Source organism: Lysinibacillus sp. FSL K6-0057 (assembly GCF_038630885.1).
Taxonomy (GTDB): Bacteria; Bacillota; Bacilli; order Bacillales_A; family Planococcaceae; genus Lysinibacillus; species Lysinibacillus fusiformis_F.
This window is the reverse complement of sequence record NZ_CP152047.1, coordinates 922,742-1,038,084: the sequence shown is the minus strand read 5'-3', so window position 1 is coordinate 1,038,084 and position 115,343 is coordinate 922,742. Positions and strand designations below refer to the sequence as shown.

Genomic DNA, 115,343 nt, shown 5'->3' with positions numbered 1-115,343 from the left:
AAGCAAGAACTCTTCTTTTACTAAGACAGATACCATAGCTAATGCTCCACCTAATGCTAATGACCCCGTATCCCCCATGAATACCTTTGCAGGATTGGCATTAAATAATAAAAAGCCTAATAAAGCACCTGTTACAGCAAACGAAAATAGTGCAATATCTGCCTGACTTTGGAATAGCGCAATAACACCAAATGCTGCAAAGGCAATGGAAGCAGTACCCGCCACTAGCCCGTCTAGTCCATCCGTCAAATTTACTGCATTGGAGAAGCCTACTAACCAGAAAATTAAAAAGGCTATATAGAATACGCCAAGATCAATTGTCCACTCCGTAAATGGAATGGCTAGTGTTTTATCAAATGACCCTACTTCTAGAAGGAAATACGCAAGAATTGCAATAACAATTTGACCAATCAATTTTTGAAGAGAGGTTAAACCTAAATTTCTTTTAAAGACAACCTTTAAACCATCATCCAATAAACCTATTAAGCCGAATCCTGCTAATACTAATAAAAGTACTACGGTCTGTGTCGTTAATAAATCTAAAAAGCTACCTACACCAACAGTTGTTAGGAGGATGGATATTAAGAAAATAATGCCTCCCATTGTTGGTGTACCAGCTTTTTTCATATGTGATTTTGGTCCCTCTTCTCGAATACTTTGCCCAAATTTTAGACGACGAAGAAGTGGAATACTAATTGGTGCCAGGATAACTGTTACTATAAAAGCAAGAGCTAAGATGGTAAGTGTTGTTGCGAGTTTCATTGAAAAATCTCCTTTAAATCTTGTTTCACTTTCTTCTTTAAGAAAAAAGCATTAACTTTCATTTATTTATTACTACCCTTCATAATAATAGTGGTTCTTTCCCATTTTTTAAAGGTAAAGTTATTTTAGTTCTCCAAATATAAATGAATGGTACCATCTTGTTTGATAACACTATCCACTTCAGGTAACTGATTACCAATTTTAGTCCCTTCTCCATGCCACTCAATGCGGAATGGGTAAAATTGCTTGGCAATATCATCCTTCGTTTGACCAATAAAATTCGGTACCTTCACAGTAATTGGGTCACCATAACGATAATCCTTTTCAAGTTGTTCCTTCGATTTTTCAATACCTACAAAAGGTGCAACATCTTCAATAATTTGCCCCACTATAGGCGCTGCTACAACGCCACCAAACTGTGTTGTCTTTTTCGGATTGTCAACAGCTACATAGACGACAATTTGTGGATTGTCTGCTGGTGCAAACCCTATAAAAGATACGATGTATTCTCCACTTTTATAACGGCTATTTTCAACTTTCTGCGCTGTTCCAGTCTTACCACCAATTCGCAGTCCATCGCGAAAGGCTTGTCGCCCTGAACCATTCGCCACTACCGATTCTAAAGCACCGCGAACCTTAGCAGAGGTCTCCTCACGAATCACCTGATTTTTCACCACTGGTTCCGTTTCTTGTATGACTTCTCCTGTATTTGGATTAAATACCTTTTTCACAACATATGGCGTATAAAGCTTGCCTCCATTAATGGCAGCAGCAACCGCTTGAACTTGCTGAATAGGTGTCACGGCTACCCCTTGCCCAAATGAAGTGGTGGCTTGCTCAACAGGACCAAAGGCTTCCCTAGAAAATAAAATCCCAGATGCTTCACCAGCTATATTAGAACCTGTCTTTTTTCCAAAACCAAAATCTTTAATATATTGTAGTAGTCGCTCATTGCCTAGACGCTGACCTAATTCTATAAATCCTGGGTTACAAGAGTTTTCAACTACCTCTAAAAATGTTTCATGACCATGTCCTTCACGTTTCCAACAGCGAAGCTTTGCTCCCGCCACCATCGTATAACCTGGGTCATAAAAGGTTTCATGCTCCAAGTCCACTAAGTTTTCTTCCAACGCGGCACTCAGGGTAATAATTTTAAAGGTAGAACCTGGCTCATACGTCATCCATACGGGTAAATTTCGATTGTAGATGGCTGGCTCTACTAATTGATATTCAGCTGGATGGAAAGTCGGATAAGAGGCTAATGCCAAGATTTCGCCAGTGTTTGGATCCATAGCGATAGCCAATGCTTGGTCAGCTTCATAGCGCTTCATAGCTTGCGATATTTCACGCTCCACGACTTGTTGTACATCGACGTCAATTGTTAGCTCGATCGTTGCACCATCCTCCCCTGCTTTCCAAGCACTTGAAACATTAGGCAAGTTATTACCTTTTGCATCTGTAAAGAGACGGATAGCAGAAGAATTAGCCTGCAGGAATTTATCATATTCATATTCAATTCCAGCTAATCCTTGGGCATCATAGCCCGTAAAACCTAAAAATCGAGATAATAGCGTGCCGTAAGGATAATCTCTAGAATAATCAACACCACTATATAGCCCTTCAATTTGCATACCCTGTAATTCTACCGCTTTTTCATAAGAAATATTTTTGCCTTCAGGCGCTAGCTTCACTAAGTAAGCTTTTTTTTGCATTTTTTCTAATAGCTTCTCTTTATCCACTTCTAGAACTTGCGCAATTTTTTCAGCAGCCCCTTCAATATCATTACTTTGTGAGGGCATAAAATATAAAGTGGGTGCTAGCTTATTGGTTACAATACTCTCTCCATCTCGATCTGTTATATGCCCTCGTTCATTCGCAAATGGAATTTCTCTGTCCCAATTCTCCTCTGCCTTGGTAGTCAAATCTTTTTGATCTAATACTTGCAAAAAGAACAACCTAACAACGATCGCCACTGCTACACACATAAACAACACATATAAAATACGTAAACGCTTTTTAGAATGGATAGAAATCCACTTCATTCGACATCACACCTTGTTTTTTACAACGTATGAAATAAAGTGGACTTCTATTCAGTGTTATTCATCCTCTACTTCTTCAACTTCACCCTCAGAGGCAGTTTCAACATCTTGTACAAAGCTTTCAGCAGGTGTTTTGAGCTTGACAACAATCGGTGAACTATCAGTAATGACGGTTCCAGCTGAAACACTTTGACTGGCTACAAAGCCTTCACCGAATATTTCCATCTCTAGTCCAGTCATGGATTTGAAGACTAGTAAATTACGTAACGACCAATTCGTAAAGTCTGGCAATGTTATTTCGCCATCAGTCTTTAAAAATACAAAACTACCTTTTACGAGCTTTTGACTGTTCGTCGGATATTGTTCAATAATTTTACCACCACTGCCAACAACGATTGGTTGTAATCCATCATTTCCCAATTCTACTTCAACCGCTTCAGCACTTTGACCTGTATAATCCTGAATGCTGACTTTATTAACATGCTGCACGTCATCTGGATTGATATTAAGGTGCTTTAAACTATTTAACATAACTGGATTAAAGACTTTTGATACTGGTACAGATCCAAGCTCATTACTCAGCTTAGGTTTTTTCACTGAGACATACATGATTAACTGTGGATCATCAACAGGCGCCATTCCTAAAAATGAATATAGGAATTGGTTAGCACCCCAAGAATAAGTACCATCTGCTCTTGGTATTTGGGCTGTCCCCGTCTTTCCTGCAACCTCGTAATCCTCTAGTACAAAATCCTTCGCAGTACCATATTCAGAGGTTAATGTAGAAGCAAGGATTTCTCGCACTTGTTTCGCTGTATCAGCTTTTATTGGCTGTCCTTTTTCTACCGGCTCATGATTTTGAATAACTTTTCCTGTTGAGGAATCAACGATACGGTCGATAACATATGGCTGCATCATCTTACCATCATTCGCAATGGCAGTCATGGCTTGGATCATTTGGATAGGTGTTACGGTTGACCCTTGTCCATATGTTGTTGTCACGCGTTGAATAGGATACTTCGATAAAATAGTACCTGCTGCTTCGTTCGGTAAATCAATTCCTGTTTTGTGACCAAAGCCAAAGCGGTCTAAATATTCAACAAAGACATCATCGCCAATCAATTTTAATAAGTTGGCCATGGCTGTATTCGATGAACGCTGGAACCCCTCTAAATAAGGGATTGGTCCCCATCCAACCTGATTATGGTCTCGAATTGTTCGGTCATGTACTGTATAAGAACCCGATTGGTATTTTGCATTTGGAGCCCATGTATTTGTATCAATAGCAGAGGCAAGCGTGAATGTTTTCATCGTTGAACCAGGCTCAATCGTTTCCTCAATTACCTCATTCAGCCACTTCATATTTTGACTATCACGTGTTTCTGGGTTAAATGTAGGACGCTGTGACATCGCTAAAATTTTCCCGGTTTTTGGATCTGCTACAACTGCGGTCATAGACTCAGGATTATATTCCTGTTCTACCTTTGTCATTGCTTCCTCTAAAAAGCTTTGGATTGTTTTATCGAGCGTTAAATAAATGTCGTCCCCATTTTTAGCAGGTGTAATCATTTTCTCACTGTTTGGAAGTAAATAGCGGAAAGCATCTGTCTCATATTCCACTTTGCCATTAACGCCTGTAAGTTCTTTATCATACGTATATTCTAGGCCCATTTCTCCCTTTGTAGTGACTGTGCCATCTTTATTATCTTTTTTCAGAGCATAGCCAATTAAATGAGAGGCAAATACACCATTTGGATAATAACGTTTTAAGTCACTCACAAATAGAATTCCTGGTAATTTTTCTTCCTTTATTTTACTCATGACCTCGTGACTAATACCACGACCTGCGCTACCAAACTCAACTTGATATAAAGGTTCACCATCACTTCTATATCGATTGTTCAGTTTTTTAACAATCTCGTCTTCCTTTTCCTTTATCGCTGGAATATATTTTGCTAGAACTTTTGCCGTTTTCTCGGAATCCACTACATGTCGTGGATTCTTAGGATCTGTTGTAGCTTTTTCACTTACAATGGCAATCATGCGATAACTTAATGTATCCTCCGCAATCACTTGTCCATTTTGATCATAAATCTTCCCACGATTGGCTGTAATCACACTTTCTTTCCCATACTTAGCTGCTGCTCTTGCTGCAAGCTCTTGTCCTTCTACTTCTCCTGTAGCCTGTAATGTCACCATTCTTGTAAATAATAGAAAAAAGAGCCCTCCATAAAAAATTAATAATAGAAAGGCTCCCCATTGGAATCGAAATCTCTTTTTTTTCATTCTCCCGGCACTACCTTTACATTTTTCTCATTTTGAGTTAAACCGAGTTCTTTGGCTTTTTTCCATATGTTTTCGTATGTAGAAAGTTCACTTACACGAACCGTTAAGTCAACATTCTGTTTCGCAATCTCTTCTGCTTCTGATTCGATTTTTTGAATGTCTATACTTGTTGTTTGAATCGCTGCTTGTTTATTTAACACGAGTATTCCTAATACAGCAATAATACCAACTAAAACAATTAGCATTGTCTTTTCAAACTTTTGGTTCGTTTTTTTACGACGTATGATAGTGGGTTGTGGACTTGGTGGTGTTATCGGTTGTTGCACTTGTTGATGTTGGTGCTGTTGCCTTACACGAACTGCTGCCATTTACTCACGCCCTTTGTCGTTAATTTTTTCCACCACTCTAAGCTTCGCTGAACGCGCACGATTATTAACTGCCAATTCTTCCTCAGAAGGAATAATGGGCTTTCGTGTAATAAGCTTTAAAGTTGGCTTCATGTCATCAGGAATTACAGGTAAATTTGGTGGTAATTCCGGTAATGATGACGCTTCCTTAAAGATTGTCTTGCATAGGCGGTCCTCCAATGAATGGAACGTAATGACACTAATGCGCCCCCCTACGTTAATCATATCAATCGCATCGACTAATGAATCCTCTGCTGCGCCTAGCTCATCGTTGACAGCAATTCTTATTGCTTGGAAAATGCGCTTTGCCGGATGTCCACCTTTTCGGCGTGCCGCTGCTGGAATACCCTCTTTAATTAATTCTACAAGTTGACCTGTTGTTTCAATCGGTGCTGTTTTACGAGCCTCTTCAATTTTACGCGCTACTTGTTTGGAAAACTTTTCTTCGCCATAACGGAAAAATATACGAACTAGATCTTCGTATGCCCATTGATTAACTACCTCTGATGCTGTCAGTGTTGCAGTTTGATCCATACGCATATCAAGTGGTGCATCATGGTGATAGCTAAAGCCTCTTTCAGGTGTATCTAATTGTGGAGAAGATACGCCTAAGTCATATAAAATGCCATCAACCTGCTCAATACCATGAGCTAATAGCTCTTCCTTTAAGTAACGGAAATTCGAATGGATAAATGTAACACGCTCAATATAAGGTGCTAATCGAATTTTCGCATTTTCAATAGCCGTCATATCTTGATCAAAACAAATTAAACGGCCTTTATCTGATAATTGTTGTACTAGATATTCACTATGTCCTGCACCGCCTAATGTACAGTCCACATATACACCATCAGGATCTATGTTCAACCCATCAACAGTTTCTTTTAATAACACGGTTGTATGATCGAACATACCACTCGCTCCTCTCAGGCCTTAACCTCATTCAACTATCACGTTGTAATGCCTATAAAAGTTAAAAATCAAAGCCAATCATATTTTCTGCAATTTCATTAAAAGATTGTTCAGACTCACTAAAGTAAGCTTCCCAAGCATCCTTAGCCCAAATCTCAATTCGATTTGAAACTCCTAACACCACACATTCTTTCACTAGATGTGCATGTTGCATAAGAGTAGCTGGGATATTGATACGCCCCTGCTTGTCTATTTCTACCTCTGTTGCTCCAGAAAAGAAAAACCTTGCAAATGCTCGTGTATCCTTTTTGGTCATCGGTAAACCTTTTAATTTCTCTTCGAGTTTTCGCCATTCATTCATAGGATAGCCAAATAGACAGTTATCGAGACCTCTTGTGACAACAAACGTTTCGCCTAAAGCTTCACGAAATTTTGCCGGTACGATTAATCGCCCTTTCGCATCAACGGAGTGTTGATATTCTCCCATGAACATACTACTCACCCCACTTTATTAAATAATGTACCACATCCCCCCACTTTCCTCCACTTTTTTTAAAAAAAACTTGACATTTTATCTCTTAATGTGCAATTAGACCTTTAGGGATTTTTTTGATATAAGCTAAATGATACAAAAAAAGAGCCACCCTTAGTAGGATAGCTCTTTAAATACTATTTATCTCGACATAATTCATCAAATTCACATGATATCAAATTACCACTTAGGTATAAAGTATCTATTTATTGATTTTATAAATAAAGTAAATAGTGGTGTTTACCGATGCTATAATTTTGCTTCAGCATTTCAGCAATTAACATAGGTCCAAACTCATTGAAATATTGGTATGGATTAAAGGTTCTCTCTTGGAAACCATCATTCGGATACAATTCATTTTGCAGTGTCATAAATTTACGAATAGTCGTTTCATGCTTACTCAATACAGTTTGTTCAATTTTTTGCTGCAGGTAATCCAATTGCTTTGCATGATTTTCTTGATTTTTCTCAAGAATTTTATCTAAATGCAAATGCTGTTTCTCTAAATAGGAGGCTAGCTCCTCATATTTTTCTGTTAACAACTGCTGCATAGCTTGAATTTGACGTTTGGCTTCAATGTCCTGTACATCTGCAATAAAGCGTTCTTTCATTTGCAACGCTTTTCCTTCCCATACGTCAGTAACAGTTAGTTGATGCTCACGTAATAATTGCTCTACATGACGAGTGACAATGGTGATATGAAGGCGTGGAGCAAAAATGGGCATTTGTAAGTCTAAAGCTGAAAATGCATTTTTCAGTGTTGCCCAATAAGCTAACTCTCCTGGTCCGCCAACAAACGCTAATACTGGCAATGTCATCTCCTGCATCAATGGACGAGTTACTACATTATTACTTAAACGTTCAGGATGATTAAGCGCTATTTCTAACAGCTCTTCTTGTGTAAATTTGAGGTTAGCCGCTAAATTAACAAATAGATCATTTTTTCTTTCTAAAAGATGTCTCTCCCCATCCTCTACATAAAATAAATTAGCGGCTTCATATGTTGCCAAAATAGGCTTACCATAGCCAGCACGCTCAAGCTCCTCTTCCTTTTCCGTTACGACTCTAGCAATTTCTTCATTGGATTGAATGATTTGTGCAAAATATTTGCTTTCAAATTGACGGAATTGAAAGTCGGCGGCATCGATCAATAATAAGCCTTCCTCTTTGAATAATTGATGCATTAGACAGGCAAAGAAATCCGTAAATGTTTCACTACCGTTCAACGCGTCAACTAATTGCTTAATCAGCGCTTCTGTATACTCTGTTTCCCCAATATCTCGAATAATCGTATTAATTAATTGCGTCATCGACTCTTTGTTTAAGGCTGTTGCAGAAGCCATCGTTTTACGTCTAGAGCGTTCACCATAAGTTCGCTTTTTTAGCAATTCCCCATGTACTGTATAGGTATGATTAATTTCTTCTAAGTCATGATCTTCTCCAGCTATCCAAAAAACAGGGATAACAGGCTGTTGAAGCTTTGCGCTTTGCTCTTTCGCTAATGCAATAACTGAAATAGCTTTATGAACGGAGTAAAGAGGGCCAGTTAAGATACCTGCTTGTTGTCCACCGACTATTACCATAGCTCCTTGCTCTAATTGTTCTAAATGCTCATTCGTTTTTTGGGATAACCCGAGTGGCTCCATAAATTGACGGATGATTGCTGTTAACTCTTTTTGGTCACGGGTATATTGTGCTAAATGCTCCGCTCTTTTCTCAAAAGCTTGATCATTGTAATCATACTCAAAAAATTGATGAATGGCAGTATTTGGCGACCAGTAATCTGCTAGCACATGATTTTTTATAGGTACTTGGATTGACTCCAGTTTCATTTAACATAAACTCCTCTACTCACTAAATCATTTCCTAACTCATAACGAGACATTGAATTTCATTCATACTATGCACACGTTGCTTTCAATGTCGCCTCGACTTTCAGATAGCTCGAAAAATCCGCGACATCCATTAGCGGCTTTGGGGCATCAAATACTTTTTGACGATGTTTCAGCAAGCATTTGAATACTTGTTGAAATAAGCCATCCCTCTCCCTCAAGAAGGATTTTTCTGTACCCGCTTTCGCTTTCGGTACAAAAACCTGTGTTGGGTCAAGATGAATAATTCGAGACCACCTTTGCACTTCGTCCATGTCACTGAACTATGCTTCTAGTACTAAGGTTTATGAATTCAATCAATATTCTCATTCCTATAGAATGATTTTTATAACTATTTTAATGCTATTATTTTAACGCTTAAAGCTTCAACATGAAAAGAAAATGCTTAGACAACCTGTAAATATTCCACAATGGATTGAATGACACCCACAATACAAATTACTAGATACGCTGTACTAAGTATTAAAAATAAAAAGCGCCAAATTTTCTTTAATAATGGCTTCACTTCTAATTCCTTTTTAGTCCGCCAATCAATATATGTAAAAATCATGGCCATCATTATTGCAAGTATCACCAAAAGCGCCCCTACATTTACACGCCAAAGCACACCAATAGCTAACGGAACAGAAAAAAACAAGCACAATGTCGTGACATCAGAAGCTGCTCCAAAAGCATGTGTGCCACGAATTTTAACTTTTCTGCTAACCAGATAAACAATGACAAAAAGAACAATTGGACAAAAAATAATGATACTAATAACTATATGTAAAAGGTCTTTCAACGTTATTCACCGCTCTCCTCTATTGCAAGTACTTGGTGATATAAAGTACGCAAAGTAGGTAAATTATGACCGTTTGCTAAAGCTTTATTCAGAATGACACCAACAATTGTTTCGATTTCACTTTTTCGACCCTGTAGACGATCCGCTAGCATAGATGAAGTGTTGTTGGCCGTTTTCCTACATAAGTCTATCACATCACTAAAAGATATGGTGTGTTCAATATCTCCAAAAGCTTCTGTAAGCTCTCGATAAATATTTTCCATAAGTAAAAACGCTTGTTGATTAGTCACTAACTCCCCGTTCTTCACTTGCAATACAGCCGTTAATGGATTTATTAAGCTATTAAGCACCGCTTTTTCAAAAAGCATCTGCTCTGCATTACTAGCCAATTCAATAGGAAATAGGGAATTCTGTAATTGTAGTAGCTTTTGAAAGACCTGCTGCTCTCCTCGTTCTATCGCTATTTTACATTGACCTATTCCTCTATGCTGAACCGTTAATTGGTCCAACAATTGAGCACCAAAGGTCACCGAACCAAAGGCAATATTTTTTTGCGGTAAGGTTAGTGCCTCCTCAAAATGCGCTAAGCCATTTTGCATAAAAAGTAATGGCGTATCATTCGGAAATGAAGCTAATGGTTTGTATAGTTTTTGCAAATGTCCGTATTTAACAGCAATCACTAGTAAATCGTGCGTTGGTAAATTAGCCAAATCTGTAGTAGCAATAACCCTTTGCACAGTTTTAGTTCCATCAACGTTGATACGTGTTAACTTCTTGGCATTTAGTTCATTTACTTGTTCCTGCCTTCTCGCAACCAACGTCACCGACACACCAAACTCTGCTAAAAAACTTGCTGTTAATTGACCAACTGCTCCTGCACCAATTATCGCTACTTTCATTGTCTACACCCTTTCCATCTTTACTGCTCATTATTACTTCGACGTCATTACATCAAGCTTGCTTCAAGCACGCTCGAAACAAGCTGTGACATTCGCCGAATACTTTGGCGCAACACGATATTGTTCACACCATCACAGAACGTGGCGCATTTGTTGGGGTGTTTCCTATTCAACAGACTTTAAAACCCCATCTAACGCTTCAACTCTGAATAATATACATTCGCTGAATCAAGATAAAACTACAATCAGAACCACCAGTATAACTGGTGGTTTGCTCTGCGCGTGAAACGCTGGGGTACTGGCCCATGTCTAAAGACATTCTGAATGGTCCGTCAACCGCACTCCGTTTTCACACAAACCGCTAAAGCGGCTTACTTATTTTTTCTTTCTCTTGATTTCTTCTCCTGTGAATGGGTCAATGAATTCTTTCATCGTCATTTGATCTTGCAGGATATCTTCTTGTAATTGATTTTTTATATACTCCTGTATCTTTTTCTTATTTCGGCCGACTGTATCCACATAGTATCCTCGACACCAGAATTGACGATTACCGTATTTATACTTTAAATTTGCATGTCGGTCGAAAATCATTAGACTACTCTTCCCTTTTAAATAACCCATGAACGCAGATACACTCAATTTCGGAGGAATACTTACCAACATATGAATATGGTCAGGACAGGCTGTTGCCTCTATGATTTCTACATCTTTTCTTTCACATAATTGGCGCAATATTCTTCCAACATCTGCTTTAATTTGACCATAAATAATCTGCCTTCTATACTTTGGCGCAAAGACGATATGATACTTACAATTCCACGTTGTATGTGCTAAACTTTTATTATCCATTTATGGTGGCTCCTTTCGTACGAAGTCGGTTGACTAGACCTGACTTTATTGTACGTTTGGAGTTTTTTTATTGTCCATAGCTAAAAGCTTTCCGGAACCCCCTGCATAGCAGGGGGTTTTCAAAGCACACAAGAATAAGGTGCCTCAGAATACATCTAAGGCACCTTCTACGCAGGTTCTTTTATTATACAGGATAGACCGATTATTGACGATATACAGAAAGGGTTTTATCTCCAGGAAAGAAAAGCAATGTCATTCATGTTCCAAAAGCCACATACTTATAACGTTAATCTTTCATTAATGAATAACCTTGTTGAAGCCATTTCACTAACTTATCATGTTCATTTTGCAATTCACGGTGCTTCATTTCAAGTGTTTGATAAGCCTCGGTTAATTCGTCAAAACTTGTCAACGCTAATTTCAAGTGACTTCGCATAGATTGTTGAGGCTGATTTCGCACAGCTAATAGTGACTGACTATATTGCCCACGCAAAGTTTTATTCCAGCGGAAACCACAAGCTTGTTTTGTACGACCTAGTTCTATGGCCGCCATTTCAAATGCCTCTAGCTGTGTTTTGCCATTCTGCACATTATGCAATACGATTTCTGCTAGTCTTTCATCATCTTCCTTCGTCCATTGATCTTTTCTTTTTTTCAATTCCATAATCTATCACCCTCGCATTTTTTACTACTATATGCAAAAGCGAGCAAAATAGAATCATCGCTTGAAAAAAGACAGTGATGACGTTTTCCTCTCATCACTGTCTTTATACATTACTTATTGTTCTTCTTTGTCAAGAAATTATTAACCGCTTGATGGTGTGCTTCACTTTCCCACAACTTTGCACAGGTACGAACTTCCTCCATCACACGCTCATACATATTGCGCTCATGCCACTTTCGAAGCTCAATATCCTTATATGCTTTATGAACAGAAGGATGGATTTCTCGCATATGTTCAATAAAATCATTCAAGGCTTCTTCTTTTGAGCCTTCAAAAACACGCATAGCCCATCCTATCTCGTATAATAAGTGTGCAGGGTACGGCTTTGCATCCACTAGCATCTTCATTGCACGATCATGACGTAAACCTCGTTCAAATAAGTATGTACCGCCACCCCAACCACTTGTAATGGCTAGTGTTCCTTGAATAAAACCACATTTTGCATGGCTAGCGACTAAACGAAAATCACAAGCCGTTGCAATCTCACAACCTCCTCCAACAGCAGTACCATTTATAAGTGCTATAGTTGGTACAGGAAGCGTGGCAAGATCATATAATATTTTCCCCATCTTACTTAACATACCAAATGCCTCATCCTCTGTTTCCAATGAATGAAACTCAGATAAATCCCCTCCTGAGCAAAACGATTTATCGCCAGCACCTGTCACTACTAAAAAACGCACATCTTCATGCTCACGAATATATGTAATGACTTCTTGAAGACCATTCATCACTTCGTCATTGACAGCATTCCGCTTCTCTTCACGGTTAATGGTAAATGTCATAATGCCATCATGATTATCAATCGTATAAGACATACTTCAACCCCCTTTGTCGCAATGAATAAATTGTATCACACAATTATTTCACTATTGTAAAGAACTTCATAATCAACGAAATATTCCGTCTTTTTTAGCTAACAAAAAGGCTAGTAAAGAGCCATGGTCTCTCTACTAGCCTTTTAAGTGAGCAAACACTGTATTATTTGCTTACTACTTCTTTACCTTTGTATTGTCCGCAAGCTTTGCAAACACGGTGTGATAGTTTAGCCTCACCACAGTTAGGGCAAGTTACCATACCAGGTACAGATAATTTGAAATGCGTACGACGCTTTCTTTTTGCAGTTTTAGAAGTTCTTCTAAATGGTACAGCCATTGATGGCACCTCCTTACAGATCGTCTATTCGTCTGTTTGATCAAAATACTTAGCTAAAGAAGCTAGTCTTGGATCCACTTTTTGTTCGTCAGCTTTTTTGTGTAGCTCTACGTCTTCATCTGTTGCATAAGACCAGTTTTTACCACCATGCACTTGTCCTTCAGAATCCTCTTTGAACACTTGCATTGGTACCTCAAGTAAAACTAATTCCTCAAGAACTGGTTTCATGTCGATGACTTCACCGTCAATATAGTGAATGTCTCCGTCATCGTCTCCTCTTTTATCTTCGTCAATCCAGCTAAAAATTTCAACTGTCTCAACTTCAATTGGAAACTCAACATCCTCCCATGTGCGTGCACATGGTAGTATTAACGTTGCTGTCACAGTTAACTGACATGTCATTTGCGATGCACCAAAAGTACATAGCCCTTTTACATGAACGGGCGAAATTGCTCGAATATCCTGGTTTCGCTCCATCACTTCGTCCAGCTGGACAAAGGCATCGATTGGCATCCCGTTTTGGCGGTATTTAGATAATTGATGAATTGACCATTTCATTCGTTTAATCACCTCGAGACAACACTGTTGATTATATAATGTGTAAAAATAGATGTCAAGATAATTTCTTGTCACCACTTTAAAACCCACCTATAATTATATACTATGAGAAGTGTATTTACTCCTAACAGATTCAAATAAAACATTAATTATAAGGGGGAAAAGCATGCAAGCAGTTGGAATTGTTGTTGAATATAATCCTTTTCACAACGGACATGCTTATCATTTAGAGCAGGCTAAAAAAGTAGCGCAGGCAGATCTTGTTATCGCTGTTATGAGCGGCACATTTTTACAACGTGGAGAACCTGCCATGGTAGATAAATGGACACGCACTAAAATGGCGCTTGCTGGTGGTGTAGATATTGTTATTGAGCTACCTTATGTCTATAGTACAGCACCTGCCACAGATTTCGCAAAAGGAGCCATTTCTTTATTAAGTGCAGTAGGCTGCGACGCTTTTGCCTTTGGAAGTGAAGACGGCTCTATTCAGCCCTTTCTGAACACGTTTGAGCTGATTGACAGCCACCGTGCAGAATATGACTTGTTCATTAAAGACAGCCTTAAAACAGGTGCAAGCTATCCAAAAAGCCTACATTATGCCTATGAACAGCTTTCTCAGAAGTTCCCTGCTCCATACATCGATCTTGCACAACCAAATAATATATTGGGCTTTCATTATCTTGAAGCTGCGAGGGCCCTTAACAGTAGCATCAAACCGCTAACAATTCCTCGCGTTGCAGCAGGATACCATGATGCATTAAAGGAAGATGCATCGATTGCAAGTGCCACTGGCATACGTAAAGCCCTTGCTTCTACAAGTTCTTTACAGAGTATAGAAAATGTTGTTCCTAAAGCTACTTTTGATTTTTTAACAGACTGGCATACAAAGTATAACCAATTTGCTAACTGGGAAACTTTTTGGCCTTTATTACAGTTCACTATTATAAGACACACCCCCTCAGAACTTACTCGTTATGCAGAAGTAACAGAGGGGATCGAAAATGCAATTGTGAAAGCAGCAAAAACGAGCTCAACCTTTAATAGCTTTATGGAAAAAATAAAATCTAAACGTTATACATGGACCCGCCTTCAGCGTATGATAACACATATCTATACAGGGTTTACAAAAGAGCAGCTCCAAAGTTTTAAAGCGCCCTCCTTTATTCGATTGTTGGGTATGAGCCCGATGGGACAAGCTTACTTAGGTCAGCAAAAAAAGAATATAGAATTACCCTTAATCAGTCGAGTTGCGTCTACCAGTGATGCGATGTTAGCCATCGATATCCATGCAGCAGAGCTTTATAATTTAAGTATCGAGCAAGGAACAAAGAATCTGACGCTGCCGAAGGATTATCAAACACCACCTATTCGTTGCTAAAGACAACAAAAGGGATGCTAAAAACACTCTAGCATCCCTTTATTTTATTTTGGTTGTAGTTGCTCTAAATAATTGATAGCATCGTCAACCGTTTTTACTGGAACGATTTTCATTTTTGTTTTAATCTCTTTTGCCGTTTTAACAGCCGTCGCATAATTCGATTCTAGCTCTGGATACTTCGCTTTCATTTCTTGAGAGATTTCATCGTCTGGTGCAAAAAAGATCTCCATACCGTCACGATCGGCGGCTATAACCTTATAATCTATCCCACCAATTCTGCCAACTGATCCGTCTATTAGCATTTCACCTGTACCAGCAATTGCATAGCCTTTTGTTAAATCTTCATCAAGAAGTTGGTCTAATATCTCAAGTGTAAACATCAGACCAGCAGAAGGTCCTCCAATATCCTCTGTTTTCATCGTCACTTTCGGATTAGTTTCAATCGATTTGCTTTCAGTATAGGAAATACCTAAACCCGCTCTATGTTCTTGCGCATTAGGAATTTCCTGTAATGTAATAGTCTCCTGATGTTGTTCTTCATTGCGTATAAATTGAATGGTTACCTTATCTCCAAGCTGCTTAGGTTTTAATAGATCCACAAGCATTTGTTGGCTAGTTATTTTTTGACCATCAACCTCGACAATTTCATCACCAGCTTTCAAGATACCATCTGAAGCTCCTCCGTCTAATACATTTAATATGAATACACCATTAAAAAGAACCTTTGTCTCTAGCCCCGCTCTTTGGAAGGCTACATATTTCGCATTAAATTGTGAATCAGACATTAACTTTAACTGTCGAATATTATATTCCTCATCATCCTCTAAAGGATTTCGTACTTGTTCAATATCCATTAGCTTTTGATATTTTTGAACTTTCGCCCACAAATACGAGAACGGCGTGGCTTGCTGCATAGCGACTGTCATTAAACTTAAAGACCCCACGCTATCTGCCTCTTTGCTATCAACAGTAACGAATTTGCTGACATCATATGCACTTCCAGGTTTCATAATATACGCGTCTAGTCGGTATAACATCATAAAACAAATCACGACTATTAACACTGCATAAATACTAATTTTTTTCTTCACTTGAAAACACCTCCTAGGACGCTTGCAAAACCATACGTTCATGTTTTTGCCTTTCTCACATATATTGATTTTAGCATTTGCCTATGTGAATGACAAAAAGTTGAAACGAGTTGATAACATGTTTGCTACAATTCAAATAGTGCTCTGCGTAATTCTAATTCTCTTACTCTTGTTATTCCCACAAACCGCTCATAGTGGTACTGATTTAGGCTTAAATCTTTTCATGGAAGCACTGTTTCCGTATTTATTGCCTTATCTTGTGTTAACACAATGGCTTCTGCGTTTAACAGCCCCTATGCGTACCAAAACAAAAAGAGCTTCTTTATACGTACAAGCCTACATTATTAGTGCCCTTGGAGGCTATCCAACTGGCGCAACCACCATTGTTTATTTAAAAAACAGTGGTCAATTACACCCGAAAGAAGCAAATTTTTTGCTAGCTGTTTGTCATGCACCAAGCCCACTTTTTGTATTAGGTTTTGTAAGCCTTGATTTACTACACAGTAATACGTTTGGATGGTTGTTTTTATGTTTACTACATACGTTTAATATTTGTTGCCTAGTAACTGGCTACTTTTTATTTCGTAAAACTGAGCCACCTAATATCTCCGTACACAACACACCACTCTATAGTGCTCCATTTTCAGAAAGCATTAAAGAAACGGCTCCAACAATTCTGCTAGTTGGTACAACCATCATCTTTTTCACAACGATTCAGACCATTGTACAACAAGGCTTAGATCAGCTGATACCCAAGCTTCCCTATACGATTGAGCTTTCGATAGCAGCTGTTCTAGAGGTAACGAACGGTCTTAAAATGACGGTTACAGCATTTCCAGATCTTCCGTATATCCATTTACTCGTTGTGATTTTGTTAACGATGCAAAGTATAAGTATTCACTTACAAATTTTTGTTATCGCCAAATCTGCAAAACTTTCTGTAAGACCTTATATAAAATTCCGCCTTCTTAGCATAATCATTGTACCGACTATTTATGCTCTATTTTTTCTGAAATAACAATAGCACTAAAGATCAAAAAGAGGATGTCATCGTTCATTTGACATCCTCTGCATAACTATTGTGTAAAACCATATTTTTCTTTTAAAGCCTTCACGACACAAGTAGGGACTAGCTCGTTAACATCACTACCGTATTTCGCAACCTCTTTTACTATACTAGAACTTAGGAATGAATATTGATTTTTCGTCATGATGAAAAAAGTTTCAATCGTTTCATCTAGGAAACGGTTCATAGAGGTAATTTGCATCTCATATTCAAAATCTGAAACTGCTCGTAAGCCACGAACAATTGCCTTCGCCTTTTTTTCCTTGGCATAATCAATCAATAGACCTGAAGAACTCTCTATACGGACATTAGGTAAGGTTTTCGTCACTTCAGCCATCAAAGCCATACGTTCCTCTACAGAAAACAACGGATTCTTTGCTGAATTGTTTAATACTGCTACATATACGATATCAAACACATCCGCCGCACGTTTAATTATATCTAAGTGGCCGAATGTGACAGGGTCAAAACTTCCAGGAACTACAGCAATTTTTTCAGACAACTTATTCTCCCTCTTCCTCTGTACAGCGATAAACAGAAATAATTGTTCCGCCATATGTTTCTTGTCTTGTTAAAACAAACTCCCCAAAATTTCGAGGCAATTGTACCTCTTTTGCATGTTCACATAAAATAATACCATCTTGTTGTATTTTACTGTTATCAACCAAAATTTGTACGAGGTCATAATATTCCTGCTGATGGTAAGGTGGATCTAAAAAAATGAGTTTAAACGTAATGTCACGCTTTAATAGCGCTTTCACAGCGCGCTTTGCATCTATACGAAAAAGCTCTGTATATTCTTCATAACGGCATTTTTTTATATTTTCTTGTAGCACCTGGAATGCTTTAGGATCTTTCTCAATAAAAATAGCACGCTCTGCCCCTCTGCTTAATGATTCAATACCCAAGCCACCGCTTCCAGCAAACAGATCTAGCGCCACACCTCCATCAAAAAACGGCCCAATTATATTAAAAATGGATTCCTTCACCTTGTCAGTTGTAGGCCTTGTCGTGTTTCCTGCTATTGCTTTAAGCGGCATTCCTTTGCGCTCTCCTGCTACAACTCTCATATCAGCATCTCACCGTACTTTCGTCTATATAAAGTATTTTGCAGCGAAAGGGTGGCCCTCCGCTGCAAAAGTTATTGTTGTTCTTGTGTTAATACTTGAATACGCTCATCCTTTTTTTGTAGTTCAACGAGGAATAATCGCTGTAACCAAGCTTCTTCTACATAATAACGATCAGCAATCTTAATGATTGGTTCCGAGATAGATGAATATCTACGCTGGTTGAATACATAGAAGCCAGGCTCTTTAGGAAAACGGAATGTACGATGCTCGCTATTTACATAATAGCCATTCTTCCCTTCCTCAGCTGAGTAGCCAAGATAAGGCAATAATGTATCTGCCGTATACAACGCCTGTCCCTCATATAGGATAACATGAACATCTTCCTTCAGCATATCATCCACATATACATCACGTGGATCCTCAAATAAAAGCGGATAGGTTCCATTTGGCTGAGCTGCATTTAATGCAAAATAAGAGGTCTTGGCATCTAATACCTGTGATAAATACTTGTCCAGTGTATCCGGAGAAATTGATTCATCTCCAAGCTTTTTCAATGTTTCCTGCCAAGCTTGTTGTTGACTATCTGTCATAAAATCATTTAATGCTTTGATGATTTTCTTTGTTTTTTCTCCACCAATTGGATCGTTTACTAAATAGGATGCCACAACCTCAGGCAACCATTCTGGAGAATCTACAAAATTATATTGTGATTTAATTTGTGATAAAATTACTTCCTGCTCTACAGCTTGTGTAGTAAGTGTTGGTAAAAATAACAATCTTTCGTCATGAACTGCTACTGGACTTTTTTCTTGAATAATTGCAACATGCTCATCACTTAGAAGCTGTAAATTTTCTAATGACTTTAGAAAATCATTAGGGACTTCCTGCTGCGCATAAATAGATAACACAGGTGTCTGCTCTTGCGCTTTAAGTTCTCCAGCTTGCCAATATAAATCTTGAACAGTACCGTTTCCTCTAAACATTGTGTAATTGACAAGTACAAGTTGTTGTTGACCTACTAAAGGCAAACCTGTAACCCATTGTCCTTTCACTTTGCTGTCTGTAGAAATCGAAACAATTGAATAAGACGCTTCACCATTTATTAGTGTAGCAAAAACATTTTGAAGGAGCATCTTATTTTTCAAGCCGCCCTCAATTGGAATTATGTATGACACAGATTGTGATTTTGTCTCCCCTTTTGCAAAATAAGAGACTTCATCTGATAAACGATCACAGCTTTTTTCATTTTCAATAAAGCAACTAGCGTTTGTTGCTTTTTCAGGCCATTTAATTTTCACCTTTTGATTTGGTAGGTTTTTAAAATGTTGACGAATATCTAAGCTATTTTCTCGATAGACAATCTCTATTTCCTGAGAATAATGAAAATCCCCTATGCCCGTTTCTAAATCAGATGAATAAGCATGATATTGGAAAAATATCGTTCCTGTAATGATTAGTGCTAAAATAGTAAAAAAGCTTAATGCAAATTTCATGTGCTTGACCTCCCGCAGCATGATACTATGAGTATTGGAAAGGATGTGCAATTATTATGCCACAACAATTTATAGAATTAGGAGAAGGCTATGGTGATGTTTACGAGCTACTCGAAATTATTAAAACCAACCAGGAACGTTTTCATCAAGCCTTTTTACTAACATCTACAAAAGAAGACAAGAAGGTGATTTCTTTAGCTGTCGCCCTTAAACCAGTCGGCGAAAGTAAGTTCATGCCTATTTATATTTGTCGAGAAGGCATCCCATACAATGAAGAACAGCCAACACAGCGACAAAAAATGTTTGAAGCACAAATAGAACAACTCGGTCGAAAAGCAGTAGTTGTAGAAATAAAGCACTCATCTATATTTTCGGAATCAAAACTATTTTATCAATACTTAATCGGTATATTAAGACTAAATAACTATATACCCGCATTAACATGAGTTTATAGACCTACCTTATAGTCATATTCCTTTGCTTTATCTGGTTTTGCATTTTCATATTCAGTTTTTACAAATGGACGATAAGACGCCACAACGTCTTTTACAAATGGAAGGCGTTGTAGTTTTGTTGTCATCATGTCAATGTCCTCACGATCGCAGTAAAGCACTACGTATTTTTGCCTTCTAGAAATATAAAGAACATGACCATATTTCCGAAGTGACTTCGCATGTTTTAATTGATGGACGTAAACGATTAGCCCTTGTCGTTCGTTCATATTGGATTCCCTCATTTCTTACATAAAAGAATACCATAGACCAGAAAATGATAGCAACAGAGTTTAGCTGACAGAACGCTCAATTTTCCGTTATAATGGAAAAGCATACAACGTTGAACATCGTGAAGATGAATCAGTTGTTTTAGATAAATTCAATTGTAGCATCATTACAGGAACAGAAGAATGCTGAAAGATGATCATGCCTCAAAAGAACCCTTACAACACATTTGAACCTCCATAATGATTATTTTTCAATAGGATGGCAAGAATCGGCATAAAAAAAATCATCATTCACTTATACTAGCAACTAATTTTAATAGTAGGCCCTGTACTTACTACTATTGATTAAACAATGAATTCACTATTACTTTTTTATATGAGGATAATTGTTAAGGAGGACGAATATGGGTAAGAAAACAAAAATTGCGCTTGCAATTGCAGCAGCAAGTGCAGCAGCTTGGGCAGGTAGTAAAGCTATTTCAAAACCACAGCAACGCGAAGGTAAGCAAGCATTACAATTCGAACGCCCCGTAATTCTTGCACATCGTGGCGGAGCTCTTTTAGCACCTGAACATACAATGGTTGCATTTGAAAAAGCAGCACAGCTTGGTGTTGACGGCTTTGAAATCGACATTCGCCTAACGAAAGATGAGGAAATTATTGTTTTCCATGACGACACAGTTGAACGTACAACGGATGGCTATGGGCTCATTGCAGATATGACGTTGGCAGAAATCAATGCCTTAAATCATGGCTACCAATTTGAAGATTTGGATGGAAACTTCCCATATCGTGAGGACAAATTAAATGTCGTGACATTACGAGAATTGCTTGAAACCTATCCAAATATGTTAATCAACATTGATATCAAAGATGCTCCAGACACTTATGAAGGAAGTCTAATGCCTTCTAAACTTTGGCGCTTAATTGAAGAACTTCAAGTTGAACATCGTGTCGTTGTGACAAGCTTTTATGGTGAGCAAATAGATCGCTTTAATTTATATGCTCAAAATCAAGTAGCACTTGGTGCAGGTGAATCAGATGTAAGAAAAGCATTTGCTTCCTTCTCAAGTCAGTTTGGACATTTATATCATCCTAAAGTGGATGTTTTCCAAATCCCTCCGAAGTCAGGGGTTATTGCATTAGATTCTCCAAAATTTATTCATTTTTTAAATAACCTCAATATTCCTGTCCACTATTGGACAATCAATGATATAGATACGATGAAAAAGTTACTCAATAATGGGGCAAAGGGCATTATTACAGACCGTCCTGATATTGCTGTTGAGTTATTACAAGTTCAAGAGTCTAAATAAGATGCGGACAAAAAAGGGAAGGACACTCGTTAAGTGTGCCTTCCCTTTCTTAGTATTGAAAAACAAAACAGGCAATTGAAGGGTAGAAATGGATTTCCGTTGCAGGCTACTTGCTTTCCTGTGGGCGAGTGCCGAATCGCTTCCTCCGCTACCGCTCCGTTTAGAGTTTTGCCTGTCTCGCTATCCCACGGGAGTCAAGTAGCCCTCCACTTCAACCCACTGACTTTTTAGCAAAGGTTTTCAAATAAAGGGGAGGTGTTCACTACTCTTTATGAAGAGGTGTTGTCACGCATCACTTCTCCACATTGAAAATAAGAGCTTATCCCCTCTAAGAATACAGTTAATGGGCGATTTGATCGCTATGCTACTATGAAAAAAAATAAAGATACTTTGCAGAATGGTTGATTGGAGTGGAGCCAGCGTCACTCCTAGGGGATTAGCGTCACAGAGGAGACCCTGGAGCGAACGGAAGTGAGTGAAGCGGCTCATCGGACGCCCCCTGGAAAGGTCGCTGGCGGAACAGAAATCAACCCCTCACCTTGCAAAGTTGCTTTTTCTGCCATTGACACCATCTTTTTTCAACAACATGAAAGGGAAGCACATTAGTTCATTGTGCTTCCCTTTCATGTAAATGTTAGATCCATTATTACTTCCCATTTCAATAAACATTATGTTAAATAATCTATGATTGCATCAGTTACTTCTTGTAGTGTGGCAGTTCCACCCAAATCAGGCGTTTTTATACCCTGCGCTAATGTTTGCTCAATAGCATCTAATATACTTGTTCCCACATCTTGATAACCAAGGAAATCAAGCATCATCTTCCCTGTCCAAATTTGCCCTATTGGATTGGCAATTCCTTGACCAGCTATATCTGGTGCAGAACCATGGACTGGCTCAAACATCGATGGATAATGCCCTTCAATGTTTAAATTTGCTGCAGGTGCAATACCGATGCTTCCCATAATGGCACCGCCTAGATCTGTTAAAATATCCCCAAATAAATTGGATGCTACGATAACATCAAAGTTTTCTGGCTTCATCACTAAAAATGCCGCTAGTGCATCAATATGATTAGATGCTTGACCTACCTCTTCATATTCTTTTCCTACTTGAGCAAACACTTCATCCCAAAAAGGCATGCTATATGTAATCCCATTTGATTTTGTAGCACTTGTTACATGTCCACGACGTGTTTTGGCTAGTTCAAATGCATAGCGCATCGCCCGTTCTGTACCCTTTCTTGTAAAAACGGCATTTTGGATTGCCACCTCATCTTGACCACTATGTATTCTTCCTCCGCTTTCAGCATACTCCCCTTCAGAATTTTCCCTTACAACAATAAAATCAAAGCCATTTGGTTGTCGTAAAGGTGATGGTAACTCTTGTAATAGCTTCGCAGGTCGTACATTAATAGCTTGCTGTAGCTCGCGTCGAATTTTAATGAGAAGGCCCCATAATGATACATGGTCTGGAACCAAGTCAGGCATTCCCACTGCCCCTAAAAAAATTTGATCAAACTGTTTTAACAGCTCAATACCATTATCAGGCATCATTTTACCTGTCTCTAAATAGTAGTCACAGCCCCAGGGAAAAGTTGTCCATTCAAATTGAAAGCGACCATCTAATAACGCTGCTTGATCAAGAACTTTTATTGCAGCTGGTACAACCTCTTTTCCTATTCCATCCCCTGGTATCACAGCAATTCGATATGTTTTCATTTATGCTTCCTCCTTCAATTCAATTATAAAAAAGACTGTAAACTAACTCAGTTGTTGCCTTCGAGTTGTCTACAGTCTAGAAGAGATATGTTATATACACATCCTATTTATGCTGAGCAAGAGCATGAACCGCCCGAGCCGCATCCACCTCCGCAAGATGAACCAGATGCAAAGAATGGATTACTAACAGGAACTTTTACCGCTTCAGAGACTGTTTTTCCTATTAATAGGCTAATCTCATCAAGTAAATCCTGAAAATCGTTTTCAGCAATTTTCAAAGCTGAAACTTTTTCATTTAAGTCGAGGGCCCTTTTCTGTTGGCGAATCGACTTCATAATTGTATGGTAGTCCGGATGATATTTTCCGAAACGTTGTACATCTTCGTACTGCTCTTTCATGCGATTAAATGCATATATAGCTTCAACAATTTGTGCATCACTATATACTGCTTCATACGCTTGTTGTAGCGCCATCGCAGGTTCTGAGGAAAGAATCATCTCACAAAGCGCTTCCGCCTCATCCAAAATGATTACCCAGTCAGAGGTCATCATCATTTTTAATTCCCCCAATCTCTTTCCCATCATAACAGATTTTATGGTAATTTTACATTATTGATAATTTTAATGAAAGAGGTTTTCCAAATGATGACAACATCTAAAGGTCAGATTGAACAGTTAGTTGCCGAGATTTTACAAGACAGTACCAAGGAAGATGAAGATGTTTTATTACATCTTTTAAATGGACTACGGGAGAAACAGCAAGGCATTCACCGTCGTTATATTAATGCTACTTTACATATGGTAGGAAAGTTTGAGCCTGAGGTCAGCGAGGTACGTATCCCTATTACACCTGTTATTCACAATACGATAAAGGTGCCACATGGGGGTATTATTGCAACGATTGCTGATGCCGCTATGGGAGGGCTTGCTTCACGCTCTGTGCCTGAGGGATATAATGTAGTTACTACGAATATGAATATATCGTATATCGCTACCACAACGAATAAAGAATTGATTGCACGTGGTCGTTTTGTTCATAAGGGCCGCCAAACACTTGTCATGGAATGTGATATCGAAGATGAGACTGGTCGCAAGCTTGCCATTGCTACAGGATCTTTCTTTGTTATTCAGCGTCGTCCATAATTAGACTTGCAAAATAGTCTTTAATACATTGTTGATCGGAAAAAGGGAACTTTTGGTTTTTTATTTGCTGAGTTTGTTCATGCCCTTTTCCGGCAACAAGAACAATGTCGCCCTTTTCTGCCTTTGCTAACGCTTGATGGATAGCAAGCTTCCGATCTAAGTAAATTTCATAATATTGTTGCTCTGTAAAACCAGCAATAATACTTTCATTAATTACAATTGGATCTTCATCACGTGGATTGTCTGTTGTTAAATAAATAACATCAGCGTATTTACTTGCTACTGCTCCCATAGCAAAGCGTTTCGCCTTGTCACGATTTCCACCACAACTGAAGACAAGGTAAATTGTTTTGGAACGATCAAAGGTTTGTAATACCGCTTGTAAAGCTTCTGCTGTATGGGCATAATCTACATATACATCAATCCCTAATGGATTTTCAATCTTCTCTAGCCTGCCCTCTGGTAGCCTTAATGTCCACAGATGTCCAACTATATCTTCCATAGGGACACCTGAGCGCCATACGGCCATTAAGGCAGCCACAGCATTTTGTACATGATATTTTCCGACAAAGGGAATTTCCACAATATGCTCACTCGCTGTAGTCTGTAGACAAAGGACGGTTTTTCCAACTGATTCACTGACGATTTGGATATGTAAATCATTGTGATTATCAAAACCAAATGAGCAAGATTTTTTCTTATCATAGATGCCTACAGAACGGCAAAAGTTATCATCTCCATTTAATACTAACTTTTTTGATAAATCCGCTAATCGTTTCTTAGCACGTTTATAAGCTTCTAACCCACCATGATCTTCTAAATGATCTTCTGATAAATTTAAAAATACACCACAGTCAATGTCACAATGATCGAGTCTATGTTGCTGCAACCCCATTGAAGAAGCTTCTAGCACAACATGCGTAACACCTTTTCGCACACATTGCTTTAGAATGGGGTGTAATTCTTTAGCTTGCAATGTTGTTAATTGCTCATAAGCCGTTTGTTGTTTCTCGCCATTGATGAAAAAGCCAACCGTTCCGATAACTGCTGCTTGTTTATGTAGAGCATTTAGAAGCTGACTGACAAAATGGCTCACTGTAGTCTTTCCATTTGTACCTGTAATGGCAATAACAGTTAAAGCTTCTGCTGGAAAAGCAGCAAGCTTTGCACTTGCATACGATAAAAATAATGCTGTATTAGGAACCCAGACAAAAGGAATTTCTTTATCGATAATTGGCAAAGAGATGCTTTCTTCTGAAACGATAGCAGCAGCTCCTCTTGCCAATGCTTCTTTGACAAACCGACTTCCCGATGTTTTTTTACCTTTTCGTACAATAAAGATATCACCAGGTTGTACTGCCTGTGCATAGTCCTCTACACCAGTAATTTCTGTCCGTATAGATCCCCCCGTCACGCTACATGGCCAGTCTTTTAATAGCTCTGCTAATTGCAAACCTCATTCCCCCTCTCAGTTCTCTATCATATGACGGCGTTTGTAACGGTGTGACGAAAAATGCAGAAGCCTAAGAGCTGGAGAAACTGCACAAAAAAAATGAAGACAAGCCCGATTGTCGAAAGCTTGTCTTCATATGAATATTCTTCTGTTATGGTGAGGTTTGATCTGATTTCTCTGTAGAATCTTCACTATCTTGTTTTTCATTTTTCCGTTCTTCGTTATCTTGTTCTTCATTTTTCCGTTCATCGTTATCTTGCTCTTCACTATCCAATTCTTGTGAAGTGGGCTCAAGATAAATTTGCGTATAATAATCTACAAATGCACCAGAACCAACGCGGGTGTATTTATCATTCAAAAGTACTTTTCTGTGTTCAGGAGAATTTGTCCAGCCATGCATAGCTTCAATCGCATCAAAATAGGCAGTGGCCAGGTTTTCATTCGCTTCACTATAATCGATATTTTGCGCTTGTAATCGTTTTTTTAGATCGCCATAGGTCGGCGATTCATGTGCTAAAAAATTTTGTACCTTCATATCTTCACTATGCATTCTTGCCGCTTCCTCCAATGATTCATCCATTTCTAAAGGAAGTAAATCATGATGGACTCTTGTAACATTTAACAAATCATCTAGCTGTTTAGCGCTGGCCACATCAATTTCTTGCTGTAGAAATGAGGAAGGTGGGGTACGTCTAACAAGCTCTCCTTGATAACTCATTTCATATGGCTGATGAAGGACAAGTGTTTCACTGTCTGTATAGCGTATCCCCTGTAACTCACTTGTCTCCCTATCTATATAAAGTTGTGCGTAAAGACCATCAAATTGGACAAGCAGCCTTGTTTGCATATCTTCTTCACTCATCGAGAAAATGAAAATATTTTCGCCTACTGTGGCAGCCACCTCATAGTCAATGATTGTCATTCTATATATTTCATCACGTTTTTGCCCCACTTTAAAAGGAAATGCATCAATTTCTTGTCCTGCTATGTAAATTTGTGTCACAATATTATTATTAATACCAATCATAAAAAAAGTTGAAACATCTTCATTGTAGACCCACCATTGATAACCAAATGAGGATGGCTCTTTTCTTGCCGGCTCCCCATATTTTTCTAAAACAGTTTGTGTGCCTTTTCCTATCAATGTAGATATACCCGTTTGTGGACGTGTCATTGCTCCTATTGCAGGTTGCTGCTTTAGCTGGGTTTGAGGAATAATATTAGAATTGGTATTTGGCCCTTCTAATGGCTCGTTTTCCTTCGGGGTATTAAAAAACATAAAGCCAATTAACGCGATTGCACCACCAACCATTAAAATGCGGAATAAAGCTTTCATACAGCACTCCTTTTCATCACCATTATTGTAAGTTATTATATCAATTGTAATTGGGTTGACACAATGTTGTCATTGCAACAATGTCGAATATGCTCTATTATAAAAATGAGCGTATACTTTGTACGAGAACCTAAAGGAGGACTATACATGTATTTTGAAAATACTAACCTTGAAAATTTAACAGCTGATCAAGAGCTAATTGTCAGCATTATGAAAAAACATGGTTTAGAATGTGATGGCGGCTGGGATTACGAGCGTATGACATTCGATAAACGATTTGATACTCGTGAAGGTCGTTATTACCTACGCGTATTCGCATATGCTATTTCTGGTGATGTTGGTGCACACGATGCCATCCTTACATTAATGAAACCAGTCCTTGGTAAATACTATTATCCACACGGTGTTGAATATGGCGATGACGAAGTTTATCCAGCACACCTTGTAAAAAAATGTGAAGAAATCTTAAAAAAGGTTAAATTAGAATTAGATCAATTCTCTATCGAACCTACAAATAAAAATAACTTTGAACCTGTTAACGCACGCTAATCTTTCGTACATTAAAGTGACTGCAAGTATAGCGTAAATAGCTTCATTGTTGTGAAAAGACTGGTGGTCCAGTCTTTTTTATTTTGAGTAAAAAATTTTTTTCTTCTCATACTACCTATATCTATTACATGATGTAGGTGAGAAAAATGTTGTCATTTTTTAATCGTCCTTTTTTTCGTCATCCCATTATTGTTATCGCAATGGGTATACTTATTCTTTGGTCCATCTCCATATCGTTACCAATTTTACTTGCCTACTTAACCGCCTTACTTTTAGAACCGATTATTGTTCGAATGAGCAAACGGTTTCGAAAAAAACGGAAAATCGTTGTTTTTTTCTTTTTTCTATTTTTTCTAAGTATATCTTTATTATTATGTTCACTTCTCCTTTATATAAGCTGGAAACAATTTTCTTCCTTTATCATTGATATACCTGATTATCTTAATCAATTATCTGCTCTATGGATTCAAATGCAATCGAAGCTCAGCAATTACACCTATCATTTACCCGTAGAGCTCGTTTCACAAGTTCAATCCATGATTGCAAAAGCTTTAGCTTCCATCGAAAAATTTTCCCTATCCTTAACAAACGTCAATGTTTGGTCAACATTACTAACATATATTCCCACACGTCTATTTGATATTTTTGTTTATTGGATTGTGTTGTACATGTTACTTTTAGAATTACCAACAATTAATCGTAAATTATTAACGCCCGTTCCTTTTCATTACCATCAAAAAATTATCTTTATTGGTCAACGTGTTAAGCTAGCCTTATTTGGATTTCTAAAAGCTCAATTCCTTGTAGGGATAGGTATCTTTGCTATATCATTCGCTGCATTTTATTTTTTAAAAACACCTTTTCCTATACTACTAGCAATACTACTGGTTGTTTTAGACTTTATCCCTTTTCTTGATTCATTTATATTATTAGTCCCATGGGCGATCTATCAAGTCTTTGCAGGCGATTATTTATATGCAGTTGTCTTAATCTTATTAACCATTGGGCAATTTCTAGTTCGACGAATGATTGAACCAAAAATTATTGGCGATAAAATTGGTCTTTCTTCCTTGAATACCTTTATTGCCATGTTTATTGGTTTTAAAATCTTTGGATTTCTTGGAATATTAATTGGTCCATTACTTGTTGTCGTAGTGCTCTCACTATTCCAACCAACTATAAAAAATCTCCCTCCTGTACAAAAATAAGGAGGGAGATTTTTTTAAAACCCTAAAATGGCTTTAATAACAGATGTTGTTTCACCTGGTTCAAATAAAATATACAATAATAAATAAACGAGTACGCCTGTTATGGCAACGAAGAACCAAATAATACTTGTAATTGGCCCAATTCGTCTGTGTAATTTTAGGTTTGTTTTTAAACCTGAAATAATACTAACGATACCAAACACGGCTCCAGATGTCGCCAAAATAATATGGAAAATCAAGAAGAACGTATAATATGGTTTTAAATCTTCTCCACCGCCAAAAGCCGTATTTCCAATAAAGATGGTACGGGATGCATAGATAATAAAGAAAATAAGTGCCGCAACCCCTGCAGCAAGCATTACTTTCTTATGCCCCTCTACATTTCTTTTTATAATTAAGCCCCATCCTATCGCCACTAGTACAGCACTAATAACGATAAACGATGTACTAATAGTAGGCAAAATTTGCAATTCCATTATCAAAACCCCTTATACAAAGTAAATTTCTATTCTTCAATTAATGTTGCTGTTGACTTTCCCACTTTTTTTGATGGGCAGCTAAAGCATCAGCAGTGATTTTATCTGGATCTTTTTGCTCAGAACGATACCATCTTGTGAAAATTATACCAATTAGTACACCAAAAATAAGTTCTTGTAAGATTTTCATTAACACGCCTCCTAATTGCTGATCTGCAACAGGTTTCATGTCTGTAAATAGCTCTGGTCCAGATAAAGATAGGCCTGACAATGTAGAGGCTGGTACACAAAGCTCCATTGCCTTTAACCATGCATCACCGTTTGTGTATGTCTCATACATTGCATTTGGGGCAAAGATGATTAATCCACAAGCAGGTGTAATTAAAACGGCATTGGCAATAATATAGGCTAATTTATGCAAAGGCTTCATTTGAGCACTATCTGGCATATTTTGAATTAAAGGCCAGTACATAAACACTGCAGAAAGAAATAATACAAATGTATAGGTACCATGTAATGTTTCATTTAATTTAATGTAATCCAATATGGAAGGTAAATGATAAAAAGAAAATAGACCGATAAATACAAAGACTGCAACGACTGGTAATGTTAACACTTTAAACAATGTTCTAACAACCGGTGCCTCAATAGCCACCTTCCAAACCCACCAAGGGATTCCTTTAATTAAGAAAATAGGTACTAGCAATAACAAAATAGCCATTTGCACCATGTGCATGGTAAACATAATATGAGCCATTAAATCAATAGGAGATCCTTTGATAATATAAATGGTAATCATAGCTAACACAAAATAAATAGCTTCACTTTTTTTCAAAGGTTCACTTACTTTAAAATCTTTACGCCACTTTGTTGTGACTAGAAAATAGATGCTTGTTATAAAAACAAGAACCCCTATTAAATATGGGCTCCACAATGCTTGAAAACCAAATATACTAAGTGGCATATAGAACGCACTCCTTTAAACTTCAGTACTCCTATTATAAAACGCTTACAGCTATACTGCAATGAACGAAAGGTGAACAAATGTTAAGTTTAACATTGTTTGCTTCATTTGATACCTAAATACCTTTAAAACATAAGAAAAGCACGTTCGTACAAAATAACGAACGTGCTTTTTCGGTGATTACCACCAAATGATTGTTAAAAATGCTAAGAAGAATGTAAATGCGATTAAAATTCCCATCCACATGAAGAAACCAATAACGCCACCAAAGTGAGTTTTTTTGTCTTCTAAGTGCATGAAAGAATAAAGTTGAAGTACAACTTGAACGCCAGCCAACAATAATACGAATGGCATAATTAAGTATTTAGAAAAATCAGCTGCAACTACTGCGAATGCGATAAAAGTAAAGAAAATCATAATCGCAAAGTTGATTACTTGTTTACGCATATGAACGGCATTATGATGACGATCATACTCATACTGTGCTTGTGTCTTAGCAACTATAGGTGTATCGTGTGAAGACATTATCCGATCACTCCCATCAAGTAAACTACTGTAAAGATAAATACCCAAACTACGTCAATAAAGTGCCAATATAAAGCAGCTACGAAGAATTTAGGTGCATTGTACAGGTTTAATCCACGTTTAGCATTACGGATCATTAAAGTTCCAATCCATACAAGTCCTAAAGTTACGTGGAAACCGTGTGTACCAACTAAAGAATAAAACGCTGTTGCGAATGCAGATTGGTTAAATGTAAAACCAAGGTGCACATAGTGGTTGAACTCATAGATTTCAAGTGCTAAGAATCCAAGACCTAAAGCTAATGTAATCGCTAACCAAGTTTGCATGCCTTTAAAGTTAAAGTTACGCATATGGTAAATTGCATAAACAGATGTTAGTGATGATGTTAATAATAACATCGTCATAGCAAATGCTAATGGTAATTCAAATAAACCTTGAGTTGTGAACTCCATGCCAGCTGGCCCTTTGTTCTTAAGCGCTAAATAAGTAGCGAATAAACTTGCGAAAAGTACAACTTCACAGGCAAGGAAAATCCAGAAACCAACGACTTTATTTTTACCTTCCATCGTAGCTTGTTCAGGATGATCTGGCCAAGTATGAGGAGTAAATTTAGTATTGAAATCCATTATTTATTTCCTCCTTTGCCGTAAAGATGTTCTTCAATTTCAATAATTTCTTCTTTGTGTAAATGGAAGCCATGATCGTCTTTAACAGAACGAGCAATCATCGCACCAAATGTAATCGCTAAACCAATGATTAATACATAGATTGACCATGGTTTATCTGCATCTGGATTGTAAAGTGCACCGAATGCTGCAATAAACATACCTAATGAAATAACGAATGGAATCGCTGAGTTATTTGGCATATGGATATCACCTAGTGGCTCAGCAAATGTAACTTCTTTATTACCTTCTTGTTTTTCAATCCACCATGGATCTAAACCACGAACAAGTGGTGTTTGACGGAAATTGTAGAATGGAATTGGTTGTGGAATTGACCATTCTAAAGTACGTCCATCACCCCATGGGTCGCGACCTGCTGGTTTGCCCTTAATAGACATTAAGCAGTTGATTACCATTAAGATAACCCCTACACCCATCATTAATGCACCGATTGTAGAGATATAGTTGAATTGATCCCAACCTTGACCATCCATGTAAGTGAATACACGACGTGGCATACCCATCAAACCTAAGAAATGTTGAAGGAAGAATGTTAAATGGAATCCGATAAAGAATACCCAGAAAGTAATCTTACCAAGCGTTTCGTTTAACATACGGTTGAAGAAAATTGGCCAGTAGAAGTGCGCTGAACCAAATAATGCTGTAACGATACCACCAACGATTACGTAGTGGAAGTGAGCAACGATAAAGTAAGAATCATGTAATTGGTAGTCAAGAGGTGCAGATGCTTGCATTACCCCTGTAACACCACCCGCAACGAATGACGGGATGAAACCAAGTGCATAAAGCATTGGTGTCGTAACTTTAATTGATCCGCCCCAAATAGTTAGGATCCAGTTGAATACTTTCATACCTGTTGGAACCGCAATTGCCATTGTTGCAACAGCGAAGATTGCGTTTGCTGTTGGCCCAAGACCAACTGTAAACATATGGTGAGCCCAAACCATGAACCCTAAGAAACCAATTAAAATTGTAGCGAATACCATTGAAGAGTATCCAAATAGACGCTTACGAGAGAACGCTGGAATAATCTCAGAGAATAAACCGAATGCCGGTAATACTAAGATATAAACCTCTGGGTGTCCGAAGATCCAGAATAAGTGCTCCCAAATTACTGTGTTACCACCCATTGTATGGTCAAAGAAGTTACCGCCGAACATACGGTCAAATAACATCATTAATAAACCAATTGTTAATGGAGGGAATGCGAATAAAATTAATGCACTTGATACAAGAGCAGTCCAAGTGAATAATGGCATACGCATAAATGTCATACCTGGAGCACGCATTGTAATAATCGTAACGATAAAGTTAAGACCTGAAATTAAAGTACCTGCCCCTGAAATTTGTAAACCAAGAACATAGAAATCAATACCATGTCCTGGAGAGTATAAAGATAATGATGCATAAGAAGTCCAGCCCGCATCAGGAGCGCCACCCATAAAGAATGACAGGTGAAGGAATACTGCACCTAGGAAGAATAACCAGAACCCTAATGAGTTAAGGAACGGGAATGCAACGTCACGCGCACCAATTTGTAATGGTACAAGCATGTTCATAAATGCGAATAATAGTGGCGTAGCAGCTAGGAATAACATTGTTGTTCCGTGCATCGTTAATAATTCATTGAAAAAACCAGCTGATATGAAATCATTATTTGGTTTCATTAATTGAATACGCATTAATAATGCTTCAAAACCAGCGATAGCGAAGAACAATGTACCGGCTAATAAATACATCACTGCTAACTTTTTATGGTCAACAGTAGTGATGTAATCCCAGACAGCTGCTCCAAAGCCCTTTTTCTGTGTGTATGAGCTCACAACTTTTACCTCCCTCAAAATTTGTTACATAGAACGAAAATTATTTTTCTACTGATAAGCCCATGATGTAAGTTGCAAGAGCTTCAATTTCTTCATCAGATAAATCACCGTAGATAGGCGCAGTGCCTTCAGCATTCATCATTAAGTTACCTGGTTTAAATTCCTCAGGGTTTTTAATCCAAGCTTTTAAGCTTTCTTCATTATGCTCTAAGAAACCAGCAACACGGTTACGGTCACCAAACGTAGTTAAGTTTGGACCTGGTGTACCACCTGCTCCAGAACCAGAGATAGCATGACAGCCTAAGCAGCTGTTAGCAAAAGTTGCTTCACCAAGATCAGTTGAAGCTTTGTCAGCTGTTTGTCCTTCTGTCGCTTTCATTGCATCAACCCATGCGTCAAATGCATCTGGGCTTAATGTTTTTACTTTAAAGTCCATTAATGCATGTGAAGGACCACATAATTCAGCACATTTTCCATAAAATACGCCATCTTTAAGATCTTTTGATTCTTTATCGAATACTAAGTAGAATTTGTTTAAGTTTTCTACGTTTGTATCCATTTTACCGCCTACAGCAGGAATCCAGAATGAGTGCTTAACATCGGCAGCTTTTAAATTAAAGTAAACTTTTTCACCTGTTGGTACCACTAGCTCTTGAGCCGTTACGATACCTTGGTTAGGATATTCGAATTCCCACCAGTATAATTTTGCCGTTACATTGATCGTTAGGGCTGTTTTGTTCCCTTCTTCATCTACTTCATCCATTGCAGCTACATCTGCAAATTTATAAGTAGTTGTAACAACTGGTACAGCGATAATTAATAATAAAATAATCGGAATAACTGTCCAAATCACTTCTAAAGTATGACTACCCTCTACTTGCTTAGGGATAACATTTTCACCAACGCGTGAGCGACGGTATTTTAAGAATGCAAGTAAATAAATAACGGATACTATTACTACTACTAGCGTCATAATTACAGTAGTTAACAGTAATAAATTCAATTGTTGTTTACCTACTTCTCCAGATGGTTTTAGTGTAGAAAGATAATCTTCACCACAACCTGAAAGGAAAACCATCATCACTGCTAGAAGTGAAAAAAGACGCCATTTTTTAAGCCCTTTCATCATAGCTTAATTAAACCCCTCTTTCTTTGTTGTATTTTCATGTGTACCTAGGACATCAGTTCTGTCTATATGAATTCTTATAAAAAGAAAGAATCCCTAACTTTAGCTAAACACCGCAAATATTATGATGGATACAAATAGTATGGTCATATGATTCAACGAATAAATAAACATTTTATTTGCCCATTTCATATCATCTTTTGTTGTAAAGCCTTTCAGAGCTAGTATTAACCAACCCAAGTTCAATGCAGTAGCAAGAGTTAAAAAGCCAATTCCAAGCTCTGTTAAAAGGAAAGGTAACGGTAATAATAAAAGAATCCAGAATAACATTGAGTACTTTGTACGTTTAAATCCCTTTATAACAGGTAGCATTGGTATTTTAGCCGCACGATATTCCTCAGTCCGTTTCATAGCAAGCGCATAAAAATGTGGTGGTTGCCATGCAAACATAATAAGGAATAAAGCTAGTGCTCCTGGACCTAACGCAGGCTCAACCGCTGCGAATCCAATAACAGGAGGAATAGCCCCCGAAATACTACCTACAACCGTGTTACTAACATGCTTCCTCTTCGACCACATTGAATACAGAACGACATAAGCAAATATTCCTACTAGTCCCCACATGCCGGCTGCAAACGATGCCGCAAATAACAAAATTTCACCTACAATTAAAAATGAGAGGGCAATGGTCAACACAAAGTTTGGCTTAAATCTGCCTGTCACTGTCGGTCTTGCTTTTGTTCTTTTCATGATAGGATCTATATCCTGATCAATGAAGTTATTCATTGCACCTGAGCCACCAATGATTAATGCCGCACCCAGCATGGTGTAAAATATGACATCAAGCTCTTGCAAGAAATGTCTACCAGTAAACTGAAAAGCCAGCCACATCCCTGTAAACGTTGTGACAAGATTCGAGTTAACGATTCCAATTTTTATTAGTGCTAAGAAATCTTTTACAACAGATGTTGTTTCTGGACCAGTATTTCTAGTAGCCGCCAGTGTACGACCGTTTGACATAATACCTCTCCTTTCATTTTTGTAAGCATATTCCGCTAACAATAACTATAGCGAAATTTGCGATTGATTTCTAGACATTAAGTGAAATTTAGATGAAGTTGTAAAAATTAGTTTTGTCTAGAAATATAATTAAAAACAACATATCTATAGTAAAACATTTTCTAAAATGAATTGTGAAGGTTAAAGCACGAAATTATGAACAATTTGTGAAATGGAATCGACATCTAGTAGTCCCTTCTCTTTACAAGTTGTTTTTTATACGTATTTTCGATATTATCTAGTAGCAGAAACATTACGTTCTTGTAATGTTGATAGATAAAGTAGGTGACTCATTTTATGCAACACAACAGGTATTTGAAGTGGTTTGCTGTTGCCGCTACAGTAGGGATGCTCCTTATATTATTAGGTGGGGCTCTCGTTACAAAAACAGATAGTGGCCTAGGCTGTGGTCGAAACTGGCCTGATTGTAATGGATCTCTTATTCCAAAGGAGATTACACCAGAAGTCCTTATTGAATTCTCACATCGTCTTGTAACTGGAGTCGTATCTATTTCAATTCTTGTGTTAACCATTTGGACATGGCGTAAACTCGGACATATTCGTGAAGTAAAGCTATTAGGTTTCTTAGCAATGTTTTTCTTAATCGCGCAAGCTCTTATTGGAGCAGCTCAAGTATTATGGGGGCAAGGTGATTTCATCTTAGCACTTCATTTTGGGATATCTCTTATTTCCTTTGCTGCGGTTCTTCTTCTTTCTATGATTGTATTTGAAGTCGATCGGAAATTTGATGCTGATAACGTATTTATTGGTAAAAAGTTACGATGGCATACAATTGCTGTCACAATTTATTCTTATTTAGTCGTTTATACAGGGGCGTTAGTTCGTCATACAGATTCGAGCTTAATTTGCCCTGATTGGCCATTTTGCTATAATGAAACACCTTTCGCACCGCCGAATAACATGTATGAATGGGTGCAAATGGGACATCGATTAGCTGTTCTTATTATTTTCATTTGGATTGCATACATAACTTGGCACGCTGTGAAAGAGTATAAAAACCAACGTGTTATTTACTATGGATGGGTAATTGCCTTTACTATAGTAGTTTTACAAGTGATTGCTGGTATGTTAGTAGTCCTAACTAAACTGAATTTAACGGTCGCTTTACTGCATTCATTATTTATTTCCCTTTTATTCGGTTTATTATGTTACATGATTATGCTAGTTGCTCGAAGTAATTATAATGAAAAAAAGAAATAGCCCATTAAAAAAGATTCGCCACCAATGATGTGTCGAATCTTTTTTCTACGATTATTTTTGTTTCTTCATAGCCTCTGTCCCAATAATTCCTACAATTAAAATAATCATGGATACTAGTGCATAATCTTTAAAAAATGTTGTAAAGGGAATGTCGAAATATCGACAAATTAACGTTACAAGACGGCCCCCTAATAGAATTAAACCAATGACTAACATCCAGTTAAATAGTGCTTTAAGCATTTTTTGGCCCCTCTACTTTCATTGCTGTCCATATAATATTTGTTACTTCGTAACTATAATCCTCTGCTGCAATAGCAAGCGGTCCCCCTATTAGCATGTATTCACCAATAGCTCCTTGAATAACTTTTGCCATTACATTGATAGAGCTGACACTAAATGTCCCCTGTTTTTTACCCTCTTCTAAAATATTACATAATGCCATCAATAACGGATCTTCTTCTTCATCTGGCAGTTTATAGTAAGGGATATCTTCTGTCGTCCGAGCATTGAAAACAATTTCTAATAATGCTGTATTTTCCTTCGGGTGTGTCGCTTGATAAGCAATACTTGCCTCTATGAAGTTTGCTAATCGTGTAACAGGATTATTGGCAGTATATGTTTTTGTCAAAATAAAAGTTGTTGATTGATCAATTAGCGCTTGCAGACTTTGATTGATTAAATCTTGTCGATCTACAAAATGATAAGAAATTAATGCTGTGCTAATAGAAGCACGTTTAGCGATTTGTGCTAAACTCGCCTTCACATAACCAATTTCATCAAGGGTCGTTATCGTAGCTTCAATAATTTGCTGCTTTCTTGCTTCCTGAATAAAGGTATTTTTATTACGATCCATAGAACCTCCAATTGATTGATTGAACATTTTTTTGATTAACTAATCAAATCTTATATAATTTATCACTTAAACACAATAAAAAAAGGTTATGTAGATACTAATAAAAGTATCTAATAACCTCTTTTCACGACTATTTATTCAATTTCAATCAGTAAATCCCCTGTTGAAATCGCATCTCCTGCACTTGCATATACCTCTTTTACAATGCCGTCTTTTGGTGCTTGAACAGTTGTTTCCATTTTCATCGCTTCTGTAATTAATAGGTGATCGCCACGTTTAACTGGACTACCTTTAGAAACAACGACTTTCAACACAGTACCTGGCATTGTAGCACCGATTTGATTTGGATTGCTTGGATCGGCTTTTAATGCTAGATTGCCATCTACCTCAACAGTCATGTCTTGAATCACCAATTCACGCGATTGTCCATTGAGCTCAAAGTACAGGACACGTGTTCCATTGTGTTGCGGTTCCCCGATTGATACGAGTTTAATAATCAATGTTTTCCCTTTTTCGATTTCGACTTCAATAATTTCTCCAAGCTTTAAGCCATATAAGAATGTTGGTGTGTCGAGAACCGAAATATTGCCAAAGGATTCTGCCGTTTTTGCATACTCCTCAAAGACTTTTGGATAGAGAGCATAAGCCAGTACATCCTTTTTCGTTACAGGACGATTTAATTTCGTCTCTAGCACCGCCTCTAATTGATCAAACTGAATAGGCTCTAATAATTCTCCCGGACGAACGCTAATTGCTTCGCGATCTTTTAGCACTACTTGTTGTAATGCCTCTGGGAACCCGCCATATGGCTGCCCAAGATAGCCTTGGAAAAATTCAATGACTGAATCTGGGAAGTCAATCGTTTGCCCTCTTGTTAAGACCGTATTTTCGTCTAGATCATTTTGTACCATGAATAAAGCCATATCACCTACCACCTTGGAAGATGGTGTCACTTTGACAATATCACCAAACAGTAGATTTACACGGGAATACATACGCTTCACTTCTTCCCAACGATCACCAAGACCTACTGCTTTTGCTTGCTGCTGTAAGTTACTATATTGTCCACCAGGCATCTCATGCACATAAATTTCTGAATGTGGGCTGATCATGCCACTTTCGAAATCTTTATAGTATTTACGAACATCTTCCCAGTAGTACGATAATTTTTCCATAGAATCGATATCCGCACGTACCTCACGTTTACTGCCCTTCATCGCATAGTACAACGAGTTTGCACTTGGCTGAGATGTTAAGCCCGCCATAGACCCAAGTGCTGTATCGATAATATCTACACCAGCTTCAATGGCTTTGGCATATAAGTAAATTCCATTACCACTTGTGTCATGCGTATGCAAGTGAATTGGCAGACTTGTCGTCTCTTTTAACTCGGAAATTAAACGATAGGCCGCTTCTGGCTTCAGTAAACCAGCCATATCTTTAATAGCTAGAATATGAGCACCTGCTACCTCTAGCTCCTTCGCCATATCCTTATAATATTGCACAGAATATTTCGCACGACTATCATCCAAAATGTCACCTGTATAACAGATTGCTGCTTCGGCAATTTTTCCTGATTGACGCACCGCATCAATCGCTACTTCCATACCTTTAATCCAGTTTAAGCTATCGAAAATACGGAATACATCAATACCTGATGAAGCTGATTCCGCGATAAATTCACGAATTAGATTGTCAGGATAGTTTGTATAACCAACAGCATTAGCTCCACGTAGTAACATCTGGAATAACACATTTGGCACTTGTTCACGCAGTTTCGCTAGGCGCTCCCACGGGTCCTCTTTCAGGAAACGATAGGCTACGTCAAATGTTGCCCCGCCCCACATTTCCAGCGAGAATAATTGATGCATCATACGTGCTGTCGCATCGGCAATTTGGTACATATCTTGCGAACGAACACGTGTAGCGAGTAATGATTGATGCGCATCACGGAATGTTGTATCTGTTAGTAGTACATCGTCTTGTGCTAAAATCCACTGCACCAAGCCATCTGCCCCTTGTGTATCTAAAATCTGCTTCGTACCTGCTGGTGGTACAATTAAAGGATCGATTTTAGGTTGGTTCGGCTGCACAAAAATGGGCTTTGACTTCTTTTCTACTCCCGGGAAGCCATTTAATGTCACGTTTCCGATATAGCTTAATAGCTTTGTCCCACGGTCTTGACGAACAGGGAACTCGAAAAGCTCTGGCGTTGTATCAATAAAGCTTGTATCAAAGGCACCTGATATAAATTTCTCATGTGTAACGACATTGTTTAAAAATGGGATATTCGTTTTGACACCACGAATACGGAATTCTTTCAAATTACGATCCATTTTCGCAGCAGCTTCTTTAAAGTTCATGCCCGATGTCGAAATTTTCACTAATAGAGAATCATAATAAGGTGTTACGACAGCACCTTGGAATCCATTCCCGGCATCTAAACGTACTCCAAAACCGCCACTAGAACGGTAAACCATTAATTTTCCTGTATCTGGCATAAAGTCATTTGCAGGGTCTTCTGTTGTCACACGAGCTTGAATGGCATAGCCAATCATTGGCATATCTTCTTGCTTTGGCATATGAATTTCTTCACTGTGTAGTCCATAGCCTGCCGCTACCTTAATTTGGGCATGGACGATATCTACACCTGTAATCATTTCTGTAATCGTATGTTCTACTTGAATGCGAGGATTTACCTCGATGAAATAAAAATCGTCTCCTGCGACTAAAAATTCCACTGTCCCTGCATTTATGTACGAGACATTCTTCATTAATTTCACAGCAGCATCACAAATACGATTTCTTAACTCCTCCGAAATCGAATGAGATGGCGCAATTTCCACCACTTTTTGGTGACGACGCTGGATCGAGCAATCACGCTCATATAAATGCACAATATTGCCGTGTTGATCACCAATAATTTGTACTTCTATATGTTTTGGTTTTATGATGGCCTTCTCTACATACACTTCATCAGAACCAAAAGCAGCCTTTGCTTCTGATTTTGCTCTTTCATAAGAAGAAGCAAGATCTTCTGGCGTATGGACAAGACGCATCCCACGACCACCACCGCCAAGTGCCGCCTTAATCATAACTGGATAGCCATAATTGCTAGCAAACGTCTCTACCTCTGCTAGATTGGCTACAGGGCCGTCTGTACCTGGTATAACAGGAATCTCAGCCGCAATGGCTTGTGAACGTGCTTTGACTTTATCTCCAAACATATCTAAATGCTGAGAAGTTGGCCCGATAAAGACAATGCCCTCTTCCTCACAGCGACGTGCAAATTCCACGTTTTCAGATAAAAAACCATACCCTGGATGAATCGCATCAACATCTGCATCTTTTGCGATGGCAATAATACCTTCAATATCTAAATAAGCATCAATTGGTTTCTTGCCCGCTCCCACTAAATAAGCTTCATCTGCTTTAAAGCGATGAAAAGCACCACTATCCTCTCTTGAATAGATGGCAACAGTTTGGATATTCAGCTCCGTACAAGCACGGAAAATACGAATTGCAATTTCTCCTCGATTGGCTACGAGAATTTTGTTGATTGATTCCATAGGTATCCCCCTTTATGATTGTGTTTTTTTCCTCTCTACCTTTTCAAACATAGAAACATTGATTAATATCCCCATCGCTAAAGATAGAATGATTATAGATGTACCGCCATAGCTTATAAAAGGTAACGTTACACCGGTTAACGGGATTAACCCGGTTACACCCCCAAGATTAATAAACGATTGCCAGCCTATCCAGCTCGCAATGCCGGCCGCAATCATGCGTGCCAATGGATCTTTTGTTCGTAATGCAATAGAAAAACCTTTATATACAATAAATCCTAGACCACATAAGACAATTAAAACGCCCCAAATCCCTAGCTCTTCCATAATAATTGCCATAATAAAATCTGTTTGTGGTTCAGGTAAGTATCCTAATTTTTGAATGGATTGACCAAGGCCACGTCCTTCTAAGCCACCACCGCCAATGGCATAATAACTATTCACCACTTGGTGACCACTACCATCCTCATACTCAAACGGATTTAAGTAAGACAATATCCGTCCTTTTCGATTTCCTGTTAGTAGCTCTCCCTTAAATAACCAAAGAATACCAAGAATAGCTGTACCAAATGCACCTAACACACCAAAAAATTTCCAAAATGTTTTAAACGGAATACCACTTGAAGCTACAACTGAAACGGCAATTCCGCATAGAATAATTACTGCTCCTAAGTCTGTTTCAAAGGCTACCCCAGCAACCACTAAAATCCATAGAAAAATTGGGTAAAAAATTTCAGTAGGTTGTAGCTTTTCAAATGTATACTTTTGCGCTTTTCGATAAAAAGCAGCTGCAAAATATAAAATTATAAATAGTTTCGCATACTCTGAAGGCTGAAAATTACCTAATCCTGGAATAGCAATCCAACTTTGAGAGCCTACTTCATCTGCCCCATGACCAAACAATTTTAACCATGTGAATAACACCGCCAATACGACCGTTAGCAATAACATAATGTTCTTATTCGCATAATGTTTGTATGGAAAAAAGGCCGCCACTATAAAACCGAGAAAAGCCACCATTAAATTGGTCACTTGCTTTTGATAAAAAAAATCAGGTGCTTGTTTTTTCTGTGCAATAGCAACCATCATACTTGAACTGTAAATCATTATTAACCCAAATAAACTTAATAATAGGACCGTAAAAAATAAGGGGTAATCAAAATTTTGTGCATAACGTTTTAAGTATTGTCTCATTGGAAAACCTCGTTCTAGTAAAAAAACTCAAAGCGCAAAGAAGCGTTTGAGTTTTTCTTTTTATTTGTCTGTATACGCGTCGTGTAGTACAGAAAGTTCCTTCTCGAGTGAATCGAGAATTTCTTTGCCCTTATCACGTTCAATCAATCCAAGCTTCACAGCAAAGTCAATTTCACGTGACAGGCCGAACATTTGTGTATCTAATACTTCCTCATATAAAGGGCATTGTGGCATTGTTAAATGATCCATTTGTACTCGAATAAGGCGAGCAATCTTATCTGCATCAGCAACTAATAGCTCCAAAGCCTTCTCTTGAAAAGAAGTTTGTGATTTCGTATCCATGAGGACGCCCCCATTATCTGATATTTCTTCGATTCTATCTTAATAAAGTTTATCTTTTAGTCGATAAAAATGCAAGTGTCTTCGTTGGAAAATAGAGAATTGGAATTATATTTCTTTATTATCTCTAGGTATTAGCGTTATACTATGTCATGGATATACAAGATTTGAGGAGGATTTCTATTATGGAAACAATAATTCCTATCACAGGTGCAGTCACATACCAACTAACATTAGATCCTACTGTGTGGATTTTCGATGATCGTAAATTAGATTTAAACACTTACTTCATTACTCAAGATATTGAGGAAGATGCCGACATCAAGTATATGCGTGAAGTAGGAGCTCACTGGTCACGTGAAATTATGGAAGGGGCAACATTCCCACCTACATTAAAATCTGAGCGGAAATTTGACCGTAAAGGAATGGAAACAGGTACTTTTGGTATCGAATTAAGTCATTTCTTGAAGAATGCTGAAATTAAACAAGAAGCGACAAAAATCGTCTTAACTTGCAAAGATGGTCAAGAATATCCATTCACAATTGAAGAAGCTTATACACTTATTTTAAAATATAGCCAAGATGGCAAGCCCCTTTTAGAAGATGGGCCAATCCATGTATTACTAAGAGACGGTTCAAATATTGACAATCCTATTAAAAACGTATCAGCCATTCGTGCTGAATAGGAGGGAATGCAATGCGCGTTAAATGCGTTATTTGCGATACGATTCATAATTTAGATGATAATTTACCTTTAGCAAAAAAATTGCGTAATCGACCAATTCATACCTATATGTGCGATGTTTGTCATGATCGCATTTCTGAAAATACGGTCGCACGAATGGAAACAGGCAATTTCCGTTTTTATCGTACTTCACCACAAATGGATAAAGAATTTTAAATAAATCATGCTAATAACAAAATCATTCCGAGATATGAGTATTCTCGGAATGATTTTTTAGTGTTGAAAAACAAAACAGTCAATTGAAAGGTAGAAATGGATTTCCGTTGCTGGCTACTTGCTTTCCTGTGAGCGAGCGCCGAGCCGCTTCCTCTGCTACCGCTCCGTTTAGTGTCTCGCTATCCCACGGGAGTCAAGTAGCCTTCCACTCCAATCAACAAAAGTGTTACCTTTTTAGCAAAGGTTTTCAAATAAAGTGTAGGTTTTATGAAGAGGTGTTGTCACGCATCACTTCCCCAATAAGAGCTTATCCCCTCTAAGAATACAGATAATGGGCGATTTTGTTCAGGAAAAGACACTTTGCAGCATGGTTGATTGGAGTGGAGCCAGCGTCACTCCTTGGGGATTTAGCGTCACAGAGGAGACCCTGGAGCGAACGTAAGTGAGTGAAGCGGCTCATCGGACGCCCCCTGGAAAGGTCGCTGGCGGAAAGGAAATCAACCCCTCACCTTGCCAAGTTGCTTTTTCTGCCGTTGACATCATCTTTTTTCAACAACATGAAATCATTCCGAGATATGAGTATTCTCGGAATGATTTTTTGCTTGATTAGGATATATACTAGGAACAGTATTAATTTGTAGTTAAGAGGTCAGGCTAACTTATTTTCGCTGATATCCCATACTGTTTTACCATGATTGTTACCAGGAGGATGAACTATTCTTAACGATAAATCAAGAAATTTTCCATCCTTTCGCCTCTAGCTGCTCATGATAAAGCTGAGCATAGCCTCCTTCTAATTTAATTAACTCATCATGTGTTCCTTGCTCAGTAATCTGTCCATCCTTTAACAAGAAAATTTTATCTGCATTTTGAATCGTGTTTAATTTGTGTGCAATAACGACTACTGTCTTTCCTTGCATTAATTCATCAATGACCTCCTTTATCTCCATTTCATTATCGGGGTCAAGTGATGCCGTTGCCTCATCCAACAAAATAATAGGTGCATCTTTTAAAAACGCTCTTGCTAGAGAGATTCTTTGTTTTTCACCTCCAGATAAAGTTGAGCCTCCTTCACCAACGATTGTTTCATAACCTTGTTCCATTGCCATAATGAAATCATGGCAATTAGCTCGTTGACAGGCTATTTCCACTTCCCTACGTGTAGCCTGTGAATTACCAATTAAAACATTATTGTAAATGGAATCGTTCAATAAAAATGGATGTTGGAACATAATACTCATATTTTGTAGCAAATAATCAGGTGCTATGCGAGAAATCGTTTCTCCACCAATCATAATTTTCCCTGCATCAATATCCCAAAAGCGAGCTAGTACATTTAATATAGTGCTTTTACCAGAACCAGAAGTACCAATTAAAGCGACAGTAGATTTTGTAGGTATCGTAAAACTAATATCCTTTAAAACCGCTTGCCCTTCTTCATAGGAAAACTTTACATTTTCAAAAACTATATCAAAATCTGTAAATGTGGGATTTTCCAATTCGTAAGTAGGCATCTCTTTTTTATATACAGATGCAACATAATTAACAGCTACGGACAACATTTTTATTTCAGTGTAAAACTGACTAAACGGTTTAAACATTGCGGATATACCTAACGAAATAATGATGAAAAGAACCATCGCTTGGGCGTCAATTGTCCCTCCTAATAGACTGTAGGAGCCTACTAGGAAAACAAGTGGTACGATACAGTCAATAATTATAAAAAATAAAAAATTAACGGGTACAAGCTGCAATTCGACTTTAATACTAACATCACGATACTTTTTTAAAGCATCATGCAAACGTTTAAAAGCCTCGCCTGTTTGATTATGAGCTCGAAATACTTTAATACCATCAATATATTCCATTACTCGCGACAACACTTCAGCCACAATATCTTTTTTATGTTCCCCATTTTTACGCCCTAAGTGACCAGCTAAGAGGAGCAGCGGAATCGATAACAGCACCATAATCAGCTGTGCCATAGCAAGTTGAGGATTAATGAAAAATGATACACTTAAAATATAAGTAGTGATCATTGTAATTTTTAAAATATCGCCTATTAAGTGCGTAATAACCCGTTCGATATCACTCATATTTCCTGTACAAATATTAATCAGTTTGCCAATGCTTTGTTTTGAGAAATAACCTAGAGGTAAGGATTTTAAATGGTTGGATACGTTGATACGTGCATCACGAATAAGTATGGAACCTCTTAACTGATACAAATATTGAGAAAAACCAATGAATACAACACGGATGACAAAGCTGCCTATCAGCATCATGAATGCAAGTTTCAAGACATCAGAGGTAAAACTTCCTTGAACAATATTTACAATGACATAATACAGTGCTCCATACATAGTAGCGGTGCCAAATGTATCTAAAATAGATAATCCAATAGGTAGATACATGCGCTTCAATTGTCCTTTAAAGATGAGCTGTAAGTTGCTAAACATTGAGTGATACCCCCTTCTCATACTTAGTATAGCTTTGCCACATCTGATAATATCTACCTTGCTTGTTCATTAATTGGGCATGTGCACCATACTCAATAATCTCTCCCTCATCAAACACATAAATAATATCTGCTTCTTTAATCGTATGTAAACGATGGGCTATAATAATGGTCATTTTATCTTTTAATAAATGATCAAGGGCTCTTTGTATTTTCCTTTCGTTCTCTATATCTGAATGTGAGGTTGCTTCATCTAAAATAACAATAGGAGCGTCCTTCAATAGGGCTCTAGCAATCGCAATTCTCTGTTTTTGTCCTCCACTAACTTTTATACCTGCCTCACCAAGCTTCGTCTGATAGCCGTTTGGTAAAGAAACGATAAAATCATGAATTTCTGCATTACGGCATACGTGCTCTACTTGCTCTATAGAATAGTTTTGACCCATAATGATATTCTCATAAATTGTATCCTCAGATAAAAAGGTATCTTGAAAAACAAAGGATATTAAATTCATTAAGTTGTGTTGAGCAATCGTTTGTATTGGCTGACCATTAATACAAATCTCGCCCTCTTCTGCGTCAAAAAATCTAGCTGCCAGTTCAGCTGCAGTCGTTTTACCTGCACCTGATGGACCAACAAAGGCAATTTTTTGTCCCTTTTTAAGCTGGAGTGAAATATCTTTTAGTACATACTTTGTATCATACTTAAATGATACATTTTGAAAGGATAATGAACGTACTTCTTTCGACTGTATATCGATTGCTCCCTGTGGCTGAGAAGGTACAAGCCAAATATCCTGAATACGAGATACCCCCTCCAATGTCATCGCTAATGTGCCTCCAAAATCAAGCAATTGCTTGAGCGAAGATAAAAAAGTCATACTCATTACAACAATTAACAAAAAGGCACTAGGTTCAAGCGTCCCATGTAAAACTCGTATGCCTCCAACAGGAATAATAAACACTAAAGCAGATTCTGTTAAAACAACAAACAAAGCATAGTAAGGAGATTGCTCACGATTGATAGATGCCCACATCAATTGGTATTCTTCAATCGCTGTTCGCAACTTTTTAAAGGAGGAGCCAGCTATATTAAACGCTTTAAAAACAGCCATTCCTCGAATATATTCAACAAAAGAGGCATTCATATTTTCTAATTGAGTATGATAATTTTGCATACGACTATCAAAGTTTTTAAACATTATTATTTGTAGTAAAAAACTTAACCCTAATGGTATTAAAAGGATTAAGCTCAGCTTCCAGTCAATCGTCATTAAATAAATAAAAATAACAAGCGGTGCCATTATGGCGGCTGCAAAATCCGGCAATTGATGGGCCAATGAGTTTTCTATTTTTTCAATATCCTCATTGATAGATTTCTTTAATTCGCCTGAATTTTTCTTAGAAAAATAGCCTAAAGGCAATGTTGCTAGATGATTGATTGTTTTAATCCGTAACTGATACAGCACGCTAAAAGCCGCAATATGTGAAAACGTTCCTGATACTCCTAAAAGAACAAAGCGCACAACAACAATCACTGCAGTCCATATTGACCATACTTTAATGTGCTCATAATTAGGTTCAGGCTGTAATAACTCATTTAAAATAAAATAGCCCACTAAAAAAGGTGCATATGTTAGTAATGTACTCAGGACACTAAATAGTGCTGCTAAATATAATTTCCCATGCTCCTCTTTAGCCTCTCGCCAAAGAAAAGTGAGATTAGATTTCTTCTGCATACAGTTATGCGCCTCCAATGTAAAAGTATTATGCATAGTCTAATTGATAATGGTTTTCGATTACCACTCTAAAAAATAAAAAAACAATCCAAAAAGCTGCCCATTTAACAACAAGTTAAAATGGACAGCTTTCGTTTTGTTCAAAGACATGTGTTATTTTTTAAATTTTTTTCGATACTGTAATGGTGTCTCTAAATAAGTACGTTTAAAAATGGTCGTAAACTTGCTCGGATTATCATAACCAACCTCTAATGCAATAGCCAATATAGGTATAGTTGTGTCTTGTAATAGTTCTGCAGCCTTTGCCATTCTTCTTTTTTGAATATAACGGTATACTGTGCAACCAACGATATTTTTAAAGCCCACTTGTAAATCAGCTAAAGCTATATGATATGTCTGAGCTAAAGCTTTTACTTGAAGAGATTTACAATAGTCCTTGTCAATTTGTTCCTTTATTTGATGAATTCTTGAATCGTGACAGCAAGCCAATGTATTTGTACATACACTACTAGAATTTTGATTAATACTATGTGTTAAAAATTCCAATGTTTTGGTCTTTATTAATAATTGATTTAACATATTCTCTTCAAAATTCCCTAATAATTGTTTCGTTAACATTTGATGAATGGGTGTACTTTCTTGTTTATAAATATGACCATTTTCTGAAAAAATGGTCTGAACAAAATTTCTCCATTCCTCTAATATATTTCCATTATCACTACATAGAGATTTACGCATCACTTCTACATCCATACAAACTGAAATACCTGTTAAATTCTCACAAATAAAATCATAATATGGCAGTGGTTTTGAAAAATTAAAAAATAGTAAATCATGTGGGCTAAAAACCATCCATTCATCACTATTACTACAGCGCACTTTCCCTAGCCCCTTTACCAAAGAAGTAATTTCAATTAAGTGACATTGATGATAAGGAACTTTACCTGCTTCTACTTTATACGTACAATCTCGAAAAATAGATATTTCAATTCCTGGCTCTACCATACAACGCTGTAACAATCCACTACCACTGGGCTGTTGTATGACATATTGTGTACCTAGCCAAGTATGACGTATATGCTTGACGTTAGTTGAATGAGCGTAACATTTAGATAGAATATTTTCACACATCTCGTACCTCCTAAATGATAATCACTCTCAATTATATAAAAGGAATCTGCATACTGCCAACTTTAAAAATGAATATATATTTTTTCTTTTGGAGCAATTTTCTTATGTAATGGGGTAGCTTGCTTAATTGAGAAATATTATCATTTAGAAAAACAATTTAGAAGCGAGGTTATTAGGTATGAAGACGTCCAAATGGCAGGCAAAAGATTTGATTACAATTGGTTTGTATACTATTTTAATTTACATTATTAATAATGTAATTAGTATTATTTTAAGTCCGATCATGCTTTACATCTATCCTTACATGTCAGGTATTTGTTTATTCTTTTCAAGTATTGTGTATTTATTGATGGCAATTCGAGTAGGCAAAAAAGGTACTCTATTACTTATGGCTACGGTTACAGGCTTTATCTATACGTTGATGGGCGCACCACTGATGCTACCATTCTTTATAGTTGCAGGTATTGTTGGTGAATTGACTCTGTTAAGTGGCGATGGTACACAATATCGTCAAGTTAAAAGACAGGCTGTTGCTTATGGAATTTACGGTATTTTATTTGGCTCTGGCGCCTTTGTTATGATTTATGTACTAGGAACTGAGTTTTTCGAAAGTATGAAATATACAAAATCCTTCATTGATCGTATTCTTGAATATGCTTATTCTCCACTTTGGATGGCATCTGGGCTTGCCGCTTCCTTTTTCTTATCCTGGTTAGGCTGTATGATTTCAAAAGGTATTTTAAGCAAGCATTTTGTAAAGGCCGGCTATATTAGCTATCAGTCCTAATGGTGATTGCATATGAAGTTCGATGCTCGTATACAATTTTTCATGTTATTACTTTGCAGTATCATTGCTCTATTTATCACTGTAGAAAGTACGATATTACTTATTTTACTTGCATTAATAACCTTATTATTACAGGGCTTATACACACATTTTTTTACTTGGCTTTTCATGGGAGGCTTAATCGGCATATTTTATTACTTAATCCAATTAAATCCGCAATCTATTTTTAATGTCTTTAGCTTTTTACTATTTATCTCAATCAAATTATTGCCAGCACTTATCATTGCTTCATCTTTAAGCACGATACCTGTTGGAAAATTACTAGCCAGTCTACAAAAGTTAGCTATACCTAATAGCATACTTCTAACATTTACTGTTGCTTTACGCTTTTTTCCTATATTACGGATGGAATCAAAAATTATCAATGAACATGCCAAAATCAGAGGTATTTCCTATAGGCAGATAAAAAATTGGATAAAGCCAAAGCAATTATTTGAATATACAATCGTCCCTTTACTCATGAGAACAATTAAATTAGCAGATGATTTAAGTGCTGCAGCTACTACAAGGGGAATTGATGCACCAACAAAAAAAAGCAGCGTGTACGCTATACAATTTGGTTACTATGATTACCTTGCCATACTGCTACTATTATGCATGATACTAATTCCATTTATTTAATAACGAAACAAAAGAACAATTACGAAAGGAAATTACATGTGATTGCCTTAACAAATGTTAACTTTCAATATAATTCGGAAAACCCCTTGCTTAAAAATATATCTTTAACCATTAATGAAGGTGAATTTATCGTTTTAACCGGTCCTTCTGGGTCAGGAAAAACAACATTAAGCCGTATTATTAATGGCTTAATACCACATTTTTATGATGGTCAATTACATGGGCAGGTTACAATTAACCATACATCTCTTTTAGATCTACCAATGTGGCATTTAAGCCAATGGGTGGGAAGTGTCTTTCAAGATCCTAAAGCACAATTTTTTACAGCTAATGTTTATAATGAGATTGCATTTGAGCTTGAAAATCATGGGATACACCAACAAACTATTGCTAGACGAGTTGAAGATGTCTGTGAGCAGATGACTTTAAACACGATAAAACATCAATCATTGCCTTCACTTTCAAGTGGACAAAAGCAAAAGGTAGCCATAGCTGCAGCAACAGCGATAGAGCCACTAATTTATGTAATGGATGAACCCTCTGCTAATCTTGATTTACAGGCAACGAATATCCTACAAAATGAACTACTCCGCCTAAAAAAAAGTGGAAAAACCATCATTGTAGCTGAACATCGTCTGTACTACCTGATGTCTTTAGCGGATCGTATTATTTATATGGAAGATGGTCAAATTCAGCGGGAATATAGACCAGAGCAATTACTAGCATTATCTGCTCAACAATTGCAGCAATTTGGTTTACGTTCTCCCTCACTTACAAATGGATATAAAAAAACTATACCTTCTAGGGGTAAAGAGCCTGTCGTAACAAGTATGAATTTATGCGTTAGCTATAATAAGATTCAGGCTTTGGATTACCTACAATTACATTTACAAAGTGGTGAGGTATGTGCTCTAATTGGTCAGAACGGGGCAGGTAAAACAACACTTGCTCGTACTATAGCTGGACTTATTAAAGAAAAAAAAGGAGAAATCCGTATCCACGGTGATGTAAAAAATGCAAAGAAGCGTTTAGAGGATGTTTGGCTAGTTATGCAAGATACAGTTTATCAATTATTTACTGACAGTGTATGGAACGAGCTATTATTAAATAAACCATTAAGAGAGGAAACTTTAGAATATGCCGAAGATTTGCTAAAATCATTAAAACTATGGCACTTAAAGGACCAACATCCTGCAACACTTTCAGGCGGTGAAAAACAACGCCTTGTGTTGGCAATTGGCTTAATGCAACACGCCTCTATTTTCATCTTGGATGAGCCAACATCAGGATTAGATGGTTTTAATCTACAGCGTGTAATCGAGATTATTCAGCAACTTAAGGAAAGAAACTGCCATATTCTTGTTATTACCCACGATTATGAGCTTGTTGCAGGAGCATGTGATCGAATTATTAAATTACAATCTGGAAAAATTACGGATGACATTGCAACAGAGAACTTATCTTTTGAAGATATTGTACATATCATGCAATAGCAATTTTCCATAACGATAAAAGCGAGGAATCTCACAATGCTGAGATAAACCTCGCTTTCATTTTTTCAATTTAGGAGCCACTTCACCTTATGCCTTATTCTTTATGATTATCTTTTCAATCAGCTCCACCACTTGATACATAATGGTTGCAAAAAAGGCAATGATTAGAAGTGACATAAGGACAAGGTTAAAATTAAATACTTGGAAGCCGTAGATAATTAAATAACCGAGTCCTTTTGAAGCTACTAAAAATTCTCCTACAATAACCCCTACCCATGATAAGCCAACATTCACTTTCAAGGTTGAAATGATCGTAGGAAATGAGGCTGGCAAGATGACCTCACGAAAGATTTGCCATCTTGTTGCCCCAAATGTTTGTAACACTTTACTATAATTTGGATCGACACCTTTAAATGCTGTATATACTACTATGGTTGTAATAATGATGGAAATTAAGGCACCCATGGCTATGATGGAAAAATAACCTGGACCTAGCGCAACAATCAAAATCGGACCAAGTGCAACTTTTGGCATCGCGTTTAAAATCACTAAATATGGATCGAGTACTTTTGATAGGAGTGGAGACCACCACAAGACAACAGCTATCAATGTTCCTAATAAAGTCCCAGCTATAAAGCCAATCACGGTCTCCATTAATGTAACACTAACATGCAATGTTAAAGACCCATCACTGACTTTTTCAATAAATGTATGCCATACATGAGTTGGTGAGCTAAAAATTAAACGATCAATCCATTCTAGTCTTGAAAGTAGCTCCCATCCCCCAAAGAAAATAAGGAGAATAATAAGCTGATATAATCGAACGAAGCGTTTTTCTTTTTTTAACAATTGCTGATATTGTTTAAATAATGTGTTATCCAAGGCTCTCCAGCTCCTTCCAAATAGTTTGGAAAATATCTGAATAGGCTGGATGCTGTCTTACATCAAAAGGTGATAGATCACTAAGGGCTTTAGGTATTTCAAACACCTTGTGCACTGTCCCTGGGTTTGCTGAAAATAGAAATACACGCTGACTCATCGCGATTGCCTCGCCAATATCATGTGTCACAAGAATAGCGGTCTTTTTATAAGCTTTTAAAGTTTCCACCACTAAATCCTCAAGCTTTAATTTCGATTGATAATCTAACGCAGAAAACGGTTCATCTAATAGTAAAATTTTAGGATTTACAGCTAAGGTACGCGCAAGTGCTACACGTTGTCTCATACCTCCAGATAATTCTCGAGGATAATTGTTTCCCACATGAGGTAATCCTACTTCCTGTAACAACGCATTGGCAGTTACTTTATGTGTTTTATGGCTACGCTCCATTATTTTTAAGCCAATTGTGACGTTTTCTTCAATGGTCTTCCAAGGAAATAAATAGTCCTGCTGAAGCATATAGCCAATACTAGATTGATTACTTGCTGATAGCTTTTCACCATCTATATAGACATTGCCTTCAGTTGCAGGGAATAATCCTGCAATGATTGATAATAATGTGGTTTTACCGCAGCCACTCGGCCCAATAAACGAAACAAATTCTCCTTCATGAATGGCTAAACTGATATCACGTAATACTTCCTTTGCCTGTGTGCTTGAAAAATAACTATGGTGAATATTCTCCAGCTGTAAAAATTCCATATTACTCAGCAGCCTTTTTGGCAAAGGTTGTGTTCACAAGTTTTTCATACTCCACTCGTTGAGGAAGTTCACCTGCTTCCTCCATAATTGTTTGCAAGTTATCCCACTCCCCTTCATCAAGGATTGGGTCAGTGGCATAAGAGCCTTGTGCTTTATACCGCTCAATGACTGTTTCAATTATCATTATATCTACATTTTCAAAATACGGTTGAATAATCTTTGCTACCTCAGCAGCACTCTCATTTTGTACAAAATCCTGTGCTCGTTGTAATGCATTTGTAAAAGCTTGAACAGTTGTAGCTTCATCCTTTAAATAACTACTTTTGGACATAAAAGATGTGTAAGGGAGATTACCAGACTCTGTTCCAAACGAAGCTACAATATAACCTTTTCCTTCTTTCTCGAAGACACTTGCAGTAGGTTCAAACAATTGTACATAGTCACCAGTACCTGATGCAAAAGCTGTAGCAATGTTAGCAAAATCAATATTTTGAATGAGCGTTAAATCATTTACAGGGTCAATGCCATGTTTTTTCAACACGAATTCACCTGCCATTTGTGGCATACCACCTTTACGTTGCCCCAAAAATGTTGAGCCCTCCAATTGATCCCACGAAAAATTATCCATCTTATCTCTTGCCACTAAAAAGGTACCGTCCGTTTGTGTTAACTGTGCAAAATTTTGAATGGGATCATTAGCACCTTGTAATGTGACATAAATAGACGTCTCCGACCCAACTAAAGCTATATCAATTCCATCTGACAGTAACGCCGTCATCGTTTTATCGCCACCTGCAATCGTTTGTAGCTCAACAGAAAGACCCTCCTCCTCGAAGAATCCCTTCTCAAGCGCTACATATTGAGGCGCATAGAAAATTGAACGAGTTACTTCTCCTACTTTGACTTTTTCTAGCTCTGCTTTATTACATGCCGTCAAAGAAAGGAGTAACAAAGCAATGACACCTAATAATAAACCTTTTGTAAGCCAACGCATTCCCTTTCCTCCTTGATATGATGAAAATAAGCCTATCGACATTAACTTATTCACATAAGGAGATTTCGGTGCCTATCAATTTATTTTGAAGCAGTAATATTTTGGTGCTAAAAAAGTAGAAGACTCTCCCCTCTAACGGAAAAAATGGATGCTTGTAGTGTTTTTTTAGCAGGTGTACAAATTTTGAGGAGAAGATATACATACAAAAAAACAGCCTTAGCTTAAAAATCGCTAAGACTGTTTATCACACGATAAAAAGTTCTTATTACAAAGTACGTAATTGTTACTGATTGGTAGCTTGTCGCTCTTCTCTTTTTTCACGCCATAATCTTGTTTTATAAACAATTAAAATTAAGGCCGCTACGATCAAACCTTCGATCATTGGCAAGAATAGGGCGAAAAACGTAAGCATGATACAACCTAAAAATAGGAACGCATAAATAATAATGTTTTGAGATAGTTTTAATTTCTTGGCAAAGCCTAACTTATAGACAATGGCAGAAAGTGCAAATACAAGAAGAAATACAACATAGCCTGCAATTTCATAGCTTGGTAAATTTTCGTATAAAAATCTAGTTATACCCGCCATTCTTCCATAAACTCTTGTTGTTTCATCGGAACTTGTCTGTGCAGCAACTTGAATAACATTTAGTTCACCCAATAAAGCGGACTTAATATCCAAGACTCCTCTTCCTTTCATGTCAGCGGAAAATTATTGTTCTGCGTTACGTAATTTTTTCGCTGCTTTCTCACGTTCATTTTTATCAAGAATTTTTTTACGCAGACGAATAGATTCCGGTGTGATTTCTAAGTACTCATCATCGCCTAGGTATTCAAGCGCTTCTTCTAAAGATAAAATACGTGGTTTTTTAATAACATTCGTTTGGTCTTTATTTGCTGAACGGATGTTTGTTTTTTGTTTCATTTTTGTGATGTTTACAGTGATATCAGCGTCACGAGTATTTTCTCCAACGATCATACCTTCGTAAATATCTGTACCTGGCTCTAAGAACAGTGTACCACGGTCTTCAATTTGCATCATCCCATAAGTTGTTGATTTACCAGTTTCCATTGAAACTAGTACACCTTGGTGACGTCCACCAATTTTACCTGGTAGTAATGGTTGGTAGCAATCAAACGTATGATTGATGATACCGAAACCTTTTGTCATAGACATGAATTCAGTCGTATAACCGATCAAACCACGCGCTGGTACTAAGAACGTTAAACGAACTTGACCACTGCCGTTGTTCACCATATCAAGCATTTCACCTTTACGTGTACCAATCGATTCAATAATTGAACCAACATTTTCTTCTGGAACATCGATTTGAACGCGTTCGAATGGTTCACATTTTACACCGTCGATTTCACGCACGATTACTTGCGGTTTAGATACTTGTAATTCGAAACCTTCACGACGCATATTTTCGATAAGAATTGATAGGTGAAGCTCACCACGACCTGAAACTGTCCAAGCATCTGGAGAATCCGTATCTTCAACACGTAAAGATACGTCCGTTTGTAATTGCGCACGTAAACGCTCTTCTACTTTACGAGAAGTAACCCATTTCCCTTCACGACCTGCGAATGGAGAATTGTTTACTAAAAACGTCATTTGTAAAGTTGGCTCATCGATACGTAATGGTGTAAGCGCTTCTTGGTGCTCAACAGGACAAACTGTTTCACCAACGTTGATATCTTCCATACCTGAAACGGCGATTAAATCACCAGCTTTTGCTGTCTCTACTTCTTCACGTTTTAAACCGAAGAAACCAAAGATTTTCGTTACACGGAAGTTTTTCACTGTACCGTCTAATTTCATAAGGGCAACTTGTTGACCTACAGAAATTGTTCCACGGAATACACGACCAATTCCGATACGTCCAACGAAGTCATTATAGTCAAGTAGAGCTACTTGGAATTGTAATGGGTCTTCTGAGTTATCAACTGGTGCTGGAATAGCCTCGATAATTTTTTCGAATAGACATTTCATATTTTCTTCTTGTTTAGACGGATCCGCATCCAAAGAAGCTGTACCATTTACACCTGAAGCATAAACTACAGGGAAGTCTAATTGATCATCATCTGCACCTAGCTCGATAAATAATTCTAGCACTTCATCTACTACTTCTAGTGGACGAGCTGAATCTTTGTCTACTTTATTAACAACAACGATTGGTGTTAGGCGTTGTTCCAATGCTTTTTTCAATACGAAACGTGTTTGAGGCATACAACCTTCATACGCATCGACAACTAGTAAAACGCCGTCTACCATTTTTAAAATACGTTCTACCTCACCACCGAAGTCAGCGTGTCCAGGCGTATCAAGGATGTTGATACGAGTTCCCTCATAGTTTACTGCTGTATTTTTAGCTAAAATCGTAATACCACGTTCGCGTTCAATATCATTAGAGTCCATTGCACGTTCTTCAACACGTTCGTTTGAACGGAATGTACCTGATTGTTTTAGTAATTGGTCGACTAAGGTAGTTTTACCATGGTCAACGTGGGCGATAATTGCGATATTGCGAAGATCTTGACGTAAGTTTGTCATTATTCCACTCCATATTCTTTTTTCGAATGTTTAACTGTGATATTATAGCACAAGAAGGATAGAAATGTCCTTATTAGAATTTCCATCATTCTAAAAAATATATTTGATCGACAAATTTTTTATATAGGAGGCTAGGCTATGAATCGTGCAAAAATCGTAATGGCCATCTACGCATTAGCAGCTGTATTAGCAATGTGTGCTATCGGTTACTCTGTTGCAGCTAGTAGTGTATTTGGTGCAATAGCTGGTATTGTGGCTACTTGTGTCATTTTCATGACAGCCTTTAAAATGAAACGTAAACTACGTGCGCAAGGATTACTTTAAGCAACATAAAAAGGAGCTGTCTAGTAAATAGACGGCTCCTTTTTATTCATATGGCACTATATATTTTTCTAATAATTCTTTATGAATAGCCGGATTGGCGATAATAAACGTATCCTGATGAAGGAAATCAAAGCCCTCACCATGTAAATTTGTAGCAACTGCTCCAACTTCCTGAGCAATGATGGTACCCCCTGCAATATCCCATGGTGCTAAACGCATAGAGACATAGGCATCTAATTTACCACTAACCACAAATGCAATTTCCATTGCTGCTGAGCCGTAGGACCGTGTACCTCGAACTTTACGAACCATATCTATCACCTTTTCATGATGAATATGTCGATTAGGTGCTACCCAATGTGCATTAATCCCAATAACAGACTCCTCCATTGTAACAGACTGTAGTTTACGCAATGGTGAATCATTATACCATGCTCCTTGACCTTCGATGGCATTAAACAAATCCTCTCGCATGACATCAAATATGTAACCTAACTTTCCTACGCCATTTACAAAAATACCTATCGAAATCATAAAATGACGATGCTGTTTGACGAAATTCATCGTGCCATCAATCGGATCAATAATCCAAACTACACCATCAAGCGATTTAACCTGCTCGCCCATTCCTTCTTCCCCTAAGATTTTGTGGGTTGGATCAAAAGCTTTAATTTGCTCAATAAAGAATAATTCAGTCTCTCGATCAATATTGGTAACAAGGTCATTTGCACCTGATTTTGTCTCAATAACTAGATTATACGAAAAAGCCTCTCGAATACGTCTCCCAGCTTCAAAAATGATATCTTTTGCAAATTCATCAATTTGTTGTAAATCCACTAATAACCCACCCTTCGAATATAAGAAAAGGCCTTCTATATTTCTCGCTCCCGTATGTCCATGATACCTTTTCCCACTACTTCATAACTTTTTTGCTATATAAAACCTAGTACTACCTTATGATATAATTTCTATTTTACCCTTTGTCACAATAAAAATCACCTGCTGTCGGAATATTCAGCAAGTGATTTTTTAAATGGGTATTAGATTTTGATTACGCATAGGCGTGAAAACTTTCAAGTTCCATCTGAATTTCTGCCAGACGTTTTTTACTTTTTTCAATTTCAGTGTCATTTTTTTCATTCATTGCTGCAAAGAGTGAAGCTAATTCATAATCTAATTCTAATTGTAAAATATGCTCATATTGCTTTTCAATGTCAACTTTACGTATAATTTTTACGATCGGTTTCATAAAAACACTTCCTTTTTTTAATTTTTTTACAAAAACTTTTCTAATTTGATAAAGTTCTTGTTATAAGATTTTTTCCCAAATTCAGCGTAAAATAAACCTTATAAAACGAAAGGAGTAAAATAAAATTGCCAAAAATAAAGTGGACAAACAAAGATTTTAAGGTTTTTACAATAGACGGTTTAGAACAGAGAATGGATGCTTTAAATGTGGATGTACGTCCAAAATTTAATCAGCTAGGAGAAGATTTTTCTGCATATTTCTCCAGCCAATTAGGTGAAGAATTCTTCCCACATGTTGCTAAACATGCTCGAAGAACTGTTAACCCGCCAAAAGATAGCTGGGTTGCCTTCGCCCCCTATAAAAGAGGTTATAAATCATTGCCTCACTTTCAGATTGGTCTATGGCACACACATTTATTCATCGTTTTAGCTATTATTTATGAAGCGCCACAAAAAAATGTTATGGCGGAGCGTTTACTAGCTCATAAACCTTTAATTGAGCAGCTTCCAGATGATTTTATTGTGTCAGGAGACCATATGTCTCCAGAGGCCATTTCTCTCGGAGATGCAAAAGAAGACAAGCTTGAAGACCTACTTATCCGCTTACGAGATGTCAAAAAGGGTGAGTTCTTAATTGGCCGTCACATTCAAAAAGAGCAAGCAACAAAACTAACAGCAAGTGAATTACAACAATTAACAGAAGACACATTTAACAGCTTACTTCCTCTTTACAACGTTATTGTTGGAAAATAGCCCCACTAAAAAATGTGGTTAAGTTCACCTTATAAAGTTTTTTATTGATGTAGTTTATGCAAAATGTCGTTTTTTAACACAAAAAAATAAAAAGTGGATGTGAGTTGACCTCACATCCACTTTTTTATCGACCGTTTCTAGGGGCAACTTTTATGATCATCCCATCTTCGGCTTCCTTTGTTTGCTTTACGACAGGATAGCTAATATAGCCACTTGCCTCTTCAAATTCACGAAATATTGACTTTTCCTGTGCTTGGGAAGGCACAATCTCTTTAAAGCGTCGATATTTAGCCAGCATGACTTCACGCTTGATGCCCTTTTCATAAGCTTTCTCAATCCCCTCGAAGAATTGAACAACATCCACAATCTCCTCTGTGGACCAATCAGTTGAAAACGGATAAGAATATTCCATTCGACAAAACCACCTTTACGTTATTGCCCCCATTTTAACCGTATACTTTCAGCTTCTGCAACCATTCGCTTGATGAGGTCTTCAACGGTTGGGATATCGTGAATCATTCCTGTTACCTGCCCAGCCCAGCCAAAGCCCTGATTCTTATCACCGTCATAAATAAAACGCTTGTTGGCTGAACCACTTATATATTCTTTCAACGCCTCATATGTTGGTGTTTTTTCTTCAATTTCTAAAATCTTAGCCGTAAATTCATTGCGTAAAGCTCGAGCTGGTGCACCAATAGAACGCTTAATAATGGTTGTATCGGCCTCCGTGCTTGCAAGTAGCGCCTCTTTATAAGCCTCTGAAGCATCGACACATTCTCGTGTTGCTATAAAACGAGTGCCCATTTCAATGCCTTCAGCTCCCAGCGCGTGAGCCGCCATCCAGCCCCGACCATCGCCAATTCCTCCAGAAGCAATGACAGGAATTTTCACACTATCAGCTACTTGAGGAACAAGTACCATTGTACCTACATCATCACGTCCCAAATGACCGCCGCCCTCTTGACCCACAACCATCACAGCATCTGCTCCTAGCTGCTCAGCCTTTTGAGCTTGTCTACGAGCAGCTACAAGGACTAATTTTTTTATGTCCGTGCCTGCCAGCAAATCAAATATAGGTGCTGGATTTCCTCCCGTCATTGTTACAACAGGAACTTTTTCTTCGACAGCAACACGCACCATATCCTCATAGCCTGTACCATGCATACCAATCGCAAAATTCACACCAAATGGTTTATCAGTCAATGTTCGTACTTTATGGATCTCTGCTCGTAACAAATCGGGATCTCGTAAACTCATGGCCGTTATTTGACCTAGACCACCAGCATTCGACACAGCTGCTGCTAAATCAGCGTAGGCTAAATAAGCCAATCCTCCTTGAATAATTGGGTATTTAACCTGTAAAAGATCCGTCACCCGTGTATTCCAATTCATAGTACCTCCCCTTTCGTTCAATACTATTTTCTCGATATCCTGAAAAAAATCCTTTTATTTTTTAGGAAAAGCCTATTTTTTCGTGTCGTTAGGTGCTATAATTCATTTGTTTTCTTAGATATTATAAAGTGAGGTGGTACCTGCGTTGTCACAATTAGAGACTCCATTGTTCGACGTATTACTAAAACATCGGAACAGACATCCCATTCAGTTCCATATTCCAGGCCATAAGAAAGGGCAAGGAATGGATCCTGCTTTCCGAGAATTCGTCGGCGACAACGTTTTATCAATTGATTTAATTAATATTGCTCCACTAGACGATTTACATTCACCAAAGGGTGCTATAAAAGAAGCCCAAAACCTAGCAGCTGAAGCCTTTGGTGCTGATCATACATTCTTTTCCGTTCAAGGTACTAGTGGCGCCATCATGACGATGATTCTGACCGTCGTCGGTCCAGGTGATAAAATTCTAGTGCCACGGAATGTTCATAAATCTATTATGTCAGCGATCGTATTCGCTGGTGCCATTCCAATTTTTATTCATCCTGAAGTCGACAGCGAATATGGGATTTCGCATGGCATATCTCCAGAAGCTGTTGAAAAAGCGTTGAATGCTTATCCAGATACAAAGGCAGTACTTGTGATTAATCCGACATATTTTGGCTTTACTGCTGATTTAAAACGTATTGTTGAGATTGCTCATGACCGTAATATTCCGGTAGTAGTAGATGAAGCACACGGTGTACACATAAAATTCCATGATGACTTACCATATTCAGCTATGGAAGCAGGTGCTGACATGGCAGCAACAAGCGTACACAAGCTTGGTGGCTCCATGACACAAACGTCTATTTTAAATGTACGTGAAGGTCTTGTTTCTGCAAAACGTGTACAAGCTGTATTTTCTATGTTAACAACTACATCGACATCCTATCCATTACTTGCTTCACTTGACACAGCTCGACGTCAGCTAGCCATTCATGGATACGATTTAATCGACGATGCACTGCGTTTAGCAAAGGATGCTCGTAAACGTATCAATCAAATACCGCATTTAAAATGTGCAGGTAAGGAAAAATTACACTCATCTGCGACCTATGATATGGATCCATTAAAACTTCTTATTAGTGTGAAAGATTTAGGTATTTCTGGTCATCGAGCTGAGGAATGGTTGCGTCATAATGCAAATATTGAAGTAGAATTGTCAGACCTTTATAATATCTTATGTTTAGTGACTTTAGGAGATACAAAAAAGGAAATTAATCTTTTAGTGAATGCACTAACTCGTATGTCAAAAGCATTTGATTCTGAAGCAGCTATAACAGAGGCTGTAGTGAATGTACCAGAAATTCCAGCACTTGCCATGTCACCACGTGATGCTTTTTATGCAGATACAGAAGTCGTGCCTCTTGCAGAAGCAGATAACTGTATTTGTGCAGAATTTATTATGGTATATCCTCCTGGAATTCCTATTTTTATTCCCGGGGAAATAATTACACAAGAAAATATTCATTATATTCAAATGAATATTGAAGCAGGTTTACCAGTTCAAGGACCAGAAGATACAACATTAAAAACAATTCGTGTTATCAAAGAACGTAAGCCAATTTTCTAAAAAATCCAAGCTAGCTCTTCAATAAAAAGGGCTAGCTTTTTCATTTATAAAACATAGAAGTGAGTAGATCTGAATATGGAAATTATACTCACAAAAAACCTTTTCGTTCTGTGTGAATTGAGGTTATTCTCTCCATTACATAATAGATAGTAATTGAATAGTATGTGAGAATTTATTTATTTCATTTTCACAACGATTAGTTGCTTTTACAATATCTCTACTATTATCTACAATAAAGAAAAGGGAGTGAGCTAAATGAATACATGGGATCAACGTTTTCAAGGTACAGAATATGTTTATGGAGAACATCCAAATGCCTTTATTCAAGATTATGTATATTATTTGAAGGATTACCCTACTATCGCTGCTTATGCAGAAGGTGAAGGACGTAATGCTGTTTTTTTAGCCTCAGAGGGACATACTGTCACTGCCTATGATTATGCACAAAGCGGTCTTCAAAAAACTGAACAATTAGCATTGAAACACGATGTTACAGTTCAAACTGTGCTAGCCGATTTACTGCTGGATGAGCTTCCTGTGAATAAATATGATGCAGCTATTATGGTATTTGGACATTTTCCAGTCATGCAACAACGAACTGTTATACAAAAAATTATCGATTCAGTCAAACCAGGAGGACGAATCATGATGGAGTTATATTCCATTTATCAACTCCCGTATGCCTCAGGTGGTCCACAGCAGCTTGATTTTTTATATAACCCTTTAAATGTCCTGGAATGGTGTCAAACACATAAAATAATCCATTTTTTTACAGGTGAACAGATTCGACATGAAGGAACGCTACACACAGGACTAGCCCATACCATTCAATTGGTTATTGAAAAAAGCTAAAGAGGCTGGGACAAAAAGAAAAAATGTTAGACCAAGATATAATTGGTCTAACATTTTTTTTGATTTAGGAAGGCATATTTAACTTCTTAAAGTGAAAAAGCTAATAACCATTTTTATTGTTTTTCAATATAATTGAGTTCTGTCCCAGCCTCTTTCTTACGATTAGTCAACTTTATTTAATGAATAATTTATATTTTTATGAGTGTGAAGTGGTGAGGGATATCCCTCACCACTTCACACTCATTTTTAGATACGCCAAAAAGACCTGACGATTTTTATTTTTTTCGAAAGGTCATTATGATATAGTTCTATGTAGGTGATTACGATTTCTGAGCTGGTAGTGCGGACTCATAATCGTAAAGAATGCCACGCGTCAGTAACTGAAATGTCACTTTCAGAAACTTATTGATGCAGGCGATGATCGCAACCTTATGAGGCTTCCTCTGAGGTTGCTTTTTTAATTTGTAGTAATAGTCCACAAAATGATTCGGTTTTCCTTTAGCCATAAGCATGGCGCACACCATAAAATATAAAATCTTTCGTAAATGTTTGTTTCCTCGTTTATTAATTCTGTCTCGATATTGCATATTCCCAGACTGGTACCGCATAATATCAATGCCTGCGTAAGCGTTCAGTTGTTTCGCATTTTGAAAGCGGTGGATGTCACCAATCTCTCCAATTAATCGGCACGCCGTTGAATCGCCAATTCCAGGAATCGATCGAAATACTAGATATTCTTTTCGTCCTTCCGACAATTCCACCATCTGTTTCACAAGCGTATCTTTCTTCTCTTGTAAATCCGCAATGCGAGCTGCGTAATCTCGTGCTTGATCACAACGAATATCTGTTGGTTTAATCGCGGGGTAACTATTTTCAGCTGCTTCTAATAATGTAATAGCTTTAGCCTCCGCACGCATTAGCGAGAGGTTTTTTCGCGTATTGGCCTTTAAACGATTTTTAATCATCGTTTTTGAATGGGCTTGTAAAAGTGCGGGGTGTGGATAGAGTTGTACAATATTTAAAAATAGTGCTGAACTCGGTGTAATCAGCTTTTCTAATTCTGGAAAACTCAGCTGTAAAATGGCATGCATTCTACTTTTGAGTAAAATGATTTCTTCATCAATTTCATCGTAGTAACGAGTCAGTGCACGCATCTGTTCATAATAATCGTCTTGTATGTACGTTATTTCGCGTTCCATTTTAAAATGAGTCTTCGCAAGTTCATGGGCATCACTAATATCGGTTTTATGACGACGCATCGTTGCCATCTGTAAATTCGCTTCAAGTGGATTCATGCGGCAGTATGCGTAGCCGTAATCTTTGAAAAATGCTTCGATAGGTTTTGAATAGGTACCTGTTGCTTCAAATACGATAGCTGGTGCTTGTCCATCTTGTTTTGACATCTCTACTATTCGTTCGTGTAATCGCTCAAAATCACCGCGTGTATGAAGTAGCACACCTTCGAATTCACATTGGCGGTGACCATCATAAATCGCAACAGTACTTTTTCCTTTACTGACATCTAACGCAATGACATGTTTCATCTCATTCTTCTCCTTTTGACCAATCATAGAAGCCTTCACAGTACCTTATCGATTCCACTTTCTTATACACGATCTCTTGGACCCAACATACTAAACTGATTCATATAAGGGCATGAAGTTAGCCGGTTTAATATACGGACTCACAAATGGTCCCAGAGGCTGGTCGGCTTTTCCTCACTTCTACTATAAAAAAATAGTAGCACAAACCATGGCCTTGGTTTGTACTACTAATGTTAGTATGTTTTTATTGTTGAAAAACAAAACTGTCAATTGAAAGGTAGAAATGGATTTCCGTTGCAGGCTACTTGCTTTCCTGTGGGCGAGCGCCGAATCGCTTCCTCCGCTACCGCTCCGTGCAGGGCTTCGCCTGTCTCGCTATCCCACGGGAGTCAAGTAGCCATAGCCGTGTCCTTAAGAAAATATCAGACATCCTATGCCAGATTTTCGTGTGTTTATCTTCTGTTTAAAATGGGTATTACACAAGGAGTGAGGGAAAAATGGCCTCACTAAATAAACTATACAAATTATCCATCCAAATATTGGGTTTACATCGACTTTTAAGAAGTTTTGCGTTTTTTACACTTTAGGCAAAATGACGAAACGTTTCGGGTGAGCGTATCGAAATAGACATATAGCTGTTTTTTCGAATGCCACATACTTTTTAAAAGTCGATTTATTTGTTTCGCAATCAACCGGACCGTCTTTCTTTCACTAATCCTCCGTTTTCTTGTCACCCACAGATCATTTCTCATCATTCCCATGATCATTTCAGTCAATAAAAGCACAATACTTTGAAGATAGAAATGACATAACCATCGTTCAATCTTCACCTTCTTCATCTTATCGACTTCTAAATCTGATTTCCATGTTTTAAATAAGAGCTCGATTTGCCAGCGTAATCGGTAAAGTTCATGAATTTCACTTGCTGGCATATCCTCTGGTACATTTGTTAAATAGATGACCACTCCAGGTATTTGTTCTACTTCATTTTTATGGACTTGCCCTTGTTTCTTTTGACGTCTTCTTTTTTCCCGCTTGTGTAGCTCTTTTTCCTGTTCCTCTGAGAGGCGATAGAGAATACAACGTGCAGGCATTTTTTCGTGTCGTCCTACAAATAATTGGGACCACTCTTTGTATTCGCCACGTACCATATCTAATGCGATTTCTTCTAAATGAATTTGTTTGTAACGGCGACTTTCAATCAATTTCCCATTTGGATGACGAGGTGGATGACTTACTTCGACAAACAATTGCGTATCTTTTTTCGTTTTTGTGATATAGAAAGCACCTTTTGCGTGCACCTTTTTAAAAAAATCGAATTGAAAATAGCCTAAATCCTGTAGAACCAGTTCTCTCTCCTGAATCAAAGGTAATCGCGTCATTCCTGCTGGATTATCGGCATCACGTCCGTTCATTAAATCAAAATAAAGTAGCTGTTGGGTTAAATAATCAAACTCCACTTGCACTTTAACAGACGAACAATGGACACCCTGAAAATTTCCCTGATAGGCATCTGGCAATTTGATCGTTGTGCTATCTAAAATACGTATTCGAGTAAATGTGTATCCCGTTAGCTTGGGGAAGGCGAGTTGAAGCTGCGTTTTGAATAATCGTCCAAAAATGGTTTCCAAAAAAGTAACAGCCCGTTCATCAAAGCGTTTATTAAGAGCCGATTTCGTCATAAATATATCCTGCTCCGCCAAGTCCGTACAAAGCGTTTCAAGCGAATCACTGATAATCTCACTCTTTTTCAAAAACAGAAAGTGTAAAAATTGTGCCGCACTAAACGAACGCTCGCGTTGAATAAAACCCGATAATCTACCCACCTCTTTTACTTCATTTTTCCCAAGTATCTGAAAAAGTGGCGCAAGTAATTGAATATTTTCTGGTTTCATTTTGCTGGACCTCCTTTATCAAGTGTACTTATCTATACCTTGATAAGAGAAATATGAACCAACGAATAAAGGAAATCACTAAGGACACGGCTATGGTCAAGTAGCCCTCCACTCCAACCCACTAACTTTTTAGCAAAGGCGTTCACTACTCATTTTTTGAGGGGTGTCGTAACGAATCACTTCTCCACATTGAAAATAAGAGCTTATCCCCCCTAAGAATACAGATATTGGGCTATTTGATTGCTATGCTAGTATGAAAAAAGTAAAGACACTTTGCAGAATGGTTGATTGGAGTGGAGCCAGCGTCACTCCTAGGGGATTTAGCGTCACAGAGGAGACCCTGGAGCGAACGCTAGTGAGTGAAGCGGCTCATCGGACGCCCCCTGGAAAGGACGCTGGCGGAACGGAAATCAACCCCTCGCCTTGCAAAGTTGCTTTTTCTGCCGTTGACATCATCTTTTTTCAACAACTCCTTTTTACACGAAGCGACAATTGTATTATAAAAATAAATATACAAATAAAGGGCAGAAGAATGCTCCGATAACAGCCGTTAAGCCCATTGATAAGGAACCAACTGATAATTCCTGTTCCCCATATTCTCTTAATTTTACAAGACCTACACCATGTGAAGCACTACCTACTGCCACACCTCTACTAACAGCAGAGTCGATTTTGCCATACTTAATGACTAATGGTCCGATAATGGCCCCTACAAACCCTGCAATCATGACGAAAACAGCTGTTAAAGGGGGGATGCCACCAATCGTTTCGCTCACTTGCATCCCAACAGGCGTTGTTAACGATTTAGGTAAGGCCGTCAGCATCCAGCTAGATGTTACACCAATCCATTTTAGTAACACAAAAATGGTCACCAAGCCTGTTATCATGCCGATTAAAAGCCCTGATAAAATAGAATACTTATATTTCATAATAATGGCTCGTTGATTATAGAGAGGATATGCAAGTGCCACAACAGCTGGCCCAAGCATTTTCTGAAGCCATTCTCCACCTTCCATATAAGTTGTATATGGAATATCAAAAACAAGTAAGATCACTGCACTGACAATCGTAGTGGTGACCAAAGGAATCATGATAGGATGAGGAAATCGTTGATAGAGCTTTGTAAATAAAATGAACAGGATAATGGTGCTAAGAACAACAAGTACTTCAATCAACAGTTAACTCCCCCTTCCCTTCTTCCACCGTAGTTTTCGAGCTTTCTTTTTTCGCTATTTCTCTTTTTTCAATGAGTTGTGTCAGCAATCCCGTAACATAGATAGAGATTAACGTACTAACAATAACTGCTAAAATAATAAGCAGACCAGTGATTGTCATGAGTTCTGGGTAATCAATAACACCTACAGTTGCTGGAATGAAAAACAACGTTAAGATACCAATTAAAAAGCCCGCTCCATCTTGTATATATTCGACCTTAATTATTTTAAAATTGAGTGAAAGTGCTAATAACAGTAATCCAATGACGCTTCCAGGAAGAGGAATGTGCAAATAAGAAACAATGCCTACCCCCATATAATAGAAAATAGTAAGTATGCCAATTTGAACAATAATCCGAACAACTCGTAACAACAATGCAGCAAAATTTTCGTTCAACATTTCGCCACTTTTCACCCCCTATATCGTTCATTCTACATCTGCGGGAATTTTCTGTCTATTATAATTTTAGAAAAACAATAGAAAAGAAGAAAGCGCAGAGCTTTCTTCATAATCAATAAGATACATATAGAGATTGTCTTATCATATTTTAATTCGCAATCATTAAAATTTCTTTTCTTCAAAAATATTAGCCTCTTTATAATGCGTGACCAGAGCCACCATCAATATTAACAGCAGTTCCTGTAACATAACTTGCCGCATCAGATACTAAAAAAGTGATAACGTTTGCGGCTTCTTGCGTATCACCTACACGACCAAGTGGAATAGCTTGCCCCACTTTACGAGAATATTCTTCCCACGATAAATTTGGTTCTTCCTTTTTCCATTTCTTTTCGATTTGATCACTACGAATAAGTCCTATACATACAGAGTTTACTCGAATATTATCCTTCCCTAAATCCTTGCTCATCGCTTTTGTCAACGCAAGCCCTGCAGCACGACTCACAGTAGTAGGAAGTGAGCTTGCAGGTGGAGTTTTAGCCATCACGGCTGTCACATTAACGATTGCACCGCCCCCAACCTTACGCATATATGGCGCAGCATATTTTGAACAATGAATAGCTCCAAATACCTTTAAATCTAAATCTGCTTGCCACAGTTCACTACTCACCGATTCAAAGGGATTTGCTGAAGCTGTACCCGCATTATTAATAAGTATATCAACACGTCCATAATGTTCGACAGTACGCTCAATTAGATACTTACAATCTTTTTCTTTTGTAATATCAGTTGGAACAATTAAAACATCTACGCCTGTTTCATTTTTTATACATCCAGCAGCCACTTGCAGCTGTTTTTCCCCACGTGCGCATAGAACAACCTGTGCCCCCTCTTTGACAAGCTGCATGGCCGTGTAATAGCCAATTCCTTTACTCGATCCTGTTATAATTGCTACTTTCCCTGTTAAATTAAGCTCCATTATGAAATCCTCCCTTACTTTCTACAATGCTATCATTATAGCATTTATCGATTATTCAGAATAATCAAAGGAGCTTGTAAATGATAGAAATAATATTTGAAGCCAATACCACTACCAAATCTTTCCCATCAATAATTGCTTACCATTTTCTTTGTAACCTTTTATGTTGCTGACTCACGCATCAAGCAAATACGGTAAAAAAGCATGTAGTTAGAAAACAACTACATGCTGACTATCATTTTCGTTCTTATTTTTCTGCACCTAATGCACGTGGCACCATCGTTTCTACTACATAATTCTCTTCCTCATATAGTATTTTTTTTAGCTCTATACCAAAAAACGACTGCATTCTCTCCTCTGTCATTATTTCATGTACAGTACCATATACAACATCCTTATCCTTTGCCGTCATCAGAACCCGATCAGCTAAATAAAAGGCATGATTAGGATAATGCGTGTTAATAATACAAGAAATGCCACGCTCTCTTGCTAATTGCTTAATTGTTTGTAAAATAATAATTTGTTTTTGAATATCCAAATGGGACTCGGGTTCATCTAAAATAAGTATTTCTGGATCGGCAACCAATGTACGTGCTATTAAAGCTAATTGCAACTCCCCACCACTTACCTCATTACATGATTTTTTGGCTAAATGGACAATACCAATTGTATCTAGTGCCAAATGTGCCGCTTCTAAATCTTTTTTTGATGGTTGGGCTAATGTACTAATAAAAGGGGCTCGTCCCATTACAACAAGCTCTTCTATTGTAAAACCAAATACCATTTTATGAGCTTGCGGTACATAGCCAATACGTTGCCAAAGCTCCTTACGCTTGACAGTAGACAATGGCTTGCCATCTATATAGGTTTCTCCCTGCTTCCACTCTAGTAACCCTGTAATACATTTAAGCATTGTTGTCTTTCCAGCACCATTAGGACCAAGAATAGCCATAATCTGTCCTGGTTCCAGTGTAAAATTAATATTGTTCATATAAAGATTTTGAGATTTCTTATGACGCTTTTCATAATAAAAATTGCCATTTTTCACTTCAATTATCACGCCCATCCACCTCCAGATTTACGCAGTAAATAAGCAAAGAATGGTGCGCCTATAATCGCTGTTAAAATGGATAAAGGTATTTCTGTTGCTGTTATAGAACGTGCTAAATTATCAATTACTAACAAATACATACTTCCTATAGCAATCGACATTGGTAGTACATGCTGATTATTATTCCCCACAAGCATACGAGCAACATGTGGAATAATTAAACCAACCCAGCCAACAATTCCTGCAACCGCAACAGATACCGCAGTAATCAATGTAGCACCGAAGATAATCATCCATTTTAAAGGAACTACGGAAATTCCCATTGATTTTGCCTCATCCTCTGGGAGGGTTAAAATATTTAATCGCCACCTTAGGAAATAAAGTATTAACATACCGATAATAATCAATGGTCCGCCTATATATAAATCTTTATAAGTAACTGTTCCTAAGCTTCCCATCAGCCAATAGGTAATGGCAGGTAGCTTTTCTTCTGGATCAGCTACAAACTTAGTTAACGAAATAAGCGCATTAAACAGTGCCGATGTAATAACACCCGCTAAGACAAACATAAATATAGGGGCATTTTTGCGTGCGCCGGCAATTAAAAATGTAAAGCCAATGGCACCTAATCCAAAAAGCAATGCCATTATCTGTGTAGCAAAATTTTGCCCAAACAATAATATTCCAAGAGAAGCACCAAAGCCAGCCCCCGCAGAAACACCTAAAATATCTGGTGATACTAGGGGATTACCAAACATTCCTTGAAAGCTAGCACCTGCAATAGCCAAACCTCCACCAATTAACAATGCGAGAAGAATACGTGGCAAGCGAATATTGATAATAACCGTTTCTTCCATCTCTGTCCATGTCGGTTCTATAGGGAAAATCTGTGAAGCAAGAATTTTTAATATCTGCTCGATGCCAACTTCAAAGCGTCCTACACCAAGGGAAATGATGGCAATTACCAGGGGTAGGAACCATATAATAATCTTTTTCCAGTTTTGCATTTACCAATCATTCCTTAATATTTAGCTGCTTCTGATGATGGATTTAAAATAGCTTGAATATCTTCATCTGTCACATCAAATTCATAAAAATCTTTGTAATATGCTTTAATTTCGTCTTCTATTTTATAATCAAATAATGTAGGATGATTTTTTTGCGCTAACCACTTTAACATTAATGGGGCGTCACCACTAGGTGGGAACCAACGATAAATCCCTAATGGTATCTTATAAACTTTACCCTCCTGTACTGCCTTTACCTGGCTCCAATCCTGTCCATCTACCTTGTTTTCAAGTAGATCAGCTGGTTGTGTTTCTGTAAAATTGGTAATAAAAATAATATCAGGATTCCAAGCATAAATTTGCTCCATATTCACTTCTTTTTGCCCTTGTATATCATTTTCAGCTACATCAATTGCTCCAGTCGCATTGAGCCATTGGTTACCAAAGAAGTTTTTCCCTCCAATTGTAATCGACTTTTCATTATGTCTAAACAACATCATTGCACGAGGCTTGTCTTTTTCTTCGATTGCTTTTAATTTTTCATCTAATTGAGCTTGTACTTTTTTCCCTTCCTCTAGGAAGCGATTGGCACGTTCTGTTGTACCAGTTATTTGGCTTGTTACTTCTAACCAACTATTAAATGTAGCTAACGGCTCTGCCGCAGCCGCATCAATTGCCTTGAGTGCCACTACTGGAATGCCTGCTTCTGTTACTTTATTAATCGATTTCTCATCTGTTGCAATCTCAATATATAATTGTGGATTTACTTTCATTAATTCTTCGACATTGACTTCGCCATTCTGAATAAATGACGTATCAGCCTTTAAAACATCTGGAGACATTTTACCTAGCATCGAATGTTTTGCTGCATTATACGAATTTGGATGCATACCAACAATTTCCTTTGTAGAATTTGTTGCTACATACCAAGTAGAGAAGTATGGAAGAATGCCTCCCGTTACAACACGCTCAATCGAGTTTGGTACTGTTACTTCACGTCCTAATTGGTCAACTACAAGCTTTTCTTCCTTAGTCGTTTGCAACTCTGATGATTGTTCCTCCACCTGAGGCTCAGTTTTATTTTGCGTCTCTTCTTTGTTATTATTACAAGCTGCCAACAACATTGTTAGTGCTGCAGCAGCGACAAGTCCATACTTTTTCAATGTTTTTCTTCCTCTCTTAACCATTTTGCAATCCCATGTAAAAACGGCTTTGATTGATCAATAAAACCTAATCCGATATGAAACATCGGATCAAGTGTAGTGACAACTAGTTCTCCATTAAAGCTCACATTATCCACATAAAATAACGATCGTCCATTTGGAATATCTAATAACGATTGCGCTCCTTGTGGCGGTAAAAAAGAACCGTGATAATGCCATTTCATATCATGTAATGTGACGTATTTGAAAAGTGGATGCACATTATTTTGCATTTTCATCGGTAAATCACCGCCATCTCTCACCCACCAACTAAAATTGACTTCAGAATCTTCCCAATCAATTGTCGGAAACCAGCAATCCAATATTTCACCAAAAATAATCAGTCTTTTGCCAGCATTAATAAATTTCAGTAATTGTGACTGATACCGTTTTAAAGAACGGATATCTAAGCGACAAGATAGAATAAGTGTGTCATACTTTGTTAAATCATATTGATGCAAGTGGCGAATATGTAGCACTTCATCATATAAATAATGAAATTCTTGCTCTGCAAAAAAACGATTTTGAAATGGTAAGCCATTCGTCACAATCCCTATCATTCGCCCATACCTCCACTTGCATAATTGCGGTTAGCTTCCTCACGAATACAATCTAGCATTTGCATACTAAGCTTTTTCGATGTATTTTCTTCATTAATAAAAACCTTGTAAATATCGGTGCCTGCTCCTGCAAAAATGGTGCCATTTGTTGAATGTCGGTCAACATAAAGTATTGGTACACCGCTTTGATCTGTAATTAACACTTCCGCATGTGCGGGTACTTTTTCAAAATACCCACGAGAAAAGAAGCCCCGTACACCTTTTCGATAATTAATATCATAGGGCTCTATCCCTTTAAATAAAGAACAATTAGATTGCTCAATCATAATTTCACGATCTTTCAATGGAATAGGAGAGCGCTTCCAATTAGCTACATTCGCTAACCATGGCAAGGATATTTCTGTCAGTGAAAAGATCACACCACCCTGTAGCAAATATTCATCTAAAATCGTTTTATGTTCTAGTAGAAATTGTTCTTCTACATGATTTGTGATAATTATTCCTGCATAGGCAGTTAAATCGACAGAGGGTAAATCATATAAATATAAAAATACTAAGCCACGTTCACGATCCTCATCTGTTATTCGAGTAAATTGAATATCAATGCCAACATAAGCAATAGGTTCCACTAGTTCTCCTACTTTCTTTTATCTAAAAATTTCCTTATCAAAGACGAGAAATTTCAAATTTAGTCCAATATCCACAAGTTTGTTTTTTCTACACTATGTACGGCAATCTTTCCTGTCAAAGCCTTGAACCAACATACTGCTTGCGTCTCAAATAGAGCTATTAGTAATCATTTTGCGCATTTAGCGTTCCTTATATCTGCCCTTTCTTTAGCCAAGGTAAAAATCCCTGTAAGAACCGTTCCGTTGCCGGCATAAAATAAGAGCCAAAATGATAATCTGGATCCAATGTTGTATTGACCCAAACCCCATTTGTGTTCACTCGATCAATATATAAAACGGCACCACCATCATCTGTCGATACTAATACTTCGCAGCTCTCACTTGGCCAGTACACACCATGTTGATGCCAAGTTGCATCCTCCAATGTAAGATAATTTTTAAATAAATCATGCGTTGCCTCTACTAAACGCAAGCCACTATCAGCATTAGGTTCTAGCCACCACCAAAAATTAGTTGGTCTGGATTCCCAGTTATGCATCGGCAACCAATCTCGATGCTGCGGGCCAAATGTGACCACTACTTTCCCTGTATTCGCAAAATCATAGATCTTTTGAATGTTTTTATCTAATAATCCTGTATGTGTTTGAGAAGGGATGATTAATACATCAAAAGCGTCTAAATTTTCTTCCTCTAACTGACGCACTGGAATCAATTGATCGATATACTGAGCGAATTCAGATGTCTTATATGTACGCCAATGTTGTGAACTACCACTATACATAACAGCTATTTTACGCACTACTTGACACTCCTTTCCGCTAAATACTTGTATTCTTCCTGTATCCATTGCATTAGCTGTGTAGGAATACGATTGGTCGTTTTTGATATTGACGGTGTCATGCCCCCAATATTAAAGAGATTATTACCTGCATGCATAAAAATGGTCCCATTTGTTGAGCTTCGATCAATAAATGTCACAGGCTCACCGTCTGGCAAAGTTAATAATATCTCTGCATCTGCTGGTGCTGGATGATGTCCACGAGCAAAAAACCCTTTCACACCTTTATTTATTGTCATATCTTCTTCCTTTACACCTGCAAAAATTCCGTGTTGTTTCGCAATAGAGATGTCATAATCCCAATGATTTCGAATCTCCTTTGCGATAAAAGCCTGCTGTCCTGGTAACCAATCTGTGACTAAGTTACCGAAGAAGCAAACAATCTTATTATTTGCCAAAAAATCAGCGATAATTTGTTTCTTTTCTTGCAAAAATTCTTGATCAACAAACCCTAAAATCACCATACATTTATAAGAAGATAGCTCAATATTCGGTAAATCATACATATCTACTATTTCAAAATTTTCATCTGCTTTGCCTTGAGAAAAAATATTACATGGATGAACTACAATATAATCTTTTGACATCTTCATACCTCCTTGCATTTCGAACTATATCATCACTGATAACGATTATCAATATCATGTAAGGTGTAGTATTTTAATTTTCTCTGACCGCTTATCAGTTTTTCTCAAATTATAAAAATCTCCAATTGTACTATTACATTTTCTTATAGAATGCTATAAACCTACAAATTAAGGATGATATTCTACTAAAAATGATCCTTGGAAGTCATCGCAGAAAAGCGATATAAATTCCTCCAAGTGCTACTATTTTGCTGACATAGAGGCTCAATTAAGATAAAAAAACCAAACAATGACGAAACAGTAAATAAAAGCTTCGTATATTGCTTGGATTAATTTAGAAAATATTTTATTTTAATGAATATAATGGTAAAAATAAGTATAATAGAAGAAACCCTATAAAGGATTTATCTACCTTTATAAGTTTAACTTACCTGACAGACTCCATCTTCAATTTCTTCTTTAGACGTTCACAAAATGCTTGTTCTTGCTCATTTAAAATTTGGTTACGGTTAAATACAATACCATTTTTTCGTTTAATAGATAGACCTTTCACATATTTAAACGTTAATTTATCTAAGCTATCCTCTATTGATTTATAAGGTAAAAAAGATACGCCCATACCCTGCTGTACAGCCTTTTTAATAATTTCAAAATTAGTCATCTGTATATAATAAACAGGTACTGCCTTCTGATGTAAAGCTTGTTTAATATGCTGATTCAAATAAGAACTTTGAGACAATAGCATCGATAGGTTTTTCAAATCTCTTGTATAAATGATTTGACGACTTGCTAAAGGATGATCATTTGTCATCACTAATACTAATTCTTCCTCAAATAAAATATCTATATCAAATGACTCGTGAACAATCGTATCAGCATCATAAATCGGCATCACGGCAAATTTGGCATGGTTTTCTACTAAACTACTTTTTAAATCTTCATAGCAATAGCTATTAATTTCATAGGGATATTGTTTATATGTGCTATTATTTTTATCAAATAGCTCGTCAAAAAAGCTATCGGCAATATAGTGACTTATATATAATTTGATATTTTCCTGTTGTGTCTGCTTTACTGCTCTTCGCAATTGTTGGTCCATTTCCTGCATTTTTTGCGCATAAGCCAACACAATTTCGCCTTGTGTAGTTAATTTAATTTGCCGTTGTTTCCTTGAGATTAGCTCGCAGCCTAATTCATTTTCCAATTGCTGAATATGCTGAGAAACTGTCGGTTGGGAACAAAACATATGCTTTGCTGTTTCAGTAAATGATTTGTGTTGTGCTAATAAAATAAATGTTCGATAGCGCTCATTCATCGTAACCCATTCCTTTATATATAATTGATAATTATTATCAATTATAATACTATCTTTTATGCATAAAGTAAAATGTAATATCTTTAGGGGCAACATCTTCAAGTTATTACCTTTTATTCAACGACAATCTGCATTTAATAAAACAATTGCTAATAAAAAAGGAGTGTAGATAAGCGAATGAACATCCGCTTTTTCTACACTCCTTTATTCATATTATTTTTTCGCTACAATGTGGATTGGGTTGCCAAGTAATACTTCAGCAGTTTCCATTGTAATTTCACCTAATGTTGGGTGAGCATGAATTGTTAAAGCGATATCTTCAGCAGTCATGCCGCCTTCAATCGCTAAGCCCATTTCAGCGATCATATCAGATGCACCAGCACCTACGATTTGAGCACCAATTAATAAACCATCTTCTTTACGAGCAACAAGCTTCACGAAACCTTCTGATTGGTTTAATGCAAGAGCACGACCGTTTGCTGCGAATGGGAACTTCGCTGCAGTGTATTCAATGCCTTCTGCTTTCGCTTGTTCTTCGTTGTAACCAACTGTCGCCATTTCTGGATCTGTGAAGCATACAGCAGGTACAGCAAGATAATCAACAACTGATTTTTCACCAGCAATCGCTTCAGCAGCAACTTTACCTTCGTAAGATGCTTTATGTGCAAGCTGAGGACCTGCAACAATATCACCAATTGCATAGATGTTTGGAATATTTGTACGACATTGTTTGTCAACATTGATTAGACCACGTTCACCGAATTCAACTCCGATTTCAGCAAGGCCCATTTCATCTGTATTTGGACGACGACCTACAGTAACTAATACATAATCAGCTTCAACTTTTTTCTCTTCTCCGCCAACTTCATAAGTTACGACTACGCCGTTTTCAGTTTCTTCAACGCCTTTTGCAGATGCGTTAACTTCAATTTCAACGCCTTTCTTTTTAAGGCCTTTTTTCACGATTTGCGTCATTTGTTTTTCGAAGCCAGCTAAAATATCTTTTCCGCCTTCAATAATTGTTACTTGAGAGCCAAGGTTTGCGTAAGCTGATCCTAGCTCTGTACCAATATAACCTCCACCGATAACAACTAATTTACCAGGAACTTCTTGTAAAGAAAGTGCACCAGTAGAATTTAGTACGCGATCAGTGAATTTGAATGTTGGAATTTCAACTGGACGAGAACCTGTTGCAATAATGACATTGTTAAATGTGTAAGTTTGAGCAGATTCACCATTGATGATACGCACTGAATGAGCGTCAACGAAATAAGCTTCACCTTGTACAATTTCAACTTTGTTGCCTTTAAGTAAGCCTTCAACACCGCCAGTTAATTTTTTAACAACGCTGTCTTTAAATGCTTGTGCTTTTGAGAAGTCTAATTTCACATCAGAAGCGATGATTCCCATGTCATCTGAATGTTTAGCTTGCTCAAAACGGTGACCTACTGAAATTAATGCTTTTGATGGAATACAACCTACGTTTAAGCACACACCACCAAGTACATTTTTTTCAACGATTGTTACTTTTTGGCCAGTTTGAGCTGCACGAATTGCTGCTACATATCCTCCAGGACCTGAACCAATGACAAGAGTATCTGTTTCGATTGGGAAATCTCCTACTACCATTTTTGTTACGCCTCCATTAATAATAATTCTGGCTCACTTAACAAACGCTTTAAGTGATTTAAAGCATTTTGCGCAGTGGCTCCATCGATCATACGATGATCAAAGCTCAATGATAATGCTAACACAGGTGCGGCTACAATTTCACCATTTTTTATTACAGGTTTTTCTGAAATTCGACCAATACCTAGAATTGCTACTTCAGGATGATTAATAACTGGTGTGAACCATTGTCCTCCTGCAGAGCCAATATTCGTAATGGACATAGAAGCACCTTTCATTTCATGTGGCGCTAGTTTGCCTTCACGGGCTTTCGTCGCTAACTCATTGATTTCATTAGACACTGCAAATACAGATTTACGATCTGCATGCTTAATAACTGGTACTAGTAAGCCTCTTTCCGTATCTGCTGCAATACCGATATTGTAGTAATGCTTTTGGATAATTTCTTGTGTCGCATCATCTAAAGAGCGGTTAAATTCTGGGAACTCGCGTAAAGTTGAAATAAGTGCTTTCACTACATATGGTAAGTATGTTAATTTAACACCTTTTTCAGCAGCGATATCTTTGAATTTTTTACGATGTGCTACAAGAGCCGTTACATCGACTTCATCCATAAGTGTAACATGAGGAGCCGTTTGTTTCGAGTGTACCATTGCTTTAGCAATCGCTTTTCGAATACCTGACATTTTCTCACGAGTCTCTGGGAAATCCCCTTCAAGAACTACTGGTGCTGCTGGTGTAGACGTTTCTTGTTGAACTGTTTCTTCTGATGTTTCGACATTTGTAGTTTCTACCTCTACAGTGCCTCCACCTTTTAAGAAGTTTTCAATATCTTCTTTTAAGATTCGACCGTTTTTACCTGTACCCTTCACTTCACGGATATTCACATCGTTATCACGGGCAAATTTACGTACAGAAGGCATTGCGATTACACGTTTTGTTTCATCAACAACTGTCTCCACTTTTTCTGGAGCTTTTTCTGGTGCCTTTTCCTCTTTAGCAGGAGCTTTCTCTACGTTCTGACCAGATTCAGCAGTTGCTTGAACTTGTGCCTCTGTTTTCGCTTCAGCATGATCGTCACCTTTTAGCTTTAAGTCTTCATAGCCAGGTGCATCCAATCGGATTAAGACATCGCCAACGACGGCAACTGTTCCTTCTCCTACTAAAACTTCCTCTACTGTTCCTTCAACTGGTGAAGGGATTTCTACTACCGCTTTATCATTTTGTACTTCACAAAGAATATCGTCTTCTTTTACTGTATCTCCAGCTTTAACGAACCATTTCACAATCTCGCCTTCGTGAATACCCTCGCCAATATCCGGTAATCTGAATTCAAATGCCATGTGTACCCATCCTTTCTATTTACTGTTGTTCAAGTTTAGAAGCTTTATTAGAATGTTAAAACTTTTTTCGCTGTTTCCATTACATCTTTGTAGTTTGGTAACCAAACACCTTCAGCTTGTGGGAATGGGTACACAGTATCTGGTGCAGCCACACGAAGAACAGGAGCCTCTAAGCTTAAAATTGCGCGCTCTGTAATTTCTGCTACTACGTTTGCAGCGATACCTGCTTGTTTTTGAGCTTCTTGGACAACGATTGCACGACCTGTTTTTTCAACTGATGCGATAATTGTTTCCACATCGATTGGTTGAATTGTACGTAAGTCAATTACTTCTACAGAATGTCCTTCTTTTTCTAGTTCTTCTGCAGCCTTTAAGCTTTCATGAACCATTAAACCGTAAGCAACGATTGTTAAATCAGTACCTTCACGTTTTACATCCGCTTTTCCTAGTGGAATTTCGTATGCTTCTTCAGGCACTTCTTCACGGAATGAACGGTATAATTTTAAATGTTCTAAGAAAATAACTGGGTTGTCATTACGAATAGAAGAAATAAGTAAACCTTTTGCATCATATGGTGTTGATGGAACAACAACTGTTAATCCTGGTTGTGCTGTCATTAAGCTTTCTAAGCTATCTGAGTGCATCTCAGGCGTATGCACACCACCACCAAATGGTGAACGGATTGTTACTGGTGCATTGTATACGCCACCACTACGGTAACTCATACGTGCTAATTGGCCACTGATTGAATCCATTACTTCATAAACGAAACCGAAGAATTGAATTTCAGGAACTGGACGGAATCCTTGAAGAGAAAGACCGACTGCTAAGCCACCAATACCTGATTCTGCTAATGGTGTATCAAAAACGCGGTCAACCCCAAATTCTTTTTGTAGGCCTTCTGTCGCGCGGAATACCCCACCGTTGACACCTACATCTTCCCCGAATACAAGAACGTTTTCATCATTCTTTAATTCTGTGCGAAGTGCATCTGTAATTGCTTGAATCATCGTCATTTGTGCCATAGGTTATTTCGACTCCTTCTCTTTATAGATTTCATACTGTTCTTTTAGATTAGATGGCATTTCGCCTTTATACATATTTTCCATTAACTCTGTTACTTTTTGTTTTGGAGCAGCATCTGCTTTTTTGATTGCTTCTTTAATTTCTTCTTTTGCTCGCTCAATTACTGCTTCTTCTTTCTTCTCATCCCATAAACCTTTTGCTTCTAGGTATTTACGGAAGCGAACTAGAGGATCTTTTTGAGCCCATTCATTATCTGTATCAGAAGTACGGTAACGAGTTGGGTCATCCCCAGCCATTGTATGAGGACCATAACGGTAACACATTGTTTCAATTAATGTTGGGCCTTCACCATTAACCGCGCGCTCACGAGCATCACGAGTTGCTACATAAACTGCAAGCGCATCCATTCCATCTACTAAAATACTTGGTAAGCCTGCTGCTACACCTTTTTGTGCAATTGTTTTAGCAGCTGTTTGTAATTCACGAGGTGTTGAGATTGCATATTGGTTATTTTGTACGATGAAGATTGCTGGAGATTTAAATGCACCTGCAAAGTTAATGCCTTCATAGAAGTCTCCTTGAGAAGAACCACCGTCACCTGTATAAGTTACTGCAACAGCTTTTTTCCCACGTTTTTTAATTCCAAGTGCTACCCCAGCAGCTTGAATATATTGCGCGCCGATAATAATTTGTGGAGCTAAAACGTTTACACCTTCAGGAACCTGATTCCCCATAAAGTGACCACGTGAGAATAAAAACGCTTTTTCAAGAGGTAAGCCATGCCATACAATTTGTGGTACATCACGGTAACCTGGTAAAATCCAATCTTCTTGTTCTAATGCAAAGTGAGAAGCAAGTTGTGAAGCTTCTTGACCAGCAGTCGGCGCATAGAAGCCTAAACGACCTTGACGGTTAAGTGAGATTGAACGTTGATCTAAAATACGTGTATAAACCATACGTGTCATTAGTTCAACTAGTTCCTCATCTGATAATTGTGGATCTGCCTCTTTATTTATGATTTCGCCTTCTTCATTCAAAATTTGAAACATTTCAAACTTATCTTCGATTTCAGTTAGCGTTTGTTTAGCATCAAAAATATTATTGTTTTTCTTGCTCATTTGTCACATCTCCCTTTCAGCTGTATTAAAATAAATCACCTTTTTAACTAGTACAACTTATTCTTGACACTCAGTATACTGAATAAAATACTGTCGGTCAATCATCTATTACTGCTCTATACAAAGATTTTTTCTAGAATAACAATCAAACATCGCTGTCCTATACTGTATTACTAATATTCAAAATCTGTATTACAACACCTTACTCACACCATACGACTCTTACGTTTTCCAACAGGTTTTCCCCTAGTAGAATACCCCATTCTGGAAAATCTAATAGCATTAGAAAAATTTTTTGAGTATATTCAAATAAGGTCTTTTTTCATGGGATTGTATGAAGACGTGATGTATAATTATTAGTAAGCACTACAAAGTTGAAAGGAAGATTACTATATGATTTTAATGGATGATATTATCCGCGAAGGTCATCCGACTTTACGCACAAAAGCAGAGGAAGTTAAATTCCCTTTAACTGATGAAACAAGACAGCTTGCTCAGGATATGCTCCAATATTTAATCAACAGCCAAGATCCTGAAATGGCAGAAAAATATAATTTGCGTAGTGGCATTGGCTTGGCTGCTAATCAGGTAAATAGCTTACAGCGCATGTTTGCCCTTCATTTAAAAGATGAGGCTGGTGAACAATTAAGCTTTGTAGCCATTAATCCAAAGATTGTTAGCCACTCTGTTGAAAACACCTACCTATCAGCAGGTGAAGGATGTCTTTCTGTTGATCGTAATATTCCTGGGTATGTGCCGCGTCATGCGCGCATCACAGTAAAATTTAAAACAATTGATGGTGAAGAGAAAAAAATGCGTCTCAAAGGACTACCAGCTATTGCCTTCCAACATGAGTTAGATCATTTGAACGGCGTGATGTTTTATGACCGTATCAATGAAAAAAATCCATTTGCTGATATACCTGATTCTATTCCCTATGAGCGAGACTAAAACAAGCCTCGGCAGTTATTACTATCTGCCGAGGCTTGTTTTTATTTATATTCTAATTGTTTTTCCACATTTAAACGGGCATTGATCGTTTCAATTAACGCTGGCAGCTCTGCCATTGTTTCAATTGTATAATGAGCGCCAGTTTCTTCAAAAATACGTTTCGTGTTCGCTATCACTTGTTGCTGTTCTTCTGAAGACAGGGCATGGAATTCTTCTTCAGATAGTCCCATTTCTGAGCTTCCGATAATAACGCCAACAGCCCAAACACCTGCATTCAACGCTTCCTTTATATCAGAGGTAGTATCCCCAACCTTCACAACTTGCTTCGTTGCTTGCGATCCTAATGCCTCCATATTTTTGAAAATCATATATGGATATGGTCGCCCTTTATCGCCTACCTGTGTAGGTGTTACAAGAAAATCAGGTTGATAGCCCTTGTCAGCTGCATGCTTCGTTACTACTTCCATCATCGTATTTGTATAGCCGGTTGTAGAGCCAATTCGAATACCCACTTCTCTTAATTGCTGTACCGTTGTTGTCACATGCTGGATAGGATCTGTGTAGGTCGCTAAAGACTCCATTAATTTTGTTTCGAAATGATTATACAATACATGTACATCTTCTTCCGTAAAGGATTGTCCATGTACCCTATGCCATTCTTCTTTAATTCTTGGCATTTCTAGCATGGTGCGGATATGATCAATTTTCAGCATACCCATTGGTTTTCGAGCCTCTTCGAGTGTAACTGTGACACCAGCATCTTCAAAAATCGTTAAAAAAACATTTACAGGGGCAAAGCAACCAAAGTCAACTGCTGTTCCTGCCCAGTCCAAAATAACCGTCTCAATTTTCATTGTTTTTCACCACCATATAATTTTCAATGACTTCACATAACGTAAGCATATCATCCTCATGAATATCACCAATATTGCCAATACGGAATGTATCGACATCCGTCAGCTTACCTGGATAGATAACGAAACCTACCTTTTTCATTTCTTGATAAAAATGCTCAAAAGAAAACTCTTTATGCGGGAATAAAAATGTTGTGATAATTGGCGATTGCACCTCTTCCGAAATATACGCTTTAAATCCCAGCACTGACAAGCGCGAGCGAAGTATATGATTATTATACGCATAGCGCTTATAGCGGGCATGAATGCCACCTTCTTCAATCAACTCTTCAAGCGCCTTCGCGAAAGCGGCCACTACATGTGTAGGTGATGTGAAACGCCATTTCCCATCTTGCTTCATCACTTCCCATTGACTATACAAATCTAGTGCAACACTTCGAGCTTGTCCCTTACATTTTTCTAGTGCTCTCGTATTCGCAATAACAAACCCAAATCCTGGAACACCTTGAATGCATTTATTGGCACTACTTATGCAAAAATCAATATGCAAGCCTGATAAATCCATTGGTACGCCTCCAAAGCTACTCATGGCATCCACAATAAACGTTTTGTTGAACGAATGAACAACTTCTCCAATTTCTTTAATTGGATTTAATATACCAGTAGTCGTCTCACAATGTACTACGGCTACATGTGTAATACTTGCATCTTTTTCAAGGAAGGCCTGAACCTCTAACGATGATGGCTGTTCATCATAAGGAACATGATAAACAATATGCTGTAACTTTAATACTTTGGCCATTTCAGCAATTCTTTCGCCATAAGCTCCATTTGTTAGTATTAGTACTTTATCATTTTCACCAATCGCTGTTGTTAGAACTGATTCTACGACAAAGCTTCCGCTTCCTTGCATAAGCACCGCTGTGTACTCAGACTCATCGACTTGTCCTAATTTTAAGAGCTGCTTACGAATCACTTGTGTCACATTTTTATAATCATCATCCCATGTACAACGGTCTTTTAACATTTCTAATTTTACTGCTTTCGTTGTTGTCAATGGCCCTGGTGTCAATAATTTATAGTTACTCATCTGCTATAGCTCCTTATCGCTGCGCTTCTTTAAAGAAGGCTTGGTGTTTTTCTAATAAATCTACGGTTAAGGTTGTATCCCATTTTTTCAAATAGGCTGGAACGTGCTCGTCTTTTACTTGTTCTCCTTCATATAGAGCTACAGGATATTGCTCTAATAGACCATTGCGAGCCTCCGTTGCGATGACCTTTGCAATTTCTTTAGCTAACGCTTCATCACCTTCTTTATCTACAACAGCTACAGATTCCGTTAAAGTGAAATTTCCTTCTGTCGGGTCAATATAATCAATCGGCAACCCTTCATTTTTTGCATCAATAGCTTGGATACGTAAACCAAAGCCTGCTGCAACTTCTCCTGTTTTCACTTTTTTAATAGGACCAGAACCTGAACTTTCAATATGTGGCCCAGCATTTTTAATTAAATCTGCTAAAACCTTTTTCCCTTCCTCTTCACCATATTCCTTTATAATAGCTTGTACTAGAAGCCATCCTGTTGAGGAATCCATAATATTTGGGAACGACACTAAGTCCTTATAAGCAGGGTCTGTTAAATCTTTAATTGATTTTGGTATAGATAGACCTTTTTGTTGTAATACCTCTGTATTGATAAAGATAGAGCCAACATTACCTAAAATTGGAAGTGCATACGTAACTCCTCCATCCAGCGGCTTTAAGTCCGAAGAAATATCTACAAACATGGCTTTAGAGGTTTGAGCACTTTCTATAAAATAGGAAGCCATTGTCACAACATCTGCTTCAATATCTGTCCCTTCTGCCATCATTTTGCCACCTAACTCAGAAGTACCGAATGATTGGATTAAATACTTACCTTGATAGCCCTTGTCATCCAATGTAGATTCCATCACTTCAATAGCTTCATCATCAGCATTTGAATAAATGATGACTTGCTCTTCGGAATCCGCTGCTGCCCCTCCACATGCAGCTAATACGACTGCTGCTGCACTAACTGTCCCTAACATCATGCCTGTTGACTTCTTCATTTTGAAATCTCCTCCACTTTTTCTTTATGTGCTGTTATATAATCACAACCTAATTTCACAATGAGGTTTGTACATAAAATAAATATCGATAGTACAAAAATATCGGTGTACTTTGCGAAATGCTGAAGCTCTTTTATCCGTGTCGATACAAGCATTGTCTTTGTGCTGACAAGGAAAATAACACCACTGACCGTGACCATCGCATTTAAAAAATAATAGCTAAACATTTGATAAATCGTTGGCCTAACATTCGGTAAAATGATTCGTACCACGGTTTTTAACCACGAATCCTTTAACAGCTCAGCTGTCACTTCCCAGGTAGGATCCATCTTCTGCAATGAATTTTTCGCCATTAAATAAGGTGTTGTAAAAAAATGGACAATATTACATGCGATAATGATAAAAAATGTACCTTTTAATGAACTTCCATTAAAGAAAAACAAGTAGGATAGTCCAAGCACCATTCCTGGTACTGTATTTGTGATCATAGATGCTATATCTAAGCTCTTTCTTCCTTTTAATGGTGTCCTTGCATTAAGAAGCGCTGACATAAATGTTATGCCCACACCAAGTACCGCTGTTAATAGCGCTACGATGAGAGAATTGATGTAAACCTTCGTTAAATCTTTCTCCGCAAGTACATTTTGAACATGCTCTAATGTAAAGCTAAAGTCATACGGATAACCTTTGGTAAAAGGCACAATAAACATGGTTGAAAAAATAATACATACAACTGTGACACAGACAATAGAATAAGTCGTAAAGAGCGCGTCACGTAAGCGATGCTTTACAAGTTCACTTTGCCCAACTTGTTTATATTGAAAATTGAAGCGCTCTAAAATCGTTAGCATGACAACCCCAAGTACAGCAGGTACTAGCATCAACACAGAGATCACTGCCCCACGCTCAAAATGGACAATGGAGCCTAACATGGCTTGGTAAAGCTCAGTGGCAATCACGCTGTAATTTCCACCAACTGATGCAGGTATCCCAAAGTCTGTGAAGCTTAAAATAAATGTTAAAATAAATGCCCCACCAACAGTCCCTAACATAGGACGGAATACGGTATGATAAAAACGACGCAGTGGATGATCATGCATTAACATGGACACTAGTAAAAATCGTTTATCGATATATTGCATGGAATTTTGCATTAAAATAAAAGCAACTGGCAATGTGTATAATACGTAACCGAGCACCAAACCGTTATACCCATAGATTGTAAAAAGAGGCTGCCCCACTAATTTTGTTAGAATTCCTTGATTACCAAATGTATAAATCAATACAAATCCATAGGTGATAGTTGGCAGTAGCATAGGCAACGTAATTCCAATTTGCACTACCTTTTTTGTATGGCGGTGCATCGTTGTAAAATGAACAGCATACGCCAATAAAAAAGCTAAAATAATTGTCACTACCGATGCTACAAAGGAAACTTTAAAGCTATTAATGAAAGCTTCACGAATTTCGATATTTTGTAAAGCCTCTATATAATTTTGAACAGTCACGACATTTCCTATTTTGAATGACTGCCAAAACATATAAAGCAATGGCACAATTAAAAAGAATAGAAAAAATAGTAGAATCGGCAGAAAAATTAATTTCATCATTTTATTCGTTTTAAGCATATGTTTCTCCAAACAATTGATAGATGTTATGTCGCTTAATATGAAGCTGCTTTAATATGAAGTCCTTTATAAATTGATTTTTTGGCGCTGTTACGATTTCATGAGGTGTGCCAAATTGAGCAACTGTACCTTCATTAATAATCATGACTTTATCTGATAAGGTGAGGGCTTCTTCTGGATCATGTGTCACAATAATAGTCGTCAAATCAAATTCACGGGCGATGGATTTAATGCGCTCCTTTATCGATTCCTTAATGACGCCATCCAGTGCACTTAATGGTTCATCTAATAATAGAATTTTAGGTTGCATCACGAGTGTTCTTGCAATGGAAACACGCTGTTTTTGCCCACCAGACAATTCATGAATTTTTTTATGCAAATGTGGAGCTAGCTCTAAAAAATCAATGTATTCTTGTATCTCCTCTTTGGACATTTGCAGGTTTTTATTTTTTAATCCATAAACGATATTGTCGTATGCGTTTAAATGAGGAAATAACGCAAAATCCTGAAACACGATATTAAATCCTCTTTCTTGCATCGATTGCTTTGATATATCTTGTCCATTGTAGATAAGCTGACCAGCCGTTGGATCCGCGAGTCCTAAAATGATATTCAGCAAAGTAGTTTTACCGCAACCACTTGGCCCTAGTAACGAAATGATCTCACCTGATTCGATGGTTACGTTGATATCTACTAAAACTTTCTTATTTTTATAGCTTTTTGAGATATTTTTTAGCTCTAACAATTTGGTCACCTCTCTCAGTTCTTAGCTTTAGTATAGAGACCATTTGTAAAGGAAAATGCTTTTTTGTGTAAATGTTGAGTAAATTTTGACCAACTGTTGACAAAGTTATGATTACTTTGAGTAAATATCTAGTAGAGGTGATGAAATGTATATGATAGAAAGGCAACATCAAATTTTGCAGTTTATACGTCAACATAAGGTAGTAAAATTAGTAACTCTCACGAAAGAGTTTAACGTTTCGATGGAAACGATCCGTCGTGATGTCCAACAGTTGATGCAAAACAAAAAAATTGAAAAGTTTTATGGAGGCGTTAAATATATTGAGCCAGTTGAGGGATTAATTGATCAACGACTTCACGAGCAGTTAGCAGAGAAAATTGCTATTGCCAAAGCATGTGCTTCGCTCGTTCAAGATGGGGAATGTATTTTCATTGATAGTGGAACAACTACCTATCAAATGACACCCTTTTTATTGGACAAGGAAAAACTAACAGTAGTAACAAACTCACTACCTGTGGCATTCGATCTAATTGGCTCTAATATCGAGGTTATACTGCTTGGCGGTAAAGTTCGGCATTCTGAAAAATCAGTGACGTCGAATGAATTCTTATTTCGCTTTGAACACCTTAATATCAACAAAGCATTTATTTGTGCTAGTGGCGTCTCAATTGAGAAAGGTATATCTGATTTTAGCTTGGATGAAGCGATTACCAGAAAGCAAATAATATCCATCTCTCAAACAGTCTATGTCGCTACAGATTCCTCAAAATTTAATAAAGATGTAGCGATTCAGGTTTGTCCAGTGAATGACATAGATATCATTATCACAGATGACGCACTACCTAAAAAAACGATTCAACATTTTGCAGATAATGGCGTTCCAATAAAAGTGGTCAACATAGTCGAGGATTAAAAAGCGCTGATGTTAAGAACAGATAGAGTATATTTGGCAAGGCGAGGGTTGATTTCCGTTCCGCCAGCGACACTCCAATCAACTATACGGAAGAAATATCGAGCAGTAGTGAATAAATAGCCCTTTATTTCAAATTTTAGGGTATGCATTTATTTTTAACAGATTAATGACAACAACGTTTACTAAAATGAGTAGTAAACAACTTTAAGTTAAGACTTATTGGAATGAAAGTCTTTTTCACCTTTCACACTAATGATTACTTTGTTTTTCAAAAAAATGAGCAACTAGTCGCGAAGTTGGCAACTAGTTGCTTCTTTATTTTAAATAATCGATAGCTTGCGCATTATTTTTGAGAGACCATCCTCATCTACATGGTCAGCAATATGATGAGCGACTGCCTTCACTCGCTCATGCCCATTCCCCATGGCAACACTTGTCCCTACAGCCTGCAGCATCTCAATGTCATTTATGCCATCTCCAAAAGCAAAGGCATCTTGTAAAGTGATGCCCATTTTTTCAAGCACCTTTTCAATACCAGCAGCCTTCGAACCTCCTTTTGGCAAAATATCACAAGAATAACGATGCCAACGTACAAATTGAACATTCGGAAATGTTTCATTATATAAAGGTTCATCTTTTTCTTCCATAAAAATAAGTGTTTGATATACATCGTTCTGCATATAATAAGATAAGTCTAATTCTGGATATGGATATTTAAGAGTGTCTAAGCTTTCAGCTACCATATGATGCTCGCCAACTGAGGCAATCATACGTTTATCATCTAAAAACACCACTGGTTCATTGCGGGCCTCACCAAAGGCAATGATATTAGCTAGCTCTTCCTTTGCAATCCCATTTGTATAGACAACCTCACCTTTATAGACAACATACTGTCCGTTGAAAGTAACATACGTATCGATCTCTAATTCTTCTAGTAGTGACTCAATCATAAATGGTGCTCGACCAGTAGCAATTGCCAATTCATAACCATTACGTCGTGCTGTCAAAAGCGCCTCTTTTGCAGATATAGGTAATTTTTTTTCACTGTTATAGAGAGTACCATCGACATCAAAAAATAAAATTTTTTTCATTCTATTAACCCTTTCCATAAATATTATCCTTTCAAGTTAAATGACTTTACATAGACAATAATTTTTATTATAATGATCCTAAGGAGTGATGTGCCATGCTGAAGAAACTCAAACGAAAATTGTTGAAGCAACTTCGTGGCGTACTCGGAAAAAAATCAATTGCCTAACATTTGCCCTTCATTATTTGAAGGGCTTTTCTTTATTTTAGAGGAACTGCGTGATAATATAAAGGAAATGCATTTATTTGGCTATACGCAACCACTGTCTCACTACTTTCTATACAATTTTATAACATAGTGCACATCTGAAGTATTGAGATACAAGTATTACAAACGTACATTTCTTCAATAAAAGAAATTCGTTGTTTTCTTGTAGCACGTGTGTGGTAGTAGTCAAAGGTGCAAGAAAATTGTACGCAATTAAAGGAGAGCAAACTATGATTTACAAAGTTTATTATCAAGAAAATGCAAATGAGATTCCAGTTCGCGAAAATACTAAAAGTCTATACCTTGAAGCTGCTTCAGAACGTGAAGTACGTGAAAAGCTAAAAGACCGTAACTACAACATCGAGTTCGTTCAACTGCTTGAAGGTAACTATTTAGAGTACGAACAAGCAAGCCCGAACTTCGTCTTGGAGGAAATTTAACAAACATGAAGTTTGTTAAAAATGACCAAGCAGCTGTTTTCGCGCTCGGCGGACTGGGCGAAATCGGCAAAAACACTTATGGCGTTCAATTTCAAGATGAAATCATTTTAATTGACGCCGGTATTAAATTTCCAGAAGACGACTTACTCGGCATTGACTATGTTATTCCTGATTACACGTACTTAGTGCGTAATGTCGACAAAATTAAAGGACTGTTTATTACCCATGGGCATGAGGATCATATCGGAGGTATTCCATACCTTTTACGACAAGTAAATATCCCTGTCTATGGCGGTAAGCTCGCACTTGGCTTATTACGTAATAAACTAGAAGAACATGGCTTGCTACGTACAACAAAACTAATCGAAATTAAAGAAGAGGATGTTATTAAATTTAGAAAAACATCTGTTAGCTTCTTTAGAACAACACACAGTATTCCTGATGCATATGGAATTGTTGTGAAAACACCACCTGGTAATATCGTTCACACAGGTGACTTTAAATTTGACTTTACACCAGTGGGCGAACCAGCCAACCTAACAAAGATGGCTGAAATTGGACGAGATGGCGTGCTTTGCCTTCTATCAGATAGTACAAACGCTGAGAAGCCTAATTTCACAATGTCAGAACGCACAGTTGGAAAAAGTATCGATGAAATTTTCCGCAAAGTGGATAGCCGTATTATTTTTGCTACATTTGCGTCAAATATTCACCGTTTACAGCAAGCAACTGACGCAGCCATAAAATATGGAAGAAAAATTGCTGTCTTTGGTCGCTCAATGGACAATGCTATTACAATTGGTCGTGAGCTTGGTTATATTACCGCTCCAAAGGATACATTTATTGATGCTCAAAGTATCAATCGACTACCTGCAAACGAAGTCATGATTTTATGTACAGGCTCTCAGGGTGAACCAATGGCCGCCTTATCACGAATTGCCAATGGTACGCATCGTCAGATTCAAATACAGCCTGGCGATACAGTTATCTTTTCTTCTTCACCAGTACCAGGTAATACTGTAAGTGTTAATAAAATCATTAACTTATTGTTCCGTGCAGGTGCAGAAGTCATTCATGGCGCATTAAACAATATCCATACATCTGGTCATGGATCTCAAGAAGAACAAAAACTGATGCTTCGTTTAATGAAACCCAAATTCTTTATGCCTATCCATGGAGAATACCGTATGTTAAAAATGCATACACATCTAGCAGAAGATTGTGATGTTGCATTAGACAATACATTTGTTATGGAAAATGGTGATGTACTAGCATTAAGTGCTAATGAAGCACATGTAGCTGGTCGTATTCCTTCAGGAGATGTTTACATTGATGGCAATGGTATTGGCGATATCGGTAATATCGTGTTGCGTGATCGCCGCATCCTTTCTGAAGAAGGTTTAGTGATTGTAGTTGTCAGCGTGGATATGGAAAAACAAAAAATTGTTTCTGGTCCTGACATCATCTCGCGTGGATTTGTCTATATGCGTGAATCAGGCACGATGATAAACGAGGCACAAAAAATGCTGAACCGTCATCTGAATGAAACAATCCAAAGTAAAACACCTCAATGGACAGAATTGAAAAATGAAATTACAGACGTTTTGGGACCTTATCTATTCGAAAAAACAAAACGTCGACCAATGATTTTACCGATTATTATGGAGGTTTAACCTCGTAAAAAGAGGCTGGGACAGAACTCAATTATATTGAAAAACAATAAAAATGGTTATTAGCTTTTTCACTTTAAGAAGTTAAATATGCCTTCCTAAATCAAAAAAATGTTAGACCAATTATATCTTGGTCTAACATTTTTTCTTTTTGTCCCAGCCTCTTTTTTATTTTTGAAACCTCCTTTTTATTTTTGCGTATATAGTAATAACAACATCAAAAAGGAGCGTTTTTATGCTAGATAAAATTCTTCATTCCTTATTCAATAGTAAATCCAAACGCCATTATTCTTCATCAAGTAGCCGTAGCAGATATTCAAAAAAACATAATTATTATGGTCACAAGCATTATAAGCGTAGCTCTCGTAAAAGCTCACGCAGTTTTTTCAGCTCTATGAGTTTCTTTAGTAGCTAATGTGGTGGAAACGACTATCCGAAAAAAGCTTTGATCAGGCTGTGGAACTTTACATTGCCGAACATCCCGCATTCTCTTTTAAAAAATTTCTTGGCTATGGCTCATATGGTCGTACGTATTTAATTGAAGAACGCTCGTCAGAAAAGCTATTCGTTTTAAAATGCTTGCGTCCCAAACATCGTCACCACCAGAAAACCATTCATAAATTTCAACAAGAAATACACATACTCCAACAAATATCACTACCCTACGTTCCTACCATCCATTCAGCAGGAACGATTCAAGATAGCCCATTTTTTATCATGGACTATATCAATGGGCATACATTTGAGCAACTTATTTTTCAAGACGGTGCCAAGTTTACAATCGCTCAATCACTTGTTATTACAAAGCAATTATTAGAACAAATTGTACAGTTACACAATGATGGTATTGTACATCGCGATTTACGTATCCCTAATATACTGTTCGTACATCAACAATTGCATATTATTGATTTTGGTCTTGCTACCACTTATCAAAAGCAAATCGATATCTCTACGATCAAAAATCCTAAACGTGCAGAAAATCATATTAGTGATCTTTATTTTGTCGGTCATTTTTTGTTATTTTTACTATACTCAGACTACAAGCCAAGCAATAAAAAAGAAAAAGCCTGGCAGCAGGAATTGAAGTTACCAATCGAAGTCCAAGATTTTCTTGAACGATTATTATGGATTCAAGAACCTTTTGCTAGTGCTTTAGAAGCTTTGCAATCTATGCCACCATTAATAAATAGAAAACATTAAAAAATAGAATTGTTCACCTCCAAAAGTGAACAATTCTATCCTGAAGTTCAAATATTAAAGTATTTTGCAGTTACATATGCAATCCAATGATACGCTGGATCTAGACGTAGATTTTCAATTAGCCCTTTTATGATCGCTCTACTGTAAGTAGGATTTTCTATTTCTTGCTTTAACAGCTCAAGGGATTCTTTTTCTATAGAATCCTCGGTAAGATCTATATTTTGCTTCAATAATTGTAGTAAAGCATCTTTTGATACATCTTGTTCACAAGGCTTTGCAATAAATGGCACAAGATCTGCTGTAATAAAAGGAATGGTTGTATGATGTGCGATAATATCTGTTTTTTCTGCTAAAGATTTAGCTAATTGCTCTAAATCAAGAGGCATATCTGAAAAAATAAAAAGCTCAGCATAACTCTTCATAAACCCTTTTATACAATACATCACATCATATTTCGTTTCTTGTAATTTATCCTGATAAAGTTGCTCAAGCATATAGAGAATTGATTTCGACATTTCTGCTTCATACGCTGTTATTTTATGAAATAACTCTTTTTTCGTTAGAAAGACCTTTTCGTTAAAAAATACACGAGCGGATGCAGAATGATCTTTGAATGCTTGAAAGATGCTTTTATAAAATTCAACCAAAACGGTTTCTTTGTTATACGCTCCTCTGACTACTTGGTCAATATCTGTGATGAACTGCTGTAAATAGTAATCCACCATTGAAATAACAAGCTCATCTTTCGTTTTGAAGGATAAATAAAATGCACCTTTAGAAATCCCACAGCGTTCCGTAATTTGTTGTACTGACGTAGCTTCAAAACCCTGTTCAGAAAACAGCTCTAACGCTTTCTCCATAATTAATTGCTTTTTTAACATATTTTTAACTCTCTCCTAATGCATTTCGTTGACAAATGACCGATTAGTCATTAGTATAAATAATTGAATTTAGATAGTCAATAAAGGGTAGGTGTGAAGGTGAAAGGTTTAGTTAATTTCGTATTAAAAAACAAATTGGCAGTGTGGTTATTAACAATTATCATCACTGTCTCTGGTATTTATTCGGGTACAAGAATGAAAATGGAATCGATACCCGATATTTCGATCCCATACTTAATTGTCATGGGTGTATATCCTGGCGCAACGCCTGAACAAGTCATGAATGATCTTTCCATCCCATTTGAAAAATCCATAGAAAGTTTAGAAGATGTCAAGGCAGTTTACTCAACATCCTCTTCCAACGTAGCACAAGTTCAAGTGGAATACGACTATGGAATTGATATGGATGAGAAAAAACGACAATTAGAGGCAGCTTTAGATAATATTAAACTACCTGAAGGTGCTCAAGAGCCTACTATTATGGCAATCAGCATGAACATGATGCCTGTAGTCGCATTATCTGTAAGTAGCTCTAAGGAAGATATTGTGGATTTAACTGCAACAGTTGAAGACGTTTTACTTCCTAAAATCGAAAAAATTGATGGTGTTGCTTCAGCTACCATCACAGGTCAGCATATTGAACAAGTATCATTTAAATATGATGAAGAAAAAATGGCAGCACTTGGTTTAACGGAAGATACTGTTAAACAGATGATTCAGGCAAGTGATATGTCACCGTCACTTGGTTTATATCAATTTACTGTTGGCGAGCAAGCCGTTTCAGTAGACGGTAAAGTACAATCCGTTGATGAACTGAAAGATTTATTAATCCCAGTTACACCTTCAGCTACAAATCCTTCACCTTTCGTTCGTCTAGGTGATATTGCAAAAATTGAAGTAGAAGGTAAAGTACAATCTGTTTCACGTACAAATGGTCAAGATGCCATTGCTATTCAAATCGTTAAAGGCCAAGATGCCAATACGGTAACAGTTGTCAATGCAGTAAAAGACCTCATGAAGGATGAGGAAAAACGATTAGATGGCTTAAACGTAGAAATCTCTCTTGACCAAGGTGCCCCAATCGAAGATTCCGTATTTACAATGATCGAAAAAGCAGTATTTGGTGGCGCAATTGCCGTATTAATCATTTTACTATTCTTACGTGATTTCAAATCAACTATTATCTCAATTATTTCTATCCCAGTTTCTGTCTTCATGGCATTACTGCTTTTAAACTGGATGGATATCACATTAAATATCATGACCCTCGGCGCGATTACTGTCGCAATTGGGCGTGTTATCGATGACTCCATTGTAGTTGTCGAAAATATTTACCGACGAATTCACTTAAAACAAGAAAAACTTACAGGTCGTGCCCTAATTCGTGAAGCAACGATTGAAATGTTTAAACCAATTCTTTCTTCAACATTAGTAACGGTAGCTGTATTCGCCCCACTTATTTTCGTAGGTGGTATGGTAGGCGAATTATTCATGCCATTTGCCCTTACAATGACATTTGCATTAGGTGCTTCGTTATTAGTTGCCATCACAATCGTACCTGCTTTATCTCACTTCTTATTCCGTAAAAAATTATACGGTGAGAAGACAGAAAGCCAACATAAAGAGGTTGGTAAACTTGCTACTTGGTACAAAGGTGTCTTAGAAAAAGTATTAAATCACAAAATTATTACATCTGTCATTGCAATTCTTTTACTTGTTGGTTCTCTTGCATTAACACCACTTATTGGTTTTAGTTTCATGGGCTCACAAGAAGAAAAAGTTATGTACTTAACGTATACGCCTGCAACGGGAGAGCTTGCTGACGAAACAGCAGCGAATGTTGAAAAAGTAGAAAAAGAATTAATGAAACGTAAAGATGTTGATATTTTACAAGTTTCCATTACAGATGCGAAGAATGTAGATCCATCAGCAATGATGATGGGTGGAGGCGCTGGTGGTGCCTTAATGTACCTTATCTTTGATCCGGATATGGAAGACTTCCCTAAAGCTCGTGAAGAGGTTGAGGACTATGTATTTAACATCGGTCAGTCAGGAGAATGGAAGTCTCAAAACTTCACTTCTATGTCTATGTCATCAAACGAAGTCAGCTATACACTATATAGTGATGACTTAGATAAACTTCGAGATGCTGTAAAACAAGTAGAGGGTGCTCTAAAAGAAGTGGATGGCTTAGAAGATATTAAATCTGATAATGAAGATCCATATGTAGAGCATGTGTTAAAAGTTGAACAAAAAAATGTCCTTCAATATGGGTTAACGACAGCTCAAATCGTGATGGCATTAAATTCGAATACATCACAAGAAGTGTTAACGACCGTGAAAAACGATGGTAAAGATATTGATGTAATTGTTCAACGTGATGCTAAAGCAGCTGCGACTTCACTTGATGATGTCTTAGCTACTGAAATTAAAACAGCATTAGGCACAACAATGACAATCGGAGAATTAGTAGATGTTGAGGAAGGTACGACACTTAACTCATTATCTCGTTCAAAAGGTGAATATTTCGCAACAGTATCTGGTACGATTATCGGTGACGATATTTCAAAAGCCACTACTGCTGCTGATAAGAAAATTGATAAATTAGATTTACAAAAAGGTGTAACGCTTGGCGTTGCTGGTGTTGCTGCAGATATGCAAGAAACATTCACGAAGCTTGGTATTGCGATGTTAGCGGCCATTGCCATTGTTTACTTCATTCTAGTGGTAACATTCGGAGAAGGTTTAGCTCCGTTCGCTATTCTTTTCTCACTACCATTTGCTGTAATTGGTGCTTTCATTGGTTTATTCGTTACAGGTCAAACCATTTCTGTATCTGTCATGATGGGTCTATTGATGTTAATTGGTATCGTCGTAACCAATGCCATCGTATTAGTTGACCGTATCATTCATATGGAACATGATGGTCTTGCCATGCGTGAGGCGATCCTTGAAGCAGGAGCAACACGTTTACGTCCTATCCTAATGACAGCCATCGCAACAATCGGTGCTATGATTCCAATGGCACTTGGTACTGGTGGTAGTGGATTAATTTCTAAAGACTTAGCCATCACTGTGATTGGCGGTTTATTATCTTCTACCCTATTAACACTAGTTGTTGTACCAATTGTTTATGAAATGCTATCTAAAATGTTAAAGAAAAACCGTAAAGATACTGAAGAAAATTAATAAAAAACAGCCACTCATGCAGTCATTGCATGAGTAGCTGTTTTTTTATTGATCTTCTTTCACTACAAAAACTTCCTTGCTTTCCACACCTGTAGCAGACACAGCCGTAATGCCGTATGTATAGCTATGCTTAGCAAGAGCTGACTTGTCCACAAATTTAGTGAGGCCATCCATATTATAAACAACATCCACTATATTTCGAGGGTCATCATAAGAGCCTTCTTTGTTCCCTGTAAAACGATAAATGACATACTTGCGTGGTTGTGTTTCATTTTCGTCTATAATCTCAATCTTGCGTCCTGCCGCTTCCTTTGTCACTTGTACAAAAGTCGGCACGTTCGGCACTATGTCATCATCCCAAGTTGTTTCTGGTGTCAGTGCTGTGTAATTGTATAGTTGTTGGCTAACAATCGTTGCATAGCCTAGTTTATTGTTTTGAAAACTTCTTAAGGAGAAATGCATTTGCCCCTCGGCCGCAACCTTTTCCGAACGATTTGCTAGTATTTGATTTGGTAATTCCATCTTATTTTTCCATGCTGCATCACTGTCATTGCCCACCTTGTAATCAGCAAGCCCAATGTATAGATGCACAGGGTGCGTTGTTGCGTATGTTTGCACTTCATGGCTCCACCAATCTAGCAGCGTCCCATATTTCGCAACAGATAATGTTCTTGACCAATAAATTTGTGGTGTAATGTAATCAATCGTGCCATTTTGAATCCATGTTCTAACGTCTGCATATAAATCATCGTAATTATTGACACCAGCCCGTGTATCGCTTCCTGTTTTATCAAGCGATTTATTGCGCCATACACCAAATGGTGAAATACCGAATTGAACATATGGCTTAGTGTCTTTAATGGCCGTGTAAAGATTTTCTACAAGCTGATTGACATTATCTCGTCGCCAATCCTCCACCTTTTTAAAGGAAGCACCATATTTTTTAAAAGCTGCTTGATCTGGAAAAACTTCATTAGCAATTTTGTATGGATAAAAATAATCATCCATATGAACTGCATCAATATCATAATTGGCTACTAGCTCTCTTACTACTTCCACTAAATAGTCTTGTACTTCGGGTAAACCGGGATTTAAATAATATTGCTTGCCATATTTGATAACCCAGTTTGGATGTGTTCTAGCGACATTATCGGCAGCAAGGTCTGTCAATTTTTGTCCAGACATTGTTACACGATAAGGATTCATCCATGCATGCAGCTCCATACCCCGTTTATGCGTTTCGTCTATCATTATCGCAAGAGGATCGTAACTAGGATTTGTGCCTTGTTTTTTACCTGTTATGTAAGATGACCATGGCGCTAAATCAGACGCATACATTGCATCATTTGTTGGTCTTACTTGATAAATAACAGTATTGAATTTATTGGCTTTTAGTTGATCCAATGTTTGGCGTGTCCAAGCCGTGTACTGCTCCTTCGTCATACCTGCTTTCATATCAAGATTGAGAACGGTTGAAATCCAGACAGCCCGCATTTCCCTTTTCGGCTGTGTCGTGCTTGCCTTCGCTGTATTTACAGGGATTGTCGATAGGCATAATACAAAAATCATCGCGACTAAAGTTAAAAGTTTCCATTTACTATTATTCTTTCTCATATTTCCTCCATTTGCTATTTTTCTATTTTAGTATATGATAAGTGCTCGCTATATGCACGTCTTCGTAGCAAGTTCACCTGATGAAATAAAGCAAATCATACATTTCACTTTTATGCCAAGTTTAATAGATTCATTTTATAATTTCCATATTTTTAAATTTGACCTAGTTTTTGTTTAATTCATTCTTTACGCATAGAAGGACTTTATGCTACAATCAACACAACTTATATAGAACGGAGGGTATTCCAATGACAGCTTCAATTAGACTACGATTTCACATTACTAATTAAATATGTGTACACTTTGCCTGCTGTGCAAGGGAAATGGAATTAGGTCTAGTCTGTTTTAGGAATACTGGAAAAGAGGGGACTTCTACTCCCCTCTTTTTTTTGTTGTCTTTTAACTTTCCACACAGGCACTACTGTTAGAAAGGAATGACGAATTTGGAACATTGGAAACGTAATACGATACTTTTTTTAAGTAGTCAAACGATTTCACTTTTTGGCTCTGCACTAGTGCAATATGCCATTACATGGTATATCACGCTTACAACGCAATCAGGCAGCATGATGACCATTGCGATTATTTGCGGCTTTCTACCAACCTTCTTCTTAGCACCTATTGCTGGTGTCTGGGCAGATCGCTATAATCGCAAATGGCTTATTATTTTGGCAGATGGCATGATTGCCTTATCCACGCTAATATTAGCGATTTTATTTTTAATCGGCTATGATGAGCTCTGGCTACTATTTGTTATCTCAGCCGTACGTGCAGTTGGCGCGGGTATTCAAACACCAGCTGTGGGCGCTATTTTACCGCAATTTGTGCCTGAAGAGCACTTAATGAAGGTCAATGGCGTAAATAGTAGCATTCAAGCTTTTATTATGATTCTTGCACCTATGGCAAGTGGTGCATTATTAACAATGGCTTCCATTGAATCCATTTTCTTTATTGATGTGACAACAGCGGCTATTGCCATCGCTATCTTCTTATTATTTCTGCATATTCCTGCACATGCCAAAGCAACGCAGCCACAAACAACAGGCTATTTTAGTGATATGAAACAAGGCTTCATCTACATTAAAGAGCATGCTTTCTTAAAACAATTGTTCTTGTTCTTTGCCTTTTTCATGCTGCTTGCTGCACCTGCTGCCTTTTTAACACCTTTACAAGTTACACGTAGCTTTGGTAATGATGTATGGCGTTTAACTGCCATCGAAATGGCCTTTGCCATTGGTATGTTAATCGGTGGGATCGCAATCGCAACATGGGGTGGCTTTAAAAATAAAGTGCATACGATGACATTATCTGCTTTATTATTTGGTCTTTGTACAATGGCTCTCGGAATCATCCCTGTTTTTTGGCTGTATCTTGTGATCATGGCCATTACTGGTATAGCCATGCCAATCTTTAATACACCCGCTACGGTGTTATTACAAGAAAAAGTTGAAAGTGATTATATGGGAAGAGTATTTGGCATTCTTAGTATGATATCTACCTCTATGATGCCGTTAGGAATGCTAATTTTCGGTCCAATAGCTGATATTATTGCTATTGAGTGGCTACTCATCGGTACAGGATTATTACTCTTCATCCAAGGATTTTTCCTTCTGGGCAGTAAAGTCTTATTAAAAGCTGGCAAACCTACTCTCAAGCATATGGATGTTGACACGCTAGAAAAAAAGTGAAGATTTCGTTTTGAGATAATTGTTGATGATAAAAAAACAATTATAACTTAGCTTATAAACAATCTTAAACGCATACAGATTTTCTCGACGCTAAAAAAGCTCTACTAATATGTAGGGCTTTTTCGTCTTTATCCATCCAAAAAACTGCATATTATAATTTGCAGTTTTTACATGTTGTTGAAAAAAGATCATGTCACTAGCAGAAAAAGACCTTTTAGCAAGCTGAGGGATTGATTTCCGTTCCGCCAGCGTCCTTTCCAGGGGGCGTCCGATGAGCCGCTTCACTCACTTCCGTTCGCTCCAGGGTCTCCTCTGTGACGCTAAATCCCCTAGGAGTGACGCTGGCTCCACTCCAATCAACCATGCTGCAAAGTGTCTTTACTTTTTTCATAGCAGCATAGCGATTAAATCGCCCATTATTTGTATTCTTAGAGGGGATAAACTCTTATTTTCAATGTGGAGAAGTGATGCGTGACAACACCTTTTCATAAAGAGTAGTGAACACCTTCACTTTATTTGAAAACCTTTGCTAAAAAGGTAACACTTTTGTGGATTGGAGTGGAAGGCTACTTGACTCCCGTGGAATAGCGAGACAGGCAAAACTCTAAACGGAGCGGTAGCGGAGGAAGCGGCTCGGCGCTCGCCCACAGGAAAGCAAGTAGCCTGCAACGGAAATCCATTTTCACTTTTCACAAAAATTCTATTGATTGTTTTGTTTTTCAACACTATGAAAAACTGCATTTTATAATTTGCAGTTTTTATTCCTTTAAAGGAATTTAAAGATATGTATTAGGAAATAGGGCTTCTAGAATTCCTCCGTACATTTTTCACCATAACTTCATACACTTTCAATAAAACTAAAATACGGGCTTTCAATCTAGTTGAACTAAAATCTATTATCATTAAATATAATAACGATGAATAGGACGTCCTACGTTTCCATATTGTATATCTACTTTTAATAGATTCTGCTTTTCTAAAAAGTCTAGATAGCGTCTAGCTGTAACACGTGCTGTCCCTATATAAGTTGATACCTCCTCCGCTGATACTGCCTCGCCACTTTTCTTTATATATGCAAGCACCTTATCTAAGGTAGCTCGATTAAACCCTTTTGGGAGCTCTTCTATAAGAATGGCATCCATTCCTGTTGTTGATACTACAACTTGCTCGGGAAGACGTTGTTGCATTAAATGATCCACATCATGTTGAGTTAAATCTTGCATACCGCTTATTTTCTTTCTATAGCTTTGGTAATTTTTTAAAGTCTGCTCAATCCGCTCAAACGTAAAAGGTTTCATAATATAATCATAAACACCTAAGTGTAAAATTCGCTGCACAGTGGGCATATCATTCGCAGCTGTTACCGCAATCACATCAACATGAAGATGCTCCTCTCGGATTTTCCCTAACGTAATAATGCCATCTTGCTCTGGCATAAAAATGTCCATAAAAACAAGCTCTGGATTTAATTGTTTAATTTTTTGAATCCCCTCTATACCATTGCTAGCATAGCCGACTAATGAAAATCCTTTGATTTGCTCAATAAATTGCCTGTTCACTTCTCGTACCATTGGATCATCTTCAATTAATAAGACATTTATTACATCCATCTATACTTCTCCTAACTCAAATAAAATTAAGAAACTTGTTCCTTTCATAAATTCACTCACAACTTCAATATCTCCATTGCCCTTTCTTACAATTTCATATACTAAATGCAAACCAATGCCCCGATTTTCACTAGCCTTTGACGAAAATCCATTTTCAAACATACGATCCTGCACCTCTTTGGACATGCCAATCCCATTATCGGAAACCGCTATCGCTAAGACTCCATCATGCTCGTCTACAGAGATGGCTACATATTTATCTTCCTTAGAAAGGACATTTAAAGCCTCAAAAGCATTTTCAATTAAATTGCCGAATAATACAACAAAATCATGATGATCTAATAGAGGTGGAAAGCGTTTAAAATGACTTTTTCGATCAATTTCAACCTCGATCCCCAGCTCTTTGCCATAGCTTACTTTACTTAATAACAAACCTGAAATATTTTCATTATGAAAGCGTTCATTTAAAAACTTCGTCAATGAGGCTTCATTTTCAGTAGTCACTGTAACATATTCAAGTGCTTGCTTTGTATGTCCCAATTGCAGTAGTCCTGCAATCGTATGAATCTTATTTTTATGCTCATGGGTTTGCACACGTAATGCTTGAACAAAAGCCTTTACACCCGTTACTTCCTCCGCAAGCTTTTTCACAGCTGTTAAATCTTTAAACATAGCAACTGCTCCGACTAGCTCTCCATTCACAATAATGGGTACACGATTACTTAAAATACTATGATGATTAATGTAAAGCTCTTGATCATAAACAGGTGTTGCTGTTTCAACAATTTCAGGCAGACGGGTATCAGGCAAAACATCATAAATCTTTTGTCCAATACAGTCCTCTATTTTCCTAGAAACCCCTAAAATATCGGCCGCTTTTTCATTAAAAATGGTGATATTCATTTCCTTATCAACGGCTATTATTCCCTCATGCATAGCATTAAAAGTTTCTGTTCTTTCCACATACATTTTTGCAATTTCATGAGGTTCAAGCCCAAACATTTGTTTTTTTATATGTCGTCCCAGTGTATATGCACCGAAAATACTGAAAATCAGCGATATAACAATCGTTATCATAATTTCTCGCTCATAACTTTGTAACATTTCCAGAAAATCTGGTAATGAATAGCCAACTACTACAATGCCCACTTGTTCCCTTTTATCATTTATAATTGGCACGAAAGCGCGTATCATAACACCGGATTCTCCACGTGCCTTCGATACATAATAATGTTCACTAAACGCTGCGTTTAAATCCTGCGACTCACTGCGCTTTCCTAATTCCTTACTTACTGGGTGTGATAGTTTAATACGTTCCATATTCATCACAACAATATACTCGGCCTTATGAATCACTCTAATGCCATCTACAATTTTATTAATATTTTTTGCAGCTTCTTTTATGTTGTCATTTTCCAAATGTACACTAAGCTCTGGTACATTTGATACAGTTCTTGCCACAAGCATTGCCCGCTGACCAAAGTCTTTTTCCTGTTCAGATAATAGGTTACCCAGTAAAAAAATACCACCTAGTAAAAAGGAGAGTGCAATGATTAAAAATGTCACTAACAGTATTTTGCCGTTCACAGGCATTTTCATCATTAAAAAATTCCTTCCTTTCAAATTTGCATTCTCGTAATCAGTGGCCTACATATCGATTATATGTTTTTAAGATTATCTGCAAAAAAATCTTTTGACAACACCTTTAGTCTATATAAGTAGCAGAAAATATTGAATTTAATGAACAATATTACAAATTGACAATTTAAAAAGAACTTTTTTATCACTCTATGTTTTTGTATTATAACAATAATTAATTAACTATAGCGTACCATAACAGAAATAGTTATTGATATTACTATATTTATATGTAATGGTACTTAAATGTACTTAATGAACGTTATGTTTCTTATTTTCTAAATCTCTTTTTTCAAGAAGTATTCGCTATGATGATTCTATTGAAAGCGATATCAAAGAGAAAATTTAGAAAAGAGGTAGCAAAAAATGAAATTACTGAAAAATTTGACTGTTCAGGTTATAGTGGCTATCATCCTTGGGATAATTGTCGGAGCCATTTTCCCTGAGTTCGGTGCCAGCTTAAAAATTTTAGCAGACCTATTCATTAAATTAATTAAAATGTTAATTGCCCCAATTATTTTCCTAACAGTAGTTATTGGAATTGGCAGTATGGGAGATATGAAAAAGGTCGGGAAAATCGGAGGGAAGGCATTACTTTACTTCGAAATCGTTTCCACAATTGCCTTAGCAATCGGAATTGCTGTTGCTTTAATCGTAAGTCCTGGTACAGGCTTGGATACATCAGGTGCATCTGATGCTGATATTTCGAAATACACAACTGCTGCGGCTGAATCTGAGCAGGGCTTGGGTGCATTCATTTCTAGTATTATTCCAGAAAATGTAGTTGGTGCATTGGCAACTGGGCAACTATTACCAGTTCTATTCTCAGCTGTTTTATTTGGCTTAGCAGCCGCTTCAATCGGTGCACCCGCAAAACCAGTCATCACATTCTTTGAGCAAGTAGCAGAGATATTCTTCAAGATCGTAAGTATGGTGATGAAAATATCACCAATCGGGGCTTTTGGTGCAATGGCCTATACAATTGGGAATTTTGGTTTAAAATCTTTAGGTAATCTAGGTCTATTAATGGCTGCCGTATATATTACAATGTTTTTATTTGTTGTCTTTATTTTAGGTACCATTGCAAAGTTCTTTGGATTCAACATCTTTAAATTTATCGCTTACATCAAAGATGAAATTTTCTTAGTCATTGGGACATCCTCTTCTGAATCAGCTCTACCATCTATGATGCGAAAGCTTGAAAATTATGGTTGCTCGAAGCAGGTTGTAGGTTTAGTTGTTCCTACTGGGTACTCCTTTAATCTAGATGGGACTTCCATCTACCTATCAATGGCTGCCTTGTTTATTGCACAAGCATATGGAATGGAACTAACTTGGATTCAAATCATTACACTACTCGGAATTTTAATGATTACTTCTAAAGGTGCAGCAGGCGTAACAGGCTCAGGTTTTATCACATTAGCAGCAACTTTGGCTGCCTTCCCAATGATACCAGTGGAAGGAATAGCGCTTTTAATCGGTGTTGATCGCTTTATGTCTGAGGCTCGTGCTGTAACAAATTTAATTGGTAATGGTGTAGCTTGTGTTGTAGTGTCAAAATCTGAAAAAGAGTTTGATGTAACGATGGAAGAACGTGCACTTCAAGGAAAGACCACTATTTCTTCCTAAGAAAAATGGTTGTGATGATAGCCATCGCCGTTTCCTCTATCACCCAAAATGTTTACACTCTAGTATAAAAGTGAAAGTTAATAGTAAGAGGTGATAGTGAATGACTAATAAAAAACAGGCGAAAACACGTAATACGAACAACCCTGATGTATTGGATACCGATAAAGAAAGCATTTTTGATAAACATGAGGACATGAAAACAGTTGATCCAATACCTGTCGAAGAATTGAATGAAAAAGTGAAAGATGAACAACATAAATCCAAAACAAAGGATTCTTCCGCAACAGATAAGCGCTATCGATCATGTAAAAGTTGAATTTTAAATTATCGTGCTTCAAAATGAATAAACATATAAAGTCGACCTAATCCATTATTATAATAGGTCGGCTTTTTATATACTATTTGTTAAAGGAGGTAAATCATGAGTAATATACCAATTATGAAAACGGAGAGGTTACTATTAAGACCTATTACACCTCAGGATTTAGAAGCAATGTATGACTACTCTTCCCGTGAAAATGTCGTGCGTTATGTGACATGGCAAGCACATACAAGCTTAGAGGATACGAAAGCTTTTATGGCATTAATTTTTGATGGTTATCAGCAAGGCAATCTGATGTTATGGGGTATTGAATATGCAGGAACAATTATTGGAACAATCGATTTTGTTACGATGAATGACACCCATAAATACGCGGAAATCGGTTATGTGCTTTCTGAGGTTTATTGGAACAAAGGCTTCACAACAGAAGCAACGAAAAAACTCATTGACTTCGGTTTTAATGAATTAGATTTAGTACGTATCCAAGCACGATGCTTTGAAGAAAACATTGGCTCCCAAAAGGTGATGGAGAAATCAGGTATGCAGTTTGAAGGGTTATTACGCAAAAGTATGTTTGTTAAGGGTCAATACCAAAATGTGAAAATGTACGCTATAACTGATGATGATAGGAAACTCTAGCAAATAAAGCCTTGCTCCGTATGCAAGGCTTTATCATGACAACCATTTTTCTACACAATATATCTTTTTAGCTGTTGCATCCAGCTTTACTTGTTTCCCTATCGCTATTGGATGCATAGGGTGTGTATGACAAATATCCACCTCTGCTAATATAGGAATTTCTATTCCATCCAACTGTTCAAGTAGAATATCGTAGGGTTGTCGCCCCGTTCCTAAATCATCATAGCATTCATGTTTCCCCAAAATAATCCCACTAACTTTGTTAAAGACACCATGCAATTTCAGCATAGCAAAATTCTTTTCAACAACAGCAGCATTTTTTAAGCAGTCCTCCACTAATAAAATGTCACCTTCCAAAACTTCAGGGAAATAAGGCGTACCAATAAAACCATACATGGCATTAGCATTCCCACCAATTAACCTCCCTTCAGCAACCCCTTGCTGAATCGCTAACCATTCATTCTTTTTGAGCTGCTTATCGACTGTCTTCTCTAGCCAATTAACAGGTTCATCTGACCAATAAGGAGGCATTGGAATTTCATATGGTAATGCTTGCGGCTTCAAGAAATAATGCTCAAAAAATTTGAAGGTATCATTTACTAAAGGTTCAAACTCGCCAAAGGAAGGTACGAGGGCTGGACCATAAAAAGTTGATATACCCGTCTTTGCATAAAGTGCCAGTAGAATGACCGTTGCATCCGAATAACCTACAACAATTTTTGGGTGTTGACGAAAAGCCTCATAATCAATATAAGGTAGCATGCTATTGGCATTGGTGCCCCCGATGGTAGACATAATCATATCCACATTTGGGTTGCGTAGTAACGCATTCAATTCTTCTGCTCTTTCCTTTGGAGAACCTGAACGATAATAATCTGATTTGCCAGTAAGAGAACCTGTCACGATTTGAAAATTTTTCTCCTCCAGAAACGTTTTAGCACGTTCATAACGTTCCAAAGCCGTCACCGTTGCTGGTGAGGATGGTGAATAGATGCCGATGTTTATTTTTGAAGTCATACGCTAGTTCCTCTTCCAATCAATAGTTTTGACATGTAATATTCATTGATATATTGTCCATCTACATACAGGGAATCCCGCTTCGTTCCCTCAATATCAAAGCCCATTTTCTTATACAAAGCAACATCCGACTCATTATTTTCCATAACAGTTAGTTCTAGACGATGTACACCATTATCCATTGCCCAATTTTCTACATGATGAAATAAAGCCGTTCCAATCTTTCTTCCTCTATAGTCACTATGTATGCCTATGACAAGATAAGCACGGTGAGCAATTCTTGTCGGCTCATTGCCCTGTACAATTAAGTACGCCACAACCTGCTCATCTATTTCAGCTACGAACAAAGCTGAGTGTTGACTATGATGTAGCTTGTCTATATACTCCCCAAATGGCTTATGTGTTAAATTGCGCTCACCTGGTCCAAATAACATAAAATTCGATGCCTCTGCATTTGTCATAACAGCTATAATTTGTTCACTGTCATGTCGGGTTGCTTCTCGTATAATCATGTTGAGCACACTCTCCTTCTAAAATTTCGTCACCTGAATCCACATTTCTTTTGTATTCATATGGATATTCCCACCGATAGGGAATGTAAAAATCGGCTGTGTATGACCAAAATCCACATCATATAATACAGGGATAGTTTTTAATAGTGGATGCTTGTCTAAAATAAAATGTAATTGTTCTTCTGTCATAGCGGAAGCTCGTTGAAATCGACCTATTGCCAATCCTTTAATTGGAGTCGTTGCTTGCAATAATGACGTGAGATCACGCGCAAAAATAGCAGGATTCACAAGCTCATCATCCTCTAAAAATAAAATACAATTCGATAAATCAGGCATGTAAGCTGTTCCTTGCAATAAATTTAATGTGCATAAATTACCACCATAAAGCTGCGCACTCACTTCCCCTCCCGAATAGACCTTCCAGCCGGCTGCTTCAAAATGACGATTGTCCTGATCTATATACCATGCATCATCACTCCAAACGCTAGATGCTACTAGGGGAAATGGATTCTTCTCCATTAAACATTTTTGAAAATAGGACAGCTGATATTGTTGTGCTTGCGCCATACGAAAGCTAGAAAAGTGTGGCCCTGAATAAGTGATAAAATTGCATTTTGTAGTAATAGCTGTAGCTAAGGCCGTGATATCACTAAACCCACAAAGTATCTTCGGATTTTCAGCAATCATTTGATAATCTAAATAAGGTAAAACCTCATTACAGTTGTATCCACCAAGCACCGTCAGTATTGCTTTCACCTGTGGATCTCGAAAAGCTTCATGTATATCCGTAACACGATGCATGATGGATGAAGATTGCTGCAAATCACACTCAAAAATGTGGTGACCAAACGATACGCGAAACCCTAATCTCTCCAGTATGGTCTTCGTTTGTTCAACCATCTCTACTTTTAAAACTTGGGCACTTCTACTTGGAGCAATGACACGTATCTCATCACCCAATGTTAATTTTTCTGATATTCTCATATTTTCTATGTCCCTTCTAATAGGTTTGAATTTTAGCTACTAATTTTTCATTCCTAAAATGGAGCGACTCTGCATCAATGAGTGTGTATGCTGGTAATGTGGGATGATTTCCTGACCAGCGATCAAATGCCCACTTTCTCTCTTGATCATCATAATGAGGACAATAAGTACCCGCTAATATTCCCAGGCCCTTCCATTCCTCAAAATCATTATTTGTGTTTTCACAATAGCATTTATCAAACCAACACATGGCCCCGGCACTGATACCAGCTAATATAACTCCTTTTTGATAAGCTTCCTTTAACAATTCATCAAAACCATATTCTCGCCACTTTTCAAGAAGATAACCTGTATTCCCCCCACCCACATAGATAATATGCTGCGCTAGTACGTTTTCTCGAATATTATTATCAAGCATATCCTTTTGCAGAATATGTGTTGCTTCACAATGATGGAACGCTGCATAAAACTTCTCGATATATCCTTGTGCATCCTTACTTGCGGTGGGAATAAAGCAAATTTTAACTCGTTCATTTATTTGAACTTGACGTAAAATGTATTCGTCGATAATTGACGGGTTTTGCTGAGAAAATCCTCCGCCTGATAGGGCAAAGATTTGTCTTGTCCGTTCATTATTTTTTCTTAATTCATATACAGCTTGTTCATGTCCAAATCTTTCTAACGTCTGAACTTTCTTCATCCCTAATTTTTCAAGTAAGCAACAAGATGCTTTGTTAGCCGTTTGTGTTTCTGCCACAATAGATGCTATATTCAGATAATTTAACCCCTCCTCAATTACCTGTGTAAGCACTTCAAAAGCTAACCCCCTCCCCCAAAACTGAGGTAAAAATTGATAGGAAAGCTCATATAAATCCTTATCATGGTATTCATCAATCGAGACAAGACCTATAAATTCACCTGTCTTCTTTAAAGTGATATATAAATATGTATTAGGGAATGGTGCTTCTAGCATGCCTTTAAAAGATGCTTCTATATAGTTGTTTGATGGAACACCCCCGAGAAAAGTTCGAACTTGTTTATTAGAGTAGAGTATATGTATATCTGTGAAATGCTCTGGTTGTATTCGTTCGATTACACAGTTAGTTGACATGATTTTCATTACATCTAGCCCCCTTCTTTATGTCAAAGTTTAATCTAACTCTCTGAATGAAATCAAATATTTTTCCAATTTTTCTTAATAATAGAATAAAAAAGTAGTGACCAGCATGAATTGCTGAATCACTACCTACATTATTGCCCGTATTGTTCAAGTAAACGTTGCGTATTGATTGATTGTTCAAGTGCCTTTTTCTCTTTTGCCCAATAGATCAAATATTGTGCATCACCCATAGGAAAAACCATTTGCTGCAACTCTTCATCGAGTTCAGAACTAATGGCCACTTTTAAAATTTCCACCTCATATATAGACTTATCCTTCATTTTATAAACAATATGATAAGCTGGCTTTTCTTCAAATATAGTCCTTTCCTTTTTGGAAAGCTTCCTTACATGACTTAATGGATATTTCTCAATAAAATCTTGTGCTTCATCGCCTGTAGCACGAAATAGTGATTGGTCTCCTTGAAATAAATCAATGTCGTCAATTTCTGTGGCATGATCTAGAACAAGAGAGATTGCCTCATCTTCACTTTTTTCTCTGTTTTGCATGATAAATCCACCAATTAATAATATACCAGCAAATATAACAAGTCTCCATCTGCGTTTTGTCATTTGCTCTTACCCATTCAATGCCTTTTTAACAAAACGATTTATATCCACATCAGCGCCTATAACAAGCATAATATCTCCTAGTAAAATCTTGTCACTTGCCTGTGGAGATACAATAATGTCAGCTCCACGCTTGATTCCTACAATGTTGATGCCATATTTAGCGCGAATATCCAAATCCATAATGGAGTATCCTGCAATCGCATCATTGGCCTTTAATTCCATAATGGAGTGTTCATCTGATAGCTCTAAATAATCTAGTACAGTATTTGATAACATATTATTGGCAATACGAATCCCCATATCTCGCTCAGGATGGACGACAAAATCTGCGCCAATTTTACGTAAAACCTTTTCATGGTAATCGTTTTGAGCCTTTACCGTAATTTGCTCAACACCAATTTCCTTTAAAATGATGGTTGTTAATATACTTGCTTGAATATCTTCCCCAATTGCTACAATTACGTGCTCAAAATTACGAATACCTAATGAATTCAGTACCGACTCATCGGTTGAATCTGCAATAACAGCTTGTGTAGCAATGGAAGCAAACTCATCTACACGCTCTGAAGAATGGTCAATCGCCATTACTTGTGCGCCCTGACTCATTAATTCACGAACAATACTCCCTCCGAAACGTCCAAGCCCTATGACCGCAAACTCTTTTTTCATCATAAAAAATCCCTCCGAAAACTACTATACCACCATTGTAGCGTATTCTCTGCGATATGTATTGTCAAAACAAGAGCCTATTCGTCAATGTTGGACAACAAAAAAGACGAGGACCTAGATCCCCGTCTTCAACATATCGTTATTATTCAGCGTTACGCATCTCATCTAGCACGCGGTTTACACGTTTTTCTAGCATTTTCATACCACTACCACCAGCTTGCATATGACGCAGCTGACCATCTTTATCGAACACAAAATACGCTGGTACATATTGGTTTTCAAAAGCATCTGTTAGCTTCATTTCACTGTCTACAAAGATTGGTTGCACAATATCATGCTCTGCTGCTACTGCTTTAATTGTATCTAAATCAGTATCTGCCTCAGAACGTGGCATATGTACTGCTACAACGTTTAATTCATCTTTATATTGATCGCGGAAATTGTTTACGTCTGGCATTGCTTCTTTACATAAATGGCAGCTTACTGACCAGAAGTGAATTAAAGTTGGTTTTTTGCCTACTAATTCCGCTTTTGATACTTCACCATTTAACCAAGTCGTTGCGCCTACTAATTCAGGCATTTGTTCACGAAGTTTCATAAAAATCCTCCTCTAATAGATAGTTTGTCTTCAGATATTTAGCTAACGGTCTAAAAAATCTTTCCAAAAACAAAAATTCAGTTAAAAGTCCCCACAAACTTGTCGTGGGGACTGTTAATTTGTTGCATAATGACTGGACTCTATTTAAATTATAGAGTTGCTTGGCCTGGACGCCAGTTAGCTGGGCAAAGACCACCCGTTTGTAGTGCTTGAAGTACACGTAGTGTTTCATCAACATCACGGCCGATGTTGTTATCAAATACTGTTTGGTATTTTAATTCGCCTTCTGGGTTGATGATGAATAAACCACGTAATGCGATACCTTCTTCTTCAATTAAAACACCATATTCTTTAGATACTTGATGGTTAGTATCAGCAGCTAATGGGTATTTTAATTCACCAAGACCATTTTGCGTGCGGTCTGTATTAATCCATGCTAAATGTGTATGGATCGTGTCAGTAGAAACACCGATTACTTCTGCATCTAAGTCTTCGAACTCGTCATAACGATCGCTCATTGCAGTGATTTCAGTTGGACATACGAATGTAAAGTCCATTGGATAGAAGAAAAGAACTGTCCATTTATCTTGTGCTTTAATATCTTCTAATGATACTTTACCAAATGATTTGTCTGAAAGTACTGCTTCCATTGTAAAGTCAGGTGCTTGTTTACCTACCATGCGTTCTGCCATAATAAATCCCTCCGAATAAATATGTAGTTTATATATTCCATTCGCACTAGCGAACTCGTCTTCTACGATAGCAGAGTAACCGTAGTTTTTCAAACAAGTAAACTCCGCCCGTTTGGATGATTGAAATCGATTGACAAAAATTCGTCAAATCCATCAATGGAATTATCGCTACTGTCTTTCTATCAGCTATTTTTAACAATAATTTTCTACACTATACAATTTTTTTCTCAATTAAATTTATACCTCTTTTTTTAACATTTTATAGCTATTTTTTTCACGAAAAACGATTGCAAATTTTTTATTATTATGTATAATTGTAATGGTTTTAGTAAACTAAAAGTTTCGTTAAAGTAAACTTCATATTTCGAAAGTTTATCATTGCTAAACTTCTCTTAGGAGGGAAAAGATGCAAATAGGAGCAAAAATTAAAGCGCTTCGTTTAAAAAAAGGTCTTACCCAAGAGGAACTTGGAGAACGTACAGATTTAAGTAAAGGTTATATTTCCCAATTAGAACGTGATCTAAACTCGCCTTCTATTGAAACATTATTTTCAATATTAGAAGTTTTAGGGTCGAGACCTAAAGACTTTTTTGATGATGAATCTCCTGAACAGAAGGTTGTTTATACAGAGGAAGATCAATCTACCTATACGGATGAAGAAAAAAAATATGAAATTCAATGGCTAATTCCTACTTCGAATGAAAAAGAGATGGAACCCATTTTCTTAACCTTTGCCGCAGATGGCGAGTTCAAACAGTTTGAGCCTTCGCTCTCTGAAACATTTATTTATGTGGTTAAAGGACGTATTCGTCTCGTTTTAGGGAATGAACAGTATATCGCAAGTGAAGGCAATGCACTTTATTATGACGCGACAGACCATCATCAGATTTTTAATGCACATGATGATGAAACAAAAATTTTACTTGTCGCAACAGATTCTTATTTATAGCTTAAGGAGGCGCATCCATGACAACAAATTCAATTATCCGCTTTGAAAATGTTTCAAAGTCATATAGTGACGGTACCGTCGTTTTAAAAAATATCAATTTGGAGCTTGAAAAAGGGAAATTTTACACACTCCTTGGTCCATCAGGTTGTGGTAAAACAACCATTTTACGAATTATTGCAGGATTTACGGAACCTACAACAGGAGATGTATTTTTCCATGATAAAAAGATTAATGCAGTTCCTGCCAATGAACGTCAGGTTAATACTGTCTTTCAGGATTATGCGCTGTTCCCTCATTTAAATGTTTTTGAAAATGTCGCATTTGGCCTACGCATTAAGAAGCTCCCTGAAAAGGACATAAAAGAGCGTGTAGCTGAAGCCTTAAAGTTTGTCAATTTGGCAGGCTATGGTAACCGTGAAATATCTGAAATGTCTGGTGGACAACGACAACGTGTGGCGATTGCACGTGCTATTGTTAATGACCCTGAAGTGATTTTATTGGATGAGCCACTTTCAGCTTTAGACTTAAAGCTACGTACAGAAATGCAATATGAGCTTCGTGAACTACAGCAACGTCTTGGCAAAACTTTTGTCTTTGTTACACATGATCAAGAAGAAGCACTTGCGATGAGTGACGAAATTTTTGTCTTAAGTGAAGGACAAATTCAGCAATCAGGTACGCCGGTGGATATTTATGATGAACCGATTAACCGCTTCGTTGCTGACTTTATAGGTGAATCCAATATTGTACCTGGTGTAATGATTGAGGATTTCAAGGTTGAATTTGCTGGCAAAGTTTTCGAATGTGTCGACCAAGGGATGAAGCTAAATGAAAAAATAGACATTGTCATTCGACCAGAAGATTTAGAAATGACAACGGTTGATAAAGGAAAACTTGTGGTAAAAGTGGATACACAATTATTCCGAGGCGTACATTATGAATTATCAACATACGATAAAGATGGTAATGAGTGGTTAGTCCATTCATTGAAGAAAGCAGAAGTAGGGACTGAAATTGGCTTAGACTTTGATCCTGAGGCGATTCATGTAATGCGTTTAAACGAAACAGAGGAAGAGTTTGATAAACGATTAGAATCGTATGGAGACGA

112 protein-coding genes (2 of these 112 running past the window's edge) are annotated in these 115,343 nt (G+C 37.4%); 29 read left to right on the top strand and 83 right to left on the bottom strand.

The features are described from left to right. From mraY to MHB40_RS04755, 15 genes are all read right to left on the bottom strand, one after another. A protein-coding gene (mraY, locus tag MHB40_RS04825) for a phospho-N-acetylmuramoyl-pentapeptide-transferase (protein WP_342442648.1) crosses the window boundary here: on the bottom strand, positions 1-762 show its 5' portion. It extends 210 nt beyond the left edge of the window; 762 of the gene's 972 nt are visible here — the first part of the coding sequence; the start codon lies at positions 760-762; the stop codon falls past the left edge of the window. Positions 763-887: 125 nt separating this feature from the next. Then, complete coding sequence (locus MHB40_RS04820; RefSeq protein ID WP_342442647.1) at positions 888-2,804, bottom strand: stage V sporulation protein D; 1,917 nt, start codon at positions 2,802-2,804, stop codon at positions 888-890. A gap of 57 nt (positions 2,805-2,861) precedes the next feature. Next, positions 2,862-5,090 carry a penicillin-binding protein gene (locus tag MHB40_RS04815; RefSeq protein WP_342442646.1) on the bottom strand — a complete coding sequence of 743 codons (2,229 nt, stop codon included), beginning with the start codon at positions 5,088-5,090 and terminating at the stop codon, positions 2,862-2,864. Continuing rightward, complete coding sequence (gene ftsL / locus MHB40_RS04810) at positions 5,087-5,458, bottom strand: cell division protein FtsL (RefSeq protein WP_205441822.1); 372 nt, start codon at positions 5,456-5,458, stop codon at positions 5,087-5,089. The genes MHB40_RS04815 and ftsL overlap by 4 nt, the downstream gene beginning before the upstream one ends. Next, the gene (gene rsmH, locus MHB40_RS04805; protein WP_342442645.1) at positions 5,459-6,409 is read right to left on the bottom strand and encodes a 16S rRNA (cytosine(1402)-N(4))-methyltransferase RsmH; all 951 of its coding nucleotides are present in this window, start codon (positions 6,407-6,409) and stop codon (positions 5,459-5,461) included. Positions 6,410-6,470: 61 nt separating this feature from the next. Next, entirely contained in the window at positions 6,471-6,902 is a 432-nt protein-coding gene (gene mraZ / locus MHB40_RS04800) for a division/cell wall cluster transcriptional repressor MraZ (protein ID WP_004224832.1), read from the bottom strand. A gap of 254 nt (positions 6,903-7,156) precedes the next feature. After that, on the bottom strand, positions 7,157-8,773 hold the full coding sequence (gene bshC, locus MHB40_RS04795) for a bacillithiol biosynthesis cysteine-adding enzyme BshC (RefSeq protein WP_342442644.1): 1,617 nt from the start codon (positions 8,771-8,773) through the stop codon (positions 7,157-7,159). A 68-nt stretch (positions 8,774-8,841) separates the two neighbouring features. Continuing rightward, the gene (locus MHB40_RS04790) at positions 8,842-9,087 is read right to left on the bottom strand and encodes a hypothetical protein (protein WP_342442643.1); all 246 of its coding nucleotides are present in this window, start codon (positions 9,085-9,087) and stop codon (positions 8,842-8,844) included. Positions 9,088-9,218: 131 nt separating this feature from the next. Continuing rightward, entirely contained in the window at positions 9,219-9,614 is a 396-nt protein-coding gene (locus tag MHB40_RS04785; protein ID WP_205441803.1) for a DUF3397 domain-containing protein, read from the bottom strand. Between the two features lie 2 nt (positions 9,615-9,616). Beyond that, complete coding sequence (locus tag MHB40_RS04780; protein WP_205441800.1) at positions 9,617-10,513, bottom strand: 2-dehydropantoate 2-reductase; 897 nt, start codon at positions 10,511-10,513, stop codon at positions 9,617-9,619. 375 nt (positions 10,514-10,888) lie between these two features. Then, the gene (tnpA, locus tag MHB40_RS04775) at positions 10,889-11,362 is read right to left on the bottom strand and encodes an IS200/IS605 family transposase (protein ID WP_036129052.1); all 474 of its coding nucleotides are present in this window, start codon (positions 11,360-11,362) and stop codon (positions 10,889-10,891) included. A gap of 286 nt (positions 11,363-11,648) precedes the next feature. Continuing rightward, the gene (locus MHB40_RS04770; protein WP_016992546.1) at positions 11,649-12,026 is read right to left on the bottom strand and encodes a transcriptional regulator; all 378 of its coding nucleotides are present in this window, start codon (positions 12,024-12,026) and stop codon (positions 11,649-11,651) included. Between the two features lie 110 nt (positions 12,027-12,136). After that, a complete protein-coding gene (locus MHB40_RS04765) occupies positions 12,137-12,904 on the bottom strand; it encodes an enoyl-CoA hydratase/isomerase family protein (RefSeq protein WP_342442642.1) in 768 nt (255 codons plus the stop codon). Between the two features lie 163 nt (positions 12,905-13,067). After that, positions 13,068-13,241 (bottom strand): 50S ribosomal protein L32, encoded by a 174-nt coding sequence (rpmF, locus tag MHB40_RS04760; RefSeq protein WP_004224819.1) that lies wholly within the window; start codon positions 13,239-13,241, stop codon positions 13,068-13,070. 24 nt (positions 13,242-13,265) lie between these two features. Continuing rightward, positions 13,266-13,799, bottom strand: a complete 534-nt coding sequence (locus MHB40_RS04755) for a YceD family protein (protein WP_342442641.1) — start codon at positions 13,797-13,799, stop codon at positions 13,266-13,268. Positions 13,800-13,965: 166 nt separating this feature from the next. On the opposite strand from MHB40_RS04755, the gene MHB40_RS04750 reads away from it, so the two are divergent. Then, complete coding sequence (locus tag MHB40_RS04750) at positions 13,966-15,177, top strand: nucleotidyltransferase (RefSeq protein ID WP_342442640.1); 1,212 nt, start codon at positions 13,966-13,968, stop codon at positions 15,175-15,177. A 44-nt stretch (positions 15,178-15,221) separates the two neighbouring features. On the opposite strand, the gene MHB40_RS04745 is transcribed toward MHB40_RS04750, so the two are convergent. Continuing rightward, on the bottom strand, positions 15,222-16,268 hold the full coding sequence (locus tag MHB40_RS04745) for a SepM family pheromone-processing serine protease (protein WP_342442639.1): 1,047 nt from the start codon (positions 16,266-16,268) through the stop codon (positions 15,222-15,224). Between the two features lie 118 nt (positions 16,269-16,386). Between MHB40_RS04745 and MHB40_RS04740 the strand changes: the two genes are divergently transcribed. Next, positions 16,387-17,286: a hypothetical protein gene (locus tag MHB40_RS04740; RefSeq protein ID WP_243456032.1), complete on the top strand. Its 900-nt coding sequence runs from the start codon at positions 16,387-16,389 to the stop codon at positions 17,284-17,286. Positions 17,287-17,344: 58 nt separating this feature from the next. On the opposite strand, the gene coaD is transcribed toward MHB40_RS04740, so the two are convergent. The 3 genes from coaD to MHB40_RS04725 all read right to left on the bottom strand — a co-directional run bounded on the left by coaD (position 17,345) and on the right by MHB40_RS04725 (position 19,897). Next, positions 17,345-17,836, bottom strand: a complete 492-nt coding sequence (coaD, locus tag MHB40_RS04735) for a pantetheine-phosphate adenylyltransferase (RefSeq protein WP_004224812.1) — start codon at positions 17,834-17,836, stop codon at positions 17,345-17,347. Between the two features lies 1 nt (position 17,837). Continuing rightward, a complete protein-coding gene (gene rsmD, locus MHB40_RS04730; RefSeq protein WP_342534060.1) occupies positions 17,838-18,404 on the bottom strand; it encodes a 16S rRNA (guanine(966)-N(2))-methyltransferase RsmD in 567 nt (188 codons plus the stop codon). Positions 18,405-18,475: 71 nt separating this feature from the next. Continuing rightward, positions 18,476-19,897 (bottom strand): RNA polymerase II, encoded by a 1,422-nt coding sequence (locus tag MHB40_RS04725; RefSeq protein ID WP_342534059.1) that lies wholly within the window; start codon positions 19,895-19,897, stop codon positions 18,476-18,478. Between the two features lie 56 nt (positions 19,898-19,953). Here MHB40_RS04725 and MHB40_RS04720 point away from each other — a divergent pair, with 56 nt between their 5' ends. Continuing rightward, on the top strand, positions 19,954-20,343 hold the full coding sequence (locus tag MHB40_RS04720; RefSeq protein ID WP_036077099.1) for a hypothetical protein: 390 nt from the start codon (positions 19,954-19,956) through the stop codon (positions 20,341-20,343). 2 nt (positions 20,344-20,345) lie between these two features. On the opposite strand, the gene MHB40_RS04715 is transcribed toward MHB40_RS04720, so the two are convergent. After that, positions 20,346-20,618: a YlbG family protein gene (locus MHB40_RS04715; protein ID WP_004224806.1), complete on the bottom strand. Its 273-nt coding sequence runs from the start codon at positions 20,616-20,618 to the stop codon at positions 20,346-20,348. Positions 20,619-21,022: 404 nt separating this feature from the next. Here MHB40_RS04715 and MHB40_RS04710 point away from each other — a divergent pair, with 404 nt between their 5' ends. After that, a complete protein-coding gene (locus MHB40_RS04710) occupies positions 21,023-21,934 on the top strand; it encodes a glycerophosphodiester phosphodiesterase (RefSeq protein ID WP_342534058.1) in 912 nt (303 codons plus the stop codon). A 668-nt stretch (positions 21,935-22,602) separates the two neighbouring features. Here MHB40_RS04710 and MHB40_RS04705 read toward each other — a convergent pair. Together MHB40_RS04705 and MHB40_RS04700 are read right to left on the bottom strand one after the other, a co-directional pair. Further along, the gene (locus tag MHB40_RS04705; RefSeq protein ID WP_342534057.1) at positions 22,603-23,655 is read right to left on the bottom strand and encodes a tartrate dehydrogenase; all 1,053 of its coding nucleotides are present in this window, start codon (positions 23,653-23,655) and stop codon (positions 22,603-22,605) included. A 107-nt stretch (positions 23,656-23,762) separates the two neighbouring features. Beyond that, a complete protein-coding gene (locus MHB40_RS04700) occupies positions 23,763-24,209 on the bottom strand; it encodes a YlbF family regulator (protein WP_004224800.1) in 447 nt (148 codons plus the stop codon). Between the two features lie 87 nt (positions 24,210-24,296). Between MHB40_RS04700 and MHB40_RS04695 the strand changes: the two genes are divergently transcribed. Continuing rightward, on the top strand, positions 24,297-24,797 hold the full coding sequence (locus MHB40_RS04695) for a PaaI family thioesterase (protein ID WP_342442633.1): 501 nt from the start codon (positions 24,297-24,299) through the stop codon (positions 24,795-24,797). Here MHB40_RS04695 and MHB40_RS04690 read toward each other — a convergent pair. Continuing rightward, complete coding sequence (locus tag MHB40_RS04690) at positions 24,778-26,250, bottom strand: UDP-N-acetylmuramoyl-L-alanyl-D-glutamate--2,6-diaminopimelate ligase (protein ID WP_205441766.1); 1,473 nt, start codon at positions 26,248-26,250, stop codon at positions 24,778-24,780. The genes MHB40_RS04695 and MHB40_RS04690 overlap by 20 nt on opposite strands. 151 nt (positions 26,251-26,401) lie before the next feature. Continuing rightward, entirely contained in the window at positions 26,402-27,586 is a 1,185-nt protein-coding gene (locus MHB40_RS04685) for a CAP domain-containing protein (protein WP_342534056.1), read from the bottom strand. Between the two features lie 147 nt (positions 27,587-27,733). Here MHB40_RS04685 and MHB40_RS04680 point away from each other — a divergent pair, with 147 nt between their 5' ends. Both MHB40_RS04680 and ytvI read left to right on the top strand, forming a co-directional pair. After that, a complete protein-coding gene (locus MHB40_RS04680) occupies positions 27,734-28,135 on the top strand; it encodes a YugN family protein (RefSeq protein WP_205441762.1) in 402 nt (133 codons plus the stop codon). A gap of 146 nt (positions 28,136-28,281) precedes the next feature. Beyond that, positions 28,282-29,343: a sporulation integral membrane protein YtvI gene (gene ytvI / locus MHB40_RS04675; protein WP_342534055.1), complete on the top strand. Its 1,062-nt coding sequence runs from the start codon at positions 28,282-28,284 to the stop codon at positions 29,341-29,343. A gap of 14 nt (positions 29,344-29,357) precedes the next feature. Here ytvI and MHB40_RS04670 read toward each other — a convergent pair whose 3' ends face one another. From MHB40_RS04670 to cyoE, 7 genes are all read right to left on the bottom strand, one after another. After that, positions 29,358-29,819: a DUF420 domain-containing protein gene (locus tag MHB40_RS04670; RefSeq protein ID WP_205441758.1), complete on the bottom strand. Its 462-nt coding sequence runs from the start codon at positions 29,817-29,819 to the stop codon at positions 29,358-29,360. A gap of 40 nt (positions 29,820-29,859) precedes the next feature. Then, positions 29,860-30,783: a cytochrome c oxidase assembly factor CtaG gene (gene ctaG / locus MHB40_RS04665; protein ID WP_342534054.1), complete on the bottom strand. Its 924-nt coding sequence runs from the start codon at positions 30,781-30,783 to the stop codon at positions 29,860-29,862. 180 nt (positions 30,784-30,963) lie between these two features. Next, on the bottom strand, positions 30,964-31,308 hold the full coding sequence (locus MHB40_RS04660) for a cytochrome C oxidase subunit IV family protein (RefSeq protein WP_205441754.1): 345 nt from the start codon (positions 31,306-31,308) through the stop codon (positions 30,964-30,966). Then, the gene (locus MHB40_RS04655) at positions 31,308-31,934 is read right to left on the bottom strand and encodes a cytochrome c oxidase subunit 3 (protein ID WP_004224788.1); all 627 of its coding nucleotides are present in this window, start codon (positions 31,932-31,934) and stop codon (positions 31,308-31,310) included. The genes MHB40_RS04660 and MHB40_RS04655 overlap by 1 nt, the downstream gene beginning before the upstream one ends. Continuing rightward, positions 31,934-33,817 carry a cytochrome c oxidase subunit I gene (gene ctaD, locus MHB40_RS04650; RefSeq protein WP_205441752.1) on the bottom strand — a complete coding sequence of 628 codons (1,884 nt, stop codon included), beginning with the start codon at positions 33,815-33,817 and terminating at the stop codon, positions 31,934-31,936. The genes MHB40_RS04655 and ctaD overlap by 1 nt, the downstream gene beginning before the upstream one ends. Before the next feature lie 40 nt (positions 33,818-33,857). Next, positions 33,858-34,946, bottom strand: coding sequence for a cytochrome c oxidase subunit II (coxB, locus tag MHB40_RS04645; RefSeq protein WP_131521646.1), 1,089 nt, complete (start codon positions 34,944-34,946; stop codon positions 33,858-33,860). Positions 34,947-35,045: 99 nt separating this feature from the next. Continuing rightward, positions 35,046-35,963, bottom strand: coding sequence for a heme o synthase (cyoE, locus tag MHB40_RS04640; RefSeq protein WP_205441750.1), 918 nt, complete (start codon positions 35,961-35,963; stop codon positions 35,046-35,048). A gap of 336 nt (positions 35,964-36,299) precedes the next feature. Between cyoE and MHB40_RS04635 the strand changes: the two genes are divergently transcribed. Continuing rightward, positions 36,300-37,223, top strand: a complete 924-nt coding sequence (locus MHB40_RS04635) for a heme A synthase (RefSeq protein ID WP_205441748.1) — start codon at positions 36,300-36,302, stop codon at positions 37,221-37,223. A gap of 51 nt (positions 37,224-37,274) precedes the next feature. On the opposite strand, the gene MHB40_RS04630 is transcribed toward MHB40_RS04635, so the two are convergent. From MHB40_RS04630 to MHB40_RS04610, 5 genes are all read right to left on the bottom strand, one after another. After that, entirely contained in the window at positions 37,275-37,463 is a 189-nt protein-coding gene (locus MHB40_RS04630) for a hypothetical protein (RefSeq protein ID WP_342442630.1), read from the bottom strand. Then, positions 37,456-38,076 carry a TetR/AcrR family transcriptional regulator gene (locus MHB40_RS04625; protein WP_342534053.1) on the bottom strand — a complete coding sequence of 207 codons (621 nt, stop codon included), beginning with the start codon at positions 38,074-38,076 and terminating at the stop codon, positions 37,456-37,458. Before MHB40_RS04625 ends, MHB40_RS04630 begins: the two co-directional genes overlap by 8 nt. Positions 38,077-38,210: 134 nt before the next feature. Continuing rightward, positions 38,211-41,645 carry a pyruvate carboxylase gene (gene pyc / locus MHB40_RS04620; RefSeq protein WP_342534052.1) on the bottom strand — a complete coding sequence of 1,145 codons (3,435 nt, stop codon included), beginning with the start codon at positions 41,643-41,645 and terminating at the stop codon, positions 38,211-38,213. 12 nt (positions 41,646-41,657) lie between these two features. Next, the gene (locus MHB40_RS04615) at positions 41,658-42,839 is read right to left on the bottom strand and encodes an FtsW/RodA/SpoVE family cell cycle protein (RefSeq protein WP_205441740.1); all 1,182 of its coding nucleotides are present in this window, start codon (positions 42,837-42,839) and stop codon (positions 41,658-41,660) included. Between the two features lie 60 nt (positions 42,840-42,899). Continuing rightward, complete coding sequence (locus MHB40_RS04610; RefSeq protein WP_036125355.1) at positions 42,900-43,181, bottom strand: YlaN family protein; 282 nt, start codon at positions 43,179-43,181, stop codon at positions 42,900-42,902. 182 nt (positions 43,182-43,363) lie between these two features. Between MHB40_RS04610 and MHB40_RS04605 the strand changes: the two genes are divergently transcribed. Further along, the gene (locus tag MHB40_RS04605; protein WP_205441738.1) at positions 43,364-43,864 is read left to right on the top strand and encodes a peptidyl-prolyl cis-trans isomerase; all 501 of its coding nucleotides are present in this window, start codon (positions 43,364-43,366) and stop codon (positions 43,862-43,864) included. Between the two features lie 11 nt (positions 43,865-43,875). Further along, positions 43,876-44,079, top strand: coding sequence for a YlaI family protein (locus MHB40_RS04600; RefSeq protein WP_342534051.1), 204 nt, complete (start codon positions 43,876-43,878; stop codon positions 44,077-44,079). A gap of 731 nt (positions 44,080-44,810) precedes the next feature. Here MHB40_RS04600 and MHB40_RS04595 read toward each other — a convergent pair. From MHB40_RS04595 to MHB40_RS04585, 3 genes are all read right to left on the bottom strand, one after another. Then, positions 44,811-46,538, bottom strand: a complete 1,728-nt coding sequence (locus tag MHB40_RS04595; protein ID WP_342534050.1) for an ABC transporter ATP-binding protein — start codon at positions 46,536-46,538, stop codon at positions 44,811-44,813. Further along, complete coding sequence (locus tag MHB40_RS04590; protein WP_342534049.1) at positions 46,531-48,276, bottom strand: ABC transporter ATP-binding protein; 1,746 nt, start codon at positions 48,274-48,276, stop codon at positions 46,531-46,533. The genes MHB40_RS04595 and MHB40_RS04590 overlap by 8 nt, the downstream gene beginning before the upstream one ends. Before the next feature lie 153 nt (positions 48,277-48,429). Next, a complete protein-coding gene (locus MHB40_RS04585; RefSeq protein ID WP_342534048.1) occupies positions 48,430-49,407 on the bottom strand; it encodes an AraC family transcriptional regulator in 978 nt (325 codons plus the stop codon). A 178-nt stretch (positions 49,408-49,585) separates the two neighbouring features. Between MHB40_RS04585 and MHB40_RS04580 the strand changes: the two genes are divergently transcribed. Genes MHB40_RS04580 through MHB40_RS04570 form a run of 3 tightly spaced genes read left to right on the top strand, consistent with a single transcriptional unit; the run spans position 49,586 to position 52,368 of the window. Next, on the top strand, positions 49,586-50,194 hold the full coding sequence (locus tag MHB40_RS04580) for an MptD family putative ECF transporter S component (protein WP_342534047.1): 609 nt from the start codon (positions 49,586-49,588) through the stop codon (positions 50,192-50,194). Between the two features lie 12 nt (positions 50,195-50,206). Further along, positions 50,207-50,875, top strand: coding sequence for an energy-coupling factor transporter transmembrane component T (locus tag MHB40_RS04575; RefSeq protein WP_342534046.1), 669 nt, complete (start codon positions 50,207-50,209; stop codon positions 50,873-50,875). Beyond that, a complete protein-coding gene (locus MHB40_RS04570) occupies positions 50,848-52,368 on the top strand; it encodes an energy-coupling factor ABC transporter ATP-binding protein (protein ID WP_342534045.1) in 1,521 nt (506 codons plus the stop codon). Before MHB40_RS04575 ends, MHB40_RS04570 begins: the two co-directional genes overlap by 28 nt. Positions 52,369-52,455: 87 nt before the next feature. Here the strand turns inward: MHB40_RS04570 and MHB40_RS04565 are convergent, their stop codons facing one another. The 5 genes from MHB40_RS04565 to typA form a co-directional block, all read right to left on the bottom strand. Beyond that, a complete protein-coding gene (locus MHB40_RS04565) occupies positions 52,456-53,250 on the bottom strand; it encodes an ABC transporter permease (protein ID WP_342442621.1) in 795 nt (264 codons plus the stop codon). After that, positions 53,243-54,010 carry an ABC transporter ATP-binding protein gene (locus tag MHB40_RS04560; RefSeq protein WP_205441719.1) on the bottom strand — a complete coding sequence of 256 codons (768 nt, stop codon included), beginning with the start codon at positions 54,008-54,010 and terminating at the stop codon, positions 53,243-53,245. The genes MHB40_RS04565 and MHB40_RS04560 overlap by 8 nt, the downstream gene beginning before the upstream one ends. Before the next feature lies 1 nt (position 54,011). Beyond that, positions 54,012-55,004 (bottom strand): ABC transporter substrate-binding protein, encoded by a 993-nt coding sequence (locus tag MHB40_RS04555; RefSeq protein WP_342534044.1) that lies wholly within the window; start codon positions 55,002-55,004, stop codon positions 54,012-54,014. 283 nt (positions 55,005-55,287) lie between these two features. Further along, positions 55,288-55,686: a YlaH-like family protein gene (locus MHB40_RS04550; RefSeq protein ID WP_342534043.1), complete on the bottom strand. Its 399-nt coding sequence runs from the start codon at positions 55,684-55,686 to the stop codon at positions 55,288-55,290. A gap of 30 nt (positions 55,687-55,716) precedes the next feature. Further along, the gene (typA, locus tag MHB40_RS04545) at positions 55,717-57,561 is read right to left on the bottom strand and encodes a translational GTPase TypA (protein ID WP_205441715.1); all 1,845 of its coding nucleotides are present in this window, start codon (positions 57,559-57,561) and stop codon (positions 55,717-55,719) included. A 138-nt stretch (positions 57,562-57,699) separates the two neighbouring features. On the opposite strand from typA, the gene MHB40_RS04540 reads away from it, so the two are divergent. Next, a complete protein-coding gene (locus MHB40_RS04540) occupies positions 57,700-57,885 on the top strand; it encodes a DUF5325 family protein (RefSeq protein ID WP_205441707.1) in 186 nt (61 codons plus the stop codon). A 42-nt stretch (positions 57,886-57,927) separates the two neighbouring features. Here MHB40_RS04540 and MHB40_RS04535 read toward each other — a convergent pair whose 3' ends face one another. Continuing rightward, entirely contained in the window at positions 57,928-58,722 is a 795-nt protein-coding gene (locus tag MHB40_RS04535; RefSeq protein ID WP_205441705.1) for an inositol monophosphatase family protein, read from the bottom strand. Positions 58,723-58,936: 214 nt separating this feature from the next. Further along, positions 58,937-59,134, bottom strand: coding sequence for a hypothetical protein (locus tag MHB40_RS04530; protein WP_205441703.1), 198 nt, complete (start codon positions 59,132-59,134; stop codon positions 58,937-58,939). 125 nt (positions 59,135-59,259) lie between these two features. Between MHB40_RS04530 and MHB40_RS04525 the strand changes: the two genes are divergently transcribed. Further along, the gene (locus MHB40_RS04525; protein ID WP_342534042.1) at positions 59,260-59,886 is read left to right on the top strand and encodes a DUF1054 domain-containing protein; all 627 of its coding nucleotides are present in this window, start codon (positions 59,260-59,262) and stop codon (positions 59,884-59,886) included. Between the two features lie 124 nt (positions 59,887-60,010). Here the strand turns inward: MHB40_RS04525 and MHB40_RS04520 are convergent, their stop codons facing one another. Beyond that, positions 60,011-60,298 carry a UPF0223 family protein gene (locus MHB40_RS04520; protein WP_205441699.1) on the bottom strand — a complete coding sequence of 96 codons (288 nt, stop codon included), beginning with the start codon at positions 60,296-60,298 and terminating at the stop codon, positions 60,011-60,013. Between the two features lie 20 nt (positions 60,299-60,318). Further along, on the bottom strand, positions 60,319-61,278 hold the full coding sequence (locus MHB40_RS04515; RefSeq protein ID WP_342534041.1) for a nitronate monooxygenase family protein: 960 nt from the start codon (positions 61,276-61,278) through the stop codon (positions 60,319-60,321). A 145-nt stretch (positions 61,279-61,423) separates the two neighbouring features. Here MHB40_RS04515 and MHB40_RS04510 point away from each other — a divergent pair, with 145 nt between their 5' ends. After that, complete coding sequence (locus MHB40_RS04510; RefSeq protein ID WP_205441695.1) at positions 61,424-62,893, top strand: aminotransferase class I/II-fold pyridoxal phosphate-dependent enzyme; 1,470 nt, start codon at positions 61,424-61,426, stop codon at positions 62,891-62,893. Positions 62,894-63,148: 255 nt separating this feature from the next. Then, positions 63,149-63,745 carry a class I SAM-dependent methyltransferase gene (locus MHB40_RS04505; RefSeq protein WP_342534040.1) on the top strand — a complete coding sequence of 199 codons (597 nt, stop codon included), beginning with the start codon at positions 63,149-63,151 and terminating at the stop codon, positions 63,743-63,745. Positions 63,746-64,065: 320 nt separating this feature from the next. On the opposite strand, the gene MHB40_RS04500 is transcribed toward MHB40_RS04505, so the two are convergent. From MHB40_RS04500 to pdhA, 17 genes are all read right to left on the bottom strand, one after another. After that, positions 64,066-65,289: an IS110 family transposase gene (locus tag MHB40_RS04500; protein ID WP_342440652.1), complete on the bottom strand. Its 1,224-nt coding sequence runs from the start codon at positions 65,287-65,289 to the stop codon at positions 64,066-64,068. 557 nt (positions 65,290-65,846) lie between these two features. Continuing rightward, positions 65,847-67,184 (bottom strand): IS4 family transposase, encoded by a 1,338-nt coding sequence (locus MHB40_RS04495; RefSeq protein WP_342534039.1) that lies wholly within the window; start codon positions 67,182-67,184, stop codon positions 65,847-65,849. A 497-nt stretch (positions 67,185-67,681) separates the two neighbouring features. Continuing rightward, a complete protein-coding gene (locus MHB40_RS04490) occupies positions 67,682-68,359 on the bottom strand; it encodes an LrgB family protein (protein ID WP_342534038.1) in 678 nt (225 codons plus the stop codon). Continuing rightward, positions 68,352-68,798 carry a CidA/LrgA family protein gene (locus MHB40_RS04485; protein ID WP_342534037.1) on the bottom strand — a complete coding sequence of 149 codons (447 nt, stop codon included), beginning with the start codon at positions 68,796-68,798 and terminating at the stop codon, positions 68,352-68,354. The genes MHB40_RS04490 and MHB40_RS04485 overlap by 8 nt, the downstream gene beginning before the upstream one ends. Positions 68,799-68,994: 196 nt before the next feature. Then, positions 68,995-69,777, bottom strand: coding sequence for an SDR family oxidoreductase (locus MHB40_RS04480; RefSeq protein ID WP_342534036.1), 783 nt, complete (start codon positions 69,775-69,777; stop codon positions 68,995-68,997). A gap of 247 nt (positions 69,778-70,024) precedes the next feature. Next, positions 70,025-70,837: an ABC transporter ATP-binding protein gene (locus MHB40_RS04475; protein ID WP_342534035.1), complete on the bottom strand. Its 813-nt coding sequence runs from the start codon at positions 70,835-70,837 to the stop codon at positions 70,025-70,027. Then, positions 70,834-71,835 (bottom strand): iron ABC transporter permease, encoded by a 1,002-nt coding sequence (locus MHB40_RS04470; protein WP_205441677.1) that lies wholly within the window; start codon positions 71,833-71,835, stop codon positions 70,834-70,836. The genes MHB40_RS04475 and MHB40_RS04470 overlap by 4 nt, the downstream gene beginning before the upstream one ends. 14 nt (positions 71,836-71,849) lie before the next feature. Continuing rightward, positions 71,850-72,998: an ABC transporter substrate-binding protein gene (locus MHB40_RS04465; RefSeq protein WP_342534034.1), complete on the bottom strand. Its 1,149-nt coding sequence runs from the start codon at positions 72,996-72,998 to the stop codon at positions 71,850-71,852. Beyond that, positions 72,995-73,597: a hypothetical protein gene (locus MHB40_RS04460; RefSeq protein ID WP_205441673.1), complete on the bottom strand. Its 603-nt coding sequence runs from the start codon at positions 73,595-73,597 to the stop codon at positions 72,995-72,997. The genes MHB40_RS04465 and MHB40_RS04460 overlap by 4 nt, the downstream gene beginning before the upstream one ends. Continuing rightward, entirely contained in the window at positions 73,594-74,226 is a 633-nt protein-coding gene (locus MHB40_RS04455) for a hypothetical protein (RefSeq protein WP_342534033.1), read from the bottom strand. Before MHB40_RS04455 ends, MHB40_RS04460 begins: the two co-directional genes overlap by 4 nt. Positions 74,227-74,416: 190 nt before the next feature. After that, positions 74,417-75,025, bottom strand: a complete 609-nt coding sequence (locus MHB40_RS04450; RefSeq protein ID WP_342534032.1) for a hypothetical protein — start codon at positions 75,023-75,025, stop codon at positions 74,417-74,419. Further along, positions 75,025-75,651: a phosphate starvation-inducible protein PhoH gene (locus MHB40_RS04445; protein ID WP_342534031.1), complete on the bottom strand. Its 627-nt coding sequence runs from the start codon at positions 75,649-75,651 to the stop codon at positions 75,025-75,027. The genes MHB40_RS04450 and MHB40_RS04445 overlap by 1 nt, the downstream gene beginning before the upstream one ends. A gap of 427 nt (positions 75,652-76,078) precedes the next feature. Continuing rightward, entirely contained in the window at positions 76,079-76,966 is an 888-nt protein-coding gene (locus tag MHB40_RS04440) for a LysR family transcriptional regulator (protein ID WP_342534030.1), read from the bottom strand. A 213-nt stretch (positions 76,967-77,179) separates the two neighbouring features. Further along, positions 77,180-78,595, bottom strand: a complete 1,416-nt coding sequence (lpdA, locus tag MHB40_RS04435; protein WP_004224738.1) for a dihydrolipoyl dehydrogenase — start codon at positions 78,593-78,595, stop codon at positions 77,180-77,182. Positions 78,596-78,600: 5 nt separating this feature from the next. Continuing rightward, positions 78,601-79,938, bottom strand: coding sequence for a dihydrolipoamide acetyltransferase family protein (locus tag MHB40_RS04430; RefSeq protein WP_342534029.1), 1,338 nt, complete (start codon positions 79,936-79,938; stop codon positions 78,601-78,603). 47 nt (positions 79,939-79,985) lie between these two features. After that, the gene (locus tag MHB40_RS04425; protein ID WP_004224734.1) at positions 79,986-80,963 is read right to left on the bottom strand and encodes an alpha-ketoacid dehydrogenase subunit beta; all 978 of its coding nucleotides are present in this window, start codon (positions 80,961-80,963) and stop codon (positions 79,986-79,988) included. A 3-nt stretch (positions 80,964-80,966) separates the two neighbouring features. Beyond that, on the bottom strand, positions 80,967-82,082 hold the full coding sequence (pdhA, locus tag MHB40_RS04420; protein ID WP_205441659.1) for a pyruvate dehydrogenase (acetyl-transferring) E1 component subunit alpha: 1,116 nt from the start codon (positions 82,080-82,082) through the stop codon (positions 80,967-80,969). 393 nt (positions 82,083-82,475) lie between these two features. Here pdhA and def point away from each other — a divergent pair, with 393 nt between their 5' ends. Beyond that, entirely contained in the window at positions 82,476-83,033 is a 558-nt protein-coding gene (def, locus tag MHB40_RS04415; RefSeq protein WP_342534028.1) for a peptide deformylase, read from the top strand. Positions 83,034-83,074: 41 nt separating this feature from the next. Here def and phnX read toward each other — a convergent pair whose 3' ends face one another. From phnX to MHB40_RS04390, 5 genes are read right to left on the bottom strand one after another with little or no spacing between them, the layout of a single operon-like run. Then, a complete protein-coding gene (gene phnX, locus MHB40_RS04410; RefSeq protein WP_342534027.1) occupies positions 83,075-83,887 on the bottom strand; it encodes a phosphonoacetaldehyde hydrolase in 813 nt (270 codons plus the stop codon). Then, a complete protein-coding gene (gene phnW / locus MHB40_RS04405) occupies positions 83,877-84,977 on the bottom strand; it encodes a 2-aminoethylphosphonate--pyruvate transaminase (protein ID WP_342534026.1) in 1,101 nt (366 codons plus the stop codon). Before phnW ends, phnX begins: the two co-directional genes overlap by 11 nt. A gap of 13 nt (positions 84,978-84,990) precedes the next feature. After that, positions 84,991-85,977, bottom strand: a complete 987-nt coding sequence (locus MHB40_RS04400) for an extracellular solute-binding protein (protein ID WP_342534025.1) — start codon at positions 85,975-85,977, stop codon at positions 84,991-84,993. Then, complete coding sequence (locus MHB40_RS04395; protein WP_342534024.1) at positions 85,974-87,605, bottom strand: ABC transporter permease subunit; 1,632 nt, start codon at positions 87,603-87,605, stop codon at positions 85,974-85,976. Before MHB40_RS04395 ends, MHB40_RS04400 begins: the two co-directional genes overlap by 4 nt. Beyond that, positions 87,598-88,350: an ABC transporter ATP-binding protein gene (locus MHB40_RS04390; RefSeq protein WP_342534023.1), complete on the bottom strand. Its 753-nt coding sequence runs from the start codon at positions 88,348-88,350 to the stop codon at positions 87,598-87,600. The genes MHB40_RS04395 and MHB40_RS04390 overlap by 8 nt, the downstream gene beginning before the upstream one ends. A gap of 145 nt (positions 88,351-88,495) precedes the next feature. On the opposite strand from MHB40_RS04390, the gene MHB40_RS04385 reads away from it, so the two are divergent. Then, complete coding sequence (locus MHB40_RS04385) at positions 88,496-89,263, top strand: DeoR/GlpR family DNA-binding transcription regulator (protein ID WP_342442600.1); 768 nt, start codon at positions 88,496-88,498, stop codon at positions 89,261-89,263. 320 nt (positions 89,264-89,583) lie between these two features. Here the strand turns inward: MHB40_RS04385 and MHB40_RS04380 are convergent, their stop codons facing one another. Then, positions 89,584-90,354 carry a Cof-type HAD-IIB family hydrolase gene (locus MHB40_RS04380; RefSeq protein ID WP_342534022.1) on the bottom strand — a complete coding sequence of 257 codons (771 nt, stop codon included), beginning with the start codon at positions 90,352-90,354 and terminating at the stop codon, positions 89,584-89,586. A gap of 436 nt (positions 90,355-90,790) precedes the next feature. Here MHB40_RS04380 and MHB40_RS04375 point away from each other — a divergent pair, with 436 nt between their 5' ends. From MHB40_RS04375 to MHB40_RS04365, 3 genes are all read left to right on the top strand, one after another. Next, positions 90,791-91,000: a DNA-directed RNA polymerase subunit epsilon gene (locus MHB40_RS04375; protein WP_205441644.1), complete on the top strand. Its 210-nt coding sequence runs from the start codon at positions 90,791-90,793 to the stop codon at positions 90,998-91,000. A 5-nt stretch (positions 91,001-91,005) separates the two neighbouring features. Continuing rightward, the gene (gene rnjA, locus MHB40_RS04370) at positions 91,006-92,673 is read left to right on the top strand and encodes a ribonuclease J1 (protein WP_205441642.1); all 1,668 of its coding nucleotides are present in this window, start codon (positions 91,006-91,008) and stop codon (positions 92,671-92,673) included. A gap of 411 nt (positions 92,674-93,084) precedes the next feature. Further along, entirely contained in the window at positions 93,085-93,873 is a 789-nt protein-coding gene (locus tag MHB40_RS04365) for a protein kinase (protein WP_342534021.1), read from the top strand. 47 nt (positions 93,874-93,920) lie between these two features. Here MHB40_RS04365 and MHB40_RS04360 read toward each other — a convergent pair whose 3' ends face one another. After that, positions 93,921-94,754: a TetR/AcrR family transcriptional regulator gene (locus MHB40_RS04360; RefSeq protein ID WP_342442599.1), complete on the bottom strand. Its 834-nt coding sequence runs from the start codon at positions 94,752-94,754 to the stop codon at positions 93,921-93,923. A 99-nt stretch (positions 94,755-94,853) separates the two neighbouring features. Here MHB40_RS04360 and MHB40_RS04355 point away from each other — a divergent pair, with 99 nt between their 5' ends. Then, positions 94,854-97,943, top strand: a complete 3,090-nt coding sequence (locus tag MHB40_RS04355; protein ID WP_342534020.1) for an efflux RND transporter permease subunit — start codon at positions 94,854-94,856, stop codon at positions 97,941-97,943. Between the two features lie 45 nt (positions 97,944-97,988). On the opposite strand, the gene MHB40_RS04350 is transcribed toward MHB40_RS04355, so the two are convergent. Next, entirely contained in the window at positions 97,989-99,557 is a 1,569-nt protein-coding gene (locus MHB40_RS04350; protein ID WP_342534019.1) for a family 10 glycosylhydrolase, read from the bottom strand. Positions 99,558-99,991: 434 nt separating this feature from the next. Between MHB40_RS04350 and MHB40_RS04345 the strand changes: the two genes are divergently transcribed. Beyond that, on the top strand, positions 99,992-101,245 hold the full coding sequence (locus MHB40_RS04345; RefSeq protein ID WP_205441620.1) for an MFS transporter: 1,254 nt from the start codon (positions 99,992-99,994) through the stop codon (positions 101,243-101,245). A gap of 902 nt (positions 101,246-102,147) precedes the next feature. Here the strand turns inward: MHB40_RS04345 and MHB40_RS04340 are convergent. Next, positions 102,148-102,855, bottom strand: coding sequence for a response regulator (locus MHB40_RS04340; protein WP_342534018.1), 708 nt, complete (start codon positions 102,853-102,855; stop codon positions 102,148-102,150). Then, positions 102,856-104,457, bottom strand: coding sequence for a sensor histidine kinase (locus tag MHB40_RS04335; protein ID WP_342534017.1), 1,602 nt, complete (start codon positions 104,455-104,457; stop codon positions 102,856-102,858). A gap of 402 nt (positions 104,458-104,859) precedes the next feature. On the opposite strand from MHB40_RS04335, the gene MHB40_RS04330 reads away from it, so the two are divergent. From MHB40_RS04330 to MHB40_RS04320, 3 genes are all read left to right on the top strand, one after another. Beyond that, positions 104,860-106,122: a dicarboxylate/amino acid:cation symporter gene (locus MHB40_RS04330; protein WP_342442595.1), complete on the top strand. Its 1,263-nt coding sequence runs from the start codon at positions 104,860-104,862 to the stop codon at positions 106,120-106,122. A gap of 100 nt (positions 106,123-106,222) precedes the next feature. Next, a complete protein-coding gene (locus MHB40_RS04325) occupies positions 106,223-106,438 on the top strand; it encodes a hypothetical protein (RefSeq protein ID WP_342442594.1) in 216 nt (71 codons plus the stop codon). A gap of 105 nt (positions 106,439-106,543) precedes the next feature. After that, a complete protein-coding gene (locus MHB40_RS04320; protein ID WP_342534016.1) occupies positions 106,544-107,083 on the top strand; it encodes a GNAT family protein in 540 nt (179 codons plus the stop codon). Between the two features lie 33 nt (positions 107,084-107,116). Here MHB40_RS04320 and MHB40_RS04315 read toward each other — a convergent pair whose 3' ends face one another. The 8 genes from MHB40_RS04315 to MHB40_RS04280 all read right to left on the bottom strand — a co-directional run bounded on the left by MHB40_RS04315 (position 107,117) and on the right by MHB40_RS04280 (position 113,286). After that, entirely contained in the window at positions 107,117-108,100 is a 984-nt protein-coding gene (locus tag MHB40_RS04315) for a S66 peptidase family protein (protein ID WP_342442592.1), read from the bottom strand. Then, the gene (locus MHB40_RS04310) at positions 108,097-108,612 is read right to left on the bottom strand and encodes a GNAT family N-acetyltransferase (protein WP_342534015.1); all 516 of its coding nucleotides are present in this window, start codon (positions 108,610-108,612) and stop codon (positions 108,097-108,099) included. The genes MHB40_RS04315 and MHB40_RS04310 overlap by 4 nt, the downstream gene beginning before the upstream one ends. An 18-nt stretch (positions 108,613-108,630) precedes the next feature. Further along, on the bottom strand, positions 108,631-109,596 hold the full coding sequence (locus tag MHB40_RS04305) for a S66 peptidase family protein (protein WP_342534014.1): 966 nt from the start codon (positions 109,594-109,596) through the stop codon (positions 108,631-108,633). A 16-nt stretch (positions 109,597-109,612) separates the two neighbouring features. After that, positions 109,613-110,716: a GNAT family N-acetyltransferase gene (locus tag MHB40_RS04300; protein ID WP_342534013.1), complete on the bottom strand. Its 1,104-nt coding sequence runs from the start codon at positions 110,714-110,716 to the stop codon at positions 109,613-109,615. A 131-nt stretch (positions 110,717-110,847) separates the two neighbouring features. Next, on the bottom strand, positions 110,848-111,327 hold the full coding sequence (locus tag MHB40_RS04295; protein ID WP_342534012.1) for a hypothetical protein: 480 nt from the start codon (positions 111,325-111,327) through the stop codon (positions 110,848-110,850). A gap of 6 nt (positions 111,328-111,333) precedes the next feature. Further along, entirely contained in the window at positions 111,334-111,996 is a 663-nt protein-coding gene (locus tag MHB40_RS04290; protein ID WP_004224679.1) for a TrkA family potassium uptake protein, read from the bottom strand. A 142-nt stretch (positions 111,997-112,138) separates the two neighbouring features. After that, on the bottom strand, positions 112,139-112,594 hold the full coding sequence (locus tag MHB40_RS04285; RefSeq protein ID WP_205441599.1) for a redoxin domain-containing protein: 456 nt from the start codon (positions 112,592-112,594) through the stop codon (positions 112,139-112,141). A 149-nt stretch (positions 112,595-112,743) separates the two neighbouring features. Beyond that, on the bottom strand, positions 112,744-113,286 hold the full coding sequence (locus tag MHB40_RS04280) for a peroxiredoxin (RefSeq protein WP_004224676.1): 543 nt from the start codon (positions 113,284-113,286) through the stop codon (positions 112,744-112,746). Positions 113,287-113,692: 406 nt separating this feature from the next. On the opposite strand from MHB40_RS04280, the gene MHB40_RS04275 reads away from it, so the two are divergent. Beyond that, complete coding sequence (locus tag MHB40_RS04275) at positions 113,693-114,235, top strand: XRE family transcriptional regulator (protein ID WP_004224674.1); 543 nt, start codon at positions 113,693-113,695, stop codon at positions 114,233-114,235. Between the two features lie 17 nt (positions 114,236-114,252). Continuing rightward, positions 114,253-115,343, top strand: partial view of an ABC transporter ATP-binding protein gene (locus tag MHB40_RS04270; RefSeq protein ID WP_205441597.1) — the 5' portion only. 16 nt of this gene lie beyond the right edge of the window; the window shows 1,091 of its 1,107 coding nt (coding positions 1-1,091); its start codon is at positions 114,253-114,255; its stop codon lies beyond the right edge, outside the window.

What these genes read in the sequence shown, in the direction of transcription:
- MHB40_RS04820 (WP_342442647.1), bottom strand. Translation starts at nt 2,804, where the DNA reads ATGAAGTGGATTTCTATCCATTCTAAAAAGCGTTTACGTATTTTATAT.
- MHB40_RS04815 (WP_342442646.1), bottom strand. Translation starts at nt 5,090, where the DNA reads ATGAAAAAAAAGAGATTTCGATTCCAATGGGGAGCCTTTCTATTATTA.
- ftsL (WP_205441822.1), bottom strand. Translation starts at nt 5,458, where the DNA reads ATGGCAGCAGTTCGTGTAAGGCAACAGCACCAACATCAACAAGTGCAA.
- rsmH (WP_342442645.1), bottom strand. Translation starts at nt 6,409, where the DNA reads ATGTTCGATCATACAACCGTGTTATTAAAAGAAACTGTTGATGGGTTG.
- mraZ (WP_004224832.1), bottom strand. Translation starts at nt 6,902, where the DNA reads ATGTTCATGGGAGAATATCAACACTCCGTTGATGCGAAAGGGCGATTA.
- bshC (WP_342442644.1), bottom strand. Translation starts at nt 8,773, where the DNA reads ATGAAACTGGAGTCAATCCAAGTACCTATAAAAAATCATGTGCTAGCA.
- MHB40_RS04790 (WP_342442643.1), bottom strand. Translation starts at nt 9,087, where the DNA reads ATGGACGAAGTGCAAAGGTGGTCTCGAATTATTCATCTTGACCCAACA.
- MHB40_RS04780 (WP_205441800.1), bottom strand. Translation starts at nt 10,513, where the DNA reads ATGAAAGTAGCGATAATTGGTGCAGGAGCAGTTGGTCAATTAACAGCA.
- tnpA (WP_036129052.1), bottom strand. Translation starts at nt 11,362, where the DNA reads ATGGATAATAAAAGTTTAGCACATACAACGTGGAATTGTAAGTATCAT.
- MHB40_RS04770 (WP_016992546.1), bottom strand. Translation starts at nt 12,026, where the DNA reads ATGGAATTGAAAAAAAGAAAAGATCAATGGACGAAGGAAGATGATGAA.
- MHB40_RS04765 (WP_342442642.1), bottom strand. Translation starts at nt 12,904, where the DNA reads ATGTCTTATACGATTGATAATCATGATGGCATTATGACATTTACCATT.
- rpmF (WP_004224819.1), bottom strand. Translation starts at nt 13,241, where the DNA reads ATGGCTGTACCATTTAGAAGAACTTCTAAAACTGCAAAAAGAAAGCGT.
- MHB40_RS04755 (WP_342442641.1), bottom strand. Translation starts at nt 13,799, where the DNA reads ATGAAATGGTCAATTCATCAATTATCTAAATACCGCCAAAACGGGATG.
- MHB40_RS04750 (WP_342442640.1), top strand. Translation starts at nt 13,966, where the DNA reads ATGCAAGCAGTTGGAATTGTTGTTGAATATAATCCTTTTCACAACGGA.
- MHB40_RS04740 (WP_243456032.1), top strand. Translation starts at nt 16,387, where the DNA reads ATGTTTGCTACAATTCAAATAGTGCTCTGCGTAATTCTAATTCTCTTA.
- rsmD (WP_342534060.1), bottom strand. Translation starts at nt 18,404, where the DNA reads ATGAGAGTTGTAGCAGGAGAGCGCAAAGGAATGCCGCTTAAAGCAATA.
- MHB40_RS04725 (WP_342534059.1), bottom strand. Translation starts at nt 19,897, where the DNA reads ATGAAATTTGCATTAAGCTTTTTTACTATTTTAGCACTAATCATTACA.
- MHB40_RS04720 (WP_036077099.1), top strand. Translation starts at nt 19,954, where the DNA reads ATGCCACAACAATTTATAGAATTAGGAGAAGGCTATGGTGATGTTTAC.
- MHB40_RS04715 (WP_004224806.1), bottom strand. Translation starts at nt 20,618, where the DNA reads ATGAACGAACGACAAGGGCTAATCGTTTACGTCCATCAATTAAAACAT.
- MHB40_RS04710 (WP_342534058.1), top strand. Translation starts at nt 21,023, where the DNA reads ATGGGTAAGAAAACAAAAATTGCGCTTGCAATTGCAGCAGCAAGTGCA.
- MHB40_RS04705 (WP_342534057.1), bottom strand. Translation starts at nt 23,655, where the DNA reads ATGAAAACATATCGAATTGCTGTGATACCAGGGGATGGAATAGGAAAA.
- MHB40_RS04700 (WP_004224800.1), bottom strand. Translation starts at nt 24,209, where the DNA reads ATGATGATGACCTCTGACTGGGTAATCATTTTGGATGAGGCGGAAGCG.
- MHB40_RS04695 (WP_342442633.1), top strand. Translation starts at nt 24,297, where the DNA reads ATGATGACAACATCTAAAGGTCAGATTGAACAGTTAGTTGCCGAGATT.
- MHB40_RS04685 (WP_342534056.1), bottom strand. Translation starts at nt 27,586, where the DNA reads ATGAAAGCTTTATTCCGCATTTTAATGGTTGGTGGTGCAATCGCGTTA.
- MHB40_RS04680 (WP_205441762.1), top strand. Translation starts at nt 27,734, where the DNA reads ATGTATTTTGAAAATACTAACCTTGAAAATTTAACAGCTGATCAAGAG.
- ytvI (WP_342534055.1), top strand. Translation starts at nt 28,282, where the DNA reads ATGTTGTCATTTTTTAATCGTCCTTTTTTTCGTCATCCCATTATTGTT.
- MHB40_RS04670 (WP_205441758.1), bottom strand. Translation starts at nt 29,819, where the DNA reads ATGGAATTGCAAATTTTGCCTACTATTAGTACATCGTTTATCGTTATT.
- ctaG (WP_342534054.1), bottom strand. Translation starts at nt 30,783, where the DNA reads ATGCCACTTAGTATATTTGGTTTTCAAGCATTGTGGAGCCCATATTTA.
- MHB40_RS04660 (WP_205441754.1), bottom strand. Translation starts at nt 31,308, where the DNA reads ATGTCTTCACACGATACACCTATAGTTGCTAAGACACAAGCACAGTAT.
- MHB40_RS04655 (WP_004224788.1), bottom strand. Translation starts at nt 31,934, where the DNA reads ATGGATTTCAATACTAAATTTACTCCTCATACTTGGCCAGATCATCCT.
- coxB (WP_131521646.1), bottom strand. Translation starts at nt 34,946, where the DNA reads ATGATGAAAGGGCTTAAAAAATGGCGTCTTTTTTCACTTCTAGCAGTG.
- cyoE (WP_205441750.1), bottom strand. Translation starts at nt 35,963, where the DNA reads ATGTCAAACGGTCGTACACTGGCGGCTACTAGAAATACTGGTCCAGAA.
- MHB40_RS04635 (WP_205441748.1), top strand. Translation starts at nt 36,300, where the DNA reads ATGCAACACAACAGGTATTTGAAGTGGTTTGCTGTTGCCGCTACAGTA.
- MHB40_RS04630 (WP_342442630.1), bottom strand. Translation starts at nt 37,463, where the DNA reads ATGCTTAAAGCACTATTTAACTGGATGTTAGTCATTGGTTTAATTCTA.
- MHB40_RS04625 (WP_342534053.1), bottom strand. Translation starts at nt 38,076, where the DNA reads ATGGATCGTAATAAAAATACCTTTATTCAGGAAGCAAGAAAGCAGCAA.
- pyc (WP_342534052.1), bottom strand. Translation starts at nt 41,645, where the DNA reads ATGGAATCAATCAACAAAATTCTCGTAGCCAATCGAGGAGAAATTGCA.
- MHB40_RS04615 (WP_205441740.1), bottom strand. Translation starts at nt 42,839, where the DNA reads ATGAGACAATACTTAAAACGTTATGCACAAAATTTTGATTACCCCTTA.
- MHB40_RS04610 (WP_036125355.1), bottom strand. Translation starts at nt 43,181, where the DNA reads ATGGATACGAAATCACAAACTTCTTTTCAAGAGAAGGCTTTGGAGCTA.
- MHB40_RS04605 (WP_205441738.1), top strand. Translation starts at nt 43,364, where the DNA reads ATGGAAACAATAATTCCTATCACAGGTGCAGTCACATACCAACTAACA.
- MHB40_RS04600 (WP_342534051.1), top strand. Translation starts at nt 43,876, where the DNA reads ATGCGCGTTAAATGCGTTATTTGCGATACGATTCATAATTTAGATGAT.
- MHB40_RS04595 (WP_342534050.1), bottom strand. Translation starts at nt 46,538, where the DNA reads ATGTTTAGCAACTTACAGCTCATCTTTAAAGGACAATTGAAGCGCATG.
- MHB40_RS04590 (WP_342534049.1), bottom strand. Translation starts at nt 48,276, where the DNA reads ATGCAGAAGAAATCTAATCTCACTTTTCTTTGGCGAGAGGCTAAAGAG.
- MHB40_RS04585 (WP_342534048.1), bottom strand. Translation starts at nt 49,407, where the DNA reads ATGTGTGAAAATATTCTATCTAAATGTTACGCTCATTCAACTAACGTC.
- MHB40_RS04580 (WP_342534047.1), top strand. Translation starts at nt 49,586, where the DNA reads ATGAAGACGTCCAAATGGCAGGCAAAAGATTTGATTACAATTGGTTTG.
- MHB40_RS04575 (WP_342534046.1), top strand. Translation starts at nt 50,207, where the DNA reads ATGAAGTTCGATGCTCGTATACAATTTTTCATGTTATTACTTTGCAGT.
- MHB40_RS04570 (WP_342534045.1), top strand. Translation starts at nt 50,848, where the DNA reads ATGCATGATACTAATTCCATTTATTTAATAACGAAACAAAAGAACAAT.
- MHB40_RS04560 (WP_205441719.1), bottom strand. Translation starts at nt 54,010, where the DNA reads ATGGAATTTTTACAGCTGGAGAATATTCACCATAGTTATTTTTCAAGC.
- MHB40_RS04555 (WP_342534044.1), bottom strand. Translation starts at nt 55,004, where the DNA reads ATGCGTTGGCTTACAAAAGGTTTATTATTAGGTGTCATTGCTTTGTTA.
- typA (WP_205441715.1), bottom strand. Translation starts at nt 57,561, where the DNA reads ATGACAAACTTACGTCAAGATCTTCGCAATATCGCAATTATCGCCCAC.
- MHB40_RS04540 (WP_205441707.1), top strand. Translation starts at nt 57,700, where the DNA reads ATGAATCGTGCAAAAATCGTAATGGCCATCTACGCATTAGCAGCTGTA.
- MHB40_RS04530 (WP_205441703.1), bottom strand. Translation starts at nt 59,134, where the DNA reads ATGAAACCGATCGTAAAAATTATACGTAAAGTTGACATTGAAAAGCAA.
- MHB40_RS04520 (WP_205441699.1), bottom strand. Translation starts at nt 60,298, where the DNA reads ATGGAATATTCTTATCCGTTTTCAACTGATTGGTCCACAGAGGAGATT.
- MHB40_RS04515 (WP_342534041.1), bottom strand. Translation starts at nt 61,278, where the DNA reads ATGAATTGGAATACACGGGTGACGGATCTTTTACAGGTTAAATACCCA.
- MHB40_RS04505 (WP_342534040.1), top strand. Translation starts at nt 63,149, where the DNA reads ATGAATACATGGGATCAACGTTTTCAAGGTACAGAATATGTTTATGGA.
- MHB40_RS04500 (WP_342440652.1), bottom strand. Translation starts at nt 65,289, where the DNA reads ATGAAACATGTCATTGCGTTAGATGTCAGTAAAGGAAAAAGTACTGTT.
- MHB40_RS04495 (WP_342534039.1), bottom strand. Translation starts at nt 67,184, where the DNA reads ATGAAACCAGAAAATATTCAATTACTTGCGCCACTTTTTCAGATACTT.
- MHB40_RS04485 (WP_342534037.1), bottom strand. Translation starts at nt 68,798, where the DNA reads ATGTTGAACGAAAATTTTGCTGCATTGTTGTTACGAGTTGTTCGGATT.
- MHB40_RS04480 (WP_342534036.1), bottom strand. Translation starts at nt 69,777, where the DNA reads ATGGAGCTTAATTTAACAGGGAAAGTAGCAATTATAACAGGATCGAGT.
- MHB40_RS04470 (WP_205441677.1), bottom strand. Translation starts at nt 71,835, where the DNA reads ATGCAAAACTGGAAAAAGATTATTATATGGTTCCTACCCCTGGTAATT.
- MHB40_RS04460 (WP_205441673.1), bottom strand. Translation starts at nt 73,597, where the DNA reads ATGATAGGGATTGTGACGAATGGCTTACCATTTCAAAATCGTTTTTTT.
- MHB40_RS04445 (WP_342534031.1), bottom strand. Translation starts at nt 75,651, where the DNA reads ATGTCAAAAGATTATATTGTAGTTCATCCATGTAATATTTTTTCTCAA.
- MHB40_RS04440 (WP_342534030.1), bottom strand. Translation starts at nt 76,966, where the DNA reads ATGAATGAGCGCTATCGAACATTTATTTTATTAGCACAACACAAATCA.
- lpdA (WP_004224738.1), bottom strand. Translation starts at nt 78,595, where the DNA reads ATGGTAGTAGGAGATTTCCCAATCGAAACAGATACTCTTGTCATTGGT.
- MHB40_RS04430 (WP_342534029.1), bottom strand. Translation starts at nt 79,938, where the DNA reads ATGGCATTTGAATTCAGATTACCGGATATTGGCGAGGGTATTCACGAA.
- MHB40_RS04425 (WP_004224734.1), bottom strand. Translation starts at nt 80,963, where the DNA reads ATGGCACAAATGACGATGATTCAAGCAATTACAGATGCACTTCGCACA.
- pdhA (WP_205441659.1), bottom strand. Translation starts at nt 82,082, where the DNA reads ATGAGCAAGAAAAACAATAATATTTTTGATGCTAAACAAACGCTAACT.
- def (WP_342534028.1), top strand. Translation starts at nt 82,476, where the DNA reads ATGATTTTAATGGATGATATTATCCGCGAAGGTCATCCGACTTTACGC.
- phnX (WP_342534027.1), bottom strand. Translation starts at nt 83,887, where the DNA reads ATGAAAATTGAGACGGTTATTTTGGACTGGGCAGGAACAGCAGTTGAC.
- phnW (WP_342534026.1), bottom strand. Translation starts at nt 84,977, where the DNA reads ATGAGTAACTATAAATTATTGACACCAGGGCCATTGACAACAACGAAA.
- MHB40_RS04400 (WP_342534025.1), bottom strand. Translation starts at nt 85,977, where the DNA reads ATGAAGAAGTCAACAGGCATGATGTTAGGGACAGTTAGTGCAGCAGCA.
- MHB40_RS04395 (WP_342534024.1), bottom strand. Translation starts at nt 87,605, where the DNA reads ATGCTTAAAACGAATAAAATGATGAAATTAATTTTTCTGCCGATTCTA.
- MHB40_RS04385 (WP_342442600.1), top strand. Translation starts at nt 88,496, where the DNA reads ATGTATATGATAGAAAGGCAACATCAAATTTTGCAGTTTATACGTCAA.
- MHB40_RS04380 (WP_342534022.1), bottom strand. Translation starts at nt 90,354, where the DNA reads ATGAAAAAAATTTTATTTTTTGATGTCGATGGTACTCTCTATAACAGT.
- MHB40_RS04375 (WP_205441644.1), top strand. Translation starts at nt 90,791, where the DNA reads ATGATTTACAAAGTTTATTATCAAGAAAATGCAAATGAGATTCCAGTT.
- rnjA (WP_205441642.1), top strand. Translation starts at nt 91,006, where the DNA reads ATGAAGTTTGTTAAAAATGACCAAGCAGCTGTTTTCGCGCTCGGCGGA.
- MHB40_RS04365 (WP_342534021.1), top strand. Translation starts at nt 93,085, where the DNA reads ATGTGGTGGAAACGACTATCCGAAAAAAGCTTTGATCAGGCTGTGGAA.
- MHB40_RS04360 (WP_342442599.1), bottom strand. Translation starts at nt 94,754, where the DNA reads ATGTTAAAAAAGCAATTAATTATGGAGAAAGCGTTAGAGCTGTTTTCT.
- MHB40_RS04350 (WP_342534019.1), bottom strand. Translation starts at nt 99,557, where the DNA reads ATGAGAAAGAATAATAGTAAATGGAAACTTTTAACTTTAGTCGCGATG.
- MHB40_RS04345 (WP_205441620.1), top strand. Translation starts at nt 99,992, where the DNA reads ATGACGAATTTGGAACATTGGAAACGTAATACGATACTTTTTTTAAGT.
- MHB40_RS04340 (WP_342534018.1), bottom strand. Translation starts at nt 102,855, where the DNA reads ATGGATGTAATAAATGTCTTATTAATTGAAGATGATCCAATGGTACGA.
- MHB40_RS04335 (WP_342534017.1), bottom strand. Translation starts at nt 104,457, where the DNA reads ATGATGAAAATGCCTGTGAACGGCAAAATACTGTTAGTGACATTTTTA.
- MHB40_RS04330 (WP_342442595.1), top strand. Translation starts at nt 104,860, where the DNA reads ATGAAATTACTGAAAAATTTGACTGTTCAGGTTATAGTGGCTATCATC.
- MHB40_RS04325 (WP_342442594.1), top strand. Translation starts at nt 106,223, where the DNA reads ATGACTAATAAAAAACAGGCGAAAACACGTAATACGAACAACCCTGAT.
- MHB40_RS04320 (WP_342534016.1), top strand. Translation starts at nt 106,544, where the DNA reads ATGAGTAATATACCAATTATGAAAACGGAGAGGTTACTATTAAGACCT.
- MHB40_RS04315 (WP_342442592.1), bottom strand. Translation starts at nt 108,100, where the DNA reads ATGACTTCAAAAATAAACATCGGCATCTATTCACCATCCTCACCAGCA.
- MHB40_RS04310 (WP_342534015.1), bottom strand. Translation starts at nt 108,612, where the DNA reads ATGATTATACGAGAAGCAACCCGACATGACAGTGAACAAATTATAGCT.
- MHB40_RS04305 (WP_342534014.1), bottom strand. Translation starts at nt 109,596, where the DNA reads ATGAGAATATCAGAAAAATTAACATTGGGTGATGAGATACGTGTCATT.
- MHB40_RS04300 (WP_342534013.1), bottom strand. Translation starts at nt 110,716, where the DNA reads ATGAAAATCATGTCAACTAACTGTGTAATCGAACGAATACAACCAGAG.
- MHB40_RS04295 (WP_342534012.1), bottom strand. Translation starts at nt 111,327, where the DNA reads ATGACAAAACGCAGATGGAGACTTGTTATATTTGCTGGTATATTATTA.
- MHB40_RS04290 (WP_004224679.1), bottom strand. Translation starts at nt 111,996, where the DNA reads ATGAAAAAAGAGTTTGCGGTCATAGGGCTTGGACGTTTCGGAGGGAGT.
- MHB40_RS04285 (WP_205441599.1), bottom strand. Translation starts at nt 112,594, where the DNA reads ATGAAACTTCGTGAACAAATGCCTGAATTAGTAGGCGCAACGACTTGG.
- MHB40_RS04280 (WP_004224676.1), bottom strand. Translation starts at nt 113,286, where the DNA reads ATGGCAGAACGCATGGTAGGTAAACAAGCACCTGACTTTACAATGGAA.
- MHB40_RS04275 (WP_004224674.1), top strand. Translation starts at nt 113,693, where the DNA reads ATGCAAATAGGAGCAAAAATTAAAGCGCTTCGTTTAAAAAAAGGTCTT.